The sequence below is a fragment of the Actinoallomurus sp. NPDC052308 genome (assembly GCF_040679195.1).
GTDB lineage: Bacteria > Actinomycetota > Actinomycetes > Streptosporangiales > Streptosporangiaceae > Actinoallomurus > Actinoallomurus liliacearum.
In genome coordinates this window covers 17,801-126,463 of sequence record NZ_JBFAUM010000011.1, presented here as the reverse complement: position 1 = coordinate 126,463, position 108,663 = coordinate 17,801, and the positions used below count along the sequence as shown (strand labels likewise).

The 108,663-nt window shown below is 72.5% G+C and carries 99 protein-coding genes and 4 pseudogenes; 56 read left to right on the top strand and 47 right to left on the bottom strand.

Annotated features, from left to right (window positions below; all coding sequences use genetic code 11):
- Positions 1-117 precede the first annotated feature (117 nt).
- Positions 118-576 (bottom strand): hypothetical protein, encoded by a 459-nt coding sequence (locus AB0L00_RS25375; RefSeq protein ID WP_364438771.1) that lies wholly within the window; start codon positions 574-576, stop codon positions 118-120.
- A gap of 275 nt (positions 577-851) precedes the next feature.
- Between AB0L00_RS25375 and AB0L00_RS25370 the strand changes: the two genes are divergently transcribed.
- Positions 852-1,853 (top strand): NADP-dependent oxidoreductase, encoded by a 1,002-nt coding sequence (locus AB0L00_RS25370; RefSeq protein ID WP_364438768.1) that lies wholly within the window; start codon positions 852-854, stop codon positions 1,851-1,853.
- 82 nt (positions 1,854-1,935) lie between these two features.
- On the opposite strand, the gene AB0L00_RS25365 is transcribed toward AB0L00_RS25370, so the two are convergent.
- Entirely contained in the window at positions 1,936-3,354 is a 1,419-nt protein-coding gene (locus AB0L00_RS25365) for an MFS transporter (protein WP_364438765.1), read from the bottom strand.
- Between the two features lie 137 nt (positions 3,355-3,491).
- On the opposite strand from AB0L00_RS25365, the gene AB0L00_RS25360 reads away from it, so the two are divergent.
- From AB0L00_RS25360 to AB0L00_RS25335, 6 genes are all read left to right on the top strand, one after another.
- A complete protein-coding gene (locus AB0L00_RS25360; RefSeq protein ID WP_364438762.1) occupies positions 3,492-4,061 on the top strand; it encodes a TetR/AcrR family transcriptional regulator in 570 nt (189 codons plus the stop codon).
- A gap of 165 nt (positions 4,062-4,226) precedes the next feature.
- Complete coding sequence (locus AB0L00_RS25355; protein ID WP_364438759.1) at positions 4,227-5,456, top strand: Bcr/CflA family multidrug efflux MFS transporter; 1,230 nt, start codon at positions 4,227-4,229, stop codon at positions 5,454-5,456.
- Between the two features lie 103 nt (positions 5,457-5,559).
- Positions 5,560-6,477: an ABC transporter ATP-binding protein gene (locus AB0L00_RS25350; protein WP_364438756.1), complete on the top strand. Its 918-nt coding sequence runs from the start codon at positions 5,560-5,562 to the stop codon at positions 6,475-6,477.
- Between the two features lie 9 nt (positions 6,478-6,486).
- Complete coding sequence (locus AB0L00_RS25345) at positions 6,487-7,221, top strand: ABC transporter permease (protein WP_364438753.1); 735 nt, start codon at positions 6,487-6,489, stop codon at positions 7,219-7,221.
- Positions 7,222-7,224: 3 nt separating this feature from the next.
- Positions 7,225-8,451: a sensor histidine kinase gene (locus AB0L00_RS25340; RefSeq protein WP_364438750.1), complete on the top strand. Its 1,227-nt coding sequence runs from the start codon at positions 7,225-7,227 to the stop codon at positions 8,449-8,451.
- Positions 8,448-9,062 carry a response regulator transcription factor gene (locus AB0L00_RS25335; RefSeq protein ID WP_364438747.1) on the top strand — a complete coding sequence of 205 codons (615 nt, stop codon included), beginning with the start codon at positions 8,448-8,450 and terminating at the stop codon, positions 9,060-9,062. Before AB0L00_RS25340 ends, AB0L00_RS25335 begins: the two co-directional genes overlap by 4 nt.
- Positions 9,063-9,089: 27 nt before the next feature.
- Here the strand turns inward: AB0L00_RS25335 and AB0L00_RS25330 are convergent.
- The 3 genes and pseudogenes from AB0L00_RS25330 to AB0L00_RS25320 form a co-directional block, all read right to left on the bottom strand.
- A pseudogene (locus AB0L00_RS25330) lies at positions 9,090-10,791 on the bottom strand (cation acetate symporter).
- Positions 10,788-11,396 (bottom strand): DUF485 domain-containing protein, encoded by a 609-nt coding sequence (locus AB0L00_RS25325; RefSeq protein ID WP_364438744.1) that lies wholly within the window; start codon positions 11,394-11,396, stop codon positions 10,788-10,790. The pseudogene AB0L00_RS25330 and the gene AB0L00_RS25325 overlap by 4 nt, the downstream one beginning before the upstream one ends.
- Before the next feature lie 146 nt (positions 11,397-11,542).
- A complete protein-coding gene (locus tag AB0L00_RS25320) occupies positions 11,543-12,754 on the bottom strand; it encodes an MFS transporter (protein WP_364438741.1) in 1,212 nt (403 codons plus the stop codon).
- 295 nt (positions 12,755-13,049) lie between these two features.
- Here AB0L00_RS25320 and AB0L00_RS25315 point away from each other — a divergent pair, with 295 nt between their 5' ends.
- Positions 13,050-13,523 carry a GNAT family N-acetyltransferase gene (locus tag AB0L00_RS25315; RefSeq protein WP_364438738.1) on the top strand — a complete coding sequence of 158 codons (474 nt, stop codon included), beginning with the start codon at positions 13,050-13,052 and terminating at the stop codon, positions 13,521-13,523.
- Between the two features lie 113 nt (positions 13,524-13,636).
- On the opposite strand, the gene hrpB is transcribed toward AB0L00_RS25315, so the two are convergent.
- Together hrpB and AB0L00_RS25305 are read right to left on the bottom strand one after the other, a co-directional pair.
- Positions 13,637-16,036: an ATP-dependent helicase HrpB gene (gene hrpB / locus AB0L00_RS25310; RefSeq protein WP_364438735.1), complete on the bottom strand. Its 2,400-nt coding sequence runs from the start codon at positions 16,034-16,036 to the stop codon at positions 13,637-13,639.
- A 34-nt stretch (positions 16,037-16,070) separates the two neighbouring features.
- Complete coding sequence (locus AB0L00_RS25305) at positions 16,071-17,273, bottom strand: helix-turn-helix domain-containing protein (RefSeq protein ID WP_364438732.1); 1,203 nt, start codon at positions 17,271-17,273, stop codon at positions 16,071-16,073.
- Positions 17,274-17,488: 215 nt separating this feature from the next.
- Here AB0L00_RS25305 and AB0L00_RS25300 point away from each other — a divergent pair, with 215 nt between their 5' ends.
- Positions 17,489-20,221, top strand: a complete 2,733-nt coding sequence (locus tag AB0L00_RS25300; RefSeq protein ID WP_364438729.1) for an AAA family ATPase — start codon at positions 17,489-17,491, stop codon at positions 20,219-20,221.
- Between the two features lie 112 nt (positions 20,222-20,333).
- Here AB0L00_RS25300 and AB0L00_RS25295 read toward each other — a convergent pair whose 3' ends face one another.
- Entirely contained in the window at positions 20,334-21,008 is a 675-nt protein-coding gene (locus AB0L00_RS25295) for a triacylglycerol lipase (RefSeq protein WP_364438726.1), read from the bottom strand.
- 231 nt (positions 21,009-21,239) lie between these two features.
- On the opposite strand from AB0L00_RS25295, the gene AB0L00_RS25290 reads away from it, so the two are divergent.
- The 12 genes from AB0L00_RS25290 (at position 21,240) to AB0L00_RS25235 (ending at position 28,804) form a co-directional block, all read left to right on the top strand.
- Positions 21,240-22,457, top strand: coding sequence for a helix-turn-helix transcriptional regulator (locus tag AB0L00_RS25290; RefSeq protein WP_364438723.1), 1,218 nt, complete (start codon positions 21,240-21,242; stop codon positions 22,455-22,457).
- A gap of 72 nt (positions 22,458-22,529) precedes the next feature.
- Complete coding sequence (locus tag AB0L00_RS25285; protein ID WP_364438720.1) at positions 22,530-22,793, top strand: hypothetical protein; 264 nt, start codon at positions 22,530-22,532, stop codon at positions 22,791-22,793.
- A 61-nt stretch (positions 22,794-22,854) separates the two neighbouring features.
- On the top strand, positions 22,855-23,361 hold the full coding sequence (locus AB0L00_RS25280) for an ATP-binding protein (protein WP_364438717.1): 507 nt from the start codon (positions 22,855-22,857) through the stop codon (positions 23,359-23,361).
- Positions 23,358-23,582: a hypothetical protein gene (locus tag AB0L00_RS25275; RefSeq protein WP_364438715.1), complete on the top strand. Its 225-nt coding sequence runs from the start codon at positions 23,358-23,360 to the stop codon at positions 23,580-23,582. The genes AB0L00_RS25280 and AB0L00_RS25275 overlap by 4 nt, the downstream gene beginning before the upstream one ends.
- 399 nt (positions 23,583-23,981) lie before the next feature.
- Positions 23,982-24,434 (top strand): hypothetical protein, encoded by a 453-nt coding sequence (locus AB0L00_RS25270; protein ID WP_364438712.1) that lies wholly within the window; start codon positions 23,982-23,984, stop codon positions 24,432-24,434.
- Between the two features lie 52 nt (positions 24,435-24,486).
- Positions 24,487-24,750 (top strand): hypothetical protein, encoded by a 264-nt coding sequence (locus AB0L00_RS25265; RefSeq protein WP_364438709.1) that lies wholly within the window; start codon positions 24,487-24,489, stop codon positions 24,748-24,750.
- A gap of 99 nt (positions 24,751-24,849) precedes the next feature.
- The gene (locus AB0L00_RS25260; RefSeq protein WP_345357538.1) at positions 24,850-25,407 is read left to right on the top strand and encodes a hypothetical protein; all 558 of its coding nucleotides are present in this window, start codon (positions 24,850-24,852) and stop codon (positions 25,405-25,407) included.
- Positions 25,408-26,450: 1,043 nt separating this feature from the next.
- Positions 26,451-26,828: a hypothetical protein gene (locus tag AB0L00_RS25255; protein ID WP_364438705.1), complete on the top strand. Its 378-nt coding sequence runs from the start codon at positions 26,451-26,453 to the stop codon at positions 26,826-26,828.
- A gap of 14 nt (positions 26,829-26,842) precedes the next feature.
- Positions 26,843-27,535, top strand: a complete 693-nt coding sequence (locus AB0L00_RS25250; protein ID WP_364439016.1) for a hypothetical protein — start codon at positions 26,843-26,845, stop codon at positions 27,533-27,535.
- A complete protein-coding gene (locus AB0L00_RS25245) occupies positions 27,465-27,815 on the top strand; it encodes a hypothetical protein (RefSeq protein ID WP_364438702.1) in 351 nt (116 codons plus the stop codon). Before AB0L00_RS25250 ends, AB0L00_RS25245 begins: the two co-directional genes overlap by 71 nt.
- On the top strand, positions 27,784-27,990 hold the full coding sequence (locus AB0L00_RS25240) for a hypothetical protein (protein WP_364439013.1): 207 nt from the start codon (positions 27,784-27,786) through the stop codon (positions 27,988-27,990). The genes AB0L00_RS25245 and AB0L00_RS25240 overlap by 32 nt, the downstream gene beginning before the upstream one ends.
- A 10-nt stretch (positions 27,991-28,000) precedes the next feature.
- Positions 28,001-28,804, top strand: a complete 804-nt coding sequence (locus AB0L00_RS25235; RefSeq protein ID WP_364438699.1) for a methyltransferase domain-containing protein — start codon at positions 28,001-28,003, stop codon at positions 28,802-28,804.
- A gap of 36 nt (positions 28,805-28,840) precedes the next feature.
- Here the strand turns inward: AB0L00_RS25235 and AB0L00_RS25230 are convergent, their stop codons facing one another.
- The gene (locus AB0L00_RS25230) at positions 28,841-29,938 is read right to left on the bottom strand and encodes a DUF5925 domain-containing protein (protein WP_364438696.1); all 1,098 of its coding nucleotides are present in this window, start codon (positions 29,936-29,938) and stop codon (positions 28,841-28,843) included.
- Between the two features lie 106 nt (positions 29,939-30,044).
- Here AB0L00_RS25230 and AB0L00_RS25225 point away from each other — a divergent pair, with 106 nt between their 5' ends.
- On the top strand, positions 30,045-30,470 hold the full coding sequence (locus AB0L00_RS25225) for an OsmC family protein (protein WP_252811533.1): 426 nt from the start codon (positions 30,045-30,047) through the stop codon (positions 30,468-30,470).
- A 52-nt stretch (positions 30,471-30,522) separates the two neighbouring features.
- Here the strand turns inward: AB0L00_RS25225 and AB0L00_RS25220 are convergent, their stop codons facing one another.
- From AB0L00_RS25220 to AB0L00_RS25210, 3 genes are all read right to left on the bottom strand, one after another.
- Positions 30,523-31,413, bottom strand: a complete 891-nt coding sequence (locus AB0L00_RS25220) for a TIGR03620 family F420-dependent LLM class oxidoreductase (RefSeq protein WP_364438692.1) — start codon at positions 31,411-31,413, stop codon at positions 30,523-30,525.
- Positions 31,414-31,523: 110 nt separating this feature from the next.
- A complete protein-coding gene (locus AB0L00_RS25215) occupies positions 31,524-31,856 on the bottom strand; it encodes a metalloregulator ArsR/SmtB family transcription factor (RefSeq protein ID WP_364438689.1) in 333 nt (110 codons plus the stop codon).
- Between the two features lie 19 nt (positions 31,857-31,875).
- Positions 31,876-34,659, bottom strand: coding sequence for a LuxR C-terminal-related transcriptional regulator (locus tag AB0L00_RS25210; protein WP_364438686.1), 2,784 nt, complete (start codon positions 34,657-34,659; stop codon positions 31,876-31,878).
- A gap of 102 nt (positions 34,660-34,761) precedes the next feature.
- Here AB0L00_RS25210 and AB0L00_RS25205 point away from each other — a divergent pair, with 102 nt between their 5' ends.
- Entirely contained in the window at positions 34,762-35,835 is a 1,074-nt protein-coding gene (locus tag AB0L00_RS25205; RefSeq protein ID WP_364438683.1) for an alkene reductase, read from the top strand.
- Between the two features lie 256 nt (positions 35,836-36,091).
- The gene (locus AB0L00_RS25200) at positions 36,092-36,874 is read left to right on the top strand and encodes a hypothetical protein (protein ID WP_364438680.1); all 783 of its coding nucleotides are present in this window, start codon (positions 36,092-36,094) and stop codon (positions 36,872-36,874) included.
- On the opposite strand, the gene AB0L00_RS25195 is transcribed toward AB0L00_RS25200, so the two are convergent.
- Both AB0L00_RS25195 and AB0L00_RS25190 read right to left on the bottom strand, forming a co-directional pair.
- A complete protein-coding gene (locus tag AB0L00_RS25195) occupies positions 36,844-38,388 on the bottom strand; it encodes an AMP-binding protein (RefSeq protein WP_364438677.1) in 1,545 nt (514 codons plus the stop codon). The genes AB0L00_RS25200 and AB0L00_RS25195 overlap by 31 nt on opposite strands.
- A 12-nt stretch (positions 38,389-38,400) precedes the next feature.
- Positions 38,401-39,024 (bottom strand): TetR/AcrR family transcriptional regulator, encoded by a 624-nt coding sequence (locus AB0L00_RS25190; RefSeq protein ID WP_364438674.1) that lies wholly within the window; start codon positions 39,022-39,024, stop codon positions 38,401-38,403.
- Between the two features lie 189 nt (positions 39,025-39,213).
- Here AB0L00_RS25190 and AB0L00_RS25185 point away from each other — a divergent pair, with 189 nt between their 5' ends.
- Positions 39,214-40,743, top strand: a complete 1,530-nt coding sequence (locus AB0L00_RS25185) for an MFS transporter (protein WP_364438992.1) — start codon at positions 39,214-39,216, stop codon at positions 40,741-40,743.
- Entirely contained in the window at positions 40,740-41,741 is a 1,002-nt protein-coding gene (locus AB0L00_RS25180; protein ID WP_364438671.1) for an ADP-ribosylglycohydrolase family protein, read from the top strand. The genes AB0L00_RS25185 and AB0L00_RS25180 overlap by 4 nt, the downstream gene beginning before the upstream one ends.
- On the opposite strand, the gene AB0L00_RS25175 is transcribed toward AB0L00_RS25180, so the two are convergent.
- The 3 genes from AB0L00_RS25175 to AB0L00_RS25165 all read right to left on the bottom strand — a co-directional run bounded on the left by AB0L00_RS25175 (position 41,738) and on the right by AB0L00_RS25165 (position 42,964).
- Positions 41,738-41,953, bottom strand: coding sequence for a hypothetical protein (locus AB0L00_RS25175; protein WP_364438668.1), 216 nt, complete (start codon positions 41,951-41,953; stop codon positions 41,738-41,740). The two genes, AB0L00_RS25180 and AB0L00_RS25175, sit on opposite strands and share 4 nt — an antisense overlap.
- 73 nt (positions 41,954-42,026) lie before the next feature.
- Positions 42,027-42,110, bottom strand: a complete 84-nt coding sequence (locus AB0L00_RS25170; RefSeq protein ID WP_364438989.1) for a DUF397 domain-containing protein — start codon at positions 42,108-42,110, stop codon at positions 42,027-42,029.
- Positions 42,110-42,964 (bottom strand): helix-turn-helix transcriptional regulator, encoded by an 855-nt coding sequence (locus tag AB0L00_RS25165; protein ID WP_364438665.1) that lies wholly within the window; start codon positions 42,962-42,964, stop codon positions 42,110-42,112. Before AB0L00_RS25165 ends, AB0L00_RS25170 begins: the two co-directional genes overlap by 1 nt.
- Positions 42,965-43,214: 250 nt before the next feature.
- On the opposite strand from AB0L00_RS25165, the gene AB0L00_RS25160 reads away from it, so the two are divergent.
- Both AB0L00_RS25160 and AB0L00_RS25155 read left to right on the top strand, forming a co-directional pair.
- A complete protein-coding gene (locus tag AB0L00_RS25160; RefSeq protein ID WP_364438662.1) occupies positions 43,215-44,066 on the top strand; it encodes an SAM-dependent methyltransferase in 852 nt (283 codons plus the stop codon).
- 67 nt (positions 44,067-44,133) lie between these two features.
- Positions 44,134-45,813 carry an AMP-binding protein gene (locus AB0L00_RS25155; RefSeq protein WP_364438659.1) on the top strand — a complete coding sequence of 560 codons (1,680 nt, stop codon included), beginning with the start codon at positions 44,134-44,136 and terminating at the stop codon, positions 45,811-45,813.
- Between the two features lie 54 nt (positions 45,814-45,867).
- Here the strand turns inward: AB0L00_RS25155 and AB0L00_RS25150 are convergent, their stop codons facing one another.
- Positions 45,868-46,377 (bottom strand): WYL domain-containing protein, encoded by a 510-nt coding sequence (locus AB0L00_RS25150; RefSeq protein WP_364438656.1) that lies wholly within the window; start codon positions 46,375-46,377, stop codon positions 45,868-45,870.
- 164 nt (positions 46,378-46,541) lie between these two features.
- Between AB0L00_RS25150 and AB0L00_RS25145 the strand changes: the two genes are divergently transcribed.
- Positions 46,542-48,149, top strand: coding sequence for a benzoate-CoA ligase family protein (locus AB0L00_RS25145; protein WP_364438653.1), 1,608 nt, complete (start codon positions 46,542-46,544; stop codon positions 48,147-48,149).
- Between the two features lie 89 nt (positions 48,150-48,238).
- On the opposite strand, the gene AB0L00_RS25140 is transcribed toward AB0L00_RS25145, so the two are convergent.
- Genes AB0L00_RS25140 through AB0L00_RS25125 form a run of 4 tightly spaced genes read right to left on the bottom strand, consistent with a single transcriptional unit; the run spans position 48,239 to position 50,933 of the window.
- Entirely contained in the window at positions 48,239-48,886 is a 648-nt protein-coding gene (locus AB0L00_RS25140) for a Rieske 2Fe-2S domain-containing protein (protein ID WP_364438986.1), read from the bottom strand.
- A gap of 2 nt (positions 48,887-48,888) precedes the next feature.
- On the bottom strand, positions 48,889-49,491 hold the full coding sequence (locus AB0L00_RS25135; protein ID WP_364438650.1) for an RNA polymerase sigma factor: 603 nt from the start codon (positions 49,489-49,491) through the stop codon (positions 48,889-48,891).
- Positions 49,492-49,536: 45 nt separating this feature from the next.
- Positions 49,537-50,466, bottom strand: a complete 930-nt coding sequence (locus AB0L00_RS25130) for a metallophosphoesterase (RefSeq protein WP_364438647.1) — start codon at positions 50,464-50,466, stop codon at positions 49,537-49,539.
- Positions 50,463-50,933, bottom strand: a complete 471-nt coding sequence (locus AB0L00_RS25125; protein WP_364438644.1) for a cupredoxin family copper-binding protein — start codon at positions 50,931-50,933, stop codon at positions 50,463-50,465. Before AB0L00_RS25125 ends, AB0L00_RS25130 begins: the two co-directional genes overlap by 4 nt.
- Before the next feature lie 216 nt (positions 50,934-51,149).
- Here AB0L00_RS25125 and AB0L00_RS25120 point away from each other — a divergent pair.
- Together AB0L00_RS25120 and AB0L00_RS25115 are read left to right on the top strand one after the other, a co-directional pair.
- A pseudogene (locus tag AB0L00_RS25120) lies at positions 51,150-51,320 on the top strand (DUF5999 family protein); the annotation flags it as partial.
- Positions 51,321-51,421: 101 nt separating this feature from the next.
- A pseudogene (locus tag AB0L00_RS25115) lies at positions 51,422-53,200 on the top strand (glycoside hydrolase family 15 protein); the annotation flags it as partial.
- A 195-nt stretch (positions 53,201-53,395) separates the two neighbouring features.
- On the opposite strand, the gene AB0L00_RS25110 reads toward AB0L00_RS25115, so the two are convergent.
- The gene (locus AB0L00_RS25110) at positions 53,396-54,235 is read right to left on the bottom strand and encodes a PaaX family transcriptional regulator C-terminal domain-containing protein (RefSeq protein WP_364438641.1); all 840 of its coding nucleotides are present in this window, start codon (positions 54,233-54,235) and stop codon (positions 53,396-53,398) included.
- Positions 54,236-54,357: 122 nt separating this feature from the next.
- Positions 54,358-55,605, bottom strand: coding sequence for an ROK family transcriptional regulator (locus AB0L00_RS25105; RefSeq protein WP_364438638.1), 1,248 nt, complete (start codon positions 55,603-55,605; stop codon positions 54,358-54,360).
- A gap of 93 nt (positions 55,606-55,698) precedes the next feature.
- Here AB0L00_RS25105 and xylA point away from each other — a divergent pair, with 93 nt between their 5' ends.
- On the top strand, positions 55,699-56,841 hold the full coding sequence (gene xylA / locus AB0L00_RS25100) for a xylose isomerase (RefSeq protein ID WP_364438635.1): 1,143 nt from the start codon (positions 55,699-55,701) through the stop codon (positions 56,839-56,841).
- Positions 56,838-58,217, top strand: coding sequence for a xylulokinase (xylB, locus tag AB0L00_RS25095; protein WP_364438632.1), 1,380 nt, complete (start codon positions 56,838-56,840; stop codon positions 58,215-58,217). Before xylA ends, xylB begins: the two co-directional genes overlap by 4 nt.
- Positions 58,218-58,257: 40 nt before the next feature.
- Here xylB and AB0L00_RS25090 read toward each other — a convergent pair whose 3' ends face one another.
- Positions 58,258-58,947 (bottom strand): response regulator transcription factor, encoded by a 690-nt coding sequence (locus tag AB0L00_RS25090; RefSeq protein WP_364438630.1) that lies wholly within the window; start codon positions 58,945-58,947, stop codon positions 58,258-58,260.
- The gene (locus AB0L00_RS25085; RefSeq protein ID WP_364438628.1) at positions 58,944-60,140 is read right to left on the bottom strand and encodes a histidine kinase; all 1,197 of its coding nucleotides are present in this window, start codon (positions 60,138-60,140) and stop codon (positions 58,944-58,946) included. Before AB0L00_RS25085 ends, AB0L00_RS25090 begins: the two co-directional genes overlap by 4 nt.
- Before the next feature lie 199 nt (positions 60,141-60,339).
- On the opposite strand from AB0L00_RS25085, the gene AB0L00_RS25080 reads away from it, so the two are divergent.
- Positions 60,340-61,839 (top strand): nitrilase-related carbon-nitrogen hydrolase, encoded by a 1,500-nt coding sequence (locus tag AB0L00_RS25080; protein ID WP_364438625.1) that lies wholly within the window; start codon positions 60,340-60,342, stop codon positions 61,837-61,839.
- Between the two features lie 156 nt (positions 61,840-61,995).
- Complete coding sequence (locus AB0L00_RS25075; protein ID WP_364438623.1) at positions 61,996-62,319, top strand: hypothetical protein; 324 nt, start codon at positions 61,996-61,998, stop codon at positions 62,317-62,319.
- 46 nt (positions 62,320-62,365) lie between these two features.
- On the opposite strand, the gene pip is transcribed toward AB0L00_RS25075, so the two are convergent.
- Positions 62,366-63,328, bottom strand: coding sequence for a prolyl aminopeptidase (gene pip, locus AB0L00_RS25070; protein WP_364438621.1), 963 nt, complete (start codon positions 63,326-63,328; stop codon positions 62,366-62,368).
- An 11-nt stretch (positions 63,329-63,339) separates the two neighbouring features.
- Complete coding sequence (locus AB0L00_RS25065; protein ID WP_364438618.1) at positions 63,340-64,098, bottom strand: class I SAM-dependent methyltransferase; 759 nt, start codon at positions 64,096-64,098, stop codon at positions 63,340-63,342.
- A gap of 317 nt (positions 64,099-64,415) precedes the next feature.
- Between AB0L00_RS25065 and AB0L00_RS25060 the strand changes: the two genes are divergently transcribed.
- Positions 64,416-64,655, top strand: coding sequence for a hypothetical protein (locus AB0L00_RS25060; protein ID WP_364438616.1), 240 nt, complete (start codon positions 64,416-64,418; stop codon positions 64,653-64,655).
- A 55-nt stretch (positions 64,656-64,710) separates the two neighbouring features.
- On the opposite strand, the gene AB0L00_RS25055 is transcribed toward AB0L00_RS25060, so the two are convergent.
- On the bottom strand, positions 64,711-65,187 hold the full coding sequence (locus tag AB0L00_RS25055; RefSeq protein ID WP_364438613.1) for a hypothetical protein: 477 nt from the start codon (positions 65,185-65,187) through the stop codon (positions 64,711-64,713).
- Between the two features lie 384 nt (positions 65,188-65,571).
- On the opposite strand from AB0L00_RS25055, the gene AB0L00_RS25050 reads away from it, so the two are divergent.
- Entirely contained in the window at positions 65,572-65,973 is a 402-nt protein-coding gene (locus tag AB0L00_RS25050) for a VOC family protein (protein WP_364438611.1), read from the top strand.
- Between the two features lie 85 nt (positions 65,974-66,058).
- Here the strand turns inward: AB0L00_RS25050 and AB0L00_RS25045 are convergent, their stop codons facing one another.
- From AB0L00_RS25045 to AB0L00_RS25035, 3 genes are read right to left on the bottom strand one after another with little or no spacing between them, the layout of a single operon-like run.
- Positions 66,059-66,151, bottom strand: coding sequence for a DUF397 domain-containing protein (locus AB0L00_RS25045; protein WP_364438608.1), 93 nt, complete (start codon positions 66,149-66,151; stop codon positions 66,059-66,061).
- A 26-nt stretch (positions 66,152-66,177) separates the two neighbouring features.
- Positions 66,178-66,273, bottom strand: coding sequence for a DUF397 domain-containing protein (locus AB0L00_RS25040; protein ID WP_364438605.1), 96 nt, complete (start codon positions 66,271-66,273; stop codon positions 66,178-66,180).
- Positions 66,264-67,001, bottom strand: a complete 738-nt coding sequence (locus AB0L00_RS25035; RefSeq protein ID WP_364438983.1) for a helix-turn-helix transcriptional regulator — start codon at positions 66,999-67,001, stop codon at positions 66,264-66,266. Before AB0L00_RS25035 ends, AB0L00_RS25040 begins: the two co-directional genes overlap by 10 nt.
- Positions 67,002-67,187: 186 nt before the next feature.
- Between AB0L00_RS25035 and AB0L00_RS25030 the strand changes: the two genes are divergently transcribed.
- The 3 genes from AB0L00_RS25030 (at position 67,188) to AB0L00_RS25020 (ending at position 68,900) form a co-directional block, all read left to right on the top strand.
- Entirely contained in the window at positions 67,188-67,490 is a 303-nt protein-coding gene (locus AB0L00_RS25030; protein ID WP_364438603.1) for a hypothetical protein, read from the top strand.
- A complete protein-coding gene (locus AB0L00_RS25025) occupies positions 67,487-67,849 on the top strand; it encodes a hypothetical protein (RefSeq protein ID WP_364438601.1) in 363 nt (120 codons plus the stop codon). Before AB0L00_RS25030 ends, AB0L00_RS25025 begins: the two co-directional genes overlap by 4 nt.
- A 145-nt stretch (positions 67,850-67,994) precedes the next feature.
- A complete protein-coding gene (locus AB0L00_RS25020) occupies positions 67,995-68,900 on the top strand; it encodes a TIGR03619 family F420-dependent LLM class oxidoreductase (protein ID WP_364438598.1) in 906 nt (301 codons plus the stop codon).
- Positions 68,901-68,923: 23 nt separating this feature from the next.
- Here AB0L00_RS25020 and AB0L00_RS25015 read toward each other — a convergent pair whose 3' ends face one another.
- Positions 68,924-69,964, bottom strand: coding sequence for a hypothetical protein (locus AB0L00_RS25015; RefSeq protein WP_364438595.1), 1,041 nt, complete (start codon positions 69,962-69,964; stop codon positions 68,924-68,926).
- Positions 69,965-70,090: 126 nt separating this feature from the next.
- Here AB0L00_RS25015 and AB0L00_RS25010 point away from each other — a divergent pair, with 126 nt between their 5' ends.
- Positions 70,091-70,621, top strand: a complete 531-nt coding sequence (locus AB0L00_RS25010; protein WP_364438592.1) for a helix-turn-helix domain-containing protein — start codon at positions 70,091-70,093, stop codon at positions 70,619-70,621.
- On the opposite strand, the gene AB0L00_RS25005 is transcribed toward AB0L00_RS25010, so the two are convergent.
- Positions 70,602-71,063 (bottom strand): hypothetical protein, encoded by a 462-nt coding sequence (locus tag AB0L00_RS25005; RefSeq protein ID WP_364438590.1) that lies wholly within the window; start codon positions 71,061-71,063, stop codon positions 70,602-70,604. The genes AB0L00_RS25010 and AB0L00_RS25005 overlap by 20 nt on opposite strands.
- Before the next feature lie 141 nt (positions 71,064-71,204).
- Between AB0L00_RS25005 and AB0L00_RS25000 the strand changes: the two genes are divergently transcribed.
- The 4 genes from AB0L00_RS25000 to AB0L00_RS24985 are packed head-to-tail and all read left to right on the top strand — an operon-like array spanning position 71,205 to position 76,685.
- Positions 71,205-72,737 (top strand): NAD(P)-binding domain-containing protein, encoded by a 1,533-nt coding sequence (locus AB0L00_RS25000; RefSeq protein ID WP_364438588.1) that lies wholly within the window; start codon positions 71,205-71,207, stop codon positions 72,735-72,737.
- 11 nt (positions 72,738-72,748) lie between these two features.
- On the top strand, positions 72,749-73,783 hold the full coding sequence (locus AB0L00_RS24995) for an alpha-hydroxy acid oxidase (RefSeq protein WP_364438586.1): 1,035 nt from the start codon (positions 72,749-72,751) through the stop codon (positions 73,781-73,783).
- The gene (locus AB0L00_RS24990; protein WP_364438583.1) at positions 73,780-75,144 is read left to right on the top strand and encodes a cytochrome P450; all 1,365 of its coding nucleotides are present in this window, start codon (positions 73,780-73,782) and stop codon (positions 75,142-75,144) included. The genes AB0L00_RS24995 and AB0L00_RS24990 overlap by 4 nt, the downstream gene beginning before the upstream one ends.
- Complete coding sequence (locus tag AB0L00_RS24985) at positions 75,141-76,685, top strand: MFS transporter (RefSeq protein WP_364438581.1); 1,545 nt, start codon at positions 75,141-75,143, stop codon at positions 76,683-76,685. The genes AB0L00_RS24990 and AB0L00_RS24985 overlap by 4 nt, the downstream gene beginning before the upstream one ends.
- Here AB0L00_RS24985 and AB0L00_RS24980 read toward each other — a convergent pair.
- Together AB0L00_RS24980 and AB0L00_RS24975 are read right to left on the bottom strand one after the other, a co-directional pair.
- The gene (locus tag AB0L00_RS24980) at positions 76,633-77,937 is read right to left on the bottom strand and encodes a HAMP domain-containing sensor histidine kinase (protein ID WP_364438579.1); all 1,305 of its coding nucleotides are present in this window, start codon (positions 77,935-77,937) and stop codon (positions 76,633-76,635) included. The genes AB0L00_RS24985 and AB0L00_RS24980 overlap by 53 nt on opposite strands.
- Before the next feature lie 22 nt (positions 77,938-77,959).
- A complete protein-coding gene (locus tag AB0L00_RS24975; RefSeq protein ID WP_364438576.1) occupies positions 77,960-78,658 on the bottom strand; it encodes a response regulator transcription factor in 699 nt (232 codons plus the stop codon).
- A 318-nt stretch (positions 78,659-78,976) separates the two neighbouring features.
- Between AB0L00_RS24975 and AB0L00_RS24970 the strand changes: the two genes are divergently transcribed.
- Positions 78,977-81,946 carry a M36 family metallopeptidase gene (locus AB0L00_RS24970; protein ID WP_364438573.1) on the top strand — a complete coding sequence of 990 codons (2,970 nt, stop codon included), beginning with the start codon at positions 78,977-78,979 and terminating at the stop codon, positions 81,944-81,946.
- A gap of 72 nt (positions 81,947-82,018) precedes the next feature.
- Here AB0L00_RS24970 and AB0L00_RS24965 read toward each other — a convergent pair whose 3' ends face one another.
- Genes AB0L00_RS24965 through AB0L00_RS24935 form a run of 7 tightly spaced genes read right to left on the bottom strand, consistent with a single transcriptional unit; the run spans position 82,019 to position 89,364 of the window.
- On the bottom strand, positions 82,019-82,960 hold the full coding sequence (locus tag AB0L00_RS24965; RefSeq protein WP_364438570.1) for an N-acetylmuramic acid 6-phosphate etherase: 942 nt from the start codon (positions 82,958-82,960) through the stop codon (positions 82,019-82,021).
- A 39-nt stretch (positions 82,961-82,999) separates the two neighbouring features.
- The gene (locus AB0L00_RS24960) at positions 83,000-83,917 is read right to left on the bottom strand and encodes a MurR/RpiR family transcriptional regulator (protein ID WP_364438567.1); all 918 of its coding nucleotides are present in this window, start codon (positions 83,915-83,917) and stop codon (positions 83,000-83,002) included.
- Positions 83,914-84,927 carry an ABC transporter ATP-binding protein gene (locus AB0L00_RS24955; protein WP_364438564.1) on the bottom strand — a complete coding sequence of 338 codons (1,014 nt, stop codon included), beginning with the start codon at positions 84,925-84,927 and terminating at the stop codon, positions 83,914-83,916. Before AB0L00_RS24955 ends, AB0L00_RS24960 begins: the two co-directional genes overlap by 4 nt.
- Positions 84,920-85,924 (bottom strand): ABC transporter ATP-binding protein, encoded by a 1,005-nt coding sequence (locus AB0L00_RS24950; protein WP_364438561.1) that lies wholly within the window; start codon positions 85,922-85,924, stop codon positions 84,920-84,922. Before AB0L00_RS24950 ends, AB0L00_RS24955 begins: the two co-directional genes overlap by 8 nt.
- On the bottom strand, positions 85,921-86,817 hold the full coding sequence (locus AB0L00_RS24945; RefSeq protein ID WP_364438558.1) for an ABC transporter permease: 897 nt from the start codon (positions 86,815-86,817) through the stop codon (positions 85,921-85,923). Before AB0L00_RS24945 ends, AB0L00_RS24950 begins: the two co-directional genes overlap by 4 nt.
- A complete protein-coding gene (locus AB0L00_RS24940; RefSeq protein WP_345356138.1) occupies positions 86,814-87,776 on the bottom strand; it encodes an ABC transporter permease in 963 nt (320 codons plus the stop codon). Before AB0L00_RS24940 ends, AB0L00_RS24945 begins: the two co-directional genes overlap by 4 nt.
- Positions 87,777-87,789: 13 nt before the next feature.
- Positions 87,790-89,364 (bottom strand): ABC transporter substrate-binding protein, encoded by a 1,575-nt coding sequence (locus AB0L00_RS24935; RefSeq protein WP_364438555.1) that lies wholly within the window; start codon positions 89,362-89,364, stop codon positions 87,790-87,792.
- Positions 89,365-89,449: 85 nt separating this feature from the next.
- On the opposite strand from AB0L00_RS24935, the gene AB0L00_RS24930 reads away from it, so the two are divergent.
- The 4 genes from AB0L00_RS24930 (at position 89,450) to AB0L00_RS24915 (ending at position 94,532) form a co-directional block, all read left to right on the top strand.
- On the top strand, positions 89,450-90,568 hold the full coding sequence (locus tag AB0L00_RS24930) for a serine hydrolase domain-containing protein (protein WP_364438552.1): 1,119 nt from the start codon (positions 89,450-89,452) through the stop codon (positions 90,566-90,568).
- Positions 90,568-91,737, top strand: a complete 1,170-nt coding sequence (locus tag AB0L00_RS24925; protein WP_364438549.1) for an anhydro-N-acetylmuramic acid kinase — start codon at positions 90,568-90,570, stop codon at positions 91,735-91,737. Before AB0L00_RS24930 ends, AB0L00_RS24925 begins: the two co-directional genes overlap by 1 nt.
- Entirely contained in the window at positions 91,734-92,243 is a 510-nt protein-coding gene (locus tag AB0L00_RS24920; RefSeq protein WP_364438546.1) for a GNAT family N-acetyltransferase, read from the top strand. The genes AB0L00_RS24925 and AB0L00_RS24920 overlap by 4 nt, the downstream gene beginning before the upstream one ends.
- A 90-nt stretch (positions 92,244-92,333) precedes the next feature.
- Positions 92,334-94,532, top strand: coding sequence for a molybdopterin oxidoreductase family protein (locus AB0L00_RS24915; protein ID WP_364438543.1), 2,199 nt, complete (start codon positions 92,334-92,336; stop codon positions 94,530-94,532).
- A gap of 77 nt (positions 94,533-94,609) precedes the next feature.
- Here AB0L00_RS24915 and AB0L00_RS24910 read toward each other — a convergent pair whose 3' ends face one another.
- Positions 94,610-95,170, bottom strand: a complete 561-nt coding sequence (locus AB0L00_RS24910) for a GtrA family protein (RefSeq protein ID WP_364438540.1) — start codon at positions 95,168-95,170, stop codon at positions 94,610-94,612.
- 220 nt (positions 95,171-95,390) lie between these two features.
- Between AB0L00_RS24910 and AB0L00_RS24905 the strand changes: the two genes are divergently transcribed.
- Both AB0L00_RS24905 and AB0L00_RS24900 read left to right on the top strand, forming a co-directional pair.
- Entirely contained in the window at positions 95,391-97,193 is a 1,803-nt protein-coding gene (locus tag AB0L00_RS24905; protein WP_364438537.1) for an RNA ligase family protein, read from the top strand.
- Positions 97,180-99,831 (top strand): poly(A) polymerase, encoded by a 2,652-nt coding sequence (locus AB0L00_RS24900; protein ID WP_364438534.1) that lies wholly within the window; start codon positions 97,180-97,182, stop codon positions 99,829-99,831. Before AB0L00_RS24905 ends, AB0L00_RS24900 begins: the two co-directional genes overlap by 14 nt.
- A gap of 71 nt (positions 99,832-99,902) precedes the next feature.
- Here AB0L00_RS24900 and AB0L00_RS24895 read toward each other — a convergent pair.
- From AB0L00_RS24895 to AB0L00_RS24885, 3 genes and pseudogenes are all read right to left on the bottom strand, one after another.
- A pseudogene (locus AB0L00_RS24895) lies at positions 99,903-100,340 on the bottom strand (transposase); the annotation flags it as partial.
- 76 nt (positions 100,341-100,416) lie between these two features.
- Entirely contained in the window at positions 100,417-100,788 is a 372-nt protein-coding gene (locus AB0L00_RS24890; RefSeq protein ID WP_364438531.1) for a ClpX C4-type zinc finger protein, read from the bottom strand.
- 531 nt (positions 100,789-101,319) lie between these two features.
- Positions 101,320-103,536, bottom strand: a complete 2,217-nt coding sequence (locus AB0L00_RS24885) for an MMPL family transporter (protein WP_364438528.1) — start codon at positions 103,534-103,536, stop codon at positions 101,320-101,322.
- Positions 103,537-103,582: 46 nt separating this feature from the next.
- Here AB0L00_RS24885 and AB0L00_RS24880 point away from each other — a divergent pair, with 46 nt between their 5' ends.
- From AB0L00_RS24880 to AB0L00_RS24865, 4 genes are all read left to right on the top strand, one after another.
- The gene (locus tag AB0L00_RS24880) at positions 103,583-104,284 is read left to right on the top strand and encodes a response regulator transcription factor (protein ID WP_364438525.1); all 702 of its coding nucleotides are present in this window, start codon (positions 103,583-103,585) and stop codon (positions 104,282-104,284) included.
- Positions 104,284-105,765, top strand: coding sequence for a HAMP domain-containing sensor histidine kinase (locus AB0L00_RS24875; RefSeq protein WP_364438522.1), 1,482 nt, complete (start codon positions 104,284-104,286; stop codon positions 105,763-105,765). Before AB0L00_RS24880 ends, AB0L00_RS24875 begins: the two co-directional genes overlap by 1 nt.
- Positions 105,766-106,156: 391 nt before the next feature.
- Complete coding sequence (locus tag AB0L00_RS24870; RefSeq protein WP_364438519.1) at positions 106,157-106,819, top strand: hypothetical protein; 663 nt, start codon at positions 106,157-106,159, stop codon at positions 106,817-106,819.
- A 43-nt stretch (positions 106,820-106,862) separates the two neighbouring features.
- Positions 106,863-108,404 (top strand): DNA polymerase Y family protein, encoded by a 1,542-nt coding sequence (locus AB0L00_RS24865; protein ID WP_364438516.1) that lies wholly within the window; start codon positions 106,863-106,865, stop codon positions 108,402-108,404.
- Positions 108,405-108,663 lie beyond the last annotated feature (259 nt).

Genomic DNA, 108,663 nt, shown 5'->3' with positions numbered 1-108,663 from the left:
CCCGCCGGCCCCGCCGCCTGGTGGCGGGGCGCGCGCGACTCGTCCGGACGAGTCGCGCCGTGGCGGGCCGGGTGCCCGGTTCGAGGACCGTGGCAGCAGGTCGCGGGTCGGCGCGGATCAGTGCCGCGGGGCCGAGACGGCGCCCTCGAGGAGTTCACGGGCGGAACGCGACGGTACGGCGGCCCGCCGGGTCGCGACGGAGCCGGCGGCGGGCCGATGGGTCCGCGGGCGGCCCTGGAGCACGGCGTCCCGGCCGACCTGGCACTGCCGGCCGGGCGTCCGGGCGGTGTGGGCCGGGGCCGTGACGTCCGCCGGTTCGAGGCCGGCGGCGGGCGAGGAGACCGCGGTCGTCTTCTGTTCCGGTCCGACGTCCGCGACGGGCGAAGAGATGGGAGCCGTCTCCGCCGCCGACGCGGCGTCGGCGACGGGCGGGGACGCGAGGGCCGCTTCCACCACCGGCTCAGAGGCGGCGGACGGCTCCTGGGCGGACTCGGACTGCGGCAGCAGACGGTCCTCGTACATGATGGTCACCAGTACGGCGAGGGCCACTGCGGGCAGGGCGAGCAACGCGGCCATCGATCCTCACCCTTCCCGCGCCGGGACGCGTCGCTGCGGCTTTCGTCCGCCCGCCCATCGGGTCTCGCTCATGGTTCGAGCCTCCTGTCTCGACGACCGATCAGTGCCTCGGTGCGCCCTGCCTACCCGCGAAAATGTCCCGCTAACGCCCGTTTTCAGGCGGACCGAAATCGGCATCGCCCCGTTCCGGCCGCCCCGCTCCGGCGGCCGGCACCTACCCGTTAGTAACGTAGGTGGAGGGAGCCCTTCCTTCACTCACAGAGGAGACGAACGCCATGAAGACGCGCGAGGTGCACCTCGTATCCCGCCCCCAAGGCTGGCCGGAGCCGACGGACTTCGCGCTGGTGGAGCGGGAGCTGCCGGCTCTCGGCGAAGGGGAGGTGCTCGTCCGCAACGTGTTCATGTCCGTCGACCCGTACATGCGCGGACGGATGAACGACGTGAAGTCCTACGTCCCCCCGTTCGGCCTGAACGAGGCCATGACCGGCGGCGCGATCGGTGAGGTCGTCGAGTCCCGCTCCCCCGACCTGAAGCAGGGCGACCTCGTCCTGCACGACCTCGGCTGGCGGGAGCACGCGGTGGCGCCCGCCAAGCGGTTCCGCGCGGTGCGGCCGGTCGAGGGCGTGTCTCCGTCGGCCTACCTCGGCGTCCTCGGCATGCCGGGGCTGACGGCGTACGTGGGACTGCTCGACGTCGCCGGCCTCAAGGAGGGCGACACCGTCTTCGTGTCGGGCGCGGCCGGGGCCGTCGGCTCGCTCGTCGGCCAGATCGCCCGGTTGCGCGGCGCCGCCCGCGTCATCGGCAGCGCCGGGTCGGCGGAGAAGGTCGCGTACCTGACCGACCGGCTCGGTTTCGACGCGGCCTTCGACTACAAGTCCGGCCCGGTGCGCAAGCTGCTGGCCGAGGCCGCCCCCGACGGCATCGACGTCTACTTCGACAACGTCGGAGGCGACCACCTCGAAGCGGCGATCGAGGCGTTCAACGTCCACGGGCGGGCCGCAATCTGCGGCGCGATCTCGATGTACAACGCCACCACCCCGCAGCCCGCCCCGCGCAACCTGCCGCTCATCATCGGCAAGCGCGTCACCCTCCAGGGCTTCATCGTCAGCGACCACTCCGCCCGGTTCGGCGACTTCGTCCGCGAGGTCGGCGGCTGGCTCGCGGAGGGGCGGATCGAGTTCGACGAGACGGTGTTCGAGGGCGTCGACCACGCCGTCGAGGCGTTCCTGGCCATGCTGCGCGGCCGGAACACCGGCAAGATGATCGTCCGGCTGTAGCGGGACGACCCGCCGGGCCGCGGTCGCCCGGGGCCCGGCGGGTGTCGCGCGTTCGGTTCAGACGGACGTCACGACGGTCCGTTCAGGCGGCGCGCGGCCGGAGGAACACGGCGGTGACCGCGAGGGCGACCAGCACGAAGATCGTGCCGACGGTGAACGCGACGTTCACGCCGTGGGTCAGGCCGCCGTGCCGGAGCGCCGGTCCGTACACCGAGACCAGCACGGCCATCCCCAGCGCGCCGCCGACCTGCTGCGCGGTCTGCAGCGTGCCGGACGCGGCGCCGGAGTCCTCGCGCCGCACCCCCGCCAGTACGGTCGCCGTGACCGGGAGGAAAACCACGCCGGCGCCCAGCCCGAAGAAGAGCATCGGCCCGAGCACGCCCGACGCGTACCCGCTGTGCGGCGACAGTTGGGTGAACCACACCATCCCCACCGCGATGAGCGGCAGGCCGGCGAGCAGGAGCCGTCGCGGGCCGACCCGTGGGACCAGCCGCGGGGTGATCCGCGCCATGACGAACAGCAGCCCCGACATCGGCAGGAAGGCGACGCCCGCCTTCAGCGGGCTGAACCCCAGGATGTTCTGCAGGAACTGGACGATGAAGAAGAACATCCCGAACATCGCCGCGGCCAGCAGGAGCATGACCAGGTAGGAACCGGCACGCGCCCCGTCGGCGAACAGCCGCAGCGGGATGACCGGCCGTTCCGCCCGCGTCTCCACGGCGACGAAGGCGCCGAGGAGCAGGACGCCCCCGGCGAACGCCGCCAGGGTGACGCCATCGCCCCAGCCGGCGTCGGCCGCGCGGATGAAGCCGTACACCAGCGCGACCATGCCGGTGACGACCGTGACCGCGCCCGCGACGTCGAGGCGGCCGCGATGGCGCTCGGTCTCCCGGAGGATCCGCGGGGCGAGGAACAGGACGACGGCGCCGACCGGAACGTTGATGAACAGCACCCAGCGCCACGACGCCCAGTCGGTGAGCAGGCCACCCAGGACGAGACCGATCGAGGCGCCGGCCGACGAGGTGGCCGAGAAGACCCCGAGCGCCCGGTTGCGCTCCGGCCCCTCCTGGAAGTTGGTGGCGATGAGCGCGAGCGCGCTCGGCGCGGCGAGGGCCGCGCCGACGCCCTGCGCGACACGGGCGGAGAGCAGCCACGCGGCCGAGCCGGAGAACCCGCCGAGCAGCGAGGCGAGGGTGAAGACCGCGATGCCGACGATGAACGTACGCCGCCGCCCGAGGATGTCGCCGGTCCGGCCCCCGAGCAGGAGCAGCCCGCCGAACGCGAGCGAGTAAGCGTTGGTCACCCACGACAGGCCGGTCGCGGAGAAGTGGAGGCTGTGCTGGATCTTCGGAAGGGCGACGAACATGACGCTCGCGTCGAGCACCACCATCAACTGGCAGGCCACGATGACGGCGAGCGACAGCCCCGGGTGACGTGTTCGTCGTCGCCGCGGCTCGGAGTCGAGCGACGGCTCGCCCATCTGGACGGTCTGCTGGGACATGGGTCGTAGACTCCTCGTGCAGGAAGGGTTACGGCCGTCCCCCGAAGTGGCTGTCGGGGATCGGCCTCTAACCGGAGGGTGCCTCCGAAACAATACGGAGGTAGCCTCCGGTTGGCAACCGCGCTTTGGGAGGGGCGATGTCGACGACCACCGGGCAGCGTCCGATGCGTGCCGACGCACGCCGCAACTACGAGCGGCTGCTGGCCGAGGCGAAGTCCTCGTTCCTCGAGCACGGCGCGGACGCGTCACTGGAGGAGATCGCCCGGCGCGCGGGCGTCGGGATCGGCACGCTGTACCGCCACTTCCCCACCCGCCTGGCCCTCCAGGAGGCCGTCTACCGCGAGGAGATGGACCAGCTCGCCGCCAAGGCGTACGAGCTCGCCGAGACCGCTCCTCCCGAGGAGGGGCTGGCGGCCTGGATCCTGACCATCTCCGAGTACTCCCTGAAGAAGCGCGGGCTCACGCAGACTCTGAAGGCCGTCATCGACCTGCGGTCGGAGACGTTCGTGCGCTGTCACGAGGACATCGAGCAGGCCGCCGAGACGGTCCTGACCCGGGCACAGGAGGCCGGCACCGCCCGGCCCGACCTCCGGCCCTGCGACGTGCTCCGCCTGGCCCACGCCCTCTCCGTGGCGAGCGAACGAGCGCCGGAGGACACCGAACTGCTGCTGTCGTTCATGATGGACGGGCTGCGCCCTCGGTCCTGACGACGTTCCGTCCCGTCCCGACGCCGACAAGGTCGGCCGCGGCGTGGTCGACCGCGCGGTGATTCATCGCATATTCGACTGGCAGCGGGAATTCGCCCGGCGTTGTAGTCGGTTGCCTCCATCGAATCCGCGCCCGTCCGCGGCGCGTCGACGGAGAGAGGTGGCATGGCCGCGACGGCGAACGAGACGATCGAGGTGACACCGGCCCATGCCGGTCGGCTCCGGTTGGCCCTCGTCCTCGGGGCGCTCAGCGCCATCGGTCCGCTGTCGATCGACATGTACCTGCCGGCCCTGCCGAAGCTGACCCACGACCTGTCGGCCGGGGCGTCGCTCGTTCAGCTGACCCTGACGGCCTGCCTCGTGGGTCTGGCCGTCGGGCAGGTCGTCGCCGGACCGGTCAGCGACACCTGGGGACGACGCCGGCCGCTCCTCGTCGGCGTCGTCCTCTACACGGTCGCCTCGCTCCTGTGCGCCGTCGCCCCGAGCGTGCCGATGCTGATCGCGCTGCGCCTGGTGCAGGGCGCGGCGGGCGCGGCGGCCATCGTGATCGCCCGCGCCATCGTCCGCGACCTGTACGACGGGCCGGAGGCCGCCCGGTTCTTCTCCCTGCTGATGCTGGTCAACGGCGTCGCGCCGATCGCGGCGCCCGTCATCGGCGGGCAGCTGCTGCGCCTCACGTCGTGGCGCGGGGTGTTCGTGCTCATCGCGGTCCTCGGCGCGCTCATGGTCGCCGCCGCGGGGACCGGACTGCGCGAGACCCTCCCGTCGGGCGCGCGCCACACCGGCGGGCTGGGCTCGGCGCTCCGGACGTTCGCGGGGCTCTGCGCGGACCGCGTCTTCGTCGGCTACGCCCTGTCGGGCGGCCTGGCCTTCGCCGCGATGTTCGCCTACATCTCCGGGTCGCCGTTCGTCGTCCAGGACATCTACGGCCTCTCGCCCCAGGCGTACAGCCTGATCTTCGCGGTGAACGCCCTCGGCATCGTGGCGGCCGGCCAGGTCAGCGGGCGGCTGGTCGGCCGCGTCCCGCTGCGGACGCTGCTCACCGCCGGGCTGTGCGTGTCCCTGGCGGGCGGCGTGGCCCTCGCCGTGGCGATCGGGACCGGTCTCGGCCTGCCGGGCGTGCTGCCCGCGCTGTTCCTCGTCGTATCCGCGATCGGGCTCATCACGCCGAACGCCACCGCCCTCGCCCTGACCGGCCGCCCGCCCGCCATGGCGGGCAGCGCCTCCGCCCTGCTCGGCCTCGCGCAGTTCGTCATCGGCGGGGTCGCGGCGCCGCTCGTCGGCGTCGCCGGCTCGCACACCGCCGTGCCCATGGGCGTGGTCATCGCCGCCCTGACCGCCGCCGCGCTGCTGGCCTATCTGGTCCTCACCCGGGGGCATCGACCGATCGGTTGATGTCCGGGATCCACCGGAGCCGTACCCGACCGGTCGATCCGCCGGCACCCCGCCGCGGGCCATCCTCGAAATCCGCCACCACGGAGACGAGGAACGAGAGGCCATGCCGGTCATCGAGGTCAGGAACCTGCACAAGCGGTACGGAGCGAAGGTCGCGGTCGAGGACGTGTCCTTCGCCGTGGAGGAAGGTGAGATCTTCGGCGTCCTCGGCCCCAACGGCGCGGGCAAGACCACCACGGTCGAGTGCGTCGCGGGGCTGCGCGCCCCCGACCGCGGCACGGTGTCGGTGCTCGGTCTGGACCCGCGCCGGGACCGCGTCGAGCTGACCCGCCGGCTCGGCATGCAGCTCCAGGCGAGCCGGCTGCCGGACAAGATGAAGGTCCGCGAGGCCGTGGACCTGTACGCCTCCTTCCACGACCGGCCCGCCGACCCCGAACGACTCATCGAGGATCTCGGCCTCGCCGACCAGCGGGACACGCGCTTCGGCCGGTTGTCCGGCGGCCAGCAGCAGCGGGTCTCGATCGCGCTCGCGCTCGTCGGGAACCCGCAGGTCGCGATCCTCGACGAGCTGACGACCGGCCTGGACCCGCAGGCGCGGCGCGACACCTGGCAGCTGATCGAGGACGTGCGGGACCGGGGCGTCACGATCGTCCTCGTCACCCACTTCATGGAGGAGGCCGAGCGCCTCTGCGATCGCCTCGCCGTCATCGACGGCGGCCGGGTGATCGCCGTCGACACCCCCGCCGGTCTGGTGGCACGGGTCGCCCCCGAGCAGCGTGTACGGTTCCGGCCCTCCGCGCCCCTCGACGACCGCCTGCTGCAGGACCTGCCCGAGGTACGGACCGTCACCAAGACGGGCGGGCAGGTCGTGGTGACCGGGACCGACGGTCTCGTGCAGGCGGTCACCTCGGTCCTCGCCCGCAACCACATCATCGCCGCCGACCTGCGCGTCGAGCAGAGCAGTCTCGACGACGCGTTCGTCGCGCTGACCGGCCGCCCCCTCGACCCGCCGACCCTTTAGGAGACCCCCATGCTCGCCAAGCTCACCTACCTGGAGCTCAAGCTCTTCACCCGCGAGATCGTCCTGCCGGCGATCGTCCTGCTGCTGCCGCTCGCGCTGCTGCTCGGATTCGGGTTCCAGCCCGGTGCGAACAAGGCCCAGCACGACCTCGGCGGTCAGACGACCGCCGAGTACATGGCCGCGCTGGGCGTCGGGATCGCGCTGGCCATCCTCGGCCTCACGGTCCTGCCCGCGACGCTCGCGTCGTACCGGGAGAAGGGGGTGCTGCGCCGCATGGCCACGACGCCCGTCCGTCCCGCCTATCTGCTGATCGCCCAGGTGCTCCTCTACGCCGTCATGGCGGTCGTCGTCGTCGCTCTGATGATCACCGCCGCCCGCGTCCTGTTCGGCACGCCCGTGCCCGAGCGGTTCCCCGCCTTCCTCGCGGCGGTCGTCCTCGGCCTGGCCGCGCTGTTCGGGATCGGGCTCGTCATCGCCGCCGTCGCGCCGAGCGCGAAGGCGGGCAACGGGATCGGCATGGTGCTGTTCTTCCCCAGCATGTTCCTCGGCGGGGTCTACATCCCCCGGGAGCAGATGCCGGACGCGCTTCGGGCCATCGGCGACTACACTCCGCTGGGCGCCACTCTGAAGACCATGCGGGACTCCTGGATGGGCACGGAGCCGCGCCTGGCGCAACTCGCCATAATGGCGGCGTACGCTCTGGTCGCCGGGCTCGCGGCCGCCAAGCTCTTCCGCTGGGAGTAGACGATGGGAGTGCCCTCGGACGGCCTCGACCGACCCTCGGGCGGCCCCGACCGACGCGAGGCGATCCTGATCCGGGTCATCCCGTACGGGGCACTCGCCGTCTCCACGCTCCTCGTGCTGCTCGCCGACGCGAAGACGCCCGCTCAGGTCTGGACGACGTTGGGCCTGGCGGTGACGGCCGCCGGGTGGATGCTGATCGTCGCTCTGCCCGGCACGTCCGCTCCAGGGCCACGGCTGGGCGGCGTCTACTACGCCGGCCTGCTCGTGCTGTTCGCGCTGCTGATCCTGCGCAGCCCGCTGTTCGGCCTCTTCGGCTGGACGGGCTACCCGCAGGTGACCTACCTGCGGGGGCGCTGGAAACAGGTCGGCGTGGTGGCGACGGCGCTGATCGTCTCCGTCACCTACATCGGCGGTTTCCAGTCACTCGGCGCCGCGACCGTCCCGGTCTACCTGATCCTCGCCGCGGCCACGGGCGCCGTCGGCATGCTGTTCACGTTCCTCGAGTTGAGACAGCGGGCGACCCTCGACCGGCTGGCCGAGGCCAACGCCGCGCTGGAGGCCGCGCTGGAGGAGAACGCCGGGCTGCACGCCCAGCTGCTGACCCAGGCGCGCGAGGCCGGCGTGCTGGACGAGCGCCAGCGCATGGCCCGCGAGATCCACGACACCCTCGCCCAGGGCTTCACCGGGATCGTCGCCCAGTTGGAGGCGGCCCGGCAGAACCCCGGCGAGTGGCGGCGCCACGCCGACCAGGCACAGGCCCTCGCCCGCGACAACCTCGCCGAGGCGCGCCGGTCGGTGGAGGCACTGCGGCCGCCGCATCTGGACGAGGCACGGCTGCCGGAGGCCATCAGCGGCCTGAGCGAACGCTGGTCGCGCACCTCCGGGATCTCCGTCGGCGTCGAGACGACCGGCGAGCCCCGGCCGATGCTGCCCGACGTGGAGGTCGCGCTGTTCCGCGTCGCTCAGGAGGCGCTGACCAACATCGCCAAGCACGCGGGCGCGTCCCGGGTCGGCCTGACCCTGTCCTACCTCGACGACGTCGTGCTGCTGGACGTCCGTGACGACGGCGTCGGCTTCGACCCGGCCGCCGACGGGCGTGGTTTCGGGCTGACCTCGATGCGGCAACGGCTGCTCCGGGTGGCCGGCCGGCTGGAGATCGAGAGCAGTCCCGGTGAGGGCACCGCGATCAACGCGACCGTCCCCGCCCTGACCGTGGGAGCGAACCCGTGATCCGCCTGCTGATCGTCGACGACCATCCGATCGTCCGGGACGGCCTGCGCGGGGTGTTCGCCGGTGACCCGGGTTTCGAGGTGACCGGCGAGGCCGCCAACGGAGCCGAGGCGCTCGCGCTGGCCGACGGCGTGGACGTCGTCCTCATGGACCTGCGGATGCCGGAGATGAGCGGCGTCGAGGCGATCACCCGGCTCCGCGAGACCCACCCCGGCGTGCGCGTCCTCGTCCTCACCACCTTCGACACCGACAGCGACGTGCTGCCCGCCATCGAGGCCGGGGCCACCGGCTACCTGCTGAAGGACGCCCCGCGCGAGGAATTGATCCGGGCGGTCCGCGCGGCGCACCGCGGCGAGTCGGTGCTGTCCCCGTCCGTCGCCGGCCGTTTGATGGGCCGGGTGCGCGGCCCCTCCCCCGGCGCGCTCAGCAAACGCGAGCGCGAGGTGCTCGCCCTCGTCGCCGACGGCACCACCAACCGGGAGGTGGCGCGGCGGCTGTTCGTCAGCGAGGCGACCATCAAGACCCACCTGCTGCACATCTACGACAAGCTCGGGGTCCGGGACCGTGCCGCCGCCGTCGCCAAGGCGTACGAACGCGGGCTCCTCCCCTGACGGGAGGGGACGGCGGCGGCCCCGGTCTCAGTGCGCGCCGGTCCCGGTCAGCGACCGTACGGACAGTTCGGTGAACCGCTCCGCGTCGGTCCGGTCCCGGCCGAGGAACGTGCCCACGACCGCGCACAGGAACCCGAACGGGATCGACACCAGGCCGGGGTTGTCGAGCGGGAACCAGTGGAAGTCGATGCCCTTGGGGAACAGCGACAGGCTCCGCCCGGTGACCGGGTCGACCTTCCCCGAGACCACCGGTGAGAAGACGACCAGCACGATCGAGCCGACCAGCCCGCCGTAGATCCCGGCCACCATTCCCGCGGCGTTGAACCGGCGCCAGAACAGCGCGAAGACGATCGCGGGGAGGTTCGCCGACGCGGCCATGGCGAAGGCGAGCGCGACCAGGAACGCGACGTTGAGGTTCTTGACGAAGACCGCCAGCACGATGGCGACCGAGCCGATGAGGAAGGAGGAAGGCCGCGAACCGCGCCACGGCCACCTCCTGCCGCTCGCGCGGCCGGCCCAGCATCAGCACGTTGCCGAAGTAGTCGTGCGCGAGCGACGTGGCCGACGCCATGACCAGGCCGGCGACCACCGCCAGGATCGTCGCGAACGCCACCGAGGCGACGAACGCCAGCATGACGTCGCCGCCGATCCGGCCCGCGACGTGCCGGCCGAGCTCGCGGGCCAGCAGCGGCGCGGCCGTGTTGCCCGCCGGGTCGTGCGCGAGGATCTCCCGCCGTCCGACCAGCGCGGTGGCGCCGAAGCCCAGCGCGATCGTCATCAGGTAGAACGCGCCGACCAGGCCGATCGCCCAGTTCACCGAGGTACGCGCGGCCCGGGCGTCCGGGACGGTGTAGAAGCGCGTGACGATGTGCGGCAGACCGGCCGTACCCAGGACGAGGGCGAGCGCCAGGCTCACGAAGTCCAGCTTGTTGAACAGCGTCTGCGACGAGTGCCCGGCGACCTCCTTGCCGTACCTCAGGCCGGGTTCGAGGAACGCGTGCCCCTTGCCGCTCGCTCCGGCGGCCGCGCCCAGCAGGCGGCTGAGGTCGAAGCCGAACCGGCCGAGGACGAGGACCGTCATCAGGGTCGCGCCGAACATCAGCAGCGCCGTCTTGACGATCTGCACCCAGGTGGTGCCCTTCATCCCCCCGAAGGTGACGTAGCAGATCATCAGCGCGCCGACCACGACGATCGTCGTGACCTCGGCCGTGCCGGCGGACATGCCGAGGAAGGTCGCCCCCGGCCGCACGCCGAGGAGCAGGGCGATGAGCGCGCCGGCCCCGACCATCTGCGCGATGAGGTAGAACACCGAGACCGTCACCGTGGACACCGCCGCCGCGATCCGCACGGAGGACTGCCGGTGTACGCGCTGGACGAGCACGTCGGCCATCGTGAAGCGGCCGGTGTTGCGCATCAGCTGCACGATCAGCAGCGCCGGCAGCCAGGCGACGAGGAAGCCGATGGAGTACAGGAAGCCGTCGTATCCCGACAGCGAGATGATCCCGGCGATGCCGAGGAAGGACGCCGCGGACATGTAGTCGCCCGCGAGCGCCAGGCCGTTCTGCGGGCCGGAGAACCTCCGCCCGCCGGCGTAGAAGTCGACCGCCCCGTCGGTGTGCATCCGCGCCCAGACGGTGATGGCCAGGGTGACGCAGACGAGCGCGATGAACAGGCCGAACGTGATGGTCCGCCCGTTGCCGGCCAGAGCGTCCGCGCCGGCGAGGGTCATCGGGTCCCTCCCGTCCACGGCCGGGTGGCCGGGCCGCGCCACGAGGGCGGCGTGCCCGGATCGGCGGGCGACCTCATCCCGTCCGGGGGCGTCGGTCCCAGGAACGGGGCCATCCCGTCCGGCGGCGTGGCACCCGGCAATGACGCGGCCCCGTCCGGCGGCGTGACGCCCAGGAACGGCCGCTCACCTCCGGGCGCGGCGCCGTACGAGGGACCGGACGAGCCCGCCGCGCGGCGGCGGACCGCCTCGCCGACCCGCTCGTCGGCGTCGGCCACGATCTGGGCGGCCAGGGGGTCGAGGACCGCCCCGGCGTAGCGGGTGTAGCGCCAGGCGAGCACGAACGCCGAGGCGAACTGCAGGAGACCGCCCACCAGCGCGACGTTGACGTTGCCGAAGACCCGGTACGCCATGACGTCACGGGCGAAGGCCGACGCAAGGACGTAAAGGAAATACCACCCAAGGAACGTCGAAACGAAAAGGATCGCTAATCTCCGAAATTTCCCTTTCAGCAGGGCGAATCTTTCATCTTGCCTTATCGCCACTAGACGGGCGCGATCCCGCGGATCCGTTCTGCGGCGTGGCGATGGCCGTGACCCGGTGACCATGCCGTACCTCTCTCTGCTCGGCCGTGACCGTACGTGGCCCACTCCGTAATGAGATCAGACCGGCGCGCGTCGCATTCACCACTTCACAGGAATTCGCCCGGCGAAAACCCGGGCTCCCCGGCGAGGTCCGCCGGGGAGCCCGTCCCTCACCGGCGGCCGCGGCGCGCCAGCGCGGTCAGCGCGAGCGCCAGGGCCGGGGCCATCGCCGCGGCGAAGCACCACCCGAGCGGCAGCCGGCCGACCAGCTGACCGACCGCCGCCGCACCGGCCGAGGAGCCCGCGTTGAACGCGGTGTTGACCCAGGTGCCCGCCCGGGTACGGCCGCCGGGCGCGGCGGACTCCTCCGCGAGCAGGTAGGCGGTGGTCAGCGCGGGCGCGACGAACAGTCCCGCGACGCCGACGACCGCCGACAGGACGTACAGGTCCGGCGCCGTCCCGGCGGCCGCCAGCGGCACCGCGACGGCGACGGTCAGCACCGGGAGCCGCGTCCGTCCGGACATCCGCCAGGCGCGCGCTCCGTAGGCCAGGCCGCCGACGGCGCTGCCGACGGAGAGCGCCGCCTCGGCCCACGCGGCGCCGGCGGCCTCATGACGATGGGCGGCGAAGGCGACCACGAGCAGGCCGAGCGCGCCCAGGCACAGGCCGACCCCCGCGGAGAGGACGACCGGCCGCCCGAGGCCACCGAGGAGACCCGCCCGCGGTCGGTGCGCGCCGGAATCATCCTCGGCCGGGGGCGCCGCCTCCCCCGCCCCGGCCCGGGACCGGGCGACCGGAGACGAGACCAGGGCGAGGGTTCCGGCGAGGACGAGCCCGGCACTGGCGGCCAGGCCCGCGGCCGGGGCGAGGAGCGCGGCGAGCAGGCCGGCCAGCAGCGGCCCCGTCACGAACAGCAGTTCCTCCGCGACGGTGTCCAGGCTGTACGCGCGCTGCAGCAGGCGCCGATCGGGCAGCAGGTCGCTCCACAGCGTGCGCATGACCGGGCCGAGCGGAGGCGGGAACGCGCCCGCCCCGAGCGCGAGGACGGCGACCGGAACGGCGGACACGTCGTGCCGCGCGGTGAGGATGGCGAGCGCCGCCAGCAGCAGCGCGTACGCGACGGCCATCGGCGGCAGCGCGCGCCGGGGCCCGTACCGGTCGATCAGCCGGGCGCGGACCGGGGACAGCACCGAGACGGTCAGGCCGAACAGCGCGACGGCGGCGCCGGCCGTGGCGTACGAACCGGTCGCGCCCGCCACCGCGAGCGTCAGGGACAGCGAGACCATGCCGTACGAGAGACGGCCCAGCAGCGCGGCGCCGAAGGTACGGCGAGCGTGCGGAGCGCGCAGGACGGCGGCGTACGAGAGGGAGGGAGAAGACACGAGAGGGTTCCTCAGGGGAACCGGCGCGCGAGCGCCGAAAGCGTCAGGGGACACCGAAGGACCGCGCGACCAGGTGGGCGCGGTCAGAAGTGGCGTCTAGACACGGGGAGGAAACACGCGGATCACCTTAGCGCGTCGGCGGTGCCCTTGCGCCGAGGGTCAGCGTCGCCGTGACACTGACCGGAGCCCTGATCACTGGCATCCACTGCGCTCTTGCGGCAGCATCCGCCAGAGATCACCACTGCCGTCGGCGGCTCTGGACAAGATACGGGCGGGGCCGGGACGATTCGTGATCGTGAACCAGGGTCTGCGGCTGCGATCAGCCGAACCGGATGACTACGATCGCATCGTCGGGGTGGTGGACGACTGGTGGGGGCGGCCGGTCAGGTCGATCCTGCCCCGCCTGTTCCTGGATCACTTCCACCGCACCAGCCTGGTGGCCGAGGACGGTGACGGTCTGGCGGGGTTCCTCATCGGACTCCTGTCTCCTTCGATGCCCGACGCCGCCTACATCCACTTCGTCGGCGTCGCGCCCCGTCTTCGGGGCAACGGGCTGGCCCGTCTCCTTTACGAGCGGTTCTTCGATCTCGCCGTAGCCGAGCACCGCACGACGGTCAAGGCGATCACCTCGCCGCAGAACCGCGCTTCCATCGCCTTCCACACCGCGATGGGCTTCACGGTCACCGGCCCCGTCGCCGACTACGACGGCCCCACGGTCGACCGCGTCGTCTTCCAGCGCCGGCTCTCTGCGGATGCTCAGCCACATTGACGTCGGCTTTGACGCACCGAGCCCGGCGAATCGGTCATCCACCCGCCGTCAACGACGGCATCATGCCCACGGCGGCGGCGAAGTACGGCTGACCCGTCATCGGTGCGGTCGGGTCAGCGGCGGCGGGGGTTCGCCCTCCGGGTGGGTTCGGCGGTGGCGGGGTCCTCGGGCCAGGGGTGACGGGGGTAGCGGCCGCGCAGCTCGGCGCGGACGTTCCGGTAACCCTCGCGCCAGAACGAGGCCAGGTCGGCGGTGACGGCGGCGGGCCGGCCGGCGGGCGACAGCAGGTGCACGAGGAGCGGCACCCCGGCGACGCGCGGCGTCTCGGTCCAGCCGAACAGCTCCTGCAGCTTCGCGGCGAGGACCGGCCGCTCGCCGGAGTAGTCGACTCGGATCCGTGAGCCGCTCGGCACCGTGACGCGCTCGGGGGCGACGTCGTCGAGCCGGGCGGCGCACTCCCACGGCAGCAGGCCGCGCAGCAGCGCGGCCACGTCCACGCGGGCGAGGTCGGCGCGCCGGCGGGCGCCGCCGGCCGCCAGGTCGAGGGAGTCGAGGAGCGCGTCGTCGTCCATGGCCGGCCACGGCGGGCCGAGGACGCGGTGGCAGAACGCCAGCCGGGCGCGCAGGTCCTCCGCCTCGCGAGTCCAGGTGAGCAGGCCGAGCCCTTCCCGGCGCAGACCCTCCCGCAGCGCCGCGCGCACGAGGCCGGGGTCCGGGTCCGGAAGCGACACGGCCGACAGTTCGATCGCGCCGAGGCGTTCGACGCGGCGGGCGACGACGTCGCCCCGCCAGGCGACCTCCTCCTCCATCGTCGCGCCGACGGCCAGCCGGGCCACCTCCTCGTCGATGGGGACGGCCTGCCGGATCCGCGCCGCCGGGGCGCCGGCGGGCCGGTCGGCGACCGCGATGGCCAGCCACTCGGAGCCGCCGAGCGCGGAACCCCTGGCCGGTTCGGCGGCGGTCCCGGACGCCATCAGGTACCCGCCGCCCGCGCGGGCGCGGGCGACCCGCTCGGGGAAGGCGAGGGCGACCACGACGCCCGCCGTCGTCTCGTCGTCCGGCCCGGACTCGGCGGCGTCCGGGACCGCCCGCCGGAGCCGGCGCGCCTCGTCCCGCCACCGCGGGTCGCCGCGCAGGCCCCGCCACTGCCTCATGAGGTCCTCGTCCGCCCGCTGCTGGTCGGACAGCACCGCCACCACCTCGGCGGCCCGCGCGCCGACATGCTCCGCGCCGTCGAGGAGGGCGCGGGCCAGGCGGGGGTGGACGCCGGCGCGGGCCATCCTCCGGCCGCGTTCGGTGGCCCTGCCGTCGCCGTGAACGGCGCCGATCGTCCGCAGGGTCTCGCGGGCGGCGCGCATCGCGGCGGGCGGCGGGGGGTCCAGCAGCGCGAGGCCGGTGGCGTCCGGGTCGCCCCAGCAGGCCGCCTCCAGCGCGAACCCGGTCAGGTCGGCGAGCGCGATCTCCGGTCGCGGACGCTCGGGGAGCCGCTGGTGCTCGGCCTGCGTCCAGCACCGGTACACCGTTCCCGGCGCCTCGCGCCCGGCGCGCCCGGCGCGCTGGTCGGCGGCGGCCCGCGACGCCCGTACGGTGGTCAGCGCGCCGAGCCCGCGCGCGTGATCGGTGCGCGGCTCCCGGGACAGCCCGGCGTCCACGACGGCGCGGACGCCCGGCACGGTCAGGCTGGACTCGGCGACCGACGTGGCCAGGACGACGCGCCGCCCGCCGTCCGGGCCGCGCAGGACCTCCTCCTGCACGTCGGCGGAGGCCCGGCCGTGCAGCCGCAGCACGTGGAGGCCGCCGAGGCTGCGCGCGACCCGGTCGATCTCGGCGACGCCGGGCAGGAAGCACAGCACGTCGCCGTCCCGCTCGGCCAGCGCCCGGCGGACCGTGGCCGCGACGTGGTCGAGCAGCGCCGGGTCGACGGACAGGCCGTGCGGCGGCCGTACCGGACGGGGCGGCGGCGCCCAGACGACCTCCACCGGATGCGCGGCGCCGTCGGCGGCGACCACCGGCGCGCCGCCCATGAGCTCCGCCCAGGGGCCGGTGTCGGCGGTCGCCGACGCCGCGACGAGCCCGAGGTCGGGGCGCAGGGTCGCGCGGACGTCGAGGAGGAACGCGAACGCGGTGTCGGCGTCGAGGTGACGCTCGTGGCACTCGTCGAGGATGACGACGTCGGCGCGCACGTCGGGGTCGCGCTGCAGGCGGCGCAGCAGCACGCCGGTCGTGACGACCTCGACCGCGCTGCCCGGCCGGCGTTCGCCCCGGATGGCGTACCCGACCCGGTCGCCGACCGGCTCGCCGAGCATCCAGGCCATCCGGCGGGCGGCGGCGCGCGCGGCGAGCCGACGGGGCTCGGCCACGATCACCCGGCGGCCGGTCTCCGCCAGGGCGAGCGGCACGAGCGTGGTCTTCCCGGTCCCGGGAGGCGCGGCCAGCACCGCCGTCCCGGCGGAGTCCAGGGCGGCGCGCAGCTCCGGCAGCGCGGCGGAGACGGGCAGATCGGACGAGCGCACCCCACCAGTGTGGCGGACCCGGCAGCGGCGCCCGTCAGCCCGGGCTCTTGTCGCCCTCGTGCAGCGCGTGCCGGGCGAGCACGAGTTCGACCAGCTCGAGCGGCCGCGACGACGAACGGCCGGAGAGCCGTTCGAGGGTTCGCAGCCGGTTGAGCACCGTGTTGGGATGGCAGTACAGGCGCCTCGCCGCCGCCGTCGCCGACCCGCCGGACTCCAGCCAGGCGTCCAGCGTCTCCAGGAGCAGGCCGCGCTTGACCGGATCGAGCGCGGTCAGGCCGTCGAGGACCGAGCGCCGGAGGTGCTCGGCCAGTTCCGGCTGGGAGACCACGAGCGCCGCCGGCAGCCGCCGGTCCAGGCGGGCGACCTCCGCGCGCGGCGACCGGCAGGTGCGCAGCGCGAGTTCGGCGAGCCACCGGGCGTGGCCCAGGTCGGCGGGCGAGTCGACGACCGGGCTCAGACCGACGTGATGGCAGGCGTACGCGCGCAGGACCTCGGTCAGGTCGTCCAGGCCGGCGTCGCCGAGGTCGACCACGGCGAGGTGGGCGTCGGCGCGCAGCCGCCACAGGAAACGGATCCCGTTCACCGTCTCGGGGCGGCCCGCGATGGGCCGGCTCAGCGCGTCGTCCTGCCGGAGCACCGCCACGGCGAACCGGCCGCGCGCCGGCAGGCCGAGGACGGTGGTCGCGGCCGCGAGCAGCCGCCCGTCCGCGCCGCGTCCGTCCAGCAGCGCGTCGACGATCGCCTGAACCTGCTCCTCGTCGCGCCGGAGCAGTTCGAACTCCGTACGGCGGTACGCCTCCGCGGCGACGCTCGACTGCTCGTCGATGGTCTGCCAGACCCGTACGGCGTGGTGGGCGAGGGCGGGCAGCTGGTCGGGGTCGTGCTGCGCGGCGACCTCGACGAGCGACTCCCAGAACACCCGCCCCGCCAGCCGGTACGAACGCAGGAGCTGGTCGAGGGGCAGCCCCTGCTCGGCCCGCCGGCGGCCGAGCTCACGGGCCCAGCGCAGGTCGGCGCGCCGGCTCGGATCGAGGATCGCCTCGATCCCGTGCCGCAGGCCGATGTGGCAGGCGTCCCACAGGTCGTCGGTCAGGCCGGCGGGCCGCGCCACGTCGCCGCTGAGGATCTCGGCGGTCAGCCGGTCCGCGAGGTCGGGCAGCCGCGTGACGAGACGCGAGGCCGCTCTGCGGGTCAGCGCGCCCGCGGAACGGCCGGTCGTGCGGGCACGGGCGTCCACACGTCACCTCCAGGGCCGGTGATCGTTCATCGTCCCACCGCCGCCCCACGGCCGCCAGCGTCCCGCCGCCGCCGGCCGCCCGCTCTGTGGCCGGGCACAGCCGCGGCGCCCTCGGGTTGTGCCGTCGCCCCGGTTTAGGAACGCCCTCTGGACGTGCCCCCGGATGCCTGCTGCCGTATGGGCGCGAAAGTCCCTTTTCCTCTGGAGGAACCCTCGTGTTGCATGGGCGGGAGCGCGAGCTCGCGGTCGTGGCGGAGACCCTGAGTCGCGTACGAGACGGCGGCGGCGCGGCGCTGGCGGTCGTCGGGGATCCCGGAACGGGGCGGACGGCCCTGCTCGAGCACGTGCTCGGCCGGGCCACGACGTCGTTCCGGACCCTCGGCACGTCCGGCTTCGAGCAGGAGACGGCGTTGCCGTACGCGGGTCTGCACAAGCTGCTGTGGCCGGTCTCCGACCGGATCGGCCGGCTGCCGGCGGCCCAGGCGGCGGCCCTGGCCCCCGTCACCGGGGAGGGCCCGGCGCCGTCGGCCGAGCCGTTCGTCCTGGGCACGGCGGTGCACCGGCTGCTGACGGACGCCGCGGCCGACGGCCCGGTGCTGTGCTGGGTGGACGACGCCCACCTCCTGGACCGCGTCTCCCTGAACGCGCTCGCCTTCGCCGCCCGCCGGCCCGGAGACGAGCCCCTCGCCATACTGCTGACCGCGGGCCTGGAGACATCCGCCGCGACGGACCGGCTGCGCGGCGTCCCGTCGCTCCGGCTCGGCCCGCTCGGCGACCGGGCGGCTCGCGCCTTACTGGACGACCTGCTCGGCGCGGAACCGGGCGCGGACCTGGCGGCCGACCTCATCGACCTGGCCGCCGGCAACCCGCTGGCCCTGTCGGAGCTCGCCGCCGCGCTGACGCCCGATCAGTTGGCCGGCGCGGCGCCGCCCCCGGCCGCGCTGCCCGTGCACAGCCGGCTGCGCGCCCTGCACCGGCGGCGCTACCGCGCCCTGCCGTCCGACGCGCGGCGGGTCGTACTGCTGGTCGCCTGCGACGAGAGGCTGGAACTCCGAACGCTGGCCCGCGCGGCCACCAGAGCGGGCGTCGACCCGCGGGCGCTGGAGACGGCCCGGCGATCCGGTCTGATCCGCGTGGACGGGGAGACCGTGGAGACCCCGGACCCGCTGATCCGGTCCTCGCTGTACGCCGACGCCTCTCTCGCCGAACGCCTGGCCGCGCACCGGGCCCTCGCCGCCGTACTCGACCAGGACCGGCTGCGGCAGAGCCGGCACCGCGCGGCGAGCGCCGGTGGGCCGGACGCCCGGCTGTGCGAGGAGCTGGTCTGCGAGGCGGCCGCGGCGCGCCGGTCCGGCCGGCACGCGGACGCCGCGCCGGCCTGGCGGCAGGCCGCCGCGCTCACCGCCGACGCCGGTGGCAGGGCGGTCCGGCTGCTGGCGGCCGCCACGGACTCCTGGCTGGCCGGCCGCACCAGGACGGCCCGTTCACTGCTGCGCGCCGCACGCCCGTACGCGCGTTCCGACGAGCTCCGGGGACTGTCCGGCCTGCTGTACGGGCAGATCGAGCTGCGCGACGGCGCGCCGGCCTCGGCGGTGCAGATCCTGGTGGACGCCGCCGACCGGCTGGCGGGCTCCCACCGGACGCGGGCGGTGCTCGCCCTGATGTTCGCGGCGGAGGCCGGCTGCGTGGCCGGGGACCATCGTCAGTACCGGAGGATCGGCGAACGGGCGGCCGCGATCGCTCTGGACGGCGTCCGCACGCCGGTGGCCGAGCTGATGCTCGCCCATCTCGACGGCATGGCGGCGACGTTCGGCGGCCGGCACGACGAGGCCGCCGGTCCGCTCCGGCGGGTGCTGCGGCTCGCCGAGGGTCTCGACGGCTGCGCGGCGAAGTCCTGGGCGAGTCTCGCCGCGTTCGCGCTCGGCGAGGACCGCAGGGCCCGGGACCTGGCGACCATGGCGGTCACCCGGGCACGCCTGCGCGGGACCGCCGCGCTGCTGCCGTGGGCGCTGAGCACTCTGGCGCTGACCCAGGTGAGCCTCGGCGAGTTCGCGGCCGCGACGTCCGTGAGCCTGGAGGGGCTCCGCGCCGCGCGGGCGTGCGGTCAGGAGAACTGCGCCGCCGATCACCTCGCCATGCTCACGTTGCTCGCCGCCGTTCAGGGCGACCGGGACACGGCGCGGGCGCGCGCGAACAGCGTCGCCGAGGCGGCGAAGAAGCGCGGCCTGACCCGGCCCGCGGCGTTCGCGGCGTGGGCCCTCGGCTGCCTCGACCTGGCGGACGACCGCCCGGAGGAGGGCGCGGCCCGCCTGCGGTCGCTGGCCGGAACGCGCCCGGCGGACCTGTTCACCCGCGTGCTCGCGACCCCCGACTTCATCGAGGCGGCGGTCCGCTGCGGCGACCGGGAGGGCACCGAGACCGCGCTGGCGGCGTTCGACCGCTGGGCGCGCAGCACGGCCGGCCCCGCCAGAACCGCCCTCGCCGAACGCTGCCACGCGCTGCTCGCCGAGGACGACGCCGCCGCCGAGGAGCACTTCGCCGAGGCGCTCCGGCTGCACCGTCAGGGCGGTTCGGCGTTCGAACTGGCGCGGACGGAGTTCATGTACGGCCGGCGGCTGCGCCGGAGCCGCCGGCCGCGCGCCGCCCGCGGCCACCTCCGCGACGCCCGGCAGCTCTTCGAACACTGCGGCGCCGCGCTCTGGGCCGAACGGGCCCAGGCGGAGCTGCGCGCGGCGGGCGAACCCGCCGAACCGGGCACCCGGCGCCGTACCGACGACCTCACCCCCCACCAGCGGGAGATCGCCCGGCTGGTCGCCGACGGAGCCACCAACCGGGAGATCGCGGCGCGCCTCGTCCTCAGCCCCCGCACCGTCGACCACCACCTGCGCAACATCTTCGTACGCCTGGGCGTCCGCTCCCGCGTGGAACTGGTCCACCTCTTCCGCTGACCGCAACAGCGCCGAGGATTTTCGTCGTCCCAACGACAGAAACCCTCGGCACAAGCGTGGACGGCCCGCCGGGGCGCTGGGCGCCCCGGCGGGCCGTCCACTTCACCTGGCGTCAGGTGGCCAAGAATGTGCGGACGGCGGAGAGTACGACGGTGTCGGTCAGGTAGGTGAGGTGGTTCTCGCACGCCACGTAGTTGTTGGTGGCGCCGTTCAGCTCCGTGCTGGTGTAGGGGTTGATGACGCCGTCACACGGCGAGTACCAGGTCGCGTACTTCGTGTCGCCGGGCGTCTCGTCACCCGACGACAGCGTCGTGATGAACGACGAGCCGGGGGTCATCTCCTGGCAGGTGACGTACACCTCGCACGCCAGCGCGGCGGTGGTGCCGTGGTTCGCGCCCGCCAGTGACGCCAGGTGGCGGACGTACTGCTGGCCGCCGAGCTCCTTGATGTACCAGAGGCTGACGAGGCCGCCCATCGAGTGGTTGACGATGTCGACCTTGGCCGCGCCGGTCTGCTGCCGTACCTGCTGCACGTACGAGGCGAGGGACGCCGCGTTGGTCTTGTTGTCGCCGTAGGAGTCGTAGTTGAAGGCGTACAGCTCGTTGGCGCTGTAGCCGGCCGCCTCGAACACCGCCTCGGCGGTCACCCAGTTGCTCGAGTTGCCGGTGTAGCCGTGGACGAACACGACGGGCGTGTGGCCGGCGGCGTGCGCGGTCCCGATGGTGCCGAAGACGACGCCGACGGCGGCGAGGACGGCCGCCAGCAACGAGCCAAGTGTTCGGCGCATGAACTCCTCCTGCGGGGTGGAAGGGGCGATACGCCGCAGAGTCTCCGGCTCCGGAGCCGACCCCGCATCGGTGAAATCGCCAGTGTCAGATCCGCGGCGTCCGGTTCCCGGAACGAAGTCGCGCCGGCCCAGGCCGGAAGCAGCGACCGCCTGCTCTCGTCAGCTTTCTCAGCCATGAGGACGGCCCTGTCTGCGTACTCTGGAGCGGTCGAGGTTCCAGGAGGACAGACCGTGTACGACGAGGGCACCGTCGGAGCAAGGCTGAGGGTGTTGCGCCGCTGGCGTGGCTTAACTCTGACCGAGCTGGCCGGACTGTCCGGCTTGAGCACGTCCTACCTGAGCATGGCGGAACGTGGGCTCAGGCCGATCGACCGGCGTTCGGTGATAGGCCGCCTCGCGGCGGCGCTGAAGGTCAGCGAGTCCGACCTGGTCGGTGGCCCACATCTGTCGGCGGACCCGGTTCAGTCCGACCCGCATCTGTGCGTGCCGTCGCTGCGGGCGGTCCTACAGACCAACAGCCTGGACGGGCCGTCCGCCGAGCGTGCCCGGCCGTTGCCCGAGTTGCTCTCCGAGCTTCAGCGTCTGGAACCCTTCCACCAAGCGTGCGATTACCTTTCCGTCGGAAAGGTGTTGCCGGATCTGCTCGACGAACTGCATTTTCATGTGGCGGCCCCGGAAGACGAGGCGGTGGAACAGGCCGCTTTGCAGGGACTGGTGCAGGCCGGCGTCGTCGCCACGTTCGTCGCCAAGGACCTGGGCCACAACGATCTGGGGTACATCGCGGCCACGCGGGCTGCTCAGGCGGCGGATCGGCTGGACGATCCCGTCCTGAAGGCCATGGCCTCGTTCGTTCTCATCCTCACCACCCCTCGGGCGGCGACCTGGGATCGCACGCTTCGGATGGCCGAGCGCGCCGCCAACGAAGTGGAGCCGTACACCGTCGATCCGCTGGGGACCCAGGTGTGCGGCATGCTGACCCTTTCCGCCGGGCTGGCCGGAGCGGTCCTGCAGCGTGGCGACATCGCACAGCACTGGATGGGCCAGGCCGAGGCACTGGCCGCCCGCATCCCGGACACTCCTGACGATAACTGGATGTCCTTCTCGGCCACCAACGTCAACATCTGGAAGGTGGCGGTGGCCGTCGAGCGCGGCGAGTCCGGAGGCACGGTCTTGGATCTCGCCCGCCAAGTTCACCCCGAAAAGCTGTCCGGTAAGAACGGCCGGCTCGCCGCGTACATGGGCGACGTCGGGAGGGGGCTGGCGCGGGAGCCGAAGATGCGGCAACAGGCCATCGGATGGCTTCAGCAGGCCGAGCAGACGGCACCGCAGTGGATCCGCAACTCGGCACCGGTTCGCGAAACCGTCGCTTACCTCCTCGGCCGGGCCGTCGCCGAGGCGGGCGGACGTGAGCTCCGGGGGATGGCCGCACGGATGGGCGTTCCGCACTGAGACTCGATCTCTTCCCTCGCGCGTTCACGAACGTGAAATCACAGTGTGTTCACTTGATTACCTTCCGTTGTCATGAACCGGCGGCAGGCGTACCTCGAGAAGCTCTCGACTGAGCTGCACTCGCGTGGAATGCAAACGACCCTGAAGCGTGCACGGCACCTTCTGCTCCATGTCACCAACTCTGCCGCGTCGGCGCTCACCGAGAGCGTCTACTGCGAGCAGCAAGGTGACGCCTGGGTCTTCTGCTGGGCGGCGGGACAGCCGATCGGTCCGGCCGAGAACATCTCTGCCGTCGCCGATCGGATCCAGTACGTGCTGCGAGAAGTCGAGCCGTAACCGTACGGTCCTGGCTTCTGATCGTCGATCCCTGATTCGCCCTACCCCCAGGGAGACATCCATGACAAAACACATGCCACCCCAGGGCATGCCACAGCGCGCCGCCGGTGTACATGTCCAACGATCCGGCCTTACCTGGGCCGAAATCGCGCCGATGCCGTCGGCTGTCGCGGACGCGCGGCGAAGGGTGCGCGATCGGCTGGCGCCCGCTGATCCGGACTTCGTCTACGACGTCGAGCTGGTGACCTCCGAACTGGTTACCAACGCCATCAACTGCGTCGGCACGTTAGGAGCGCCGTCGTCCCAGGTCGATCCGGGCATCTGGCTCGGCATCGAAATCCGGGCCCGCTGGATCCACCTGCGAGTCCGCGATCCGTACCCCGGAGCGCTGCCGAAGAAGAGGCAGCCTGACCCGATGGACACCAGCGGACGAGGGGTCCTGATCAGCGCGACCGTGGCCGACTACCTCTGGGCCGAGGTCTCAGACACGGACAAGGTCGTCCACGCCGTCCTCACCAAGCCCGGGGTGAGCCTGTCACGGGCCGACGCCGCGGGCTTCGTCCGATGAACGAACGGCATCCGGTTCCGGTGATCCCCGGCTTCACCGTCCGGGAGGACCCGCTCACCCGGGAGTGGGTCGCCGTCTCCGCGTCCGGCAAGTACAAGATCCGTGGCCGTACCCAGCGTGAGCTGGAGCAACAGCGCTGGGCGCTGTACGGCAGGGTGCTGGCCGAATTCCGCCAGGCCATCGCCGAGACCTGGCCCCGCCCGCCTTCCCCGGACCCATAGAACTGTCATTCCTCAAGGCGATGCCGCTCTCAAGGTGTCGGCTTGCGTCGGGCGGGCGTAATGCTCGGTGAAGCCACTCGGAGTGGGGCCCGAAAGGGGACGAACCGCCCGGTGGTGCGGACCGTTACCGAGCCTTGCGCCAACCCCCTGCACGACCCTGGGCGGACGCTGCCACGTTCTGACTCCCTCTGCTGTCCGTGGAGGGTCCCACGAGGAGAGAAGGGGGTGAGGTTCGTGAAGGAAGCGGTGTGGCGCAGGGCCGTGCGCCGGTGCGGTGGTTATACCGGCGAGGACGGTGAGGCCTGCGTCGAGATCGCCGTCATCGGCATGCGGTGAGTGATGGTGCGTCCCCCCGAGGCGAAGTCGGGGGGACGCTCCCACGATCCTAAGGACTGGCCAGTGCACTTCCACGCGTACCTGTTCCGAGGCGCCGGCGAGGCGATCAAACCGTTCGACGACGCACGCCGCGCCGGCACCACCGAGTTCCAGACCGCCGTCGTACCGCCCGAGGCCACCAGCGCCTGGCTCGCCAAGCCCGCCCGGATGGTCAAAGCCACCTGGGACGACCCCACCGACGCGGTCGCCTGGCTGGCGCAGCAGTACGCCGGCATCGCCGACCAGCGGATGCACCTCGACCAGCAGCTCCAGGCTCCTTCCCTGGAGACGATGACCGAGAACGCCCTCGACACCCTGCGCCGGGGCAACGACGTCGTCTGGGCCTGGTGGCTCAGGGGCGGCGGCTTCGTCGACCTGACCGTGGTCTGCTGCCCGAACCGGAACGAAGGACACCGGTGTCCGGTGGGACGCCAGGACCGCCGGCCGGACAGTGTGAGCATTGACCTACATCACTGAAGTCACTCGACGTATTGTGGCGTTCCGCTTGTGTGATCTCAGGAGGTCTTGCATGCCAAAGAACCCTGATTCGCCGAACCTCAAACAAAGCGTGCCCGTCGATCTCCCTGGCGGCAGGAAAGCCAAGATCTACGTTTACGACAACGGCGAGGTGGGATTCCACCTCACCGATGGCCCGTGGGTGTTGAGCCAGTGTTTCTTGCCAGGTGATGGGCAACCCGCCGAGATCCGACTATCACCTGGCAAACAGGGAAGCGGCGCGTACAGCAACTGGTTCGAAGGTCGGATGAAGAAGATCAACGCCGCTGAAAGTTGAGCATGGTGGAGCGTGGACCGGCCAGATCATGGCGGAGGTCCCTCCTTGCCGTGCAGACTGTCCAGTGCCTCGTCCACCCACTCCCTGGAAGCCCCCCATATGACCGCGATCGTCGGCATCACTGACGGCAATACCGTCGTCATCGCAGGAGACTCCGCCGGGGTAGGCGGAGACATCACTCAGCCCCGTCTGGACGCCAAGGTCTTCACCAACGGGCCTTACGTGATCGGCTACACCACGTCGTTCCGCATGGGCCAGATCCTCCGCTACGCCTTCAAGGCCCCGGTCCCGCCCGACGGTGACGATGGCCTGCACGCGTTCATGTGCACCGGCTTCATCAACGGCGTCCGCGACGGTCTCAAAGAGGGCGGCTGGGCCAGCAAGAGCAACGACCAGGAAGAAGGCGGGGCGTTCCTCGTCGGCATCCGTGGCCGCCTCTTCGAGATCGGCTCGGATTACCAGGTGGGCGAGTTGTCGGACGGGTACACGGCGGTCGGGTGCGGGGCGGAGATCGCCCTCGGGGCCCTCCACGCCACGGCCGGCGCCGGCATGTCCCTCGAAGCCCGCGCCATCGCCGCGCTCGAGGCCGCAGCGCACTTCTCCACCGGTGTACGAGCACCATTCACGGTCGTCGACACCGCAGAGCACGAGGACTGAAGAGCATCGCCGCCCCGGGACGCAAAAAGCCACCCGTTATCCTCATCAAGAGGACGGCGAGACGCCGTACGCTCCAGCGGACGGCAGGCACGCTGCCCAGCCGGAAGAGCAAGCGCTAAGCTCTAGGATCATCTACGCCACCCTAGCGGTACCCGGTAACGCTGGCGTTGATCGCCGGCCCCGATGAGCGCCACGCCGGGCTAACAGAATGAACAGCGGACGAGGCACCACCGGCAGATTATTGCGGCAGCCAGACTCATGGACAGTTAGTGGATGTCGTCGCGGAGCTTCCAGAGGACATCAAGGCGGCAGAACAGTGCAGCAGGCGGCGTCAGCTACATGACTTAGCGGTGGACGCCTAGGCTCAGATCGTAGGAGCGCCACGCAGGGCGATCACGAATCTGACGCCCTTCTTCCAGGCACCGGTACTTGCCGTGGTCGTTAATCGCCGTAGAACCACTCAAGCCGGTGGCGAGAGTGCCGGCCTACCCAAGACCCGATGGGATCACCTCGATCAGAGCTATCAGCTCGATGACATTGTTGCCATGCCACCGGTAAGGCCCCCGGCGAGGGAGATCTGCAAGCTTCGAACAAGACGGCCGCTCCGCAAGCCGGGCAACTAACGACCGACACCGCTCCGGCGATCTGCACGTAGTATTTACCGTGCTTTTCCTGTACGCTGTTTCGGAGCGTAGCAGCAACCAAGGAACCGAATGATCTGCAAGTCAGGGCGACCCAAACTAAGCGATGATCAGGACCGCGCGCTTTTCGCCGAATCAGCAGGGACCTGCCTTCTCTGCAACACCAGTCTATTTCCCCATAATCCCACCAGAACAAAGTCGATTCCGATTGCCGAACGAGCCCACATAATTGCCCACAGCGACGAAGGCCCTCGGGCAGACGCAACAATGCCTCAAGAGTTGCGAGATGGGCCAGATAATATTGCACTCCTATGTCCCACATGCCACACCAAGGTAGACAAATCACCAGAAGATTATCCAGCCGACGAACTCTTCATAAGAAAACATGCTCGACGCAGCGCAGTGGCCAGCATCGGCGGCACCCCCATATTCACCAACCGCCTAGACGCCCGTCGCGCGGCCGAGCGTCTTCTGCTCCGGAATCGAATCTTGTTCGAGACACGCGGCCCGGACAGATCGGATGGGTCCACGAACTCACTAGAGACCGCAGCCGCTTGGTCGACAGTGGTACTGGATGAGATCGTGCCGAACAATCGGCTACTTGTCGCCCTGGTTGAGGTTAATTCCGAACTAGCAACCGCCAAGGATCAAATAGCGGCCGAATTGCTTAGACAGCATACCGACGATCTCGAAAGAAAACATCAATCCGGTGTTCTCATCTCCCCAGCACAACGCTTTCCGCTACAGGCGGAAAATCTTTTCGGATCGGAGAGCGAATGAGTCGTATCGAGTACATGACCGAATGGTTCGCCGGCACACTAGAACGTCACGACGCGGTTCGCTCGATTACGAAAGCCTCTGCACGCACTCTCCTCGTTGAGCGCAAGGGAATCACCCCTATAACCATAGCCCCAGTGGCGACTGGATACCTCGAGACGCAAGACGTGGAGCACATCCTTAACGATCAGGCAGTAACTATCATCTGCCTCGTACCTAAAGAAGCTCACTATGCATGGGAAGCTCGAGAGCTGGCAGAATCCCTAGGCTCAACCACACAAACAGTGAAGGAGGTTTTCACATACCTTTCATGGGTAGATCCTCGACCACTCGTCGACAAGAACGTCGACTTCGCTCGAAATCGCCTGGCGCAACACAGTAGAGTTGACGGCATCCGCATGATCTGCGAAGCATCCATGGAACTCTTTCGAGATGGACTCAGTAACATCGTTATTGCAATTGATTATCAATACGAGTTCAGCGAAGAGGCTTTGGTCGGCGCCATTAAGCGCCATCCACAGGCGAATGCAATCATGAACGTCAATCCAAATGGCAGGCCAACCGAAGCGGCCCTAGAGCACGCCCGTCACGCCAAGATAGGTCTATTCAATTACACCGAACTGATGGGAGCTCTGAATTATGACGGAAATACTTTCCTCAACTATCGCCCGCCTGAGAGGCCTCGCAGACATCTACCCCGGCCGCGATAATCTAAGTATTTATATTTTCGGATCAGTGACACATGGGTCTAAACGACCCAATGACATAGATATCCTTATCGTCTACAGTACAGGAAACTTCGATCTCGCCCATGAACTGGCGACACATTTCAGACGCCTTGACGTATATCCCTCTATCGAGGTACTAGCCCTGAGTCGCGATGAAGAACGCGAGACCGACTTCATACGCACAGTCCAAGCAGTTGAAGTCTGGCCAAAGAGTCATCCTATGTCCGGCTTTGTCGAAGGCCCAGCACTCGGTTACCGATGACGGGTACACGGCGGTCGGGTGCGGGGCGGAGATCGCCCTCGGGGCCCTCCATGCCACGGCCGGCGCCGGCATGTCCCTCGAAGCCCGCGCCATCGCCGCGCTCGAGGCCGCAGCGCACTTCTCCACCGGTGTGCGAGCACCGTTCACGGTCGTCGACACCGCAGAGCACGACTGAAGGGACCGCAGTGCGACATTCCGCAGGCGAACATTCGCTCGACCCCGGCGGCTACGACGCCGAACTACAGCGGCACGACCGGTTACTGCGCCGCGCCTGTGGCGTCCGGCCGCACGACCACGTCCTCGACATCGGATGCGGGATCGGGCAGACGACCCGGGCGGCCGCGCGTACCGCCCGGGCGGGCGGTGCGCTCGGGATCGACATCTCCGCATCCGCCGTCGCGCGTGCCCGCGAGATCGCCCGGACCGAGGGGCTCGGCAACGTCACCTTCGAGAACGCCGACGCGCAGGTCCACCGCTTCCCGCAGGAGCGCTTCGACCTGGCGATCAGCAGGTTCGGCACGATGTTCTTCGACGACCCCGTCGCCGCGTTCGCCAACATCGGCCGGACGCTGCGCCCGGCCGGGCGCCTGGTGATGATGGTCTGGCAGCACCGCGAACGCAACGAGTGGAACGTCGCCATCCGACGATCCCTCGCAGGACCCGAGGGGCCGGCGGCCGCCGCCTCCGCCGGCCCGGATCCGTTCTCGCTCGCCGACCCGCCGGCCGTGAAGCAGATCCTGGGCGCTGCGGGGTTCGCCGACATCGCCTTCACCGACGTCCACGAACCGGTCTACTACGGTCCGGACGTGGCCGCGGCCCTCGACTGGGTCCACGGCTTCACCTGCACCAGTGAAGCGCTGAAACGGCTGGACCCCGCCGCCGCGGCGCGCGTGGTCGGGCGGCTGCGCGAGATGCTCTCCGCGCACCTGAGCGACGACGGCGTCTGGTTCGACTCCCGCGCCTGGCTCATCACCGCTCGTCGCCCCTGAGAAGGAACACGACCACGCGGAAACCGGTACCGGTGCTCAGAGGTAGAAGCCGGTGCCCGAGGTCGGGGGCGGGGCGTCCGGGGCGCGGCCGTCGCGGATCGCGTAGAGCTCCGCGAGCGTCGCGCCGTCGGGGACGCCGTCCGTGGTGCCCAGCCAGGCGGCCGACTCGGCCCGGGACAGCGGGCCCATCTCGATCTGCGCGATGCAGCGGCCGGGACGAACGACGGCGGGGTGCAGACCGGCCAGCGGCCGGTTGGTGGTGAGCGCGACGAGCACGTCGCGGCCCTGGCCGACCAGTCCGTCGGTGAGGTTCAGCAGGCGGGACAGCGCCTGCCCGGTCTTCTCCCCGCCCTCGGCCCGGATCAGCTCGTCGCAGTCCTCCAGGACGAGCAGCCGCCAGCGCCGGTCCTCGTCGTCGTCCTCGTCCCCCACGGCGACCTCCATGAGGTAGGCGGGGTCGCCGAAGAGCTCGTCGGGGTCGAGCACGCAGTCGAACTGGCACCACTTCGCCCATTCGCGGGCCAGGGCCCGCAGGGCCGTGGTCTTGCCGGTTCCGGGGGGACCGTGCAGGAGGAGGAGCCGGCCGGTCACGTCGGCCGCCTGGACCGCCGCGAGCCGGTCGACGGCCGCGGCGGCCCGCGCCGCGTAGTTCCCCCTGATCTCCGACCATGGCGGCGCCGTGATCGACCGCTCGCGGCGCTGCGGCCCTTGCCGGCCGCAGTGCCAGAAGCCCATCTCGACGCGATCCTGCGCCGGTGTCTCGTCGACGGCGTCGCGAACCGACTGCGCGAGGACCGCCGCGGCCAGTTCGTCGCTCACGGCCGTGACCTCGACGACGCCCGCCCCGCTGCGCCAGCGGGCCGCGCGCAGGGTCCAGCCGTCGCCGGAGGCCAGGAGCGCGTCGCAGTTGTCCTCGCGGACCACGCGGAGCACCCCCGCGTCCGCCGGGCGCAGCGGCGCGTCGGGGCGGATCCGGTCCAGGTGCTTGACCCGGGCGTACGGCTGACGGCCCGTCGTGAACGGCTGCAGGGCGAGGACGTCGATCACGCTGCGGAGCGAGTCGGTCGTGTCGAGGCGGTAGTCGACGGGCGCCTCAGGCTCGGCCCCTATGATCGGGACGACGGGTTCGGACATGCCCTCGATGATCGGGGCGCCGTTGGGCCGAGTCCAGTGAATTACCACTCTTCGGGCGCGCCGCCGCTCGGCGGCGGACCCCGTGCACGTCCAGAAGGAGCATCACATGGCCACCGTCCGTACTGCGAACGCTCACTGGGAAGGCCCGCTCATGGGCGGGCAGGGCAAGGTGTCGCTGGACTCCTCCAAGGTCGGGGAGTTCGAGGTGAACTGGCCGTCCCGGGCGGAGAAGCCCGAGGGCAAGACGAGCCCGGAGGAGCTGATCGCCGCCGCGCACAGCACGTGCTTCTCCATGGCGCTGTCGCACGGCCTCGCCGGGGCCGGCACGCCGCCGGAGTCGGTGGACACCCGTGCCGACGTGACCTTCCAGCCGGGTGAGGGGATCACCGGCATCCACCTGACCGTGCGCGCGTCGGTGCCCGGCCTGTCCGCCGAGGACTTCCAGAACGCCGCCGAGCAGGCGAAGGCCAACTGCCCGGTGAGCAAGGCGCTGGCCGGGACCAAGATCACGCTCGACGCGTCCCTGGCCTGACCCGGTCCGGCGTGGGCGCCGGTACGTCCCGCGCCCACGCCGCGCCCCGGGCTCAGGCGCCGGACCGGGGCGGCAGCGCGTCGCCGAGCGTGCGCCAGTGCGGCATCGCCGACCTGCCGGGCTCGACGCCGATGACCTGAACGGCGACGTGGTCGGCGCCGGCCTCGACGTGGCCGCGGAGCCGCTCGACGATGATGTCCGGGTCGCCCCAGAAGACGAGGTCGTCGACGATGCGGTCGCTGCCGCCGCCGGCGATCTCCTCCTCCGAGTAGCCCAGCCGGCGGAACTTCGCGATGTTGTACGGGGTCGTCAGGTACGGGTGAAGGTGCTCGCGCGCGATCGCGCGGGCCTTCCCGGGGTCGGTCTCGAAGAGCACCGGGTGCTCGACGCCCAGGAACGCGTCCGGCCCGAGGGTCTCCCGCGCCTGCGCGGTGTGCGCGACCGTGACGTGGTACGTGTGGGCGCCGGCGGCGTGGTCGCGGGCCAGCTCGAGCATCTTGGGCCCGTACGCGGCCAGGACCCGGTGCATCGGAGCCCGCGGCGCGGGGCTCGCCGCCTCGATGGCGTCCATCTCGTCGAGGTACTCGCGCATCGCCGCGAGGGGCTTGATCCCGGGCCGCCGCTCGCCGCCGAACCCCAGGCCGAGCACGTGCCGGTCCGGGTAGGCGTCGGCCAGGAGACGGGCACCGCCGTACGTCGCCCGGGCCGTGCGCGACCAGATCTGCGCGATGCCGTTGACGACGTGCATCCGCTCGGTGGCGGCGAGCAGGTAACCGGCCTGCGTGAACGCCTCCCGTCCGCCGACCTCGGGGAACCAGAACGCCCGCCAGCCCAGCTCCTCGAGCTCCTGGATCGACTCGCGCATCCGCGCGGCCGGCTGGTGCTCGAAGTCGAACGTGTAGATCCCGAACGTCCCGAGATCCAGGCCGTCAATGCCGCCCATGGAACATCTCCTCATCCACTTCACCGTGACGCATCGAAATATCGCAGATATTCGATATGAGGCGCAACCCATCGCCCGCGCCGCCACACCGTACGAGGGTCCGGCGCTCTCTAAAGGGTCCGGCCGAGCGCGGCGACGAGCTGGGCGATGCGCTGCTCGTCGCGCTTGTAGTGGGTCCACTTGCCGACGCGCGTGGCGCGCACCAGGCCGGCGCGCTGGAGTTCGGCCATGTACGCGGACACCGTCGACTGGGCCAGGCCCGCCTTGGCCTGGATGTGGCTCACGCAGACCCCGACCTCGACCGGGTCGGCGATCGCCTCCTCCGGCGGGAAGTGACGCTCGGGCTCGCGCAACCACGACAGCATCTGCAGCCGCATCGGATTCGACAGCGCCTGCAACGCGCGGACCAGGTCGGGATCCGGTGAGAGCGCATCGTCCGCCATGGATCCGGAGTATAGGTCGCTACCGCGTCAGCTCCAGGCGGGCCAGCTCGCGGCGGGACGAGACGCCGAGCTTCGGATACGCCTTGTAGAGGTGGTACTCCACCGTCCGCGGGCTCAGGAACAGCTGCGCGGCGATGTCCCGGCTGCTGTTCCCCTCCGCCGCCAGCCGTACGACCTGCAGCTCCTGGGGGGTGAGCCGCTCCAGGAGGTCGGCGGCGGCCGGACGGGCGGCGGTCGCGGACTCGCCGGTCGCCCGCAGCTCGGTCCGCGCCCGCTCGGCCCACGCCTCGGCGCGCAGTCGTTCGAAGACCTCCAGCGCCGAGCGCAGCGGGGCGCGCGCGTCGGAGCGGCGACGGGCGCGGCGCAGCCACTCCCCGTACAGCAGCTCGGTCCGGGCCCGTTGGAACGGACGCCCGCCCTTGTCGTGGAGGCGCAGCGCCTCGGCGTACGCCGCCTCGTCGTCGTGCAGGAGGGCATGGGAGCGGAGGGCGACCGCCCGCGCCCACGGCAGGCCGCCGGCGCGCGCCCACTCCTCGAACCGGCGGAGCGCCGGCTCCGCCCGTTCGGGGCGCCCGGCACGGACCGCCGCCTCCACCTGGTCGGCGTTCGCGACGGTCACGGCGGTGGTGAAGCCCCCCGGACCGCGCCGTGCCTCCTCCAGCCGGTCGAACGCGTCGTCGTACCGGCCGAGGCCGAGGTCGAGGAGGCCGCGCGCGCAGGCCGCGGCGGCGGCCTCGGCGCCCGGCGCGCTCCGGCCGCCGACGCCGAGCGCGTCATCGGTCAGCGCCCGGCAGCGCTCCTCGTCGCCCTGGACGGCGGCGACCCACGCGAGCACGATCTCCAGCCGGCCGACCCGTTGACTCCGGCCCGTGTCGCGGGCGATCGTGATCGCCTCGGCGACGTTGGCCTCGGCGTCACGGAACAGCCCGGCGGCGACCTGCGCCTGGGCCAGGCGCTGCAGCGCGCCCGCCAGTTCGCCGGCCAGACCCCGCTCCCGGCAGCGGGCGACCTCGGCGGTCGCCAGCCGAATCGCCGCGTCGTCATCGCCGAGGATCAGTCCGGCGTGGATCGCCTCGACGAGCGCGCCGGGCTCCTCGGGCCCCGCGTCGGACACGTCCGTACGGCGACCGCCGCCCGGCGCGCCCTCGAGAACCTCCCGCATCAGGGGGACCCCGCGCGCGAAGTCGTCGTCGGCGAGGTGGGCCATCCCCTGGATCAGCGGATCCCGGTACCCGGCCGCGGCCGACCGTTCGGCGGCCGCGCGGATCGCCTCCGCGTCGCCGGAGAGCCAGGCGTACGAGGCGCCCATGCGCAGCATCGCGGCCGCCCCGCGGTCGTCGGCGACCTCCGCGACGAGGATGCGGGCGGCCTGCCGGGGATCGCCGCGTTCGAACTCGACGGCGGCGCGGATCCGCGCCAGCCGCGTCCGGGCGGCCGGATCGGCGGTGAGTCCTTCGGCCCGTACGGCGAGCTCGCCGGCGCGGTCGGCGCCGCCCGCGCTCAGAGCGGCCCCGGCCGCCTCGGTGAGGCGCCGGGCCTGGCCGCCGGTGTCGGGTGTCAGCTGGGCGGCCTGCTGGAACAGGGCCGCGGCGGCCGCCCCGGCCGCGCGGTCGCGGGCGCGTACGGCGGCCGCCTCGAGGTCGGCGGCGACGTCCTCGTCGGGCGCGGTCGCCGCCGCGGCGCGATGGCGCGCCCGGCAGTCGGGGTCGGCCGCGGCGGCGGCGAGGGCCCGGTGCACGGTGACGCGGCGGGCGAGCGAGGTGCCCTGGTAGGCGGCGGCGCGGACCAGCGGATGCCGGAAGGAGACGGAGGTGCCGGTCACCTCCACCAGCCGCGCCTGCTCGGCCGGTTCGAGGTCGTCGAGGGACACGTCCAGGGCCGTCGCCGCGCCGAGCAGCGTCGGCAGGTGACCGCGCGCCTCGGCGGCGGCGACGAGCATCATCAGCCGGGTCCGCTCGGGCAACCGGCCGATCTGGGCACGGAAGGCCGCGAGGACCCGGTCGGTCACCGGCAGCGGCCCGTGCCCGCCGTCGTGCCGCCGCCCGGTGGCTCCCAGTTCCAGGAGCGCGAGCGGGTTGCCGTCGGCCTCGGCCATGACCCGGTCCCGGCGGTCAGGGGTCAGCCGCCGGCCGGCGAGGACCCGCGCGGCGTCGGCGCGGTCCAGCCGGGTCAGCTCGATCTCGGGCAGGCCGTGCCCGGCGAACCCGTCGTCGCGGGCGGCGAAGACCATGACGACGCCCTCCGCCGACAGCCGGCGCGCCGCGAACAGCAGGGCGTCCACGCTCGCCGTGTCGATCCACTGCACGTCGTCGACCAGGCACAGCACGGGCGCCTCGTCGGCGAGGTCGGCCAGCAGTGTGAGGAGGGCCAGCCCGGTGAGGAAGCGATCGCCCCGGCCGGGGCCGCTGGAGCCGAAGACCGTGCGCAGCGCGTCCGCCTGCGGGTCCGGCAGGCGCGACAGGCGTTCCTGCACGGGCCACAGGAGCTGAAGGAGCCCGGCGTACGCCAGGTCCCGCTCGGCCTCGACGCCCGTGGCGCGCAGCACCCGCGGCGAGGACGCCGCACCGGCCGCGTCCGGACCGGCGTTCTCCCCCTCCCCGGCCGCATGGTCGCGCGGCCCGGACGCCACGTCCGCGGCGGCGCGGCGCGGTCCGGACGCCACGTCGGCGGCGTGGCCGAGCAGCGCGGACTTACCGATCCCGGCCTCGCCGCGCAGCACGAGGGAGCCGCTCCGGCGCCGGGTACTCGCGTCGTCGACCAGTCGTGTCAGCCGTTCGCGTTCGGCGTCCCGCCCGTACAACACGCCCACAAACCTACGTGGCCCAGTACCGAAACGTTACTGATTCGCCCCCAGGTCCCCGGCTTCTAGCGTTCCCACCAGCGATTCCACGAAGGAGAACATGCGATGAGGGAACTGTTCGAGCCGGTCACCGCCGGCGCGCTGGAGCTGCCCAGCCGCCTCGTGATGGCGCCGATGACGCGCAGCCGCGCGTACGGCGGCCTCGTCACCGAACTGACCGCGGAGTACTACGCGCAGCGGGCGGGCGCCGGGCTGATCGTCACGGAGGGCACGCAGCCGAGCGTGATCGGCCAGGGCTACGTCAACACGCCGGGCCTGCACTCCCCCGAGCAGGTGGCGGCCTGGCGGAAGGTGACCGACGCCGTCCACGAGAAGGGCGGCCGGATCGTCGTCCAGCTCATGCACTCCGGCCGGATCGGTCACCCGGTCCTGTACCCGGACGGCGCGCTCCCGCTGGCGCCCTCGGCGATCGCCTCCGGGCAGAAGCTGTTCACCCCCGAGGGCATGCTCGACCACCCGACGCCCCGGGAGATGACGGTGGAGGACATCGCCCGGACGATCGAGGACCACGCGTCCGCCGCGCGCAACGCGCTGGACGCCGGGTTCGACGGCGTCGAGCTGCATGGGGCCAACGGCTACCTGATCCATCAGTTCCTCGCCGACGGCAGCAACCGGCGGACCGACGCGTACGGCGGTTCGGTGGCGGGCCGGATCCGGTTCGCGGTGGAGGTCGCCGAGGCGGTCGCGGACGCGATCGGGCCCGAGCGGGTCGGGATCCGGGTCTCCCCCGGCGCCCTGGTGAACGGCATCACCGAGTCCGACACCGGCGAGCTGTACCCGGCGCTCGCCGGCGCGCTGGCGCCGCTGGGCCTCGCCTACATGCACGTGATGGAGACCGGCGACCGGGAGCCGACGCGCGCGATCCGGGCCGCGTGGCCGGGCGCGCTGATCCTCAACCCGCATCCGTCGCCGGAACCGCTCCCGGCGACCGTCGAGGCCGGCGTCGACGCGCTGCGGGAGGGGCTGGCCGACGCGATCGCGTACGCCCGGCTGTGGCTCGCCAACCCGGACCTGCCGGCGCGGATCGAGGCGGGCGGCCCGTACAACGAGGCGGACCTGGCGACCTTCTACGGCGGCGACCACCGCGGCTACACCGACTACCCCGTACTCGGCGCCTGACCGCCTCCGGGCTGGTGACGACCGTGACGACCGTGGCGACCATGACCCTCCGACGCTCGGCGCCTGACCGCCTCCGAGCCGGTGACGACGTGGCGACCACGGCCCTCCGACGCGCGGTGCCTGACGCCTCCTAGCGGTGACCGCCGTGGGGGCCACGGCCGTCCGGTGCCCGAGGCGGGACCATCCTCATACGATCCCGGAGGCCACGCAGTACAGTGCGCCGGAGGACCAGTGGCTGAGGCGGAGGATGCGCGCGGTGACCACCGAGCTCCCGGACGAGCCCGCGCCGATGCCGTACGTCGCGCGGTACCGGCGTGTCCCGCCGATCCTCATGATCGTGGCCGGGGCGTTCGCCTTCGGGAAGGCGATCCGCTGGATCGGCGGCGCGGCGCACGGCGGGCACCCGGACCGCGTGCCCCCGCCCATGGCGCTGGCGGTCGCGTCGGTCCTGCTGACCGCCGCCGGGGCGGTGCGGCTGGCGCGGGCCCGGCGCACCGGCGGGATCGCCTTCGCCGTCGACGCGGGCGGGATCTTCCTGGCCGCGTCGCGGGACGGCGGTCGCCGCTTCACCTGGGACGAGGTGAGCGCGCTCGTGCTGTTCTCCCGGCGTACGGACTTCGTCCACGGGGCGGTCCGGTGCGTCGGGCTCCGAGTGCACCCCACCGCCCCGGGCTCCCCCGAACGGCACCTCGCCGAGCTCGACGAGGCGGTCTCCCGGCCCGACCTTCCGCTGGGCGTCTGGGCCCGCCTCCGCCGGCTTGACCGGCGGCCGACACGCGAGGGACTGGTGCTCGCCGTCAGCTTCCACGCCGAGGCCCGTGGCTGGCGGTACCACTCCGCCCGGCTGGCCCGGGCCATGCGCGCGCACGCGCCCGGGGTCCCCGTCGTCCGTGAGCCGTCCGAGCGGTACTACGACCTGGTCGGCTGGCGGGCCGACCAGGAGGAGCTGCGCCGGCACCGGCTCACGCGCCACTGGGGCCGGCCCGCCCGCATCGGCTGCCGCGCGCCTCAGATGCGCCTGTCCCGGCCGGTCCAGTAGGGCTCGCGGACGAGCCGCTTGTAGAGCTTGCCGGTGGGCGTGCGCGGCAGGGCGTCGACGAAGTCGACCGAGCGGGGGGCCTTGTAGCGGGCCAGTGAGGCGCGGCAGTGGGCGATCAGCTCCTCGGCCAGCGCGGGCGAGGGCGCGTGACCCTCCTCCAGCTCGACCGCCGCCTTGACCTGCTCGCCGTACTCCTCGTCGGGCACGCCGAAGACCGCGACGTCGCGTACCGCCGGGTGGGTGATGAGCACGCCCTCGATCTCGGCCGGGTAGATGTTGACCCCGCCACTGATGATCATGTCGATGACCCGGTCGGCGAGGAACAGGTATCCGTCCTCGTCCAGGTGGCCGATGTCGCCGGTGGTGAACAGCCCGTCGCGGTGGATCGACGCGGTCTTCTCGGGGTCGCCCCAGTACTCGACGTCGTCGCCGCTCGCGTAGCGGAACCACAGCTGCCCGGGTTCGCCGGGCTTGGACGGCGTGCCGTCCGGGCGCAGCACGTGGGTCTCCACCGAGGGCAGCGGCCGCCCGACCGTGCCCGGCCGTGCCAGCCACTCCTCGGACGTGACGACGGTGTTGATGGACGCCTCGGTCGACCCGTAGTACTCGTACACGACCGGGCCGAGCCACTCGATCATCCGGCGCTTCACCTCGGGCGCGCACGGCGCGGCACCGTGCCACACGGCCGCGAGGCTGGACAGGTCGTACGCGCGGCGGGTCCGCTCGTCGAGGCGGAGGAGCCGGACGAACTGGGTCGGCACGAGGTGCGTGTTGGTGATCCGGTACCGCTCGACGAGCCGCAGCGTCTCCTCCGGGTCGAAGCCCTGCCGCATGACGAGCGAGCGCCCGGCACAGAGCAGGACGTAGGAGAAGAGCCACTGTGCCGAGTGGTAGACCGGGCCGACCAGCAGCGATCGGCCGCCCTCGGGGATGTGGAGGGCCTGGGCGTACGTGGGGGCGACCGTCGCCATCGTGTCGATCGGCGCGCCGGCCCGCACCAGCTTGCGGCTGACCCCCTTCGGACGGCCCGTGGTGCCCGACGTGTAGATCATCGGCCAGCCGAGGACCTGGTCCTCCGGCTCCCCGTCCGGGCCGACGGCCAGAACGTCCTCGTACGGCCGGAAGCCCGGGATCTCGCCCAGGCCGATCCTGGCACGCGGGCCCGCCTCCGCCGTGGCGGCCACGGCGGTCTCGGCGAACCGCTCCTCGGAGAAGATCGCCTTCGCGCCGGAGTCGGCGAGCACGTACGCCAGCTCCTCCGCGCTCCAGTGCCAGTTGACGAGGACGTACCGCAGGCCGATGTGGGTGGCCGCCGCCATGATCTCGACGTGCTCCCGCCGGTTCCCCGAGTGGATCGCGATGACGTCGCCCGTGGTCAGGCCGAGGTCGCGCAGCGCCCCCGCGAGCCGGTCGACCCGCGCGTCCAACTCCCGCCAGGTGGTCGTGCCGCGCTCGTCGACGACGGCGGGCTCGTCCGGCCGGGCCTGGGCGTACGGACGGAGAAGTCGAGCCATGAGGACCTCCGATCAGTCGGTCTGGGCACCCGCCATGCGCAGCGCCAGTTCCACGTAGCGGGCCTGGAGCTCGGCGGCGCCGGGCCGCCGCCGGTCGCGGAACCACTCGCTGATGTGCACGCACATGTCGAGGATCGGGACCGCGGTGAGGACGGCGGCGGCCCGGCCGTCGCCGCCGACCAGCCGGAACACGCCCTTCTCGTGCCCGGCGAGCAGGACGTCGACGACGCGGTCGCGCAACCGCCGGCGGATGGTCACGATCTCGTCGTACCACGCGCCGCCGAGCAGCCGGTACTCCCGGTTGGCGACCCGCGCCGTCTCCCGGTGGTCCGCGTGCCGCCGGACGTACACCGCGACGATCGCCCGCAGCTCTTCGAGGGGGTCCCCCGCGACGGCCTCCAGCGCCGCGGTCACCTCGTCCTCCAGCCGCAGGTGGATGTCGCGGACGAGGACGTACAGCAGCTCGTCCTTCGATCCGAAGTGGTTGTAGAGCGCGCCGGGCGTCAGGTCGCACGCCTCGGTGATCTGCCGTACCGGGGTCGCGAGCGCGCCCTGGCGGTAGAACAGCTCGACCGCGGCCGCGGCGAGCCGGCGCTGGACACGCGACCCTCCGAGCGGCAGGTCCGATTCGGTCACCGGCTTCGCTCCTCCTCTTGACTGCCGCCCGACCCGAGCGTACTAATGGGTTCCATTCTGTGAATGAACGCTCATTCACTGCGCTTATACGGCCAGGATGACACAGGTCGTCCGGGTCCTCGGGGGCGGGGTGCCACGTGCGCTCCGGAGCGTCCGCCCACATCGAACCCCGCAGGAAACGAGGTGGCGATGGCCCCCACCGACCCGACGACGTCCCCGTCCGACGGCCTCTCGCTCGACCGGCTGTGGAGACGCGGCCTGGACCGCTATCCGGACACCGCGGCGCGCTACCGCTATCTGGCCGTGGCGGTGTTCGTCACGATCGTCCTGTACTACGAGCTGTACGTCGCGGGCGGCGTCGCGCCGCTGATGCTCGCGCACTTCAAGATGTCGTTCATCTACTACGTGAACATCCTCGTGGTGTCCAACCTGGTCGGCGCGTTCGGGTCGCTGGCCGCGGGCATCGCCGACCGGTGGGGCCGCGCCAACCTCGTGACGTACGGGCTGCTGGCCACGGGCGTCCTCGCGATCCTGACGCCGGCCGCCCCGAACAAGGCGACCTTCGCCGTCTTCGCCGTCCTGTCCGGGCTGGTCGAGGGGATGTGCCTGGTGGCCACGCCCGCCCTCGTCCGCGACTTCTCCCCGCAGATCGGCCGCGCCTCGGCGATGGGCTTCTGGACCCTGGGCCCGGTGATCGGCAGCCTGGTCGTCAGCTTCGTGGCCAACCGCACCCTGCCGCACTTCGACGAGTCCTGGTCCAGCCAGTACTACATCGTCGGTGTCGTCGGGCTCGTGGCGTTCGCCGTCGCCCTGGTCGGGCTGCGGGAGCTGCGGCCGGGGCTCCGTGACCAGGTCATGGTGAGCATGGCGGACCGCGCGCTGGTCGAGGCCCGGGCCGAGACCGCCGAGCGCGAGGCCGACCTCCGCAACCCCTGGCGGCAGATGCTGCGGCTGAACATCCTCGCCCCGGCCCTCGGCGTCAGCGTGTTCCTGCTGATCTACTACACCGCGGTCGCGTTCTTCACCATCTACCTGACCTCGAACTTCGGCCTCACCACCGCGAAGGCCAACGGCGTCAACAGCTGGTACTGGGCGATGAACGCGATCTCCCTCGTCATCGTCGGCGTGGTGTCGGACCGGCTGCGGGTGCGCAAGCCCTTCATGGTGGGCGGCACGATCCTCGCGGTCGTGATGACGTACGTGTTCCTGACGCGCACGACCCATCCGCACACGAGCGCGTCCACCCTGATCTGGATCATCAGCCTGCTCGCCGTCGGCCTCGGAGTGGCGTACACGCCCTGGATGGCGGCGTTCACCGAGACGGTCGAGCGGCGGAACCCGGCGCTGACCGCCACCGGCCTGGCCGTCTGGGGCTGGATCCTGCGGATCGTCGTCTGCGTCGCCTACTTCACCCTCCCGTACGTGGTGGGCGCCATGGACACGCTGACCCGGGCGCCCGAGGTGCTCGCCGCGGCGAAGAAGGTGCCGCCCGGCACGCCCCCGCCGCCCGCGCTGCTGCAGGAGCTCGGCAAGATCAAGAAGGCGGCGGCCGACGCGCCGCACCAGTGGCAGCACTGGTGGTGGGTCTGCATCGCCGCCGAAGTGGCCTTCGTCTTCCTCATGCTGCCGCTGGCGGGCCGGTGGAGCCCGAAGGCGGCCCGTGCCGACGCCGAGGCGCACGAGCGGGAGGTGGCCAGGCTCACCGGCTCCGCGGAATGACCGACGGAACCATCGAGGCCGCCGGCACGTCCGTACTCCTGATGCTCAACAACGATCAGCGAGACCGGGCGGCCGGCGTGCTCCTCGGCGCGGCCTGCGGGGACGCGCTCGGCGTGCCGTACGAGTTCGCCGAGCCCCTGCCGGAGACCGCCGTGCCCGAGATGGTCGGCGGCGGGCTGGGCCCCTACGCGCCCGGTGAGTACAGCGACGACACCCAGATGCAGGTCTGCGTGGCCGAGGTCGCCGCGACAGCGGGCGACCTGCGCTCGGAGGAGGCGCTCGACGGCATCGCCGAGCGCTTCCTGCGGTGGTCCCACGAGGGCGCGAGCGACGTGGGCCTGCAGACCTCCGGGGTGCTGGCGGCCACCGCGCGCGCCGGCGGCCTGGCGCGGTCGATGCGGGAGGCGTCGGCCGACCTGCACCGCAAGACGGGGCGCACGGCCGGGAACGGCTCGCTCATGCGGACCGGGATCGTGGCCCTCCCCTACCTGGCCGACCCGGCGGGGATGGCGGAGGCCGCGCGGCTGGTCAGCTCGCTCACCCACTTCGACGACCTGGCGGGGGACGCCTGCGTGCTGTGGTGCTCGGGCGTACGGCGCGCGGTGCTGGACGCGACGTTCGACGGCGTCCGGGAGGGACTGGACCTGCTGCCCGCCGAGCGGCGGCACCACTGGGCGGCCTGGCTCCGGGACGCCGAGACCGGCCCGCCGGGGCGGTTCAGCCCGAACGGCTTCGTCGTGCCCGCGCTGCAGGCCGCCTGGTCGGCGATCACCCACACCGCGAACCTCACCGGCGGCCTCGTCGCCGCCGTCCGCGTGGGCAACGACACCGACACGGTCGCGGCGATCGCCGGGGCGCTGCTGGGCGCGCGCTACGGCCTGTCCGCCGTGCCGGACGAATGGCGCGCGCGGGTGCACGGCTGGCCGGGTCTGCGCGCCGACGACCTGGTGAGCCTGGCCCGCCGCGCGGCCGAACCGACCGCGGGCCGGGTCCGCTAGCCCGCCGCGTCCTCCCCCGGCTCGCCCGCGCCGCCAGGACGCGCGCGCCGTGGTCCGTTCTGGTGCGACTCGTCATGGCGGCGGGCGAGGCGCAGGGCGTACTCGCGCGGCGACACCCCGAGCCGCCAGGTGCACACCGCGCAGGACAGATGGTCATTGGTGGTCTGTTCGTCGTGGACGATGTCGACCACGCCGATCCGCAGGTTCTCCACGGCCCGCACCGTACACGGAGCGTGATAGGACGCTCCACTTCCGTGATGCGCGTGTCAGCGGGCCGGCGGCGGGTCAGCGGACGAGGACGCGCACCTCCACGCAGTTGCCCTCGGGGGTGCTCTTGGAGCTCTTTCGCCACAGGTCGTCGGTGCGCATCACAGGCCCTCCAGGATCGTGCCGATGAGATCGATGGACTCGTCGGGGGTGGCGCTGACGACGCTGAGGCGGTCCATTGCGAGGGTGTAGCGGTCGACGTCCTCACGTTTGTCGAGGTAGAGCGCGTTGCCGAGCTGCTCGACGTAGACCACGTCGGTCAGCTGCGGGTCGGCGAACCGCAGGATGGTGAACCCGCCGGGCGCGGCGTGCAGCGCGCCGGCCTCGAAGGGCGTGACCTGGAGCGTGAGGCCCGGCTGCTTCGCCACGGTCATGAGGTACTCCAGCTGCCCGCGCAGCACCTCGGGACCGCCGACGGGACGGCGCAGCGCCACCTCGTCGATCACCGCCCACAGCCGCAGCACACCGTCACGGAAGCGCCGCTGCCGCGTGGCTCGCAGCGAGACCCGGCGCTCCACGTCCTCCGGCGGGAAGTCGCCGAGGGAGATGACGGCCGCGGCATACTCCTCGGTCTGCAGCAGGCCGGGGATGAACTGCGGCTCGTAGGTGCGGATGCGGGCCGCCGCCTGCTCCAGCCCGACGTAGGGCTGGAACCAGGAGGGCAGGATGTCGCCGTAGCTGTGCCACCAACCGGGCTGGTTGGCCCGGCGGGCGAGGGTCAGCAGCTGGTCGCGCTCCTCCTCGGCGGTGATGCCGTACAGCGACAGCAGGATCGCGACGTCCGCCTGCTTGAAGCCGCTGCGGCCGAGCTCCATCCGGCTGATCTTCGACTCGGATCCGCCGATGGCCCTGGCGGCCTCGGCCGAAGCGACCCCGGCCTTGTCCCGGAGCCGGCGCAACTCGGATCCGAGAAGGATGCGGAGCGCGGTGGGGCCGCTCGCTCCCGCGTTCGCCATGACCTCGACCTCCTTCGCGGCGGGCCTCCGAGTCTTCCACGACCGGCCGGAGACCGCCGCGATGCAATCCCACTTCACGATGGGCTTGCATCGTCAGCGTCGTGGCGCAATGCTATCCCATAGCTGGATGCAATCCCATTGTCAGCCGTGGCCAGGCATGTGATGGTGATGTGGGCGATCCTGTGGCCGCCCAGCGATCGTTCGTGTCCGGCGGCAGGTTCCCGGATCCAGCCGCCGGACACGGGCGTTCGTGGAAGAATCGACCGCCTCCGACATCCCGGCGATGAGGCTTCTCGTGACGGACTACGACCGGCAGAACGAGTTCCGGCCTGAAATCCCCAGCCCGGCGCGGGTGTACAACTACATCCTCGGCGGCAAGGACCACTATCCCGCCGACCGCGTCGTGGCGGAGAACACCATGGCGGCCCTGCCGAGCGCGCGCGACGCCGCCCAGGAGAACCGCGGGTTCCTGCGCCGCGCGGCCCGGTTCCTCGCGGCCGAGGCGGGCGTCCGGCAGTTCCTCGACATCGGCACCGGCCTGCCGTCGTACGGGCAGGTCCACGAGGTCGTCCAGGAGATCGCCCCGGAGTCCCGGGTCGTGTACGTCGACAACGACCCGGTCGTGCTCGCCCACGGGCGGGACATGCTGCACGGGATCGACGGGACGGCGATCGTGCGCCACGACCTGCGCGACCCCGAGGGCATCCTGGCCGATCCCGCGCTGCGCCGGCTGCTGGACCTCGACCGGCCCATCGGCCTCATGCTGGTCGCGGTCCTGCACTTCATCTCCGCCGCCGAGGACCCGTACGAGCTGGTCCGCCGCCTCCTGAAGCCGCTCCCGGCGGGCAGCCACCTGGTGATCTCCCACGCCACCGACGACGGGGACGACGACGTGGAGGCCGCCCTGGAGGAGAACTACAAGACCTCCAGCTCCGCCCATGTCCGGACACGCGCGCAGGTCGAGGCGTTCTTCGCCGGCCTCGACCTGATCGACCCCGGCGTGGTGTGGACTCCGCTGTGGCGCCCCGACGAGGCGTCGAGCCCGCTCAGCGACGCCCCCTCCCGGAGCGTCTGCTGGGCGGGAGTCGCCCGAAAACCGTGAGACGGGCCTGCCTGAGGGGCTTTTCTAGAACGGCATTCGGCTCGTAGGCTCCGGACCGGAGGTGCCGATGAAGAGTCTGGATGAGGTCAGGGCCGAGCTGACCGCCCCGGGGCAGCTGTTCGAGATGGACGAGGTCGACATCCGCGGCGTGCGGACACGCGTCTGGAAGTACGCTTCGCCGTCGCTGCGGGCCGTCCTCGAGAACAGCCGGGGGCACGGCGACAAGCCGTACATCGTCTACGAGGACGAGCGCCTGACCTTCGAGGAGCACTTCCGGCACGCCGCCACGTTCGCGCGCCGGCTGACCGAACGGTACGGCGTGCGGAAGGGCGACCGGGTCGCCATCGCGATGCGCAACCGCCCCGAATGGTTCGTCGCGTTCTGGGGCGCCGCGGCCGTCGGCGCCGTCGTCGTCCCGCTGAACGCCTGGTGGACGGGTCCCGAGCTGGAGTACGGGCTGCGGGACAGCGGCGCGAAGGTCCTGGTGGCCGACGAGCAGCGCCTCGACCGGCTCACCGGCGTCCTGCCCGGACTCGGCGTCGCCACGATCGTCGTACGGGCCCAGGGGACGCCGCCGCCGGGCGCGGAGGCGTACGAGTCGGTGCTCGGCGACGTCACCGAGACCACCCTTCCGGACGCCGACATCGAGCCGGAGGACGACGCGACGATCTTCTATACCTCCGGTACGACGGGCCGGCCGAAGGGCGCGCTCGGGACGCAGCGCAACATCACCGGCAACACCCTGAGCCTGGCGTACGCCATGCTGGGCGCCGGCCTGCAGGCGGGCAATCCGATCGAGGAGCTGGCCGACCCGGGGCGGCGCATCACGCTGACGAGCCTGCCGCTCTTCCACGCGACCGGCTGCCATACGGTCCTCGTGGCCAGCGCGGTCCTGGGCGGCTGCATCGTCCTGATGCACAAGTGGGACGCCGAACGCGCGCTCCAGCTCATCGAACGCGAACGGGTCACGGCGTTCGGCGGGGTGCCGACGATGGCCTGGCAGCTGCTGACCTCCCCCGAGTTCGACAAGTACGACACCTCGAGCCTCGCGTCGGTGTCGTACGGGGGCTCGCCCGCTCCGCCCGCCCTGCTGGAGAGGATCAAGGAGGTGCTCCCGGAGCGGGTCCCGAGCAACGGGTACGGCCTGACCGAGACGTCGGCGGTGACCACGTACAACAGTGGGATCAACTACCTGACCCATCCCGACAGCATCGGCCCGGCGGTCCCGGTGTGCGACGTGAAGGTCGTCGACCCTGCGGGCGCGGACCTGCCCACCGATGAGATCGGCGAGCTCCTCGTCCGGGGACCGAACGTCATCAAGGGGTACTGGAACAACCCCGAGGCGACCGCGCAGGCGTTCCGCGACGGCTGGTTCCACACAGGGGACCTGGCGCGCATCGACGCGGACGGCTTCGTCTACATCGTCGACCGGGCCAAGGACATGCTGATCCGCGGCGGGGAGAACGTCTACTGCGCCGAGGTCGAGTCGGCGATGTACGACCATCCCGCGATCGCCGAGGCCGCCGTGATCGGGGTGCCGCACGAGGCGCTGGGCGAGGAGGTCGGCGCGGTCGTCTGCCTCCGCCCGGGACTGACGGTGACGCCGGAGGAGCTGCAGGAGTTCCTCCGCGAACGCATCGCCGCGTTCAAGGTCCCGGCCCACATCTGGTTCCGCGAGGGCGAACTGCCCCGCAACCCGGCCGGCAAGATCCTGAAGACGCGGCTCCGCACGGAGCTGATCGGCTGAGACGGGTCCGCGCCGCCCGGAGGATCCGGACGGCGCGCCCCGGCGGCGGTGGGGTCAGTGACGGCAGTGCGCGGTCCGCGGCGCGCGCGGCTGGAACGGCAGGAAGCGGTCGGCGCGGTGCGGGCGCGCCGGGATCTCGGTCGCCTCGAGGGCCAGCATCCGGTCGAAGCGGAAGGCACGGATGTGTCGGCGCAGCCGGCACCAGCCGACGAGATACCAGTGGTCGCGGTGGACGAGGCAGGTCACCGGCTCCACCTCGCGAACCGTGACATTGCCCCGGGCGTCGGCGTAGTGGAGGCGGACGACGAGCCGCGCGGTGATCGCGCCCGCCGCGGTCCGGGCCCGGTGCGCCGTCGCCGGGTCGAGCGGGCGGGCCAGGGTGTCGAGGGTCGTACCGGCGGTCTCGGCCGGGTCGAGATCGTCGAAGAGGCGGCGCAGGGCCCGGCGGGCCGTGGCGGACTGCGGACCGGCGCCCAGGTGGGCGAGCGAGAGGGCGAGGGCCGCCACCTCGGGGGCCGGAAGTGGAGGACGGGTACGGCTTGCGAGCGTCGCGTTCTCGGCCATGGTTCGATCATACGTTCGAACACTGACATTTTCGAGGGCCGTTCCCCGCTTCTCCCCCGCTCCGGGAAAGGGGCGACTAAGATCACCAACTGCCCGGCGCCGGCGAAACGCGGCATCGGCGGCAGGTCCGTTCGTCAACGAGTACGTCCCCTCCAGCCAAGGGCGTGAGGCCGGTGTTCAACGCCAGCACCCATCTCGTCGACCGGCATGTCGAGGCCGGCGACGGCGACCGGATCGCCGTCACCGGGCCGGGCGGCACGCTCACCTACACGGACCTGCTGGGCCGGATCCGGCGTACCGCCGCCGGGCTGCGCGAACTCGGCGTACGGCCCGAAGAACGGGTCATGCTCTCCATGGCCGACGGCCCGGACCTGCTCACGCTGATCCTCGCGACGATGCGCGTCGGCGCCGTGCCGGTCCCGGTGTCCACGATGCTGACCGCCAAGGACCTCGCCGGGCTCCTGCGCGACTCGCGGGCGCGGGTGCTGGCCGCCAGCCCGGAGTTCGCCGCGGCCGCCGAGGAGGCCGCGCAGTCCGCGCCCGAACTGGCCGCGTTCCTGCTGAGCGGGCCCGCCGCGCCGGCGCCGCCCGCCTGGGCGGAGGGTCACCGGCTGGACTCCGTCGTCGGCGACGAGGGGAACGGCGACCCGTACGACACCCACCCCGACGCCGGCGCCCTCTGGCTCTACACCTCCGGGACGACCGGCCTGCCGAAGGCCGCCGTGCACCGGCACGCCTCGATCCGGTCGGTCGCCGAGACGTACGGCGCCCAGGTGCTCGGGATCGGGCCGGAGGACCGGTGCCTGTCGGTGCCGAAGCTCTTCTTCGCGTACGGCATCGGCAACTCCTGCTTCTTCCCGCTCTCGGCCGGCGCGTCCACCGTGCTCGAGCCGGGCCGCCCGACGCCGGCGCTGATCGCCGAGCGCGTCCGGCGGGACCGGCCGACGCTGTTCTTCGCCGTGCCGACCTTCTATGCCGCGCTGCTCGCCGCGGAGCTGCCCGCGGAGACGTTCGCGCCGGTCCGTACGGCGGTGTCGGCGGGCGAGCCGCTGCCGGCGCCCATCTTCCGGCGGTTCGCCGAGCGGTACGGCGTGGAGATCCTGGACGGCATCGGCGCCACCGAGGCGCTGCACATCTTCATCTCCAACCGCGCGGGCCAGGTGCGGCCGGGCACCAGCGGCGTGCCGGTCCCCGGGTACGACCTGCGCGTCGTCGACGACGCCGGCGCCGACGTGCCGCGCGGCACGCCCGGGCACCTGATGGTGCGCGGCGACTCGATCGCCACCGGCTACTGGTGCCGTACGGCGGTGACCCGGAAGGTGTTCCAGGGCGAGTGGCTGCGCACCGGCGACACGTACGTCGTCGAGGAGGACGGGGCCTACCGGTTCCTCGGCCGCTCCGACGACATGATCAAGGCCGGGGGGATCTGGGTGTCCCCGAGCGAGGTCGAGGCCCGGCTGCTGGAGCACCCCGGCGTCGCCCAGGCGGCGGTGGTGGCGCTGCCGGACGGCGACGGCCTGGACAAGCCCGTCGCCGCCGTCGTCCGCGCGCCGGGGTCCGCCGTCACCGCCGAGGAGATCGTCGCGTTCTGCCGGGACGGGCTCGCGTCCTTCAAGCGGCCGCGCGCGGTGCACTTCGTCGCGTCGCTGCCGACGACGGCGACCGGGAAGGTCCAGCGCTATCTCGTCCGCCAACGCCTCGGCCGAGCCGACCGCACCCCGGCGGCTCCGGGCGGCGGCGGGCACGATCTCCTGGACGAGACCCGGTCCTGACCCGCACGCCCGGCCGGCCGTTGACGCACGCCGGGGCCTGTCCCGAAGTCCGCGCCGCACAGTAGGGCGGCGGGGCTCTGAAACAGGCCCTAAGTGGCGGTGACGTAGACCTCGACCACGCCGCGCGCCTCGCGGACGGCGAGCCGGGGCAGCGCGGGGATCGGCGCGGCGAGCCGGTGGTGGAGGACCTTGCCGTCGAGGGCGAAGAGCGCCCGATGGCAGGGGCAGCGCAGCCGCGCGCCGCCCTCGACGTGCAGGCGGCACCCCTGGTGCGTGCACACGCCGGAGACCGCCCGCAACCGGCCGGCCCGGCGGGCCACGAAGCCGGTGACGCTGCCGGCGTCGAAGGGGACCACCGCGCCCTCCGTGAGCTCGGCCGCCGCCGCCACCGTATGCCACCTGCCGTTGAGGGGCTGCAATGTTCCGTCGCCCGCGAACGTCGGACCGCGGGTGAGGCCGCGGTCGATCGTCACCCCCGCGACGGCACCGGCCCCCGCCAGCGCGCCGCCCAGGACCAGCCGGCGGCGGACCGGCAGCGGCGGTCGGGCGGGCTCCGGCTCCGCCAGTCGACGGTGCAGGTCGGCGACGAACTCCTCGCGCGGCGCGTCCGATCCCGGACGGGCGGCCCGCAGCTCGATGGCCAGGCGGAGCGCGTCCGCGTCCGCCTCGTCGACCGGGAAGGGATGCGGGCGGCGGCCCTTGATCAGATCCTCGACGTATCGCCGTAGGCCCTTCATCGTCACCTCCCCCTCCTGTCTTCCGGGGGTTCTTCCCGGACGATCTCTGCGGCTAGCCTGAGCGCCCGATGCTGGAGGACCTTGACGTTCCCGGCGCTGGTCCGCAGTTCGCGGGCCGCGTCGCGAATCGAGTAGGACCGCAGGAAGCGCAGTTCCAGGACGCGCCGGTACCGGTCGGGCAGCGCCGCCAGGATCCGCTCGACGCGTTCCGGCGCACGACCGGTCTCGGGCGGCCGGCCGAAGTCGGCCGCCACGCGCTCCAGGTCGATGCCGGTGATCTCACGCCCCAGCGTGCGCCGCCAGTGCGCCGCCAGCACCGTACGGGCGGTGACGAGCAGGTACGCGCGGACCTCACCCACGCTCGCGGAGGTGCGCAGCGGTCGCAGCGCGGTGAGGAAGACCTCGGCGGTGAGGTCCTCGGCGTCGGGCCGGTTGCCGACCTTGGCGAACATCAACCGGTAGATCCGCTGCACATTGTCGAGGTAGATGGCCTCCCAGCCGGTGTAGGCCTCCCCCTCCACCAGACGCAGCGGCGGGCGGTGCTCAGCGGGAATCTCGGCGTCCGGCCCCGGGCGTTCGCGTCGGCCCGGGATCCAGCGGTCCATGACCAGTCCCCTTCACCATGGTCGCACGGTGGCGAGGCCGGGGACTCAACCGAGCCTCTTGTCCCGGATCGCCAGGGCGTGCCGGCCGCGCACGTAGCCGACCTCGCGGATGCCGAGCGCGTGCCGCAACCGTCCGGCCGGCAGGGTGACCGGGGCGGGTGCCGGGCCGTCGCCCGGATGTGGCAGCGGATACGCGGTGGTCGTGGCGCTGTGGAACGTGACGTTGCCCTCCGTCTTGGTGAAGAGCTGGTGGATGTGGCCGTTGAGGCAGGTCACCGAGGCGAACCGCCGCAGGAGGGAGAGGGCCCGTACGGAGTCGTCGGTCGCCCACCCCCACTTGGGATACAGCGCGAACATCGGGATGTGGCTGAGCACGACGATCGGCGTATCGCTGGACAGCCCGGCCACGTCCTTGCGGATGAAGTCGAGCTGCTCGGTGCCCAGATGCCCGAGCTTGTTCATGTGCAGCGTGTTCACCAGCGCGATGAAGTGCACGCCGTGCAGGTCGAAGCTGTACCAGCCGTCGCCGCGCGTCCCGGCGCCGAAGGCCCGGCGGTACTTCTGGCCTGCGTCGTCGATGGAGTCGTGCTCGCCCGGAACCGTGAAGACGTGTCCCGTCTTCAGCGTCGTCATCATCTGCTTGACCTGGTCGAACTGCCCTGGCGCGGCCAGGTGGGTCAGGTCTCCGGTGTGGAAGACGAAGTCCGGCCGGTGCGGCAGCGCGTTGACCTGGTGCAGCGCGTCGGCGAACGAGTCGGTCACATCCGTGTTCGCCGGTCCGTGGAAGCCGATGTGGCTGTCGCTGATCTGCACGAACCGCAGCGCGGCGTTCGCGGGCAGGACGTCGCCCCCTCCGGCGACGTGGCTGACCACCTCGCCGCCGGCGACCGCGAGGACGACCACGCCCCCGAACCACGCGCTGTGCCGCAGCAACTGGCGGCGTGTCATGCCGGTGGGATCATTCTCGGCGGTCACGGCGTCACCACCACCGTTCCGCGCATGAACGGGTGGATCGAGCAGACGTACGGGTAGCTTCCGGGCTTGGTGAACCGGTAGCGGAACACGCCGCCCGGCGTCAGCGCTGCGGAGTGGAACGCTCCGCCGTTCGCCACCACCGTGTGCGGCTCCTCGTCCTTGTTCGTCCAGGTCACCGTGGTGCCGGCCTTGACGGACACCGACGCCGGCGCGAACGCGAAGCCCTTGATCGACACAGAGTTCGCGGCGACCGGTGCGGCGGCGGGCGCGGCGCCGGAGCCGGAGCCGCCGTGCATCCGCATTCCCGGCATGGCCCCTGCCGGGGCGTTGGCCCGGGGCGCGGATCGGGCCGCCGGTGAGCTCGGGGTGTCCTGCCCCCAACCGCAGGCGGCCGGCAGGAGCATCCCGCCGACGGCGATGAGCGCCGCGGGCCATGGCCGCCCACGAGCGAGAGATATGCGGTTCATCGGTATTCCCCCCGTTCCGCGTGGGCGGCGGTGATCTCCGCCCTGCGGACGTCGTCGTATATCCGCACTTCGCGGACCTTCCCCCTGAGATAGGCCGGGGGGTTACACCGAGCGTCCGAGCCGCCTCCGCGGCGGATCTACCGGCTGTAACCCGTGCGCCTATCTCTTGTCGAAGGCGCTCTCTTGGAAAGGCGCTCACCAGCTTGGAGGTATGCCATGTGCCGCCACCGACCGCACTGCCCACCGGCCTACGCCACCGACCGGGACGCCGCGCACACCGTCGCCTCCCACCCCGAGCAGGGATGGAGCCTGCTGTGCAACGGCGTCGTCGTCTTCGACGACACCGGAGAGCTCCTGCCGGACGGCGAAGTGATCGCACCGCACCGGCACACGGACGCTCACTGTGGCTCCGTACCGGACCCCAAGTCGCCGCGGGCCCGTCCGAGACGGTCGTCCGGACGCCGCGCCCGCCGGTGAGGAGGCGCGGCATGAGCACCCGGCCGATCAGCGATCACGGTCTCCTGTCGGACTGCCGCTCGGCCGCCCTGGTCACCTCGGACGGCTCGGTGGACTGGCTGTGCTCACCTCGCTTCGACAGTCCGGCGATCTTCGCCAGGCTGCTGGACGAGCAGGCCGGGCACTGGTCCATCCGCCCGTCCGCTCCCGCGCGGGTCGCTCGCCGGTACCTCGACGACACCCTCGTCCTGGAGACGACCTTCCGTACCCGGGGCGGCACGGTCGTCCTGGTCGACGCGCTCGCCTTGGGAGGCCGCGAGCGCGGGCACGGGCTGGGCGCGTCCTCGCCCGGCGTCCTGCTCCGCGAGGCGACCTGCGTCCAGGGGCGGGTCGACCTCGAGGTCTGCTACGCGCCCCGCCCCGAGTTCGGGCTGATCCATCCCCGCCTGGAGCATTCGCGCGGGGTGCTGATCGCCCGCGGCGGCGCGCAGGTGCTCACCCTGTCGACGCCCGTCGACCTCCGGGTGAGCGGCTCGACGGCGCACGCCACGGTCACGCTGAGAGCCGGGGAACGTCTCTCGATGGCCCTGCACGCCGCCCCCTGCTGGCAGGCCGAACCGGTGTGCTGGACTCCCCGGCTCATCCACCGCCGTATCAAGGACACGATCGCCGGCTGGCGCTCCTGGTCCCGGGCGCACACGAGCTACGAGGGACCGTGGCAGGACGAGGTGGGGCACAGCGGGCGGGTGCTGCGCGCACTGACGTTCGCCCCCACGGGGGCGATCGTCGCCGCCGCCACCACGTCCCTGCCCGAATGCGTCGGCGGAGGGCGCAACTGGGACTACCGCTACACGTGGATCCGGGACGCCAGCCTCACCGTGCAGGCCCTCACCACCTCCTCGTCGTGCGAGCGAGAACAGGCGGCGTTCTTCAGCTTCCTCGCCCGCGCCGCCGCCACCCAGCTCGACCGTGGCGTCGACCTGCAGATCATGTACGGCATCGGCGGCGAATGCGACCTGTCGGAGCGGCCGCTGCCCCACCTGACCGGGTGGCGTGACAGCGCCCCCGTGCGCATCGGCAACGACGCCTGGCGCCAACGCCAGCTCGACGTCTACGGCGAGATGCTCGACGCGGCGCACCACCTGCCCGGCGACACGGCGGAGAACGGCCTTGATCCGATCACCCGCGGCTTCCTGCGCGACGCGGCCGAGACCGCCGCCCGGCGTTGGCGGGAACCGGACCGCGGGATCTGGGAGGTCCGGGGGCCGAACCGGCACTTCCTGCATTCCAAGCTCATGTGCTGGGTCGCGCTGGACCGCGCCATCGCCCTGGCGCCCGTCCTGCGGGCGACGGGCCGCGTCGAGGACTGGAGACGGGTCCGCGCGCAGATCCGGAGCGCGATCCTGACGGAGGGCTGGGATCCGCGGACCGGCACGTTCACCCAGGCGTTCGGCGGCACCGAACTCGACGCGTCCGCGCTGACCATCCCGATCGTCGGATTCCTCCCTGGCGACGACCCGCGGGTCCGGTCCACCGTGGCGGCGATCGCCGGACGCCTCACCGACGAACGGGGCCTGGTCCGCCGCTACAGCGGACCCGACGGGATGCCCGGCGGAGAAGGCTCATTCCTCCTGTGCACGTTCTGGCTCGCGCAGGCACTCGCCCTCACCGGGCAGCGCGCGCCCGCCGAGCGCGTCTTCCGGACCGCCGCGTCGCAGGCCAACGACGTCGGCCTCCTCGCCGAAGAGGTGGACACCTCGACGGGAGAGCCGCTCGGCAACTTCCCCCAGGCCTTCAGCCACGTCGGCCTGATCAACGCCGCACGCGCCATCCGCGACGCCGGTGGTGGGCGACTTCACGGTCACCGCGGGCCCGCGTACCGGTGGCCGTGCCGCCTCGCGGCCGCACGCCGCGGGCTCCACGGCGGGGACGGGCGGGACGACGCGCCGGCGATGTCCGAGCGTTCGAGCCGGCGCGAGAGGCCGCCGTCGCGGGAACGCGTCCGGTCAGGCGGCGGCGAGCTCGCGCCAGCGCCGCTGGGCGACGGGGTGCCACTCGGCGTACCGGGCCGCGAACAGCTCGCGGGCCTGGGCTCCGATCCAGCCGGCCGGCAGCAGGGCCGAGGGCAGCCGCGGGTCCAGGAAGGGGAAGCGCCGCCACTCGTGCACGAGCCGCGCCTGCGCCAGCATGATCGCCTCAGGTGAGGCGGGACGCAGCGCGTCGAACTCGTCGATGAACGCCCCGTACTCGGCGGCGACCCCGTCCAGATCCCAGGCCCGCTCGACCATCGCGTGCTCGCTGCCGACCCCGGCGAACCGCGCGGTGAACGACATCGCGCCGGCCTGCAGCCCGAGGCCCTCGATGACCGACCGCGCCTCGGTCTCCCGCGCCGACGACGGCGCGATCCACATCCCCGGTCCGGGCGATCCGAAGCCGGCCCAGCTCAGTTTCGTACGGAGCTGGTGACGGAGGCGGCGCTTGGACTCGGGGACGGAGACGTAGACGATGAGCCAGACGCCGTCCCAGGCGGCGGCTTCGGCGCCGAAGCCATAGATGCGCTCCCCGCCCTCCGTGAGCAGTCGCCGCCCGGGCGGGGTGAGGGACCACCGGACGCTCCGCCCGACCCGCTCGGAGGTGAGCCAGCCGTCGGCGGCCGTACGGGCCAGCGCCTGCCGGGCGGACTTCTCCTCCACGCCGAACTCGTCGAGGACCTCCACCAGGGCCGAGGTCCAGACCGGCTCCTCGTACCGCAGGACGAACTCCCCGAGTAGGGTCAACAGCAGCGAACGGGCGCTCGTCTCGCTCAGGGCGTGCCGTCGGGTCAGCGTGGGTCTCGGGGCGGTCACCCATAAATTCTACATAAATCAACGTCAAAATCGGTGTTTCGTCGAACATGAACCACCCCGACTAGCCGTGGACATCGGCGCCCGGCCGGCGCGGTGTTCCTCGTTGCCCTCGCCGCTCCTCGTCACCGTTCGCGCGGCCGCACCGGTGCCTCCGTGAGGAGGCGGGCGGGGTCGGTCATGACGCGTTCGATGACGAGCGCGGCGGCGCCCAGGGCGGCGGCGTCGCCGCCCAGCCGGGAGACGGTCAGGCGGGGAGGCGCGTGCCGTACGACGCCGGTGCCGCCGCCGAGCGCCTCCTCGACGGCGGGGGACGCCCACGGGGCGAGCGCGGAGAAGATCCCGCCGAGCACGATGCCGTCCGGGTCGAACAGGTTGACCGCGGCGGAGAGGGCCTGCCCCAGGGCCTCCCCCGCCCGGCGCACCGCGGCCAGCGCCGGTTCGTCACCGTCGCGCAGGAGGGTGATCAGCGCGGCGAGCGGGCCGTCGGGCCCGGCGGTCGACGTCCCGGTGACGTCGGGGATGCCCGCCGCGCGCAGGATCGCCTCCTGGCCCGCGACCTGTTCCAGGCAGCCCCGGCCGCCGCACGCGCACGGCGGGCCGGCGGGGTCGACGACGACGTGGCCGAGTTCGCCGGCGAACCCGTGGGCGCCGCGGAACACCCGGCCGTCGACGACGATGCCCGCACCGACCCCGATCTCGCCGGAGACGTGGACGTACGAGCCGAGCTCCGGGCCGTCGCCGAACCACAGCTCGCCGAGGGCGGCGAGGTTCGCCTCGTTGTCCTGGTCGGCGGGCAGCGCGAGCGGCGGCAGGCCGGCGGCGAGGAGGTCCCCGGCCGCGACGTCGCGCCAGCCGAGGTTGGGGGCGGTCCGCACGCGGCCGCCGGCCCGGTCCAGCGTGCCCGGCAGCGCGACGACCGCGCCGGCGACCGTCAGGCCCTGGTCCGCCGCCGCGGCGATCGCCCGCTCGGCCAGATCCGTCAGCGCGCCGATGACCTGCTCGGGCGCGCGCCCCCGGTTGTCGGCGGCGACGATGTGCCGGTGCCGGATCCGCCGTCCGAGGTCGAGCACGCAGGCGGCCAGGTAGTCGACGTTGACCTCCAGGCCGAGCCCGGCGACGCGGTCGCCGTTGATCGACACGGCCGTCGCGGGGCGTCCGCGCTCGCCGTCGCGTACGGGTCCGTCCTCGCGGATCAGGCCGGCGTCCTTCAACGCCGCGACGAGACTGGATACGGTGGTCTTGGTGAAGCCGGTGACGTCGGCGAGACGGGCGCGGCTGACCGGCTGCCGACGGGAGATCTCGCCCAGCACCACGGCCAGGTTGCGGGCCCGCATGGTGCCGTGCCGTACGGGCGTGATCTCATTTCGCATGGTCACAGACTAATCCTGCACCCTCTCCCCTGTTGACACCTGGCACCTGCGGGTTTTAATTAGTCCAGAGCGTGAACGAAATGAGGAGACGAGATGTTCGAACCCACCCCTGAGGACAAGTTCACCTTCGGGCTCTGGACCGTCGGCTGGCAGGCCCGCGACCCGTTCGGCGACGCGACCCGGCCCCCGCTCGACCCGGTGGAGTCGGTGCACCGGCTCGCGGAGCTCGGCGCCTACGGGGTGACGTTCCACGACGACGACCTCCTCGCCGTCGAGCCGGACCGGGACAAGGCGGTCGCGGCGTTCCGCAAGGCGCTCGACGAGACGGGCCTCAAGGTCCCGATGGCGACGACGAACCTGTTCAACCACCCGGTCTTCAAGGACGGCGCGTTCACCTCCAACGACCGCGACATCCGCCGGTACGCCCTCCGCAAGGTGATGCGCAACCTCGACCTGGCCGCCGAGCTGGGCGCGCACACGTACGTCTTCTGGGGCGGCCGCGAGGGCGCCGAGTCCGACGCCGCCAAGGACGTGCGGGTCGCGCTGGACCGGTTCCGCGAGGCCATCGACACCCTCGCCTCGTACGTCACCGACAAGGGCTACGGCATCCGGTTCGCGCTCGAGCCGAAGCCGAACGAGCCGCGCGGCGACATCCTGCTGCCCACGATCGGCCACGCGCTCGCGTTCATCGGCTCGCTCGAGCACGCCGACATGGTCGGCCTCAACCCCGAGGTCGGGCACGAGCAGATGGCCGGGATGAACTTCGTCCACGGCATCGCCCAGGCGCTGTGGCACGGCAAGCTCTTCCACATCGACCTGAACGGTCAGCACGGCCCGAAGTACGACCAGGACCTGGTCTTCGGCCACGGCGACCTGAAGAGCGCGTTCTTCCTCGTCGACCTGCTGGAGAACGGCGGGTACGACGGGCCGCGCCACTTCGACTACAAGCCGACCCGCACCGAGGACATCTCCGGCGTGTGGGCCTCGGCCGCCGCGAACATGCGCACCTACCTCATCCTCAAGGAGCGCGCGCGGGCGTTCCGCGCCGACCCGGAGGTGCAGGAGGCCCTCGCCGCCTCGCGCACCGACCAGCTTGCGGTGCCGACGCTCGCGGACGACGAGACGTACGACTCGCTGGCCCAGGACGACTTCGACCTCGAGGCCGCCGCCGAGCGGGGCTACCACTACGAGCGTCTCGACCAGCTCGCCGTCGAGCACATCCTCGGCGCCCGGTGACGCTCGTCGCGGGGGTCGACTCGTCGACCCAGTCCTGCAAGGTCGTCGTCGCCGACGCCGAGACCGGCGCGGTCGTCCGCGCCGGTCAGGCGCCGCACCCGGACGGCACCGAGGCCGACCCCGCCGCCTGGTGGGACGCCCTCGGCCGTGCCATCGAGTCGGCGGGCGGCCTGGACGACGTCGCCGCGATCGGCGTCGCGGCCCAGCAGCACGGCATGGTCTGCCTGTCGGAGGCCGGCGAGGTCGTCCGGCCGGCGCTGCTGTGGAACGACACCCGCTCGGCCGACGCCGCCCGCGACCTCGTCGAGGAGTTCGGCGGCCCCGCGAAGTGGGCCGACGCGGTCGGCAGCGTGCCGGTCGCGTCGTTCACGGTGACCAAGCTGCGCTGGCTGGCCCGGCACGAGCCGGACGCCGCCGCCCGTACGGCGTCGGTGTGCCTGCCGCACGACTACCTGACGTGGCGGCTGACCGGCGGGTTCGTCACCGACCGGGGCGACGCGTCCGGCACCGGCTACTGGTCCCCCGCCACCGGGGAGTACCGGCCGGACCTGCTGAAACTGGCGTTCGGGCGGGTCCCGGAACTGCCGCGCGTCCTCGGCCCGGCCGAGGCCGCCGGCCGTACGCCCTCCGGCGCGCTGGTGTCGGCGGGGACCGGCGACAACATGGGCGCGGCGCTCGGGCTGGGCCTGCGGCCCGGCGACGTCGTGGTGTCCCTCGGCACCTCCGGGACGGTGTTCACCGCGGCGGAGGGGTCGTCCGCCGACCCGGCCGGGGACGTCGCCGGTTTCGCCGACGCGACGGGCCGGTTCCTGCCGCTCGTCTGCACGCTGAACGCCGCCCGGGTGCTCGACGCCGCCGCGGCCCTGCTCGGCGTCGACCACCAGGAGGTCTCCCGGCTGGCGCTGTCCGCACCGCCCGGCGCGGACGGTCTCGTCCTCGTGCCGTACCTCGAGGGCGAGCGCACGCCGAACCGGCCGGACGCCACCGGCTCGGTGCACGGCCTGCGCCTGGCCACGTCGACGCCGGCGCACCTGGCCCGCGCGGCGATCGAGGGCATGCTGTGCGGCCTCGCCGACGGGCTGGACGCGCTCCTGGCCCAGGGGGCGCGGGCCGACCGGGTGCTGCTGATCGGCGGCGCCGCCCGCTCGGAGGCCGTCCGCCGCATCGCGCCGACCGTCTTCGGCCGGCCGGTGCTGGTGCCGCCCACCGGCGAGTACGTCGCCGAGGGCGCGGCCGCCCAGGCCGCCTGGGCGCTGTCCGGCGCGGCCGAGCCGCCGCGCTGGGAGCGGGAAGGCCTGGTGACGTACGAGGCCGACGCGGTCCCGGCCATCCGCGAGCGGTACGCCGAGGCCCGCGACCACATCCTGTCCCGCTGAACCACTACGACGGCGGTCCCGCTCCGGTGGGGCCGCCGCCCTACCCGCCGGGCGGGATCAGGCCCGCGTCGCGGGCGAGGATGGCGGCCTGGACGCGGTTGTCCAGGCCGAGGCGGGTGAGGATGCGGTTGACGCGGCTCTTCACGTTGGCCTGCGTCAGGCCGAGCGCGTCCGCGATCTGAAGGTTCGCCAGCCCGCGGGCGATCAGGATGAGCACCTCCCGCTCGCGTTCGGTGAGCGCGTCGATGAGCTCCCGGCGGTCCGGCGCGGGATCGGACGGGACCAGGCCGACGGGCAGGGCGGCGAACGCGCTGATCAGCCGGTTCGTGACGCTCGGGGCCAGCATCGCCTCACCGCCGGCGACGACGCGGATCGCGTGCGCGAGCTGGTCGGGCGGGCTGTTCTTCAGGAGGAAGCCGGAGGCGCCGGCGCGCAGGGCCGCGTGCACGTACTCGTCCAGGTCGAAGGTCGTGAGCACGAGGACCCGCGGCGGCGCGTCCTCGTGCGGCCATTCGGCGCGGATGCGGCCGGTGGCCTCCACCCCGGTCGTCCCGGGCATGCGGACGTCCATGACCACGACGTCGGGCCGCAGCCGGGACGCGGCGTCGACCGCCTGGTCCCCATCGGCGGCCTCCCCGACGACGCACAGGTCCTCGCGGCGGTCGATGACGGCCCGCAGCGCCGCCCGGACCATCTCCTGATCGTCGGCGAGCAGCACCCGGATCGTCATCGAACCCCCTGGAGTGGAAGCGCGGCGTGAACCCGCCACCCGCCGTGCGGGCGCGGACCGGCGTGAAGGGTCCCGTCGAACGCCGTGACGCGCTCGCGAATGCCCAGCAGCCCGCGGCCGGACCCCGGGACGGACCGGTGGTCCGCCGCGGCCGGGCCGTTCTCCACCTCGATCGTCAGGCCGCCGTCGGCGAGGCGCACGGCGACCCGGACGTCGACGGGACCGGCGTGCCGGAAGACGTTCGTCAGCGCCTCCTGCAGGATCCGGTACGCCGAGACCTGGATCGCGGCCGGCAGCGCGTCGGTCGGGGCGTCGAGCGCCGCCGTGACGCGGCAGCCGGTCGCCTCCGCCGCCTCGATAAGGCGGTCGACGTGGCGGAGGGACGGCTCGGGACCGGCGTCCTCGGGTCCGGCGGCGAGCAGGCCGAGGATGCGGCGCATCTCGACCAGCGCGGTGTCGGCCGTCTCGGCGATGCGCGCCACGCCCCGCCTGCCGAGCCGCGGGTCGTCCTGGAGGACCTCCTCCGTCGAGCGCGCCTGCACGGCGATCGCGCTGACGTGGTGCGCGACGACGTCGTGCAGGTCACGGGCGATGCGCGCCCGCTCCGTGACGACGGCCTGACGCGCGTTGATCTCCTGCTGGGCGCGAAGCCGGTCGTTGAGGTCCCGGAGCCGGCGGGCGTCGAGGTCGATCCGCCGCGCGCCGTACCCCAGAAGCCAGGCGACGAGGAAGTACGCGACGAAGGCCGTCGCGGTGGTCGGTTCGAGGGAGTCGAGGCGGGGCGGCCCGGACCGGCCGCTGAGGGCGTCCGTCGCCACCGCGACGGCGAGGGACGGCAGCACCCACGCCAGGCTGGCCCGCGCCGAGGTCCGGCGGGCGAGCGCGAACACGCCGAAAATCAGGAAGTACGGGCCCGGCGTCTTCCCCGGCACGGGATCGGCCACCTCGAAGATCGCGAAGGCGACCGTCATCACCGTCAGCACCAGGCGCGGACGGCGCCGTCGCCAGAACAGCGGAACGGTCTGCAGCCCCCACAACACCAGGCCCGCCGCGCTCGGCGTCGGCGTCCGGGCCGACAACGTCACCACGTCGAAGGCGGTGAGCCCGCCGCCCAGCGCCAGGTCGGTCAGCCACGGCCTGCCGGTGAGCCATCCGCGTGCCGCGCGCAGGCCGGCCGTCACATAGGTCGTCATCTCTGCCGGCAACGGTATGCCGTTCACGAGCTCACGTGCTCGTCCTCGCGGCCGCATCCAAAGTTGCGCGGACCCGCGAGGAATCGGCGAAGAGGACGAGGCGGCACGCGGACCGGCGCTCATAGCGTTCTCAGCGCGGCCGGAGAACGGCGCTCCCGCACCCGTGCGGACGATCCCTCCCGAGAACAGGAAACGAGAAATGGACGATGCCCGGCGTACGACGCCGACCTGGGCGCGGTACGCGCTCTTGGTCCTCGGAACCGCGGCGATGCTGTTCGCGGTCGGCGGCCGGTGGGACATCCCCGTCGCGGCGTGGATCTCCCCGGTACTCCTGCTGCGCTTCACCCGCACCGGCCGCGCGTGGTCGGCGGCCCTGTGGATCCTGCTCGCGAACATCGCCGCGGCCATCTTCTGGGTCTACGAGTCGGCGATGGGCTTCAACGTCGTCATCATCGCCGGAGCGGTCGGCCTGAGCGCGCTGCAGACGCTGCCGTTCCTGCTGGACCGGCTGCTCGTCGGGCGGCTGCGCCCGTGGATGTCGGTGCTGACGTTCCCCGCGGCGGTCGCCGGATCGGAGTTCCTCATCACGCTGCTGTCGCCGTTCGGCACCGCGTACGGTTCGCTCACCGTCACCCAGTACGGCGACCTGCCGCTGCTGCAGGTCACCTCGCTCACCGGGTCGTACGGCGTCGGCTTCCTGATCGCGTGGTCCGCGAGTGTCATCGCCCGGTTCTGGGAACGGCCCTCGTGGCGGTCGGCCCGCAGCGGCGTCGTGTACGTGGCCGTGCTGACCGCCGTCGTCCTCGGCGGCGGCGCGCGGCTCGCGTTCTCGCCCGCCGCCGGGAAGACGGTCCGGATCGCCGGGGTCAGTCCCGGCCGCGAGGTGACCGAGGCCCTGCGGGCGGCGCTCGGCCGGGTCCCCGGTGGCCGCCGCGACGTCGCCGCCGCCCCGCCCTCGGCACTCCGGCCCGCGATGACCGCGGTGGAGGACGACCTGCTGGCGACCACCCGCCGCGAGGCCGACGCGGGAGCCAAGATCGTGGTCTGGCCCGAAGAAGGCGTCAAGACGCTGGAGGCGGACGAGCCCGCCGCCATCACGCGGGCGAGGCAGGAGGCGCGAAGGTCGGGCGTCTACCTGGAGATCGGCCTCGGCGTGTACAGCACGACCGCCCCCGCCTACGGGCGCGACGAGACCGTCTTCATCGGCCCGGACGGGCGGGTGCTGTGGACGTACCAGAAGGCCCATCCCATTCCCGGCTCGGAGACGTTCACCCCGGGAGACGGACGCGTCCCGGTCGTCGACACGCCGTACGGCCGGATCGCGAACGTCATCTGCTACGACGCGGACTTCCCCGCCCTGATGCGGGTACGGGCCGACATCATGCTCGTTCCCGCGCACGACTGGCGGGAGTACGGACGGGCGCACACCGAGAAGGCCGCGCTGCGCGCGATCGAAGGCGGCTACGCGCTGGTGCGCCAGGACTCCGAGGGCCTGTCCGCCGTCTTCGACGACCAGGGCCGCGTCCTCGCCGCCACCGACTACTTCACGACCGACCGGCAGACCATGGTGGCCTACGTGCCGACGCGCGGTGTCACGACCGTGTACGACCTGGTCGGCGACGCCTTCGCCTGGCTCTGTCTCCTCGCCGTCGCCGCGCTGACGGTCCTCGGGCTGGTCCGCCCGGCAAAGCGGAGGTAACCATCTGCACCAAGAGTCGGCGCAGCGCTATCCCCGGCCGATCAACGGGTATGTAGCAGAGCGCACCGGATGTCCGGACACGAAGCGTTCTGCCGTGCACAACGGCTGACTCCGCAGCGGCGTTCTGTCTCAGCGTGTCTGCGAAAGGAAGGGATTATGAGAGCGAAGACCGCATGCCGCCCCCTTGTCCTTCTCGGCCTCGGCCTCTTCGCAGCTCTGGGCACGTCGATGAACACTGATGCGGAAGCGGAAAGAATCTACCGTAGCGCGCCGGCCTTCGCCCCGCTCGGCGACGACAACCATATTGCGAACGGTCACCATAACCTCAGCTCCATTACCATCCGAAGCCCTACGCACCTCCGCGGGATACAGCAGGTCGCCGACGCGAACATCCATTCGAAGATTGCCCGCAACAATGCCATCTGCAGGAAGAAGCGTTTCTGTAAGATCCATCAGCGAGCGTTCGTCATCGCCCACTGAACCGGGCCTCGGAGAGCACTGGCGTCGCCGGAGCATCTGAGAGGCGTCACCTCACTCCCCCGGGCGTATCGGCGAAGCGGTCCGTGGCCGCCACGATGGCGTCGGTCATGCCGCCCCCGCCGTGTCCCGCGTCGTCGACGACGATCAGTTCGCCGTCCGGCCAGGCGCGGGACAGTTCCCAGGCCGTCTGGAGCGGGCTGCTGGCGTCGAGGCGGCCGTGGATCAGCGCGCCGCGGATTCCGGCGAGGCGCCGCGCGTCGCGGAGCAGGACATCGTCGTCGAGGAACGCGGCATGCCGCCAATAGTGGGTCACCAGCCGGGCGAAGCACATCCGGAAGGCCGGGTCCTCGTACCGTGGGTCGGGGCGGTGATCCGGCCGGACGGCCACGTGCGAGTCCTCCCACGCGCACCAGTCACGCGCGGCCCGCTCACGGACGGCGGGGTCGGGATCGTGCAGCAGCCGACCGTACGCCTCGACGAGGCTGCCGTCCCGGTCGGCGGCCGGCACCCCCTCGCGGAACCGCGCCCACTGCTCCGGGAAGAGCCGGCCGACGTCGCGGGTGATCCACTCGACCTCCCAGCGCCGCGTCATGACCACCGCGAACAGGACGAGTTCGCTGACCCGGCCGGGATGCCGTTCGGCGTAGGCGAGCCCGAGGGTGGACCCCCAGGAGCCGCCGAGCACCAGCCACCGGTCGATCGCCAGGTGCCGGCGCAGGAGTTCGATGTCGGCGATCAGATGGTCGGTCGTGTTGGTGCTCAGGTCGACGACCGGGGCGCTCGCGTGGGGCGTGCTGCGACCGCAGCCACGCTGGTCGAACAGCACGACCCGGTAGACGTCGGGATCGAAGCACCTCCGCCACCACGGCCCGCACCCCGAGCCCGGCCCGCCGTGCAGCGCGACGGCCGGCCTGCCGTCCGGATTGCCGCAGACCTCCCAGTGGACGCGCTGCCCGTCGCCGACGTCCAGCATGCCGTGGTCGTACGGCTCGATCTCCGGATAGAGCACGCGTCGTCCTCTCAGTTCGCGGCGGCGCTCGGGACGTCCGCCTTCGCCGCGGTGACGAGCCGGGTGCCCATCCAGGGACCGCCCCACCACATCCGCCAGCCGAGCGGACGCGTCTCGACGTCGGCCGCGCCCAGCTCCGTGAGCCGTCGCCGGTAGTCGGCGGCCGCGACGATGTCCGCGATGAAGAGCCTGCCGCCCGGGCGGAGAACCCGTACCGCCTCGTCGATCGCCCGCGCGCGGCCCTCGGCGGACTTGATGTTGTGCACGGCGACGTTCGAGACGACCACGTCGAACTCGCCGTCGCCGAACGGCAGCTCCGTCATGTCCCCGGTGCGCAGCTCGATCCGGTCACGGACGCCCTCCGCGACGCTGTTGCGCTCGGTCACGTCCATGGCGTTGCCCGACTGGTCGACCGTACGCCACAGGTCGACGCCGACCGCCCGGCCGGTCGTGAGCCGCTCCGCGGCCATGAGCAGGACGGCGCCCCGCCCGCAGCCGAGGTCGAGCAGCCGCTCGTCGCCGCGCAGCGCGACCTCGTCGAGGATCTCCGACCACACCTGGAACTTGCCGCGCCGCGTCGCGTTCAGGTACAGCGCGAAGCCGACGGCCATCACGGCCGCGAGGACATAGCACACCGCGGCGGGCAGCGCGCCGAACCCGATGCCCACGCCGATGCCGGCGAACACGAGGCCCACCGCGCCGCACGCCAGACCGAAGAGGACGTACGGCGCGTCCACGCCGTAAGAGCCCCGCCGGGCGGCTCTGGTCACGCCCCCTCCTCCACACGATGCCGCCCCGACTGTAACCGATCGACTCAGCAAATGATCAAGAACGGCCGAGCCGCCCGACGACCGAGCCGACCACGATCCCGATGAGGCCGGGCTCCTTCGCGCACGGCCGGGACCGGCGCGGCGGCGCCGGGTACCGACCTGCGCGGCGGGGACCTGGGCAGTGGCCGCGCGGCTGTAGCACAATGCCGGTCATGCCGAATTGAAGAGGGCCGGATCCGCAGCGTTGGCTCAAGGTCGACCTGTCGAATCTCGTCCAGAACGGCGACCGCTGGGTCTGCGCCGCCTGCCGCACGGCCGTGCGTTCGTACGTGTACCGCTGCCACCCGCCCGAGTCGACGAGCCGCGAACGCTGCATCTCCCTGTCCTGGTGCTCCGGCTGCCGGATCTACACCGGAACGATGGTCCACGTCCCACGCAAGGAGGCCCTCCCCGACGCCCTGGCGGCTCTTCCCCTGGATGAGCAGGACCGGCTGCGACGAAGCGAGGTCCGCCTGATCTCCTACCTGGAGCGCCGTACGGGCGACGAAACGCCGTGATCACTGGCGGCCGCCGCCTATGGAAGGCAGTGAACGCCAATGATCATCGGTCGGCTCAGTGCTTCGCCGCGTCGCAGGTCTGCGTCTTGCTCCCGGAGGTCACGGTGACCTGCGGGTAACCGGCGTGCGTAATCGCCGGGAACCGCAGATCCTTCGTCTGCGTGCCCCGGGCCATGGTGAACTGCTTGTGCGCCTCGGGCGGCGGCTCGGACTTGTCCGTCATCGACAGGTCGACGCTGATGTTCGCCGGTCCGGGGTACTCCACGTGGACGCGCGTGCCGGATCTCGCCGGGGTGTACCAGGATTTCAGGCACGTACCGAACACGTGGGTGACACCGCTGGACGAGTCGACCGGCCCGGAGAAACCAGGGATGTTGGCCTTGGTCGCCGATTCGGCCGCGGCGGTCGATTTCGGCGACTTCGTTCCCGCGGCACCGGTCGAGGTCGCCGGGTGAGAACCGCTCGAACAGGCCGACGTCACCGCGAGCGCGGCGACGGTCATGATCATAAAACGACGCATGCAGGTAATCATCGTGCAGACGGACCCCCGAACGATCCCGAACGACCCGATGGAGGGTCCCCCTTTGCGAAACCGCGCTCATCGCGACCCTCCACAGACCGTCGATCGACCTCGGCCTCAGACCACGCCGGGATCGCTGGCGGTCGCTGCGCATAGACCGCAGTGAACGCCAGCGATCACCGCGGGGCCACCCCGCAACGGGACATTGTTCTCCTCCATCAGGGTCGTTAGGGTCGACGGCGTGACTGCCGGGTCGGCCATGGGCCACACACGAGTGAGGCGCCCGGCCTCCGCGTGACCGCACGGCGGGCACGCGGCCCGCCCAACCCTCTCCCCCGCCCTGACCTGCGGCGCCCACGCGTCGCCGATTCCAGCGAAAGAGGAGAGGCATCACCCATGACCCAACAGCACGTCACCACGGTTCAGCTGAACCACACCGCGATCTACGCCACGGACAAGCGAACATCGGCGGAGTTCATCGCCGAGATCCTCGGGCTGGAGGTCGGCGCGCCGTTCGGGCCGTTCCTGCCCGTCGACCTCGGCAACGGCGTCACGCTCGACTATCTCGACAAGCGGGACGAGCCGGTCCAGTCACAGCACTACGCGTTCCTCGTCCCCGACGAGCGATTCGACGACATGATCGCCCGCCTCGAGGCCGCCCGCGTCACCTACTATGCCGACCCCCACCACACCGAACCGGGGAAGACCAACGATCTCTTCGGCGGTCGCGGCGCCTACTTCGAAGACCCGGACGGCCACAACATGGAGATCCTGACCCGCCCCTACGTACGTCCTTAGGACTCCTCGACCGTCCACGGGACGGCTACCCGGCCTCGTTGCAAGCCGGGTAGCCGTTCACGCACGCTTTGAGGGCTCGCCCCGACTACGCCGCCTTGTAGGCCACGGTGACCTCGACGCAGGCACCGCCGTTCTCCGCGCTACGCTGCGACTTCCGCCAGTCAGTGATCAGGTCCATGGCTTCTCCTCTGGCGCTTCGCTTGGTTATTTGGCTGCCTTCTCCGCCAAGGCGACCTCTACGCAGGCACCACCGTTCTCTCCGCTGCGCCGGGACTTACGCCAGTCAGTGATCAGACCCATCGTTCCTCCGCCGTTCTGCGAATGAAATCGATCGACTCGTGCTGTGGCATGGCGAACGACCGCACGGACTCCCACGCACGTGAAAGGATCGAGACATCCTCCCGAGCGGAGGTCACCAGTCCGCGCACCGCCGTCTCCAGATACGCCACGTCGCGCCCGTCCACGGTCGCGAGAATGTACGCCCCCAGCGATCGGGGATTCACGTCCGAGCGTACAACTTGGATCGTGAGACGAGAGCCTGCGGAGTCGGCAAGATGCATTAACTGGTCATGCATGACCTTGGGCCCTCCGCGCCCTCGATATAGCACTGTTTCATCAAGGACGAAGTGCAGCATTGGAGGCTCCGGAGAATCCCTGGTCAGGAGCTCTTGACGTTCCATCCGCGCGGCCACCGCGGCCTGGTCTCCCCCCAGCAGGACGGCGGCGTAGTCCTCGGTCTGAAGTAGCCCCGGAATGATCGACAGCTCGACCCAGCGGAGGACGTCCGCTGTCGTCTCGACGTCGCGCCACTCTCGGAACCACTGGGGTGTCGGGTCGATGTCGAGTTGGCGGCAGACCTCCAGGAGGACGCCCGAAGGGATGTGCAGTGCCTTCTCGATGGCGGCGACCTGGTCGGCCTTCGGGAGGAGCCGCCCGGTCTCCAGGGCGCTCACCCAGGGTTCGCTGTAGCCGAGGAGCTCGCCCAACTCCCGCTGGCGGAGTCCGGCGGCGTCGCGGTACCGCCGCATCTGGCGCCCGAGAGTGATCAATGCCGGGCTCGGCATCCTGCCCATTTTTGTCCCCTTTCGCCGGACCATAACGCGCAATATCTTGCGCGGCCCCCTCGTGGCCTGGCCGTTACAAGCGCTTCAAGGTGTTCCGATCATAAGTGGCCGATGGCGATTCTGGACGCGATTCGAGAAAGGGGAACGCGAATGGAAGAGCACACGGCGGAGCAGATATACGCCTACGCGAAGTGGCTGACGCAGGCCTGCCAGCTGGCCGGCCTCAACGCGGAACTGTACGGGCACACGGTTCTGATCATCGCGGCCGATCACCACCTGTCCGAGCAGGTCACGTGTCGGCCGGACGAGGACGGCGCCCTCCGGTGGTACTGGTCATGGGGCAAGCCGATCTCCCATCTCCGTGACGGGAATCGGATTCTCACCGCCGACGAGGTCGACGATCTCGTCACGGCGATCAAGAACGTCGTCTCCATTCAGGTCCGTCGGCGATGACGCCCGAAGAAGAGCTTCTACGCTCCCTCTCCCGACTACGTACGTCGATCGACTCATTGACCGATCTAACGCCTTCGACGTCCGCCGAGTTGTTGCAACTCGACCGACTCATCCGCAAGTATCCGGCCGCCGCCGCCATGAGCCTGAGATTCGCGCAGCGAATACCCGTCGAGCTACCGGCGCCGCCCGGCTGGTCGGCGGCCTCGAACCTCAACGGCATCCCGCTGTGGGAGTGGCACGGCGGCGGCCCTGTCCAAGTGGCGACCGCCGACCTCGACCAACTGCGTTTCCTCGGCGCGATGCTCTCTCGATTCGACCGGATGACAGCCGAAGAACTGCACGCGCACCTCGGAGAATGACCTACACCTGTCCGGTGGATCATGCGCTCGGCGACTTGGAGCCATCGTCATCGGCGGTACGGCCGCCCGGATCACCGTGGGTAGCGGCCGACCACCCGGGGTAGGTTCGCCGACGAGAGCGATCTGTCCGCGACCGGGGGCGCGCATGGATTTCGGGCTCAACCTTCCCTCGTACGGGTCGGGGGCGTCGCCCGAGGCGGTGGTCCGGGTGGCGGAGCAGGCCGAGCGGATCGGGCTGGGCGCGGTCTGGACGTTCGAGCGGCTGCTGCGCCCCGTGGAGCCGGTGTCGTACGGCGGGTTCGCGCCGCCGGCGCCGCTGCCGGAGGCGTACGCGGTCGTCTATGACCCGCTGGAGACGCTGAGCCACGTCGCGGCGCGGACGAGCCGGATCCGGCTGGGCACCAGCGTGATCGCCGCCCCGTTGCATCCGCCGGTCGTGCTGGCGCGGCGGCTGGCGACCCTGGACGTGCTGAGCGGCGGGCGGCTGGTCGTCGGTCTCGGGCAAGGGTGGATGGCGCACGAGTTCGCGGTGGCCGGCGTGCCGCGGGAGCGGCGCGGCGCGCGGTTCGCGGAGCACCTCGCGGCGATGCGGGCGGTGTGGGGACCGGACCCCGTACGGTTCGAGGGAGAGTTCTACGAGATCCCCGAGTCGCAGATCGGTCCGAAGCCCGTGCGGCCGGGCGGACCGGCGCTCCTCGCCGGCGCCGTCGCCCGAGCCGCGGTCGAACGCGCCGCGCGGCTGGGGCTCGGGCTCAATCCGGTGGTCATGGCGTGGGAGCAGCTCGAGGAGACGGTGTCGGTGTTCCGGCGGGCGGCGGAGCGTGCCGGGCGGGATCCGGAGTCCCTGCCCATCGTCGTCCGGGTCAACGGCTCCATCACCGCGAAGCCGCGCGCGGGGCGGACGCCGCTGACCGGGTCGGTGGAGCAGGTGCTCGACGACCTCCCGCGCGTACGGGCGCTGGGCGCCGCGCACGTGCTGTGGGCGATGCGGACGCCTCCGGACGAGCAGCTCGCGGTGCTGGAGGAGCTGACGGCCCGGGCGCCGGTGTGAGGACCGGCGCCCGGACCTCGGCGTCAACGCGGGCCGGCGCCGACCGCGGCGGCCATCGCCTCGACCGCCCGCGCGGCCTGTTCGACGGTGTGGCGGCCCAGACCGCAGGCCGTGGCGACCGCGTACGCCTCGCGGCCGGCGGCGGCCTCGATCAGCCGCAGGCTCTCGGCGCTGCCCTCCGGGTCGGTCGCGGCGGCGATGCCGGCGATGATCCGCCACTCCGGATCGAGCCGCCGCAGCGGCCGGTAGAACTCCTCGGTGCGCGGCGAGGGATGCGCGCCGTACGCCGCGGGGATGTGCACCGGCGGCAGCGGCCGGCCGGCGCGGCGCAGGGCGGGGGCCAGGAAGTTCAAGTACTTCACGGCCGGGCCGAGGTCGCGCGGCGCGACGAGCTCGGTGTTCGCCAGGTTGCCGTAGCACAGGTGCAGGATCACGTCCGCGTCGGCGGGGAGGCGGCCGAGCAGTCCGGCGACCTGGCGGGCGAGCAGCCGCGCGGCGAAGGACCGGCCGCCGGGCAGCCGTTTCGCCATGTCCATACCGACCAGGACGGAGGGCGTCTCCAGTTGCCAGACGACGTCCTGGCCCGTCACCGCGTTGAACGCGGTCACCTCGTCGACGACCGCCTGGGTGAACACCGAGAGGTACCGCAGGGACAGCCACGGCCGGCCCTCGAACACGAAGATCGCCAGGTCGAGCGGATTGGGCAGACTGAGCTGCAGGCGGACGTCGGCGAGTTCGGGGCGTTCGGCGCGCAGCGCGCGGAACTCCTCCAGCATCTCGCGCAGCGCGTCCTCCCGGTCCATCGCCACGTCCGCGGGCTGGAGTTTGTGGCCGCGCCGGACGCCGTACCGGCGCATGTCCTTGTAGCCGGTGTACTCACCGGGCCGGTCGACCTCGAACGCCGGACGCTCGGCGAGGGTGCGCAGGTAGGCGACGATCCAGTTGGGGTCGAGGTCGCAGGGCAGCGTGGTCAGCCGGTGGTCGCCGACCTGACGAGTGATCCACTCCATGGCCTGACGAGGGGTGCCGCACACGTCCGGCGGCAGACTTCCAACAAAGTGCATGTGACGCGACATAGCGTCACATTTACCTCCAAGATCACTTCTTGGCAATTACCGGCCATGACCGGATCGTGACACTAAGGTGCATTAGGTGAGCGTTCCCTCAGGGAACTCGGTTAGGGTCGTCCTGTGACCCGGATCCGGCTCTCCGATATGGCCTGCTCCATCGCACGCGCCACCGACCTGTTCGGTGACGCGTGGACCACGCTGATCATGCGCGACGTCATCACCGGCGTAACCCGTTTCGAGGACCTCACGAACGACCTCGGCATCTCCCGCAAGGTCCTGGCCGCCCGGCTGACCCGTCTCGTCGAGGAGGGAGTCCTCGTCCGCGAGCGCTACCAGGACCACCCGCCGCGCGACGACTACCGTGCGACGCAGAAGGGCGAGGAGCTGTACCCCGTGCTGCTCGCCCTGATGAACTGGGGCGACCGCTGGTACGCCGGTCCGACCGGGCCGCCCGCCCGCATCCGCCACCTCGACTGCGGCCGGGACACCCACGCGGTGACCGCCTGCGCGCACTGCGGCGGGCCGCTCACGGTGCACAACACGACGCAGCTTCCCGGACCGGGTGAATGCGTCGGCCCCGGCACGCGGGTGATCGGCCCGCTCATCGCCGGCCGGGAGGCCGACGACGCCGTCAGCCCGCGGCCGGAGTGACCGGGCCGGGGGCCGGCGGCTGTGGCGTCGGCGCGAGCTGAAGGCCGCCGGATCTCGACGCCACGAGCGTCGCCGTGTACGCGTCTTCGCAGGGGCCCGGGTGGGACGGATCTCGCCTGAGGCGGACCCGGCGGGCGCCGGCGAAGATGAGGCGGTTCCCGGTGCGGTAGACGCGCAGTGCGACGGGCACGGTGACGGGTCTCGTCAGGTCCGGGGCCGCCACGACCACCCTCATGTCGCCGGTCACGGGCAGGTCGAAGAACGTCCGGCACCTCTTGTCGACGCACGCCCACACGCTCACCGTGCCGCCGGTCCCCGCCGGCAGATCCGCCTTGACGATGAAGACGACGGTCGAGGGGCGGAGGATCGCGGCGCAGTTCGTGCCCGTGCCGCAGCCGGTCGCCGCGAGCATGAGGCACCAGACGAGCGTCGTGAGCCGCATACCGGGAGGACGCCCCGCGTGGCGGATCCGGTTTCCCGATGGCCGGGAATGGACACCGCCGGGTCCCCTCTGAAGAAGCTCTGAGATTCGCGAGCCCATCCTTGCCGCGTCCGACCCCTGATCGAACGGCTGAGGTGCGTGGTGAAGGACTACCTGGTGATCGGAGCGGGACCGGCCGGGCTGCAGCTCGGATACCTGCTGGAGCGGGCGGGCCGTGACTATCTCATCCTCGAGGCCGGGCCGACTCCCGGCCAGTTCTTCAGGACGTTCCCCCGGCACCGGACGCTGATCTCGAACAACAAGCGGCACACCGGGTGGACCGACCCGGAGCTGAACCTGCGGATGGACTGGAACTCGCTGCTGTCCGACGACCCGGAGCTGCTGTTCACCCGGTACAGCGAGCGGTACTTCCCGCCCGCCGACGAGATGGTGCGCTACCTGAGTGACTTCGCCGAGGCGACGAAGCTGAAGATCGCCTGCGACAGCCGGGTCGTCCACGTCACCCGCGACGACGAGGGTTTCGAGGTGCGGACCGAGGGCGGTGACGTGCACCGCGCCCGGCGGGTGGTCGCGGCGACCGGCCCCTCGCAGCCGTACGTCCCGCCGATCCCCGGCGTCGAGACCGCCGAGCTCTACACGGAGGTGTCGGTGGACCCGGCGGACTTCACCGACCAGCGGGTGCTGATCATCGGGAAGGGCAACTCGGCGTTCGAGACCGCGGACAACCTCATCGAGAAGGCCGCGGTGATCCACGTCGCGGGGCCGAGCTCCGTACGGCTGGCGTGGCAGACGCACTTCGTCGGGCACCTGCGCGCGGTCAACAACAACTTCCTCGACACGTACCAGCTCAAGGCGCAGAACGCGATCCTCGACGGGAGCGTCAAGAAGATCGAGAAGCGGGACGACGGCTACCTCGTCACCGTGAGCTTCACCCGCGTGAACGAGGTCACCAAGGACGTGCCGTACGACCGCGTCATCGTGTGCACCGGCTTCCGCTTCGACGCCTCCATCTTCGATGAGTCGTGCCGGCCGGAGCTGACGATCCGCGACCGGTTCCCCGCCCTGACGACGGCGTGGGAGTCGGTGAACGTCCCCGGCCTGTACTTCGGCGGGACGATCACCCAGTCCCGGGACTTCAAGAAGGGGACGAGCGGGTTCATCCACGGGTTCCGGTACGGCGTGCGCGCCCTGCACCGGATCCTGGAGAGCAGGTACGAAGGCGTGGAGTGGCCGCAGCGGGACCTGCCCGGCACGCCCGAGGCGCTCGCCGACGCGGTGCTCGAACGGGTCAACCGCACGTCGGCGCTGTGGCAGCAGTTCGGGTTCCTGGCCGACGTGATCGCGATCGACGGCGAGGGCGCGCGGTACCTGGAGGAGATGCCGTTCGACCACGTCGACCTGCCCGACCACTACCGGATCACGCTGGACTACGGGCCGGACCACGACAAGCACGACCCGTTCGACATCTCGGTGCGCCGCATCGCGCAGAGCGACTCCGGCCGGGCGGACGAGGGCCACTACCTGCACCCGATCGTGCGGCACTACCGGGGCGGGGAGCTCGTCGCCACGCACCACATCACCGAGAACCTCGAGAACGAGTGGAACTCCCCGGACACGCACCGGGAACCGCTGCGGGCCTTCTTCGCGGCTCAGGCCGCGGCCGTGCCGGCCTGAGGGAGGACCCGGTGCGGACCCTGCGCGAGTACGAGGCGGTGGCGCGCGAGCGCCTCGACCCCGTGCACTACGACTACTTCGCGGGCGGCGCGGGCGACGAGGTCACCCTGCGGGCGAACGAGGAGGCGCTGGCCCGCCTGGCGCTCGTCCCCCGCGTCCTGCGCGGCGGCGCGCGGCGGGAGCTCGACGTGACCCTGCTCGGCACGGCCGCGTCGATGCCGGTGCTGGTGGCGCCGACGGCCTTCCACCGCCTCGCCGCTCCCGACGGCGAGCGCGCCACGGTACGGGCGGTGGCCGCCGCCGACACGATCATGATCGTCAGCATGGCCTCGACCGTGGCGGTGGAGGCCATCGCGGCCGAGGCGCCGGGCGCGAAGCTGTGGTTCCAGCTCTACCTCCAGCCCGACCTCGGCTTCACGGAGGCGATCGTCCGGCGGGCGGAGGCGGCGGGGTGCGGGGCCCTCGTCGTGACCGTCGACTCCCCCGTCCTGGGGCGGCGCGAACGCGACGACCGCAACGGCTTCCACGACCTGCCGGACGGCCTGTACTGCGAGAACCTCCGGTTCGGCGACTCCCCCGGCCACGTCCGGCAGATCGCGATGTCACCGGAGATCTCCTGGGACCACGTCGCGTGGCTGCGGGACGTCACCGACCTGCCGATCGTGCTCAAAGGCGTCCTGCACCCCGAAGACGCCCGGCTCGCCGGCGACGCCGGCGTCGCCGGGCTCGTGGTGTCCAACCACGGCGGCCGCCAGCTCGACACGGTGCCCGCCACGATCGACGTCCTCCCGGACGTCGTGGCCGCCGCGGGCGGCCTGCCCGTGCTGATGGACGGCGGGATCCGGCGCGGCACCGACGTGCTGAAGGCCCTCGCCCTCGGCGCGAGCGCGGTGGCGATCGGCCGCCCGGTCGTCTGGGGCCTGGCCGCCGAGGGCGAGCAGGGCGTCAAGGGCGTGCTGGAGCGGATCCGCGACGAGGTCGACCACGCCCTCGTCCAGTGCGGGTGCGCGTCGGTCCGTGACCTCGACCGGACGTTCGTCCGATGACGGCCGTGGTCCTGGCCGTGGGCGCGGCCGCCCTCCTGCTGAGCCTGCCGTACTGGCTGCCCGGCCGGGTCGTCGCGCTCCGCGTGTGGATCTTCAACCGGGTCAACGGCGACGAGGGCATCCCGGTGCCCGGCCCGCTGGTGGACGTGGCCCGGTTCAAGCAGGTGTACGCCGATCCGGCGGCGGACGGCCGCAGCAGGGGCGCGGCCCTGTCCGACCTGTTCTGGTACTGGCTGGCGCCCGGCCCGCACATCCACCAGGAGCACCTCGAACCCGGGCCGCGCTACGACGAGGTCGCCCGGACGACGCGCGCGATCCTGGCCATGCCGACCGCGCGGGCGGAGGAGCTCACCGCCCGGTGCGTCGAGCGGGGGCTGCGCGGGATCGACGGCACGACGACCGTACGGCTCCGTGACCTGATGATGCCGATCTGGGCGGAGTTCTACTACGAGGTGGTCTTCGGCGAGCCGTGCCCGCCGGAGGCGCGCGACCTCATCGTCGCCAACGCCGACGACGTGGTGACCGCGCTGAAGTGCTGCGGGCTGCGGCACATGGACCGGCGGGTCCGGCTCACCGACCACCTGGAACGCCGCCTCGCCGACGTACGGCATCCGCTGCCGGTGGGGCTGTCGGCACGGGAGCGGGCGCTGTACCTGCAGGGCACCTTCTTCAACACCGCGGTCGTGCAGACGTCGGAGGCCATGACCCACCTGCTGATGGTGCTGGCGGGCCACCCGGACGTGCAGGACCGGCTGCGCGACGCCGACGACCGGTACGTCCAGCGGGTGATCGACGAGACGCTCCGGCTGTACCCGCTGTTCGGCGTCGCGCACCGCGTCACCTCGGGCGAGATCCGGGTCGACGACCGCACGACGATTCCGGCGGGGTCGGTGCTTCTCTTCTCCTATCCGGAGTTCCATCGCGCCCGGTTCGAGGACCCCGGCGAGTTCCGTCCCGAGCGCTGGGAGACGCTGGCGGCGCGGGACGCCGACCACATCCCGTTCGGGATCGCCGCGAACCGCCCCTGCCCGGCCTGGCACCTGACCCCGATCACGATGCGGGTCGCGGCGCGCGAGGTGGTCCGGCGGTTCGCGCTGCGGACGTCCGCCGCGCACACCCGGTCCGCGCCGAACCGGGGCCCCTGCCTGCTGATCCCCCGCGACGCGGCCGTCTCCGGCGCACGGCCCGCGGCGCGGCTGGCGGTCATGCGCGTCCGGGACCGCTGGGAGGACGTCTGGCGCAGCGTCGTCCAGCTCGTCCTCGGCGGCTACATGGTGTGGGACGCCCGCCGGCAACGGCTGTGCGAGCGCCATTTCGCGGCCGTCGAGGCGGCCTGTCCCGGCACCGGGAGGTCACGGTGAAACGACACGCGTTCTGGATCGGCGCCCTGCTGGTCACGGCCGGGGTGCTCATGCACGTCCCCGACTACGTGATGGCCCGGCACGACCACTACATGATGGCCGGGATGCCGATGGGCCGGACGATGTCGCTCGGCATGACGCTGATCGTGATCGGCCTCGCCCTGTGCACGTGGTGCCTGCTGCCTGGGCGGGAGGAGCGGGCCGCCCGGGCGCGGCGCGCCTCGGCCGTGCCGTACGCCGCGCTCGACGAGGCGCCGCTGTCGCGCGCGCACTGGCTGCTCGTGGTCGTGCTCACGGTCGGCCTGGTCGTCGACACGATGAAGCCGGCCTCGCTCGGCTTCGTGGTGCCCGGCATGTCGATGGAGTACGGGATCAGCACGCGGGAGGCGGCGACGCTGCCCTTCGTCGCCATCATCGGGACCGTCATCGGGTCCGTGCTGTGGGGGTTCCTCGCCGACGTCTTCGGCCGCCGGTCGACGATCCTGCTGTCCTCGATCATCTACATCGCCACCTCGATCTGCGGCTTCATGCCCAGCCTCGGCTGGAACCTCGTCATGTGCTTCTTCATGGGGGCGGCGGCGGGCGGCATGCTGCCCACCGTGTACTCGCTGATGGCGGAGTCGATCCCGGCCCGGCGGCGCGGCGGGCTGATCGTGCTGCAGAGCGGGCTGGGCGCGGCGCTGGGATACCTCGTGGCCAGCGGCGCGTCCACCCTGCTGATCCCGCACTTCGGCTGGCGGATCCTGTGGGTGCTGAACGCGCCGACCGGCGCGCTGCTGCTCCTGCTGAGCCACTGGATCCCCGAGTCGCCGCGGTTCCTGCTGACGATGGGCCGGGAGGAGGAGGCGGCCCGGGTGATGGCGCGATACGGGATCACGACCCGCGCGTCCGGTCCCGCGCCCGTGACCCCGCCCGCCTGGTCGTCGTTCCGGTCCCGGCTGCGCGCGCTCGTGGTGCCGCCGTTCCGCCGCCGCACGGCCACCATCACCCTGTACGGCCTGGGCTGGGGCATCGTGAACTGGGGCTTCATCACATTCCTGCCGACGTTCCTGGGCGACGGCGGCAAGCACTCGGCGGGCGGGCTGTTGTTCTTCTCCTCCCTGTTCGCGGTGCCGAACACCGCGCTGGCCGCCTACCTGTACGGGCGGTGGGGCAGCCGCCGGACCATGTTCTGCTACGCCGCGATCACCGGCGGGGTGCTCGTGCTGTTCCCGGTGCTCGGCGTGGACGCGGACCGGGGCCGGGCGCTCCTCCTCGTCCTGCTGGTCACGCTGCTGGCCGGGGCCGGCGGCATGATCGCGCTGCTGTCGCCGTACTCCACCGAGGTCTATCCGACCGCCCTGCGCGCGGGCGGCAGCGGCCTGGCCGCGGCGGCGGGCAAGATCGGCGGCATGCTCGGCCCGCTGCTGCTCACCTCGGCGCCCGAGCTGCCCACGATGGCGCTCGTCGTCGCGGTTCCCGTCAGCGCGGCGGCGCTGGTGCTGCGGCTCACCGGGATGGAGACCGCGGGGCGGCCACTGGTGGAGGCGGAGACGGGTTGACCTCGGCATGCTCGACGCGGGGGAACGCGGGCTCTGCGCGGGGGGCCGCGGGCAGGCGTACGGTGAAGGCCGCGCCCGCGCCGGGCCGTCCGTCCACCTCGATCGTGCCGCCGTGGCCGTCGACGACCTCGCGGACGAGGGCCAGCCCGAGGCCGAACCTGCGGCCCGTGCCGTGCTCCCCGCGGGCGAACCGGGTGAACAGCCGCTCGGCGTCTCCGGGGTCGAGTCCGACTCCGTCGTCGCGGACCTCCAGCGCGACCATGCTCTCGCTCCGGGTCAGCGTCACCGTGATCCGCCCGCCCGGGGCGATGTGGCCGAAGGCGTTGTCTATCAGCGAGGTGACCACTCGCCGCAGCGCCGGCTCCACGCCACGGACGGCGTACGGCCCCGCGTCCCGGCGCCGGACCTCGACGGTGGCCCGGCGGGCCTCGGCGCGGGCGCTCTCGGCGGTGACCAGGTCGTCGGCGAGGACTCCGAGGTCCACCACGCCGAACGGCCGCCGGCTCTGCCGGAGCTGCGCCGACAGGAGCAGGTCGTCGATGACCTCGCCGAGCTGGCGGGTGCCGGTGACCATCCGCCGCAGCTCGGTGGCCAGGTCCGCCGGGTCGCCGCCGGGGCGCAGCCGGCGCTCCATGAGCTGCGCGCGCGTGTGCAGCTGGGTCAGCGGCGTGCGCAGCTCATGGCTCGCGTCGGCGACGAACCGGCGCTGGCGGGCGAGGGCCTCGCCCAGCGGCGCGATCGCCCGGCGGGAGAGCAGCTGGCCCACGAGCAGCGCCGCCGCCAGCCCGGCGGCCTCGGCCGCGGCGAGCGCGCCGTAGAGCCGGCGGCGCTCCTCCACCTGGTAGCGCAGGTCGATGGCCGCCTGCCGGACCACGCCGCCGCGGACCGCCGACCGTACGACATAGGCCCGGCCGCCGACCGTGACCCGTCCGACCCTGGTGCGGTGGTCGGCCGCGACCCGGCGCAGCACCGAGCGCACGGGCAGGTCCGCGGGCGCGCCGGGCGAGGTGGTCAGGGCGTTCCCGCGCAGCTCGAACAGCCAGATGCAGGGCGGCGGGTGGGCGATGTCGGCCTGGGCGACCGCGAGGGCGAGGTCACGCCGCGCGGAGGACTCCTGGCCCTCGATCGTCACGCAGTAGACGAGCATGCCGACGAGCGCCACGACGAGGGTCACGGCCCCGGCCACCTGCGCGGTGATGACGGCGCGGGCCCGGACCAGCAGTCGCCGTTCGAGGTCCGCGGATCTGGTCACGGCGCCGCTCCCGGTCGTACGGTCAAAGCTCGCCCGCCCGATAGCCCACGCCTCGTACGGTGCGGACGACCGTCCGGCCGAGCTTGGTGCGCAGGTAGTACACGTAGGTGTCGACGATGGACTCGGCCGGCGCCGCGTCGAAGACGCGCTCGCGCAGCGCGGCGCGGGTGTGCACCTGGTCGGGGCGGCTCGTCAGCACGCGCAGCAGCTCGTACTCCCTCCCCGACAGCGTCACCTGCGCGCCGTCCGGGAGGGTCACCACTCTGGTCGCGAGGTCGAACCGGCCGGCGCCCAGCGGCAGGACCTGGGCGGCGTCCCGGTTGCGGCGGCGCAGCGCGCGTACCCGTGCCAGCAGCTCGTCGACCTCGAACGGCTTGACGAGGTAGTCCTCGGCGCCCGCGTCGAGCCCGGCGACCCGGTCGGCGACGGCGCCGAGCGCGGTGAGCACGAGCACCGGGGTGACGACCGCCCGGCGGCGAAGCCGGACCAGCAGGTCCAGGCCGTCGATCGCGGGCAGGCCCCGGTCGATGATCATCGCGTCGTACGGCCGGCTCAGGCCGAGGTGCAGGCCCCGCTGGCCGTCGCGGGCGACGTCGACGGAGTAGCCCTCCTCGGCGAACAGCCGGCCCAGCATCTCGCTGAGCTCGTCGTCGTCCTCGACGAGCAGGAGGCGGGCCCGTGACGCGGCGCGCGGCTCGGCCTCGGCGATCACTGACAGCATTTGTCATCCCAGAGAGGATCTTGGTCAGGGCTCGGGAGAACCGTAGATCCTGCCGGGTCACCGCCACAAGGGACGGGCTCGCCCATCTCGGACTTCACCGCAAAGGCGCCTGCCATCGCCCGGCCTCCCCGCGCACAGCGTGAAACCGTCATTTCCGTGTGAGTAACCATGAGCGTTGCCGGATCGTGCCCTTTCATCGCATTGACGAGTCCTTTACCCGCGCTTTAAGCTCCGCCACAATTTGCCCCCATACCCCAAAGGCGGTGTGCCGTGCGCACGTGGCGCAGACACGCAAGAGCCAATCGGCTGATCGCGGTGATGTCGGCAGGAGCGCTGTTCGCACTCGGAGAGGGCGCGGTCGCGGCCGCCCAGCCGGCGGCCGCCCGCTCCGGCGAGCCGCGCGTCCAGACGGAACACCACGGAGTCGGCGACCGTGACGCCCGTCCGGGCGGCCGTGCCCCGTCCGGCGCGCAGCGCGACCTGGCCCTGCGGCAGCACGTCGCCGCCCGCTGGAACCGGCTGGGCACGCCCGCCGGCCTGGCCCCGCAGGGGACCTCGGCCCTGGCGGCCGGCCTGCCCGCCGACCCGGTGACGGCCGCGCGGACCTATCTGACGCAGCACCGTGACCTGCTCGGCCTGTCGCAGCGGGCGGTCGACTCCCTCGAGGTCGTGGCGAAGAACCCGATCGGCTCCGGTGCCGCCGTGCTGTTCCGCCAGCGGTTCGGCGACCTGCCGGCCGGTCATGACGGTCTCGCCGTGGTCGGCGTCGCCGACGGCAGGGTCTACCAGGTGAGCTCGACGCTCGCGCCGGACGTCCCGGTGCCGGCGCCGGCGACGCTCACCGAGAAGGACGCCGTGCGGACCGCGGCCCGCGACGTGCGCCTCGACGCCGGGACCGTGACCGCCCGGGGAACCGCCGGCGCCTGGCGGCGGTACGCGGCCGCCGGGCTGAAGGGCACGCAGAGCGTCAAGCTCGTCGCGGTGCCGATGCCGGCCGGCGGCGCGCGCGCCGCCTACGAGGTCTCGGTCAACGACGACGCGCCCGACGGCGTACGGTCCTACACCAGCTACGTCGACGCCCGTACCGGCGAGGTCCTCATCCGTCAGGACAACGTGGACGACGAGACCGACGACCCGCGCTGGAACGCCTTCCCGGCGAATCCGCCGGCCGACTACCGCACGAAGGACACCCGCGAGACGTGGTGCCTGACGAAGGCGGCCGGCTGTGACCGCGTCGTCGGGAACCCCGCCTCCCCACTCGCCTGGGACGTCGACCCGGGAGCCGGCGGCACCGCCTCCACCCAGACGACGCGCGGCAACAACGAGTGGGCCGCCGAGGCGTGGAACAACGCCACCGGCACCGGGTTCAACCCGAACGGCTTCGCCACGCCGCGCCCGGACCGGCGGTACACCTACCCCTGGACCAACCAGTGGTACGCCCAGAAGTGCGCACCCGGCGTGTTCGACAGCCCGCAGCGGAATGACATCGACGCCGCGGACACCAACCTGCTGTCGATGCACAACCGCATGCACGACTTCTCCTACAACCTCGGCTTCACCGAGAACGCCTGGAACCTGCAGGACGACAACTTCGGCAAGGGCGGCCTCGGCGGCGACCCCGAGCACGGCAACGCCCAGTCCGGCGCGCGGGTCGCCACCAGCCTCATCCGGGACAACGCCAACCAGGCCACGCCGCCCGACGGCACCCCGCCGACCACGAACATGTACCTGTGGCAGTCGATCGCCGGCTCGTTCTACTCCCCCTGCGTCGACGGCGACTACGACATGTCGGTCATCGGCCACGAGTACACCCACGCGATCTCCAACCGGATGGTGGCCGGCCCGGACAACCGCCTCAGCGGCTACCAGGCCAACTCGATGGGCGAGTCCTGGTCCGACCTGGTCGCGATGGAGTACCTCGCCGCGAACGGCCTGGTGCCCGCCGGCCAGAAGGAGTCCGTCACCGGCCAGTACGTGACCGGCAACCCGGTGCGCGGCATCCGCGACTACGACCTGGCGAAGAACCCGCTCAACTACGGCGACCTCGGCTTCGACCTGACCGGTCCCGAGGTCCACGCCGACGGTGAGATCTGGAACGCCGTCAACTACGACATCCGGCAGGCGTTCATCGACCGCTACGGCAAGGGCACCAGCGCTTCACGCAGGGCCTGCGCCGAGGGACGGACCCCGGTCACCGCCTGCCCGGGCGACCGGCGCTGGATCCAGCTCGTCTTCGACGCGTGGCTGCTGATGGCCCGGGGCGACGTCACGATGCTCGACGCCCGTGACGCGATGCTCGCCGCCGACCAGATGCGGTTCGGCGGCGCGAACCAGACCCTGCTCTGGAACGCCTTCGCGGCGCGCGGCATGGGCTCCGGCGCCGCCAGCGACACCAACGCCGACGCGGACGCGACGCCGGGCTTCGCCTCGCCCAGCGCGCGCAACGCCACCGTGCGGTTCGAGGCCGTCGACGAGACCGGCAGGCCGGTGCCGGACGCCCGCTTCTTCGTCGGCGACTACCAGGCCCGCGCGGTCCCGGTCGCCGACACGGACACCGCCACCGACCGGCCGGACACCGCGGCCATGGTGGCGGGCCGGTACCACCTCATCGCCCAGGCGCCCGGCCACGGCATGGCGCGGATCACCGAGCGGGTGACGCCGGGCTCGCACCGCACCGTACGGGTACGGCTGCCGCGCAACCTCGCCTCGGCGGCGAACGGCGCCACGGCGACCGGCGACGGCGTCGACCTCGGCGCCCTCATCGACGACGACGAGGGCACCACGTGGGCCTCGCTCGCCGCGGCCGGAACCCCGGTGGCGGGCCGCTCGGTCACCGTGCGCCTCGCCGGCGACAAGCCGCAGCAGGTACGGCGCGTGCAGGTCAGCGCGCTGCTACGGCCGGCCGACGCCAAGGACCCGGGCGGCGACACCGGCACCCAGAACCGGTTCACCGCGCTGCGGTCGTTCAAGGTCCTGGCCTGCACGGCGTCGGCGACCGTCGACTGCTCGAACACCGCCGGCTACCGCACCGTCTACACGAGCGCGAAGGACGCCTTCCCGTCCGTACGGCCCCGCCCGGTCGCGCCCGACCTGACCATGCGGTCCTTCACCATCCCGCGGACCACCGCCACGCACCTGCGCCTCGAGGTCGCCGCCTCTCAGTGCACCGGTGGACCGGACTACGCGGGACAGCAGACGAACGACCCGAACGTCCCGACCGACTGCACGACCGGAAGCGCGATCTCCGGTCAGGTCAGGGCGGCCGACTTCCAGGTCTTCGCCCGCTGACCCGGCCGCCGGCGGGCCCGCCCTCGGTGGTGGGCCCGCCGGCCCGCGTTATCGCCGGTGGGCCCGCCGCCGTCAGGCCGGGAGATCCGCCGAGGGCGCGGGGTCCGCGTCCAGGGTCGCCAGCGCCTGCCGGACCCGCCCGCCGGACATCGCCAGCGCGGCCCGGCACTCATCCGGCGTCACCGCCGTGCGCCGCCGCGCGAGCAGGTAGACCAGCGCGGTCTTCAGGTCGCCGCAGAGATCGATCGCGGCCGCGCATTCGGCGTCGTCCGCCCCGGTGGCCTGCACGAGCAACTCCATCGACCGGCCGCGGAGCTTGGCGTTCGTCGCCCGCATGTCGACCATGAGGTTGCCGTAGGTGTGCCCCAGCCGCACCATCAGCGCGGTCGAGAACGTGTTCAGGATGAGCTTCTGCGCGGTGCCCGCCTTGAGCCGGGTGGAGCCCGTGATCGCCTCCGGGCCGGTGTCCGCGACGAGCAGGTAGTCCGCGAGCTCCCCCAGTGGGGCGTTCGGGTTCGAGGTGATGAGCGCCGTGGCCGCCCCCACGGCGCGAGCCGCCGTCAGCGCCGCGCCGACGTAGGGGGTACGGCCGGAGGCGGCCAGGCCGATCACCACGTCCGCCCCGGTGACCTCGGTGGCGTCGGCTCCGTCGTCGTTGTCCTCGGCGTTCTCGACGGCGCGTACCAACGCAGTGGCGCCGCCGGCCTGATGGGCGATGACCACGTCGTCGGGCAGCCCGAACGTCGGGAGCAGTTCGGCCGCGTCGAGCACGCCGAGCCGTCCGGACGTCCCCGCGCCGAAGTAGTGCACCCGGCCGCCGCCGGCGACCCGCGCCGCGGCGTCGTCCACCAGCGCGGCCAGCCGGGGCAGCACCACGGCGACCGCGTCGGGTACGGTGCGGTCCTCCTCGTGGAGCAGGCGGACGAGCTCAAGCGTCGGCACGGCGTCGAGTTCGGCGGTCCGGGCGTTGACCTGCTCGGTCGGGGACACGACCCGGATTCCGGAGTGGTTCACGAACGGCCTTCCTGTCTGGGACTCTTTCAGCGGGCCTCGCTACCGTGCGGTCGGGGCGTTGCCCGAAGTGGAACGGCGGGTGACAACGGCCTCCCGTGTCGCCTCGAGCGCGGCGATGGCCTGGTCGTAGCGGCGCTGGGCGACCGCGGTGAACAGCACGTCGACCACGCACAAGGCGGCGATTCGGGACGCTGTCGCGCCCGAGCGGAAGGTCGTCTCTCGATCCACCGTGGTCAATAAAACGTCCGCCGCGGCGGCGAGCGGTGAGTTCGGCACGCCGGTCAGCGCGACCGTCATGGCGCCGCGTGCGCTCGCCTCGCGGATGACATCGACGACGTCCGGGGTCGTACCGGTGTGCGACACGCCGATCGCGACATCGGCCGGACCGAGCAGCGCGGCGGCGGTCAGGGCCGCGTGGGTGTCGTGCCAGACGTACGCGATGAGCCCGATCCGGTGCAGTTTCTGCTGCAGGTCGAGTGCGACGACGGCGCTCGCGCCCACGCCGACGATGTCGACCCGGCGCGCGCCCGCGGTGAGCGCGACCGCCTCGGCGAGTGCCGCGCGGTCGAGGTTACGCGCCGTGTCGGCGATCGCCTGCTGGTCGGTGAAGGTGACGGTGTCGATGATCGAGTCGAGGTCGTCGTCGCGGCTGATGTCGCTTCCGATACGGCGGTTCGCCGCCCGCTCCTGCTCGCGTCCCGACTCCGCCGCGAGGGCGATCCGGAGCTCGCGGTACCCGCGCAGCCCGAGCTCCTGGCACAGTCGCAGCACCGTGCTCTCCGACGTCTGCGCGGCCCGCGCGAGTTCGGAGATGGTCTGGGTGGCGGCGTGCGCCGGCGCTTGCAGGATGTAGGCGGCGACCCGCCGTTTCGACGGCACCAGCGTCGGCTGGAGTCCTCGCAGTCTGGTCAGGACGTCCTGCTGGTGATCCTGAAGGTGGTCGGCGGCCGCGTTCACCGGTCCGTCCCCTCCGCCGTCGCCTCGCTGCTCGTGACGTGGCAGGCCAGCCGATGCCATCCGGATTCCGGCAGCATGAGCGGTTCGACACTGCGGCAGCGGTCCTCGACCAGCGGGCATCGCGGGTGGAAGCGGCATCCCGATGGCGGGTTCGCGGCGTCCGGGACCTCCCCGGTCACGACCATGTCGGCCGGCGGAGCGTCGAGCCGCGGGTCGGCGATCGGCACCGCCGCCTGCAGCGCACGCGTGTACGGGTGTCCGGGGGTGTCGGAGACGGCGTCCCACGGCCCGTACTCGACGATCTTGCCGAGGTACATCACCGCGACCTGGTCGGCGAGATGGCGCACCATGCCGAGGTCGTGAGAGATGAACACGAAGGTCAGTCCCAGCTCGGTACGCAGCCGGGCCAGCAGATTGATGATCTCCGCGCGGACCGACACGTCCAGCGCCGACACGGGTTCGTCCAGCACGAGGACCTGCGGATCGACGGCGAGCGCGCGGGCGATGCCGATGCGTTGCCGCTGCCCACCGGAGAGCTGGTGGGGGTACCGGTCCGCGGTCGCCGGCGACAACCCGACCGTCTCGAGGAGTTCGCCGACCCGCGCCGTACCGGACGGCAGCCGGTGCACCGTCAGGACCTCGGCCAGCGCGGCGCCGATCCGCTGCCGCGGATCGAGGGAGGCGTACGGGTCCTGGAAGACGAGCTGGATGACGCGCCGCAGTTCCCGCAGTTCCCGCCGCTTGGCGAGGTCGATCCGGTGGCCCAGGATCTCGACGCTTCCGGAGTCCGGCCGTTCGAGTCGGGTCAGCAGCCGCGCGAGCGTCGACTTCCCGCAGCCGCTCTCCCCGACGACGCCGAGCACTTGACCGCGCTCGACGCGCACACTCACGTTGTCGAGCGCGTGGACCTCGCCGCGCCCCGGGGTCCGGTAGCGCTTGACGACGTCGCGGACCTCGATCGCGATCTCGCCGGAGGAGTTCCCTCCACCGGGCGTCGGCTTGTCAGGCACGGGTGGTCACCCCCGCGGACGGTGCGCGCCATTCCCCGCGCGGCACCCAGCATGCGGCTCGGGAGCCGGCACGGTCGATCAATGGAGGTTCCTCCGTGTCGCAACGGTCCTGTCGCTCCGGGCAGCGCGGCGCGAACGGGCAGCCCGGCGGGAGCGCGGACAGCGCGATCGGGCTGCCGCCGATCTGCGGCAACGGCGCCTGGTGCGGGTCTTCCGGTGTCGGCAGCGAGCGCAGGAGACCGTCGGTGTAGGGGTGGTGAGGGGTGGCGAACAACGCGCGCGTACGGGCCAGTTCGGCGACCCGGCCGGCGTACACGACGGCGACCCGGTCGGCGGTCCGCGCCACCACGCCGAGGTCGTGGGTGATCCAGACGACGGCGAGCCCGTACTCGTCCCGGAGCCTGGCGACCAGTTGGAGGATCTGCTGCTGGATCGTCACGTCCAGCGCCGTGGTCGGCTCGTCGGCGATGAGCACCTTGGGCCGGGGCGCGATCGCGCACGCGATCAGCACCCGCTGCCGCATGCCGCCGGAGAGCTGGTGCGGGTAGAGCCGCATCAGCGCCCGCGGCGACGGCAGGCCGACCTCGCCGAGCACGGTCACCGCCCGGTCGTGGGCGGCCTCCTTCGACCAGCCGTGCGCCCGCAGCCCCTCGGTCACCTGCTTGCCGATGCGCATCATCGGGTTCAAGGACGTCATCGGGTCCTGGTAGACCATGCCGATCTCGGCGCCGCGAACGGCACGGCGCTCGGCCTCGTGCAGCGCCACCAGGTCCCGGCCCTCGAGGAGCACTTGGCCGCTGGTGACGGAGGCACCGGTCGGCAGCAGGCCGGCGATGCTCAGGGCGGTGAAGGACTTGCCCGAACCGGACTCGCCCACGACCGCCAGGGTCTCGCCGCGGTCGACTTCGAGGTCGACGCCCCGCAGGATCTCCAGCGGCCCGGACGGAGTGCGGATCGCGGTGTGCAGACCGCGTACCGCCAGCATCGGTTCGCTCATGAGCGGGAGTCCCTTCGCGGGTCGAGAGCGCTGCGCAGGCCGTCGCCGAGGAGATTGAGCGCGATGACCGCGACGACGATCGCGAGCGCCGGGAAGGTCAGCGTCCACCACGCGTCCGCGACGGTGTTGCGGGCCTCGGAGACCATCAGGCCGAGGCTGGGCGTCGGCGGCCGGGTTCCCAGACCGAGGAACGACAGCGCGGACTCGGTGAGGATCGCCCAGGACAGCGCCAGCGTCACCTGCACGATGATCGGCGCGCTGACGTTCGGCAGTACGTGGCGGAGGAGGATCCGCGGCAGTGGCGTGCCGAGCACCCGCTGCGCCTTGACGTACTCCGAGGCGCCGACGGCGAGCGTCGGCCCCCGCGACACGCGGGCGAAGATCGGCGTGTAGACGACGGCGATCGCGATCGCGGTGTTCTGCCACCCGCTGCCCAGGGCGCTGACGACCGCGAGCGCCAGCAGGATCGCGGGGAACGCGAAGAGGATGTCGACGAAGCGGCTGACGACCTGGTCCACCCAGCCGCGGAAGAACCCGGCGCTGATGCCGAGGATCGAGCCGAGCACGGCCGCCACCGCCACCGAGACGACCGCGACCCGCAGTGACGTCCAGATCCCGACGGCGGCCCGTGCGGCGATGTCCCGGCCGAACTGGTCCGTACCGAACCAGTACCGGCCTGAGGGGCCCTGGAGCCGGGCGGCAGGGTGCTGCGCGATCGGGTCGTTCGGCAGCACCCCGAACGCGCCGAGCACGGCGATGACGACGAGCAGCAGGATGACGGCGAGGCCGATCCGCCCGTTGCGGTCCCGCCAGACCCGGGCGAGCAGCCGGGACCGTCCGGGCGCTGCGGGGGCGGAGCCGACGGGCTCGGCCACCGTGGGAAGGACACTCATGCGGCACGCGTCCGTGGGTCGATGATCCGGTAGAGCAGGTCCACGAGCAGGTTGACGAGGACGAACAGCACCGCGATGACCAGCACCGTGCCCTGCACCACCGGGTAGTCCCGGTTGGAGATGGCGGTGAACAGCAGGCGTCCCATGCCGGGCAGCGCGAAGATCTGTTCGATGATCACGGTTCCGCCGAGCAGGTAGCCGAACTGGATGCCGGTCAGCGTGACGATCGGGATCGTGGCGTTACGCAGGATGTGCGAGTTCCGGACCCGGCCCGGCGACAGCCCCTTGCCCCGTGCGGTGCGCACGTAGTCGGCCTCGGCCATCTCGACGTACTCCGATCGGGTCGTGCGCATCACGTTGGCCGCAAACGCGACCGCGAGCACGAGCGACGGGTAGAGGACCTGGCTCATGTTCCCCCCGACGGAGCGGGTCAGCGGCACGAACGTGCCCGTGTCGGGGAAGTAGTGGAAGGCCTGAGCCAGGAACGTCACCATGGCGGTGCCGAGCACGAACTCGGGGATGGCCAGGCCGACCAGCGACGCGCCCTGGGTGAGCGAGTCGGAGGCCCGTCCCGGCCTGCTGCCGGCGAGCACGCCGAGCACCACGCCGAAGGCGGTGCCGATCAGCGCCGACAGCACGGCGAGCTCGACCGTCACCGGCAGCGCCGAGGCCACCAGGCCGGTGACGGACCGGCCGCTGGTCAGCGACAGGCCCAGGTCACCGCGCGCGACGCCCGAGATCCACGTCCAGAGCTGGGAGAACCAGGACTGGTCGATCCCGTAGAAGTGCTCGAGCGAGGCACGCTGCGCGGGGGTCAGCGTGCCCGACTCGATGCCGAGGGAGGCGGTGATCGCGTTTCCCGGGATGGTGCGCAGGACGACGAAGACGACCACCGTCACCCCCAGCAGGGTGATCAGCGCGCCCAGGAGCCGGGCCCCCAGCCATCGCAGGTTCAGCATCGGCTCGCCGCTCTCAGGACGCGCCGGTCAGCGAGCTGAGCAACTCATCCGGCCGCGGCGTGAACCCGTGGACGCCCGAGCCGACCAGGTAGTAGTCGTCCGAGCGGAACATCCAGACCCACGGGGACTCGGCCAGCAGCTCCTTCTGGAGGTTGCGGAAGGTCTCCTGCCGCTTGCCGTCGTCGCTGGTGGAGTTGCCCTGGTTGAGCAGGTCGGACAGCGTCGAGGAGTCCAGGCCCGCCGGCTTGGCGAGGCTGCCGCCGGAGGTGTAGTAGCGCCCGTACATCAGGAACGGATCGTACGAGCCGCCGTTCAGCGCGACGGCGGCGTCATAGTCCGCCGCGAGCCACGCCGACACGTACGGCCCGGTGGACAGCTGCTTCAGCTGGAGGTTCACGCCGATCTTGGAGAGCTGCGACTGGACGTTCTGGGCCTCGGCGTTGGCGGTGGCGTACTCGCCGGTCTCGACGATGGTGGTGAGGGTGAAGCCCTTCGCGTAACCGGCCGCGGCCAGCATCGAGCGCGCCTTGGCCACGTCACCCGGCGTACAGGGCAGGCCGTCCGTCGCCGAGTAGGAGAACGCCGGGCTCGTGATGGGGCCGGTCACGGTGCCGTCGCCGTAGGCGGCCGTCTGCACCACCTGGTTGCGGTCGATGGCGCAGCTGATCGCCTGCCGCACCTGCTGGTTCTTCAGCGGGCCCTTCCGGCCGTTGAGCATCAGCACGTGGTACGCCAGGGCCGGCTGCTTGGCGAGCGCGTACTTGTCGGACTTGCCGGCCTGGCGGGCGACGCCGGGGTCGGAGAGCAGGCCGAGCTGAAACGCGCCGGCCTTCATGCCGGACAGGATCGACGACTCGTCCGGGATGACCCGGAACTCGAGTTTCTTGATCTTCGGCGCGCCGCCGTAGTACTTCGCGTTGCCGGTGAGGACCACCTGCTGGCCGGGGTTCCAGGTGTTCCAGGCGAACGCGCCCGTGCCGTTGGGCTTCTTGCCGACCGTCCCGGCGGAGATGTCCTTGGCCGACTCGATCGAGGAGTTCACCGACGCCAGCGAGTAGAGGAGCGACGCCGACGGCTTGGACAGGTGCAGCACCACCGTGGCGGCGTCCGGGGCGTCCACCTTCTCGATGGCGGTCAGGTTCGAGCGGGCGACCGCGCCGGTGCTCTGGTTCAGGATCCGCTCGATCGACGCCTTGACGTCGCCGGAGGTGAACGGCGAGCCGTCCTGCCAGGTCACGCCCGTGCGAAGGGTGAAGGTGACGGTCCGCCCGTCGGGCGAGATCTTCCACTGGGTCGCCAGGTCCGGCTGGATCTGACCGGTGGGGCTGGTCGCGACCAACCTGGAGTAGACGAGGCCCAGGGTCTGCTGCGTCTGGAACGCCGTCGCCAGGTGCGGGTCGAGCTTGTCGATGTCGCCCGTTCGCGCGACGACGAACGTCGAGGCGCCCGATGAGGACGAGGAGTTCTGCGAACCGCTGGGCGAGCAGGCGGCCAGTGCCGCGACGGCGGTCGCGGCGGCGGCGGTGACGGCGACGGAGGTGATCCGGTTCCGGATACCGCCGCGACCGGGAGAGTTGGGGGGTGTCATACGAGCTCCTCCGAGCAACGGGTTGCCGCAGAGGTTAACGGTTGACCTTGATGACAGACAATAGGTGAACCATTAACCTGTGCCCGTGTCCGAAATCACCCGCCTCACCGCGGACCCGCTGGTCACCGCCGTCACCGACCTGCTGAGCGAGTCTTCCGACGAGGGCGCCGCGCCGCCCGGGGCGCTCGTCGCCGTCGCCGAAGACGGCCGGATCCGCTACGCCGCCGGCGGTGTCGCACGGCACGACGCGACCGGCCCGCCGGTCGAGATGGGCTGGGACACGAGGACGGACGCCGGGTCGGTCAGCAAAATCGTCGGCACGACGGCCGCGCTGATGGCGCTGGTGGACGCCGGCGAGATCACCTTGGACGCGCCGGTCGCGCGTCACCTCCCGGGACTCGACCGGCACGGCACCGTCCGCGACCTGCTCGAACACCGGGCCGGCCTGTGGGAATGGTGGCCGCTGTACCTGAAGGGCGCCCGCGGCGACGACGCCGTCTCACTCGCCGCCGGCCTGCCGCTCCGCTACCGGCCGGGCGAGGGACGGCACTACTCGGACCTCGGGTTCATCCTGCTCGGCGCGCTGGTCGCGCGCGTCGGCGGCGACCTCGCGGCGACCGTGGACGAACTGGTGTTGCGACCTTTCGGGCTGACCGAAACGCGCTACGCCGCGCCCGCGCCCGGCGGACCGGTGGCCGCGAGCTCGACCGGCGACACGATCGAACAAGGCATGATCACCTCCGGTGTCCCGTACCCGGTCGACGGCGCCGTCACCGACTTCGCCGGCTGGCGTGACCATGTGCTGGTCGGGGAGGTGAACGACGGCAACGCCTTCCACGCGTTCGGCGGAGTCGCCGGGCACGCCGGGCTGTTCACGACGGCCGCCGACCTCCTGCGGTTCGCGACGGGCCTGCTGAGCCGGCTGGACGGTGACGGGCCGATCCGGCGTGACACGGTCGCCGGGTTCCTCACCGCCGGCGCCGACCCTCATCAGGCGCTGGGATTCCGGGTCTGGGACCTTCCGTCGGGTCCCGCCTTCGGGCACACCGGCTTCCCCGGAGTCGCGTTCGCGGTCCTGCCCGAACGCCGGGCCGCCGTCGCGATGATCACCAACCGGCTGCACGCGAGCGGCCCGTCCCGAGCGACCGAACCGATGTGGCTGCGGGTGCTCGCCGCGGCCGAGGCCCACCTGAGGAGGCCCTGATGGACCTGACCGTCATCGGCATGATGTGTGGCACGTCCTATGACGCGATCGACGCCGCCGCCGCCGACTTCTCGCTGACCGGCGAGGAGATCGTCTGCCGTCCGCGCGGGCTGTACAGCGAACCCGTTCCGGACGGGCTTCGGGCCCGGATCGCGGCCGCCCTGCCGCCGCACCCCACCACCATGGAAGAGGTGTGCCGGCTCGACACCGAGCTGGGCCGGCTGTTCGGCTCGGTCGCGGCGACGGCCAACGAACGCCTCACCGGCGGTGGCGCCGACCTGATCGTCTCCCACGGGCAGACCGTCTTCCACTGGGTCGAGGGCACGCACGCGCTCGGCACGCTGCAACTGGGGGCCGCCGCCTGGATCGCCGAGGCGACCGGTGTGACCACCGTCTCCGACCTGCGTACCCGCGACCTGACGCGGGGCGGCCACGGCGCGCCGCTCGCCTCGACGCTGGACGCGCTGCTCGTGCTGTCGGACGAGGTACGGCGCGGCTCCCTCAACCTCGGCGGCATCGCCAACATCACCGTGCGCGACGCGGGCGGAAACGTGATCGCGTACGACCTCGGCCCCGCGAACGCGCTGATGGACAGCGCCGTCACCGACGCCACGGCGGGCGCCGAGCGAATGGACGCCGGGGGCGCACGGGCGGCACGGGGCACGGTGCACGCCGAGCTCCTCGACCGGTTGCTCGCCGAGCCGTACTACCGCGCCGAACCGCCCAAGTCGACCGGCAAGGAGCTCTTCCACGCCGACTACGTCCGTGACGCGGTCGGCGGGCTCGACATCGGAACCGACGACCTGCTCGCGACGCTCACGGAACTGACCGCACGACTCGTGGCCGACGCCTGCCGGACGTACGCGCTCGCCGAACTCGTCGTCGCGGGCGGTGGGGTGCGCAACCCGACCCTGATGCGGCGGATCACCGAGCTCTCGGCGCCGGCGCGCGTTCGGCCGATCGAGGACTTCGGCCTGTCGGCGCAGGCGAAGGAGGCGTACCTGTTCGGCCTGCTGGGCTACCTCTCCGTGCACGGGCTCGAGGGCACCATCGCGTCCGCGACCGGCGCGCGTACCGGCTCGATCCTGGGATCCCTGACACCGGGCGCGACGCCACTGCGGCTGCCGGAGCCCGCGACCGTGCGGCCGCGCCGGATGTGCGTCAAATGATCTCCTATCGGCAGGCGGTCACCGGCGACCTGTCCGGGATGGCCGAGGTGTTCGTGGCAGCGTGGCGGGCCGGGTACCGGGGCGTCGTGCCGGACGAGGTGATCGACGCCCTCGACGCCGGCACCGTCGCGACCGACCTGGCCACGGGGCTCAGCGCCTCCGGTCTGACGACCGTGCTCGCCGTCGACGCCGGCGGGCGGCCGGTGGGATTCGCCCGCTACGGCGACGACGCCGATCACCCCGGCGGGGGTTATCTGGCCGCCCTCTACGTCCATCCGGCCGCCTCGGGGGCGGGCGTGGGGCGCGGCCTGCTCGAGCACGCGATCGACGCGATGCCCGGCGTGGACGTCCGGCTGTGGGTGTTCGAGGACAACGACCGGGCGCGCACGCTCTACGAACGCGCCGGATTCCGTCCCGAGGGCGCGCGGCTGGTCGATCCGCGCTGGCGGGCGCCCCAGGTGAGGTATCTCCGCCCGGCCCGGCCGGGCGCCGCCGTGCGCCGGTAGCCCGCCACCGCGATCGGCGATCACGGGTTCCCTTCCCGGACCCGCGGCCCTATCGTTTCGTGAAACAACTCAGTGCTGCCGGAGGCGTCGATGGCCGAGACGACCGCGTACCGGATCTGTCCCCTGTGCGAGGCCACCTGCGGCCTCGAGCTGACGATCGCGGACGGCCGGGTCACCGGCGCCCGCGGCGACCGCGCCGACGTCTTCAGCCACGGCTTCGTCTGCCCCAAGGGCGCGACCATCGGCGAGCTCGAGGACGACCCCGACCGGCTGCGCTCCCCCATGGTCCGCGACGGCGACGACTGGCGCGAGGTGGGCTGGGAGGAGGCGTTCGCGGCGGTACGTCGCGGCCTCGGCGAGGTCACCGGGCGCCACGGCCGGCAGGCGCTCGCCCTCTACCTCGGCAACCCGAACGTCCACACCCTGGCGGGCGGCCTGTACGCCGGTCCGCTCGCCCGCGCGCTGGGCAGCACGAACCTCTACACGGCCAGCACGGTCGACCAGATGCCCAAGCACGTCTCCAGCGGCCTGCTGTTCGGCGACCCCCTGTCCATCCCGGTGCCGGACCTGGACCGCACCTCGTACCTGCTGGTCCTCGGCGCCAACCCGCTGGAGTCCAACGGCAGCCTGTGCACCGCCGCGGACTTCCCCGGAAAACTGAAGGCGCTGCGCCGGCGCGGCGGCACCCTCGTCGTCGTCGACCCGCGCCGCACCCGGACCGCGCGCCTCGCCGACCGGCACCTGCCGATCCGGCCGGGCGCCGACGCGTACCTGCTCTTCGGCGTCGTGCGCACCCTGTTCACCGAGGGCCTGGTCGCCGACACCCCCGGGGTCGACGGCGTGGCGGACGTGGAACGGCTGAGCCGCGACTTCGCCCCCGAGGACGTCGCGGACGTCTGTGGGATCCCGGCCGAGGAGATCCGGCGGATCGCCCGCGAACTGGCCGCCGCCCCGAGCGCCGCCGTGTACGCCCGCATCGGCACCTGCACCGCCGAGTTCGGCACGCTCACCAACTGGCTGGTCGATGTCGTCAACGTCCTGACCGGCAACCTGGACCGGCCCGGCGGCGCGATGTTCCCCCTCGCCCCGCACCGCCGCCCCGGCACGGGCAGCGGGCGCGGGTTCCGGACCGGCCGCTGGCACAGCCGCGTCCGCGGCCTCCCCGAGGTGCGCGGCGAGCTGCCCGCCACCACCCTGGCCGACGAGATCCACACGCCCGGCGAGGGGCGGGTGCGCGCCCTGATCACGGTGGCCGGCAACCCGGTGCTGTCCCTGCCCGGCGGCGAGCGCCTCGGCGACGCGCTCGACGACCTGGAGTTCATGGTCAGCGTCGACCCGTACCTGAACGAGACGACGCGGCACGCGCACGTGATCCTGCCGCCGCCCCCGCCGAGCCGGTCACCGCACTACGACCTGGCGTTCGGGGACCTCGCGGTGCGCAACACCGCGCGGTACTCCCCGCCCGCGGTCCCGCTCCGGGACGGCGAGCTCGAGGAGTGCGCGATCCTGTCCCGCCTCATCGGCATCGTGTCCGGGCAGGACACCGACGTCGACGAGTCGGTCATCGCCCACCTGCTCGGCAAGGCGATCGCCGACCCGTCCTCGCCCGTGCACGGCCGGGACCCGGCGGAGCTGCTGCCGCTGCTCACCGGCGAGACCCCGGCGCTGCGCCGCCTCGACCTTATGCTGCGCCTCGGCGCGTACGGCGACGGGTTCGGCGCGGTGCCGGACGGCCTGTCCCTGCGCGCGCTGCGGAACGCGCCGCACGGCGTCGACCTCGGCCCGCTGCGGCCCCGGCTGCCCGAGGTGCTGCGGACGCCGTCCGGCCGGGTCGAGCTGTGCCCGTCGCCGCTCGCCGAGGACGCCGTACGGCTCCGCGACGGCCTGGCCCGGCGGCGTACCGGCCTGGTCCTCATCGGCCGCCGCCACCTGCGGTCCAACAACAGCTGGCTGCACAACGTGCCGGGCCTGGTCCGGGGCTCGAACCGCTGCACGCTACAGGTCCACCCCGAGGACGCCGGCCGCCTCGGGCTGACGGACGCGGGAACGGCGAAGGTGACGGGCGCCGGCGGCACGATCGAGGCGGAGGTGGAGGTCACCGCCGAGATCATGCCCGGCGTCGTCAGCCTCCCCCACGGCTGGGGTCACGGCCGGCCCGGCACGCGGATGGCCGTCGCCGCCGCGCACCCCGGCGTCAACGCCAACGCCCTCACCGACCCGCTCGCCCTCGACCCGCTGTCCGGCAACGCCGTGCTCAACGGAGTGCCGGTGGAGGTCCAGCCCGCCTGACGAGGCGGGGACCAGGGTGCGCCCGCCAGGCGAGGCGCCGGGCGGGGTCGACCCCGCCCGATGGCCGGGCGCGCGGCTCAGGCGACGAGCTCGGACTCCTCGTCCGCGGGGGCCGCGACCGGCCCGACGCCCGCCGAGGAGGCGGAGCCGGCCGTCTTCTCGTGCGGGAAGACCCACTTCTTCATCGCCCACCAGCGGAAGGCCATGCCGAGCAGCGTTCCGATGATCATGCCGCTGACGAAGTCGGAGACCTCCTGGCCGACGTGGCTGACGTTCGGGTACTGCAGGTTGAACGCGTAACGCGCCAGGTAGAGCGGGATGTCGTTGACGATGATGCCCAGGCCGCTCACGACGAAGAACAGCACCGCCTCGACGTGCCGCCTGCGGCCGCCACGGGCCCGGAACGACCAGCCGCTGTTCATCAGGTACGACGCGATCGTCGCGACGATGATCGCGATGGTGAGCGCCGTCACCGGCTTGGTCCGCATGACCGTCAGCTTGAGCCCGTAGTTCACCCCGGCGGTCAGCAGGAAGCAGACACCGCCGGTGAAGGCGAACTTCACCAGCTCACGGTGCTTGACCAGCAGCGGGCGAAGTGGCGCGGGGACGCGGGAGAGCGTGATCCGGGTGAGCGACACCCGGGCAGTCTACGGGCCGGAGGACACTGGAGGGGCCCGACCCCGACATGTCCGATGGGTCACGCGGTATCCCCCATCCGGCCCGCGCGTTGTCATCGACCAGCTCACCGGACGCCGCCGACGAGCGCGCGGATCGCCACTAATTCGATGGATTCGCCGACCCGCCTCCCCTAGGGTCGTCGCGGCCCCGAGGTCGTCAGGTCGCCGGTAGGAGTGGATCATGCGAGTGCACTATCCCCGCACTCCCCACCTGCCCTGGTCTCCGGGAGTCGGGGCGGACGACGTGCGCGCCGCCGGCCTGTCCGGGCTCGCCGGCCGGGAGGTCGTGGTCACCGAGAAGCTCGACGGGGAGAACACCACGATGTACCCCGATGGGCTGCACGCCCGCTCGCTGGACAGCGCGCATCACCCGGCCCGCGCCTGGATCAAGGCACTGCACGGCCGGATCGCACGCCGGATCCCGGCGGGCGTGCGGGTCTGCGGGGAGAACCTCTACGCCCGCCATTCGATCGCCTACCAGGACCTGGAGAGCTGGTTCTACCTCTTCTCCGTGTGGGACGGCGACCACTGCCTGGACTGGGACCGCACCGTGCGCTTCGCCCGGCGGCTGGGCGTACCCGTACCGGCCGTGCTGTGGCGCGGCGTCTTCGACGAGCGCCGCCTGCGGGCGCTCCGCCTCGACACGCGGCGGCAGGAGGGCTACGTCGTACGGACCGTCGACGGCTTCCCCCGCGACGAGTTCGGCCACCGGGTCGCCAAGTGGGTACGGCCGGCGCACGTACGCACGGACGAGCACTGGATGCTCGGCCCCGTCGTCGAGAACGGCCTGAGCCCGGCCGCCGCGCTGTGGCAGGCGCGGTCCGGCGCGCTCCCCGGCGCGGCGGCCCTCCTCGACGCCGTGGGGATGACCGGCAGCCGGTGCGAGCAGGCGGCCGTCGAGCGCGCCGAGGCGATCGTCGCCGAGGTCTCCGCCCGTCTCGACCTGCTGGGGCGCTCCGGCGACGAACGGCTGACGGGCCTGCTGGCGGCCCTTCTTCACGGCGCCGACCGGGCCCGGCTGATGCCCCGGCTGGTGGCGCCCCTCGGCGTGCCGCAGGCCCGCCGGGTCGCGGACCTGGTCGGCCTGTACCCCGGCCTGCACCGTCCCTTCCCGGACGAGGCGCGGCGCGTCGGTCTCACCCGGCTCGCGGCCATGGCCGACGTCGGTGTACTGCACGCCGTCGCCGCCGCGGTCCTGACCGGGCGCGACGACGCCGAGGCCGCCGAGGCCCGCGAGCAGGTCGGCTGGTCCGAACTGCACGCCGACGAGGCCGGGCTCCTCACCGAGTCGCCGCTGGAACCACTGCGGGCCGGTCTGCGCCAGGCCCTCGCCGACGTCGCGGGGACGGGCGCCGGCCGGGACGTCGCGGACCGCTGCTGGGCGGAGGCACGGGAGGCGTACGCGCTCGGCCGGATCGCCACGCCGGAGGAGGCCGTGGCGCTCACCTGGCGGTGGCGGTCGGGTGACTTTCCCCGGCTCGTCGTCATGACGGGGCCCGCGGGCAGCGGGAAGAGCACCTTCACTCGCGCCCTTCCCGGCGTCGACGCGGTGGTCTCCCTCGACGACCTGCGCGAGGCCCGTGGCTCGCGCGCGGACCAGCGGGCCAACCCGCAGGTCCTCCGGGACGGTCTGCACCGGCTCGGCGCGCTCCTGGCGGACGGCGCGACCGTCGTCTGGGACGCCACCGCGCTGAACCGGCACCAGCGTTCGCTGGTGCGCGCCGTGGCCGACCGGTACGACGCGCTGACCACTCACGCGGTCCTGCTCGTCCCCGGCGACCTGCTGGCCCGGCGCAACGCGGAGCGCGCGAATCCGGTCCCACCGGCCGTGCTCTCCGCGCAGCTCCGCCGCTTCTCTCCGCCCTATCCGGGTGAGGCGCACCGCACGTGGTACGCCGGCCCGGACGGACAGGTGGGCGACGTCGCCGGGGCCATCGACGACGAGATCCCGGCGGACACGAGGAGCGGCCATGCGGACCAGTGAGGAGATCTACCACCGGATCCGCTGGGATCCGCGGTTCGACGCCGCACGGTTCCTGCTGGGGATCAATGTCCGCGGGGCTCCGCCCAAGCGTGTTCCGCTGCCCGCGTTCGTCCCCGGCGGCGACATCCCGTGGCACCGGATCCTGTTCGTCGAGGCCGAGGGCGAGGTCGTCTGGGACCGCCGGTCGGGCGTGGACCGCGTCGACTCGTCACCGGCGGGGCGGGTGCGGGAGGCGCGCGGGCTCCGGGCTCCGTTCTTCACCGCCAGGACGCCGGTGGCGTGGGATCCCGGCGCGGGCTGGCGTCCCGCCGAGGCACCCGCCCCCGTCGCCGGCCGGGAAGCGTCGGCGCGGCCGTCGACAGCCGCGAGCGGCCCCACGGCCTCCGTCGGTCCCGCAGCCGCCGTGAGTCGCGCAGCCGTCGCCGGTCACGCAGGCAGCGCCGGTCGCGCGGCCGACGTCGGTCGCGCAGGCAGCGCCGGTCGCGCGGCCGACGTCGGTCGCGCAACCGCCTTGGGGCGCGCAGCCAGCGCCGGTGTCGGTGTCGGTGTCGGTGTCGGGGGTGTCGCGGCCGGCGGGTCCGCGCCGGCCCGTCTCCGAGTGTTGACGTGGAACACCCTGTGGGACCGCTACGACGCCGACCGCATCGAGACCGCCCGCCGAAGGCCACTGCTGCTGGCGGCCCTCGAGCGGGCCGACGCGGACGTCATCGCGTTGCAGGAGGTCGAGGCCGCGCTGCTCGACCTGCTGCTTCGTGCCCCGTGGGTGCGCGCCGGCTACACGCTGAGCACCGACCCGTCGGGGCCCGACGTCGACGAGATCGGGCTCCTCCTGCTCAGTCGCCTGCCCGTACGCGAGGCGGGCCTGCACGTCCTCGGCCCGCACAAGGGGGTCGCGGCCGTCACCGTGGAGTCCGCCGTGGGCCCGGTCGTCGTGGCCGCGACCCATCTGACCAGCGACCACACCGAGAACGGCGCCGCCCGGCGGGAGGCCGAGCTGACGCGGCTCGCCGAACTGCCGGCGCATGTGGAGGGGGAGGTCATCCTCCTCGGCGACTTCAACGACGGCGACGGAGGGCTGGCCGGCGTACTCGGGGTGCGGGACGCCTGGACCGAGGTGCACGGCCCCGGCGATCAGACCGCGACCTTCGACCCGGTGGCCAATCCGCTGGCCGCCGTGTCGTCGCTGTCCGGCCGCGCGTCCCGGCTCGACCGGGTCTTCCTGGGCGGCTCCGCCCTCCGCGCCACCGCCGCGCGCCTCACCGGTGACTCCCCGATGACGCCGGACGGCCTGTTCGCGTCCGACCACTACGGCGTGACCGTCGACATCTCCGCCGGTGTTCCGGGTGAGCCGGCGACGGAGTCCGGGCGGCATGCCGAGGAGATGGACACGACGGCGCGGCGTGCCAAGGAGGACGACGCGACGGCGCGGATGGTCGTCGAACGGCTCCGCGCGTGCCTGGCGGAGGGCGTCGTCGAGGTCGTCGGGTCCCGGCGCATGGAGTGCGCACCGGCCGGCGCGGACCTGGACGTGGTGGCGGTGCTGCCGGGAACCCCCGATCCGGCGGAGGTGCGGGCGAGGGTGACGGCGGCGCTGCCGGACGCGGCGGGCGTACGCCAGGTGACCGGCGCGCGGGTGCCCGGCCTCCGGTTCCGGAACTCCGGGCTCGCCGTCGATCTCATGGTGGTCGGCACGAAGGACGTCGCGCCGGCCGAGGCCGTTGTGCGCCGTACGGAGCTGGGCGAGGCGCCCGCGATCGCGCTGAGCGCCGTCAGCGACGCCGACGCCGTCCTGGCCGCGGTCGACGGCTGCCGCGACCGGTTCGCCCGTCTCGCCCGGCAGGTCAAGGAATGGGCGGGGGCACGCGGCCTGGACTCGGCCCCGTTCGGCGGCCTGCCCGGCCTCGCCTGGGCGATCCTGGCGGCGCGTGCGGTGCACGAGGCCAGGGATCGGCCACCCGGCGACCTGCTCCGCCACTTCTTCGGCACGTGGGCCGCCTGGGACTGGCGGCGGCCGGTCGTGCTCCGGCCGGAGGGCTCCACATCCGGCGTCTCCGCACCAGAGCGCCACGCCTCCGGCGTCTCCGCACCGGAGCTCTCCGCACTAGAGCTCTCCGCCTCCGGCGGCGCCGCGCTCGATCCGGCGACGCCGCCGCCGGCCGTTCGCATCATGACCCCGACCGCCCCGGTGCGGTCCTGCTCCGATCAGGTCGGGCCCGGCGTACGGGACCTCCTCACGCAGGAGCTCTACCGCGCGTGGGAGGCCCTGGAGGAGACCGGGACCGACGGCGACCCTGTGGTCGGGCTCCTGTCGCCCCCGCCGATGCACCGGCGGCACGCCGCGTGGGCCGTCATCACGGTGCGGGAGACGCCGGTGGAGGAGTTCGGCATGACCCTCGGCCGGGTCCGCGGCCGGGTTCGGGCCCTGCTGTCCGGGCTGGAGGAGGCCGGGATCGCGGACGCGCACGCCTGGCCCCGTCCGTTCGAGACGGGACCGGCGGCGACGCGCTTCGCGGTGGGGCTGGGCCGCACGCCGCCGGACGCCGTCCGGCTCGCCGCGATCGCCGAGCCCTGGGCCTCGACGCTGCGCGGCGTCACCGTCGCGTGGGCACCCTGCGGTGCGGTGCCGCCGCTGCGCTGACCCGCCCGCCCGCTCGGGGACGGCCCACCTCGATCGCGGACGCGCCCCGCGCCGTTCGGCGGATTCGCCGACGCGAGACGCAGGGACTGGGTGAACAGGTCGGCGAGCGCGTCGAGGTGGCAACGACGGAACCGGGCGATCGAGCGGAAGTCGGGGGCCTGGTCGGCGGTCAGGAACCGGAAGCCGACATCGTCGGCGCAACGACGCTCGATCGCCCGGGAGGATCGCACGCCGGTGGTGTAGCCATAGATCAGCAGGCGCACCATCAGCCGCGGGTGGTAGGGCGGGCAGCCGCGCTTTTCGGTCTAATCGGCCAGGATCGGCGAGAGGTCGAGCGCCTGGTCGACCAGGTCCGCGACGAACCGGGCCAGGTGGTCCTCGGGCAGCCAGTCCTCCAGCGACGGCGGCAGCAGCAGAACCTGGTGCGGGTCGAACGCCCGGAAGGTCTTGTCCACCGCCGCCGCACGTGCCTGCGGCCGCGTCGGCTCGACCGGCTCAGCCTCGAACAACCCACCCTGATCAGCCATACCGGGATCATCTCGGGTCCAGGACCACAAGATACGGGCGGGTTGCCCCGGGGCCGTGTCACTCCTCGCCGGAGAACCGCTCCCATGCGGACTGGCGGGTGATCCCGAGAGCTTCGCCGATCCTGCTCCAGGTGACGCCGCGTCGGCGCAGTTCCTGCACCCACGAGCGGAGGTCAGCCTCGGCCTGGTCGATGTGCGCGGCAACGCGCGGAATGTGGCTCAGCATCTCTGCGTCTGCCAGCGATTCCCAGACGGGCACGCGCGCTCCCGCTGGGCTACCGGTGCTCCCGTCGATGATCGACACGGCCAGAGCCACGCACTCGTTACAGATGTGCACTCCAGCGCCAGCGACCAGCTTGTCGACCTCGGTGTCCGGCTTGCTGCAGAAGGAACACCGAGCGAGTTCGGTCAGGATGTCAGACGATGCCACAGCACACTCCCTAAGGCGTCAGGATATCCCTGACACCTTAGATCGTCAGGGATATCCTGACAACTGCAGGCGATTGTCATTACTGAGACACGCTCCTAGGGGTGCTGTCCGGTGGATCACGTGCTGGTCGATCTGTGAGCGTGAGGGATGCGTGCGGCGCCGGCCGGTCCGCCCGCTGGGTGGGGCGTCGTTTCTGGTGGTGTCTACTCAGCGGAGAAAATTCTCCGCTGAGTAGACGCCGGCGGAAGAGGACGGGCGACCCGGGTGTGCGACCTGTGGAGATTGCCCTTTATCTCCTCGGGGTGGTCGTGCGGGGTCGTACCGGATGCTCGGAAAAGCCTCGCCCGTGGTGTCGATATGGGGGCTTTTGCCCTTGTCCTGGGCTGCGGTCGCCGAGCATTCGGTACACCGTGGGTGGCGGACCGGAGTCGTCCCGGGTGTCGGCTCGGCCGGCCGCGGGTGACGAACCCGCCGCTATCGGGCAGTGATCAGACTGGTCTCCGTACTGCCACAAGATCCACCGGACAGGTCCTAGGGGCGGCCGGCCGGGACGGGGTTCGGTACCGGTTCCGGTGGGAGCCGGGCGGGACGGACCCGCAACGCCCAGGCCGCCCAGCGGGGCAGCCACCAGTTCCAGCGGCCGAACAACGACACGAGGGCCGGCACCAGCAGCGCGCGGATGACCGTCGCGTCCAGGAGCACGCCGAGGCCGAGACCGGTCGCGAACACCTTCAGCTCCGTGATCGGCGCGGACGCCAGCGAGGCGAACGCCAGGAACAGGATGAGCGCCGCGCTCGTGACGAGGCGGCCGGTGCGGCCGATGCCCTCGACGACGGCGGTCCGCGTCGACCCGGTCCGGTCGTACTCCTCGCGCATCCGCGCCAAAATGAAGACCTCGTAGTCCATGGACAGTCCGTACAGGAACGCGAACACCATCACGGGGACGAACTCCGTGATCGAGCCGGTGGCGGCGATCCCCCAGATCGGCTTGGACCCGTAGCCGTCCTGCCAGACCAGGACCATGGCGCCGAGGATCGCGGCCAGCGACAGCAGGTTCAGCAGCACCGCCTTCAGGGGCAGCAGCAGCGACCGGAACGCCCGGGCGAGCAGCAGGAACGTCGCCACCGCGATCAGCGTCAGCATCAGCGGGAACGCCCCGTACACGGCCTTGGCGAAGTCGACGCCGACGGCCGCGGAGCCGCCGACCCCGACCCCGGCGGGCACGGCGGCGCGGACGCGCCGGACCGTGTCCTTCCCCGCGGCGGAGCCTCCCTCGGCGGCGGGCAGTACCGCGACCAGCGCGGTGCCGTCGCGACGCCAGGCGGACGTGTCCGGAGCGACGGCGGTGACGACGCCGGGCAGCCGGGTGAGGCGCGCGGCCGTCGCCGCCGGGTCGCCGCCCCGGGGCACGAGGACGTCGATCGGGGTGAGGACGCCGGTCGGCACGCCGGAGTCGACGAGGGCGGCCCGGCCCTCGTACGCGGGCCCGGACGAGGCGAGGGCGTCGCTCTCCGGGTCGCCCAGGTGCAGGCCGAGGGCCGCGACCGCCAGGGCGACGAGGACCGCGCCGGAGGCGACGACCGCGGCCCACCGGAACCGTACGACGCCCCGCGCCCAGGCGGACCAGCCGCGCCCGGCGCCGCCGCCCCTGCGCAGCCGGGGCCGGTCGATCCGCGATCCGAACCTCGCCAGCAGCACCGGCAGCAGGGTGAGCACGGCGACCACGCTGACGATCGGGATGATGATGCCGCCGTAGCCGACGCTGCGCAGGAACGGGACCGGGAGGACGACCATCGCGACCAGTCCGATGGCGACCGCCCCGCCGCTGAAGACGATCGCGCGCCCGGCGGTGCCCATCGCGCGGCGTACCGCCTCGTCGCCCTCGTGCCCGGCGGCCTGCTCCTCGCGCCATCGGGTCACCAGCAGCAGCGAGTAGTCGATCGCCACGCCCAGGCCGATCAGCGCGACGATGAACTGCACGATCACGCTCACGTCGGTGACCGTCGTGAGCCCGTACACCACGAGGAACGATGTGAGGATCGAGCACGCCGCGATCAGCAGCGGGACGAGGGCGAGCAGCGATCCGAAGACGAACGCCAGGACGGTCAGCGCGCCGAGTCCGCCGACCAGTGTCTCGGACAGGACGTCGGGGCCGTGGCCCGATCCGCCGCCGCCGGACTGCAGCGGTTCCATCCCGGTGACGCGCAGCGTCGCGCCCGGTGGGAGCGCCGCGCGCATCGCCGCCGTGACGGGCCCGGACAGGTCCGGGGCGCCCATCACGCCGCGCTGTCCGGCCGGCCCGTAGACGAGGCCGAAGGTCGTACGGGCGTCGCGGCCCACGAGGCGGCGGTCGCCGGTGTCGGCGTAGGAGACGGCGCGGCCGTGCACGGCCGTGGCGGCCGCCGCGAACGCCCGGCCGATCCCCGCGCGGACGCCGGGCGAGTCGACGGTCCGCCCCGCGGGCAGGGTGATCACCGGGACGAGCGGATCGCCGCGTCCGCCGGTGCCGTACGTCCTCGCGATGGCCGCGTTCGTCTCGTACGAGGGCTGTCCGGGAATGGCGTTCTGCGCGGTGAGCCGCCCGCCGATCTGCGACGTCGCGAGCACCCCCGCGACCGTGAGCGCGAGCCAGGCCAGCGTCACGGCGAGCTTGTGCCGCAGTACGAATCGGGAGAATCCTTCCATGCGGGCCAGCACAGCAGCCCGCTCTTCCAGCGCCGTGTGCCTGTTCTGGGAGTTCTCTGTCACAGAGTTCTCACAGCGTTCTCACAGGGCGACGCGGGACACTGGCCCCGTGACCGACCGCCCCATCCGGGTCCTCGTCGTCGACGACGAGCCCTACCTCGCCGACCTGGTCGCGACCGCGCTGCGCTACGAGGGATTCGAGTCCACCGTGGCGGCCACGGGCGCCGAGGCCCTCGCCCGGGTCACGGCGCTCCGGCCGGACCTCATCGTGCTGGACGTGATGCTGCCGGACGGGTCCGGGCTCGACACCTGCCGGAGGCTGCGCCGCGAGGGATGCGAGGCGCCGGTCGTCTTCCTGACGGCCCGCGACGCCACCGAGGACAAGATCGCCGGGCTGACGGTCGGCGGTGACGACTACGTGACCAAGCCGTTCAGCCTGGAGGAGCTCATCGCGCGGATCCGCGCCGTACTGCGCCGGACGAGCCGCCCCGGCGGAACCGACGCCGCACGGCTCGGCTTCGCCGACCTGGAGATCGACGAGGACGCCTACGAGGTGTCCCGTGGCGGCGCGCCGCTGGAGCTCACGCCGACCGAGTTCAAGCTGCTGCGGTACCTCGTCGTCAACGCCGGTCGGGTGCTGTCCAAGCGGCAGATCCTCGACCACGTCTGGGACTACGACTTCGGCGGCAACGACGGCGTCGTCCAGACCTACATCAGCTATCTGCGCCGCAAGGTCGACGCCGTGGACCCGCCGCTGATCCACACGGTGCCCCGCGTCGGATACGTCCTGCGCCTGCCCCGGCCGTCATGATGTCCCTGCGCAGACGCCTCGTTCTGACCCTGCTGGGCCTGCTCGCCGCCGGTCTGGCGGTCGCCGCGGCGGGCAGCTTCGCGACGCTGCGGGCGGACATCGTCCGCCGGACCGACCGACAGCTGAACGCGGTCGGCCGGGCGATGGAGACGGCGATCGGCGACCGCGCCGGCCCCGGCGGCGCCCTCCCGGTCGGCCCGCACGGCGCGTGGCTGGCTCAGGCGCTGGCCGAAAGCGGCGCCATCCCGTCCCTGATGCAGGTTCGCACGGCGGACGGCCGAATCGTCCAGACGTTCGCCGCGCAGGACGCGCCACCGCTACCGTCCCATCCCGCTCCCTCGGCCGTCACGGCGCAGAACCCCGACGGCGCGCGGATCCTCAAGATCGGCGACATTCACCCGTGGCGGGTCCGCGTCTCCCGGCTGTCGAACGGGCAGATCCTGCTGATCGGCATCCCGACCCGGAGCGCCGACAGCGCCATCCATCACCTGGCACGGGTCGAGGTCGTCGTCTCGATCATCGCGCTGGCCGCCGTCGGGCTCCTCACACACCGGTCGATCCGCCGCGGCCTGCGCCCGCTGGAGGAGATCAGCGGCACGGCACGCGCGATCGGCGCCGGCGACCTGTCCCGCCGTGTCGAACCCGCCGAACCGCGCACCGAGGTCGGACGCCTCGGCCAGGCGCTGAACGACATGCTCGGCCAGATCGAGACGGCCTTCCGCGAACGCGAGGCGTCCGAGGAGCGGCTCCGGCGGTTCATCGCCGACGCCTCCCACGAGCTGCGCACGCCGGTGGCGACGGTCCGTGGGTACGCGGAGCTGTTCCGCCGGGGCGCGGCCGACCGCCCGGCCGACCTGGCCAAGACGATGGCCCGCATCGAGGCGGAGGCCGAACGGATGGGGGCGCTCGTCGACGAACTGCTCCTCCTGGCCCGGATCGACCAGGGGCGCCCGCTCGAGCGGGAACCGGTGGACCTGGCCCGGATCGCGGCGGAGGCCGTGGCCGGCACCCGCGCCGTCGAGCCGGACCGGCCCATCGACCTGGAGGCGGCGGAGGGGGCCGTGGTGCTCGGCGACGCGATGCGCCTGCGCCAGGTCCTCGACAACCTGCTCGCCAACGTACGACGGCACACGCCCGCGGGCGCCCCCGCCGCCGTGCGGATCGACGTCGCCGGCGGCCATGTGGAGGTCTCCGTGACCGACCACGGACCCGGGCTCGCCGAGGACCAGTGCCGGCGGGTCTTCGAACGCTTCTACCGGACCGACCACTCCCGTTCCCGCGAACACGGCGGGGCCGGCCTGGGCCTGTCCATCGTCGCCGCCGTCACCGAGGCCCACGACGGCGTCGTCGGCGTCATCTCCGCGCCGGGCGAGGGCGCGACCTTCGTCGTCCGCCTCCCCCACGCCCCGAGCACCGCTCCCCGCGCGCCGGAGCCACAGCAGCCGCCCTCGCCCGCCGGGCCCGCGACGCCGACCAGATGATGTACTGCGCCGTCTGCGTGTGACGCCCAGCGCCCCACCCCGGCGCGGGCCGCCGAGCGCGGAGCGGTCGGAATGCTCGGTGAACACGACCGCAGCGACGCCGCATAGGCGGCGAATCGGGACGAAAGCCCGTCGCACGGCGGCCTTTACCGAGCGTTTCGTACGGCCGCCCGCCACCCACGGACGCCTCACCCTACGCAGCCTCGCCGCACCACCCGCGAGCCCCCGGGAGGCGGGATCCGGAACCACAAGATCGTGGTCACGACACCTGACGTATCCCTCGTGACCATGGCATCTAGGGCACTGGAACGTTCCGATCATGAGACCGGAACCGCCGTTGCACGTGACGATCGACTTGATTTCAGTCGAATGAATGTTCGATGATTAACGAGTGAGCGAGCTATCGTCGCAGGTCACAGCAGGCTTCCCGCCTCTGGCGGGCATGGGCCTGATCCCTGTCCTGCCTGCGCTGCGCGCGGTGATCCCCGGCGGCGGGCTGCGCCCCGGCACGGTCACCGGCGTGGACGGCTCGACCGCGCTGGCCCTCGCGCTGGCCGCCGGGCTCGGGGACCGCTGGTGCGCGGTCGTCGGCCTCCCGGAGGCGTACGTCCCGGCCGCCGCGTCGTTCGGCGGCGCGGACGGCGGCCTCGACCCGATGCGGGTCCTGCTCGCCGACGACCCGGGCCGGCGGTGGGCCGACGTGGTCGCCGCGCTGACCGACGGGTGCGCGATGGTGATCGTACGGCCGCCGGAGGAGCCTCCCGCGCCGGTCGCCCGGCGGCTGACCACGATCGCGCGCCGGAACGGCTGCGCGCTGATCGCGACCGGTCCGTGGGCGGGCGCGGCCCTGCGGCTGCGCGTCGAGGCGAACCAGTGGTCCGGCGTCGGGGACGGCACCGGTCACCTGCGCGGACGCCGCGCGCTCGTGGCGCTCTCCGGGCGCGGCGCGGCCGCCCCCGGCCGCCGGGTCTGGCTGTGGCTACCGGGACCGGACGGCGCCGTGACCGTCGCCGAGCACGAGGGACCGGCGCGTCTGGAGGCCGTCGCGGGATGAGGCACACGCCACTCCCCGATGCACCGGCCCCGGCGGTGGATCGATGAGCGCGCCGCGGGTGCTCGTCGTGTGGTGCCCGGACTGGCCGGTCACCGCGGTGGGTCTGGACGCGAGCACGCCCGCGGCGGTGGTCGCCTCGGCCCGGGTCGAGGCGTGCTCGGCGGCGGCGCGCGCCGCCGGCGTACGCCGGGGGCAGCGGCTCCGCGACGCGCAGCGGCACTGCCCTGGCCTGGTGGTCCGCGACCGCGACCCCGACGCCGAGGGGCGACTCTTCGAGACGGTCGCCGCCGCCGTCTCGACGATCACTCCCTGGGTCGAGGTCGTACGCCCCGGCGTCTGCGCCATCCCGGTGCGCGGCGCGGCCCGCTACCACGGCGGCACCGACCGGGAGGCGGCGGAGGAGTCGCTGCGGATCCACGTTCAGGACACGGTGGTCGAGCGCGGCTTCGACTGCGGTGTGGGCGTCGCGGACGGCCTGTTCGCCGCCGAACTCGCCGCGCGCACCTCGGACGGCGGCACGGTCGTGCCGCCGGGCGGGACACCGGACTTCCTCGCGCCGTACCCGGTGACCGTCCTGGGCCGGCCGGAGCTCGCCGACCTGCTGCCCCGGCTCGGCATCCACACGCTGGGCGCGTTCGCGGCACTCCCGGCCCGGCACGTCACGAGCCGCTTCGGCGCGGACGAGGTACGCGCGCACCGGCTGGCGCGGGGGCTGGACGCCCGGCCGACCGCGCCCCGCCCGCCGCACACGGACCTGACGGTGACGACGGAGTTCGACCCGCCCGCCGCGGCGGCCGAACAGGTCGTCTTCGCCGCCAAGACACTCGCCGAGCGTCTGCACGAGGCGCTCGCCGCCGAGGCCCTGGCCTGCGTACGGATCGGCGTCGAGGTGACGGATGCCCGCGGCCGTACGCAGTCCCGGCTGTGGCGGTACGACGGGGCACTGTCCGCCCTCGCCGTCGCCGAACGGGTCCGCTGGCAGCTGTCGTCCTGGGAGGCCCCGCCCGATGAGGAGGGGGTCGGCGGCATCGTCCTCCTGCGGCTCCTGCCCGACCAGCTCGTCCCGGACGAGGGACGGCAGGAGGCGCTGTGGGGACAGGTCACGGTCTCCGACCGCATCATGCGGGCGGCCGCGCGGGTCCAGGCCATGCTCGGCCACCAGGGGATCACCCGTCCGTACCCCGTGGGCGGCCGCGGGCCCGGCGAGCGCGTCGTCCGGGTACCCGTCGGCGACCTCCCGCCCGAACCCGCCGCCTCGGAGGGGCGGTGGCCCGGGCGGATCCCCGACCCGGCGCCGGCGGTGGTCCATCCCGACCCGCTGCCCGTCCGCGTGACCGGCGCCGACGGCGCGCCGGTCACGGTCAGCGCCCGCTGCGTGGTCTCCGCGCCGCCCCACCAGATCGAGGTCGACGGGCGCGTCCTGCCGGTGACCGCGTGGGCGGGTCCGTGGCCGGCCCGGGAGCGCTGGTGGGACCCGGCGCGGTTCCGCCGACGGGCGCGGTTCCAGGTCGTCACCGCCGACGGCGGCGCGCGCCTGCTCGTCGTCGAAGGCGGCCGCTGGTACATCGAGGCCGACTATGCCTGACCGACCGAGGCCAAGAGGTCCAGGCGCCACGGGCGGCGTGCGCACCTCGAGACCGACCATGCCCGGCCCGTCGGAGCGAGGCTCAGGGGCGGTGCCCACGTGGGCCGCCGGGAACGCGGGGAGCCGTCATGGGGTTCGATAATCCGCGGATCCCGTGGCGGGAGTTCGAGCGGCGGCTGTCCTGGGGCGTGTCCTCGCCCGCGGGCGAGTATAAAGCGCCCGCGGATCGGCCCCCGCCGCCCCGACCGAGGCCCCCGCC

Bases quoted from the DNA above. Each gene is read 5' to 3' on its own strand.
- AB0L00_RS25250 (WP_364439016.1), top strand. From the start codon at position 26,843: ATGACCGAATGGTTCGCCGGCACACTAGAACGTCACGACGCGGTTCGC.
- AB0L00_RS25170 (WP_364438989.1), bottom strand. From the start codon at position 42,110: ATGCGCACCGACGACCTGTGGCGAAAGAGCTCCAAGAGCACCCCCGAG.
- AB0L00_RS25005 (WP_364438590.1), bottom strand. From the start codon at position 71,063: ATGCGGCTCACGACGCTCGTCTGGTGCCTCATGCTCGCGGCGACCGGC.
- AB0L00_RS25355 (WP_364438759.1), top strand. From the start codon at position 4,227: ATGGCCGCGACGGCGAACGAGACGATCGAGGTGACACCGGCCCATGCC.
- AB0L00_RS25155 (WP_364438659.1), top strand. From the start codon at position 44,134: ATGAAGAGTCTGGATGAGGTCAGGGCCGAGCTGACCGCCCCGGGGCAG.
- AB0L00_RS25030 (WP_364438603.1), top strand. From the start codon at position 67,188: ATGGAAGAGCACACGGCGGAGCAGATATACGCCTACGCGAAGTGGCTG.
- AB0L00_RS25225 (WP_252811533.1), top strand. From the start codon at position 30,045: ATGGCCACCGTCCGTACTGCGAACGCTCACTGGGAAGGCCCGCTCATG.
- AB0L00_RS25345 (WP_364438753.1), top strand. From the start codon at position 6,487: ATGCTCGCCAAGCTCACCTACCTGGAGCTCAAGCTCTTCACCCGCGAG.
- AB0L00_RS25275 (WP_364438715.1), top strand. From the start codon at position 23,358: ATGAACGAACGGCATCCGGTTCCGGTGATCCCCGGCTTCACCGTCCGG.
- AB0L00_RS25040 (WP_364438605.1), bottom strand. From the start codon at position 66,273: ATGGGTCTGATCACTGACTGGCGTAAGTCCCGGCGCAGCGGAGAGAAC.
- AB0L00_RS25325 (WP_364438744.1), bottom strand. From the start codon at position 11,396: ATGGTCACCGGGTCACGGCCATCGCCACGCCGCAGAACGGATCCGCGG.
- AB0L00_RS24915 (WP_364438543.1), top strand. From the start codon at position 92,334: ATGGCCGAGACGACCGCGTACCGGATCTGTCCCCTGTGCGAGGCCACC.
- AB0L00_RS25370 (WP_364438768.1), top strand. From the start codon at position 852: ATGAAGACGCGCGAGGTGCACCTCGTATCCCGCCCCCAAGGCTGGCCG.
- AB0L00_RS25295 (WP_364438726.1), bottom strand. From the start codon at position 21,008: ATGCGCCGAACACTTGGCTCGTTGCTGGCGGCCGTCCTCGCCGCCGTC.
- AB0L00_RS25185 (WP_364438992.1), top strand. From the start codon at position 39,214: ATGGCCCCCACCGACCCGACGACGTCCCCGTCCGACGGCCTCTCGCTC.
- AB0L00_RS24865 (WP_364438516.1), top strand. From the start codon at position 106,863: ATGAGCGCGCCGCGGGTGCTCGTCGTGTGGTGCCCGGACTGGCCGGTC.
- AB0L00_RS24875 (WP_364438522.1), top strand. From the start codon at position 104,284: ATGTCCCTGCGCAGACGCCTCGTTCTGACCCTGCTGGGCCTGCTCGCC.
- AB0L00_RS25085 (WP_364438628.1), bottom strand. From the start codon at position 60,140: ATGACGACCTATGTGACGGCCGGCCTGCGCGCGGCACGCGGATGGCTC.
- AB0L00_RS25080 (WP_364438625.1), top strand. From the start codon at position 60,340: ATGGACGATGCCCGGCGTACGACGCCGACCTGGGCGCGGTACGCGCTC.
- AB0L00_RS25020 (WP_364438598.1), top strand. From the start codon at position 67,995: ATGGATTTCGGGCTCAACCTTCCCTCGTACGGGTCGGGGGCGTCGCCC.
- AB0L00_RS25180 (WP_364438671.1), top strand. From the start codon at position 40,740: ATGACCGACGGAACCATCGAGGCCGCCGGCACGTCCGTACTCCTGATG.
- AB0L00_RS25230 (WP_364438696.1), bottom strand. From the start codon at position 29,938: ATGTCCGAACCCGTCGTCCCGATCATAGGGGCCGAGCCTGAGGCGCCC.
- AB0L00_RS25265 (WP_364438709.1), top strand. From the start codon at position 24,487: ATGCCAAAGAACCCTGATTCGCCGAACCTCAAACAAAGCGTGCCCGTC.
- AB0L00_RS24925 (WP_364438549.1), top strand. From the start codon at position 90,568: ATGGACCTGACCGTCATCGGCATGATGTGTGGCACGTCCTATGACGCG.
- AB0L00_RS25135 (WP_364438650.1), bottom strand. From the start codon at position 49,491: ATGGACCGCTGGATCCCGGGCCGACGCGAACGCCCGGGGCCGGACGCC.
- AB0L00_RS25035 (WP_364438983.1), bottom strand. From the start codon at position 67,001: ATGCGGCGGTACCGCGACGCCGCCGGACTCCGCCAGCGGGAGTTGGGC.
- AB0L00_RS25350 (WP_364438756.1), top strand. From the start codon at position 5,560: ATGCCGGTCATCGAGGTCAGGAACCTGCACAAGCGGTACGGAGCGAAG.
- AB0L00_RS25125 (WP_364438644.1), bottom strand. From the start codon at position 50,933: ATGAACCGCATATCTCTCGCTCGTGGGCGGCCATGGCCCGCGGCGCTC.
- AB0L00_RS25215 (WP_364438689.1), bottom strand. From the start codon at position 31,856: ATGGCGGACGATGCGCTCTCACCGGATCCCGACCTGGTCCGCGCGTTG.
- AB0L00_RS25245 (WP_364438702.1), top strand. From the start codon at position 27,465: ATGACGGAAATACTTTCCTCAACTATCGCCCGCCTGAGAGGCCTCGCA.
- AB0L00_RS24970 (WP_364438573.1), top strand. From the start codon at position 78,977: ATGTCGGCAGGAGCGCTGTTCGCACTCGGAGAGGGCGCGGTCGCGGCC.
- AB0L00_RS25280 (WP_364438717.1), top strand. From the start codon at position 22,855: ATGACAAAACACATGCCACCCCAGGGCATGCCACAGCGCGCCGCCGGT.
- AB0L00_RS24990 (WP_364438583.1), top strand. From the start codon at position 73,780: ATGACGGCCGTGGTCCTGGCCGTGGGCGCGGCCGCCCTCCTGCTGAGC.
- AB0L00_RS25165 (WP_364438665.1), bottom strand. From the start codon at position 42,964: ATGGCGAACGCGGGAGCGAGCGGCCCCACCGCGCTCCGCATCCTTCTC.
- AB0L00_RS25045 (WP_364438608.1), bottom strand. From the start codon at position 66,151: ATGGACCTGATCACTGACTGGCGGAAGTCGCAGCGTAGCGCGGAGAAC.
- AB0L00_RS25105 (WP_364438638.1), bottom strand. From the start codon at position 55,605: ATGCGAAATGAGATCACGCCCGTACGGCACGGCACCATGCGGGCCCGC.
- AB0L00_RS24975 (WP_364438576.1), bottom strand. From the start codon at position 78,658: ATGCTGTCAGTGATCGCCGAGGCCGAGCCGCGCGCCGCGTCACGGGCC.
- AB0L00_RS25055 (WP_364438613.1), bottom strand. From the start codon at position 65,187: ATGATTACCTGCATGCGTCGTTTTATGATCATGACCGTCGCCGCGCTC.
- AB0L00_RS24900 (WP_364438534.1), top strand. From the start codon at position 97,180: ATGCGGACCAGTGAGGAGATCTACCACCGGATCCGCTGGGATCCGCGG.
- AB0L00_RS25050 (WP_364438611.1), top strand. From the start codon at position 65,572: ATGACCCAACAGCACGTCACCACGGTTCAGCTGAACCACACCGCGATC.
- AB0L00_RS25375 (WP_364438771.1), bottom strand. From the start codon at position 576: ATGGCCGCGTTGCTCGCCCTGCCCGCAGTGGCCCTCGCCGTACTGGTG.
- AB0L00_RS25075 (WP_364438623.1), top strand. From the start codon at position 61,996: ATGAGAGCGAAGACCGCATGCCGCCCCCTTGTCCTTCTCGGCCTCGGC.
- AB0L00_RS24945 (WP_364438558.1), bottom strand. From the start codon at position 86,817: ATGAGTGTCCTTCCCACGGTGGCCGAGCCCGTCGGCTCCGCCCCCGCA.
- AB0L00_RS25090 (WP_364438630.1), bottom strand. From the start codon at position 58,947: ATGACGATCCGGGTGCTGCTCGCCGACGATCAGGAGATGGTCCGGGCG.
- AB0L00_RS25150 (WP_364438656.1), bottom strand. From the start codon at position 46,377: ATGGCCGAGAACGCGACGCTCGCAAGCCGTACCCGTCCTCCACTTCCG.
- AB0L00_RS25340 (WP_364438750.1), top strand. From the start codon at position 7,225: ATGGGAGTGCCCTCGGACGGCCTCGACCGACCCTCGGGCGGCCCCGAC.
- AB0L00_RS25360 (WP_364438762.1), top strand. From the start codon at position 3,492: ATGTCGACGACCACCGGGCAGCGTCCGATGCGTGCCGACGCACGCCGC.
- AB0L00_RS24935 (WP_364438555.1), bottom strand. From the start codon at position 89,364: ATGACACCCCCCAACTCTCCCGGTCGCGGCGGTATCCGGAACCGGATC.
- AB0L00_RS25140 (WP_364438986.1), bottom strand. From the start codon at position 48,886: ATGAAGGGCCTACGGCGATACGTCGAGGATCTGATCAAGGGCCGCCGC.
- AB0L00_RS24950 (WP_364438561.1), bottom strand. From the start codon at position 85,924: ATGAGCGAACCGATGCTGGCGGTACGCGGTCTGCACACCGCGATCCGC.
- AB0L00_RS24905 (WP_364438537.1), top strand. From the start codon at position 95,391: ATGCGAGTGCACTATCCCCGCACTCCCCACCTGCCCTGGTCTCCGGGA.
- AB0L00_RS25025 (WP_364438601.1), top strand. From the start codon at position 67,487: ATGACGCCCGAAGAAGAGCTTCTACGCTCCCTCTCCCGACTACGTACG.
- AB0L00_RS25260 (WP_345357538.1), top strand. From the start codon at position 24,850: ATGACCGCGATCGTCGGCATCACTGACGGCAATACCGTCGTCATCGCA.
- AB0L00_RS24920 (WP_364438546.1), top strand. From the start codon at position 91,734: ATGATCTCCTATCGGCAGGCGGTCACCGGCGACCTGTCCGGGATGGCC.
- AB0L00_RS25285 (WP_364438720.1), top strand. From the start codon at position 22,530: ATGAACCGGCGGCAGGCGTACCTCGAGAAGCTCTCGACTGAGCTGCAC.
- AB0L00_RS25220 (WP_364438692.1), bottom strand. From the start codon at position 31,413: ATGGGCGGCATTGACGGCCTGGATCTCGGGACGTTCGGGATCTACACG.
- AB0L00_RS25015 (WP_364438595.1), bottom strand. From the start codon at position 69,964: ATGCACTTTGTTGGAAGTCTGCCGCCGGACGTGTGCGGCACCCCTCGT.
- AB0L00_RS25205 (WP_364438683.1), top strand. From the start codon at position 34,762: ATGAGGGAACTGTTCGAGCCGGTCACCGCCGGCGCGCTGGAGCTGCCC.
- xylA (WP_364438635.1), top strand. From the start codon at position 55,699: ATGTTCGAACCCACCCCTGAGGACAAGTTCACCTTCGGGCTCTGGACC.
- AB0L00_RS24940 (WP_345356138.1), bottom strand. From the start codon at position 87,776: ATGCTGAACCTGCGATGGCTGGGGGCCCGGCTCCTGGGCGCGCTGATC.
- AB0L00_RS25365 (WP_364438765.1), bottom strand. From the start codon at position 3,354: ATGTCCCAGCAGACCGTCCAGATGGGCGAGCCGTCGCTCGACTCCGAG.
- AB0L00_RS25195 (WP_364438677.1), bottom strand. From the start codon at position 38,388: ATGGCTCGACTTCTCCGTCCGTACGCCCAGGCCCGGCCGGACGAGCCC.